This window comes from Shewanella sp. SR44-4 (assembly GCF_014163715.1).
Taxonomy (GTDB): domain Bacteria; phylum Pseudomonadota; class Gammaproteobacteria; order Enterobacterales; family Shewanellaceae; genus Shewanella.
Genome location: NZ_JACJDU010000017.1, coordinates 1 through 92,997, shown reverse-complemented (window position 1 = coordinate 92,997; position 92,997 = coordinate 1). Strand labels below are relative to the sequence as shown.

84 protein-coding genes, 1 tRNA gene and 1 pseudogene are annotated in these 92,997 nt (G+C 41.9%); 32 read left to right on the top strand and 54 right to left on the bottom strand.

The features are described from left to right. Positions 1 to 373 precede the first annotated feature (373 nt). From H5125_RS10445 to folB, 4 genes are all read right to left on the bottom strand, one after another. The gene (locus H5125_RS10445; RefSeq protein WP_101088827.1) at positions 374 to 1,222 is read right to left on the bottom strand and encodes a putative RNA methyltransferase; all 849 of its coding nucleotides are present in this window, start codon (positions 1,220 to 1,222) and stop codon (positions 374 to 376) included. 105 nt (positions 1,223 to 1,327) lie between these two features. Further along, on the bottom strand, positions 1,328 to 2,128 hold the full coding sequence (locus tag H5125_RS10440; RefSeq protein ID WP_101088826.1) for an undecaprenyl-diphosphate phosphatase: 801 nt from the start codon (positions 2,126 to 2,128) through the stop codon (positions 1,328 to 1,330). A gap of 34 nt (positions 2,129 to 2,162) precedes the next feature. Beyond that, positions 2,163 to 2,678 (bottom strand): 2-amino-4-hydroxy-6-hydroxymethyldihydropteridine diphosphokinase, encoded by a 516-nt coding sequence (gene folK, locus H5125_RS10435; protein WP_162023710.1) that lies wholly within the window; start codon positions 2,676 to 2,678, stop codon positions 2,163 to 2,165. A gap of 37 nt (positions 2,679 to 2,715) precedes the next feature. Then, complete coding sequence (gene folB / locus H5125_RS10430) at positions 2,716 to 3,069, bottom strand: dihydroneopterin aldolase (protein ID WP_011638438.1); 354 nt, start codon at positions 3,067 to 3,069, stop codon at positions 2,716 to 2,718. 278 nt (positions 3,070 to 3,347) lie between these two features. Between folB and plsY the strand changes: the two genes are divergently transcribed. Beyond that, a complete protein-coding gene (plsY, locus tag H5125_RS10425; RefSeq protein ID WP_392342525.1) occupies positions 3,348 to 3,941 on the top strand; it encodes a glycerol-3-phosphate 1-O-acyltransferase PlsY in 594 nt (197 codons plus the stop codon). 75 nt (positions 3,942 to 4,016) lie between these two features. Here plsY and tsaD read toward each other — a convergent pair whose 3' ends face one another. Then, entirely contained in the window at positions 4,017 to 5,033 is a 1,017-nt protein-coding gene (gene tsaD, locus H5125_RS10420) for a tRNA (adenosine(37)-N6)-threonylcarbamoyltransferase complex transferase subunit TsaD (RefSeq protein WP_162023712.1), read from the bottom strand. A gap of 693 nt (positions 5,034 to 5,726) precedes the next feature. On the opposite strand from tsaD, the gene rpsU reads away from it, so the two are divergent. From rpsU to H5125_RS10395, 5 genes are all read left to right on the top strand, one after another. After that, on the top strand, positions 5,727 to 5,942 hold the full coding sequence (rpsU, locus tag H5125_RS10415) for a 30S ribosomal protein S21 (RefSeq protein ID WP_006080725.1): 216 nt from the start codon (positions 5,727 to 5,729) through the stop codon (positions 5,940 to 5,942). A 7-nt stretch (positions 5,943 to 5,949) separates the two neighbouring features. Further along, entirely contained in the window at positions 5,950 to 6,393 is a 444-nt protein-coding gene (locus H5125_RS10410; RefSeq protein WP_011638441.1) for a GatB/YqeY domain-containing protein, read from the top strand. Positions 6,394 to 6,481: 88 nt separating this feature from the next. Then, positions 6,482 to 8,209: a DNA primase gene (gene dnaG, locus H5125_RS10405; RefSeq protein ID WP_162023713.1), complete on the top strand. Its 1,728-nt coding sequence runs from the start codon at positions 6,482 to 6,484 to the stop codon at positions 8,207 to 8,209. Positions 8,210 to 8,359: 150 nt separating this feature from the next. Then, positions 8,360 to 10,195, top strand: coding sequence for an RNA polymerase sigma factor RpoD (rpoD, locus tag H5125_RS10400; RefSeq protein ID WP_101088819.1), 1,836 nt, complete (start codon positions 8,360 to 8,362; stop codon positions 10,193 to 10,195). A gap of 184 nt (positions 10,196 to 10,379) precedes the next feature. Then, positions 10,380 to 10,456: transfer RNA gene (locus H5125_RS10395), tRNA-Ile, on the top strand. Between the two features lie 292 nt (positions 10,457 to 10,748). Here H5125_RS10395 and H5125_RS10390 read toward each other — a convergent pair. The 15 genes from H5125_RS10390 to H5125_RS10320 all read right to left on the bottom strand — a co-directional run bounded on the left by H5125_RS10390 (position 10,749) and on the right by H5125_RS10320 (position 29,747). Then, on the bottom strand, positions 10,749 to 12,407 hold the full coding sequence (locus H5125_RS10390; RefSeq protein ID WP_182744205.1) for a diguanylate cyclase: 1,659 nt from the start codon (positions 12,405 to 12,407) through the stop codon (positions 10,749 to 10,751). 236 nt (positions 12,408 to 12,643) lie between these two features. Next, complete coding sequence (locus tag H5125_RS10385; protein WP_101088816.1) at positions 12,644 to 13,366, bottom strand: DUF599 domain-containing protein; 723 nt, start codon at positions 13,364 to 13,366, stop codon at positions 12,644 to 12,646. A gap of 85 nt (positions 13,367 to 13,451) precedes the next feature. After that, positions 13,452 to 14,111: an RluA family pseudouridine synthase gene (locus H5125_RS10380; protein ID WP_182744204.1), complete on the bottom strand. Its 660-nt coding sequence runs from the start codon at positions 14,109 to 14,111 to the stop codon at positions 13,452 to 13,454. 94 nt (positions 14,112 to 14,205) lie between these two features. Beyond that, positions 14,206 to 16,323, bottom strand: coding sequence for a methyl-accepting chemotaxis protein (locus tag H5125_RS10375; protein WP_182744203.1), 2,118 nt, complete (start codon positions 16,321 to 16,323; stop codon positions 14,206 to 14,208). A 134-nt stretch (positions 16,324 to 16,457) separates the two neighbouring features. Next, entirely contained in the window at positions 16,458 to 17,732 is a 1,275-nt protein-coding gene (gene gabT, locus H5125_RS10370) for a 4-aminobutyrate--2-oxoglutarate transaminase (RefSeq protein ID WP_101088813.1), read from the bottom strand. A gap of 11 nt (positions 17,733 to 17,743) precedes the next feature. After that, a complete protein-coding gene (gabD, locus tag H5125_RS10365; RefSeq protein WP_182744202.1) occupies positions 17,744 to 19,192 on the bottom strand; it encodes an NADP-dependent succinate-semialdehyde dehydrogenase in 1,449 nt (482 codons plus the stop codon). A gap of 84 nt (positions 19,193 to 19,276) precedes the next feature. Then, positions 19,277 to 20,563 (bottom strand): FAD-binding oxidoreductase, encoded by a 1,287-nt coding sequence (locus tag H5125_RS10360; protein WP_182744201.1) that lies wholly within the window; start codon positions 20,561 to 20,563, stop codon positions 19,277 to 19,279. 206 nt (positions 20,564 to 20,769) lie between these two features. Continuing rightward, positions 20,770 to 21,585, bottom strand: a complete 816-nt coding sequence (locus tag H5125_RS10355) for an ABC transporter permease subunit (RefSeq protein WP_101088810.1) — start codon at positions 21,583 to 21,585, stop codon at positions 20,770 to 20,772. Continuing rightward, positions 21,582 to 22,481, bottom strand: a complete 900-nt coding sequence (locus H5125_RS10350; RefSeq protein ID WP_101088809.1) for an ABC transporter permease subunit — start codon at positions 22,479 to 22,481, stop codon at positions 21,582 to 21,584. The genes H5125_RS10355 and H5125_RS10350 overlap by 4 nt, the downstream gene beginning before the upstream one ends. Next, positions 22,478 to 23,614 (bottom strand): polyamine ABC transporter ATP-binding protein, encoded by a 1,137-nt coding sequence (gene potA, locus H5125_RS10345; protein WP_101088808.1) that lies wholly within the window; start codon positions 23,612 to 23,614, stop codon positions 22,478 to 22,480. Before potA ends, H5125_RS10350 begins: the two co-directional genes overlap by 4 nt. 160 nt (positions 23,615 to 23,774) lie before the next feature. Then, entirely contained in the window at positions 23,775 to 24,875 is a 1,101-nt protein-coding gene (locus tag H5125_RS10340; protein ID WP_182744200.1) for a polyamine ABC transporter substrate-binding protein, read from the bottom strand. Positions 24,876 to 25,132: 257 nt separating this feature from the next. Then, complete coding sequence (locus tag H5125_RS10335) at positions 25,133 to 26,533, bottom strand: aspartate aminotransferase family protein (RefSeq protein WP_182744199.1); 1,401 nt, start codon at positions 26,531 to 26,533, stop codon at positions 25,133 to 25,135. 97 nt (positions 26,534 to 26,630) lie between these two features. Then, positions 26,631 to 27,986 (bottom strand): glutamine synthetase family protein, encoded by a 1,356-nt coding sequence (locus tag H5125_RS10330; protein ID WP_182744198.1) that lies wholly within the window; start codon positions 27,984 to 27,986, stop codon positions 26,631 to 26,633. 2 nt (positions 27,987 to 27,988) lie between these two features. Continuing rightward, positions 27,989 to 28,753, bottom strand: coding sequence for a gamma-glutamyl-gamma-aminobutyrate hydrolase family protein (locus tag H5125_RS10325; RefSeq protein WP_101088805.1), 765 nt, complete (start codon positions 28,751 to 28,753; stop codon positions 27,989 to 27,991). Between the two features lie 445 nt (positions 28,754 to 29,198). Continuing rightward, positions 29,199 to 29,747, bottom strand: a complete 549-nt coding sequence (locus tag H5125_RS10320) for a cupin domain-containing protein (protein WP_101088804.1) — start codon at positions 29,745 to 29,747, stop codon at positions 29,199 to 29,201. Between the two features lie 233 nt (positions 29,748 to 29,980). Here H5125_RS10320 and H5125_RS10315 point away from each other — a divergent pair, with 233 nt between their 5' ends. Then, positions 29,981 to 31,288, top strand: a complete 1,308-nt coding sequence (locus H5125_RS10315) for an FAD-binding oxidoreductase (protein WP_182744197.1) — start codon at positions 29,981 to 29,983, stop codon at positions 31,286 to 31,288. Positions 31,289 to 32,446: 1,158 nt separating this feature from the next. Here the strand turns inward: H5125_RS10315 and H5125_RS10310 are convergent. From H5125_RS10310 to H5125_RS10285, 6 genes are all read right to left on the bottom strand, one after another. Next, positions 32,447 to 33,172 carry a hypothetical protein gene (locus H5125_RS10310; RefSeq protein ID WP_182744196.1) on the bottom strand — a complete coding sequence of 242 codons (726 nt, stop codon included), beginning with the start codon at positions 33,170 to 33,172 and terminating at the stop codon, positions 32,447 to 32,449. A gap of 258 nt (positions 33,173 to 33,430) precedes the next feature. Next, positions 33,431 to 33,760, bottom strand: a complete 330-nt coding sequence (locus H5125_RS10305; RefSeq protein ID WP_182744195.1) for a hypothetical protein — start codon at positions 33,758 to 33,760, stop codon at positions 33,431 to 33,433. A 415-nt stretch (positions 33,761 to 34,175) separates the two neighbouring features. Further along, complete coding sequence (locus H5125_RS10300) at positions 34,176 to 34,892, bottom strand: hypothetical protein (protein ID WP_182744194.1); 717 nt, start codon at positions 34,890 to 34,892, stop codon at positions 34,176 to 34,178. Positions 34,893 to 35,821: 929 nt separating this feature from the next. Next, positions 35,822 to 36,655, bottom strand: coding sequence for a sulfurtransferase (locus H5125_RS10295; RefSeq protein WP_182744193.1), 834 nt, complete (start codon positions 36,653 to 36,655; stop codon positions 35,822 to 35,824). 50 nt (positions 36,656 to 36,705) lie between these two features. Then, entirely contained in the window at positions 36,706 to 37,128 is a 423-nt protein-coding gene (locus H5125_RS10290) for a VanZ family protein (RefSeq protein WP_101088799.1), read from the bottom strand. 237 nt (positions 37,129 to 37,365) lie between these two features. After that, complete coding sequence (locus tag H5125_RS10285; RefSeq protein ID WP_101088798.1) at positions 37,366 to 38,862, bottom strand: aldehyde dehydrogenase; 1,497 nt, start codon at positions 38,860 to 38,862, stop codon at positions 37,366 to 37,368. A gap of 312 nt (positions 38,863 to 39,174) precedes the next feature. Here H5125_RS10285 and H5125_RS10280 point away from each other — a divergent pair, with 312 nt between their 5' ends. From H5125_RS10280 to H5125_RS10265, 4 genes are all read left to right on the top strand, one after another. After that, on the top strand, positions 39,175 to 40,527 hold the full coding sequence (locus tag H5125_RS10280; protein ID WP_182744192.1) for an aspartate aminotransferase family protein: 1,353 nt from the start codon (positions 39,175 to 39,177) through the stop codon (positions 40,525 to 40,527). Positions 40,528 to 40,567: 40 nt separating this feature from the next. Beyond that, complete coding sequence (locus tag H5125_RS10275; protein ID WP_182744191.1) at positions 40,568 to 42,067, top strand: CoA-acylating methylmalonate-semialdehyde dehydrogenase; 1,500 nt, start codon at positions 40,568 to 40,570, stop codon at positions 42,065 to 42,067. A gap of 12 nt (positions 42,068 to 42,079) precedes the next feature. Next, positions 42,080 to 42,454: a cupin domain-containing protein gene (locus H5125_RS10270; RefSeq protein WP_101088795.1), complete on the top strand. Its 375-nt coding sequence runs from the start codon at positions 42,080 to 42,082 to the stop codon at positions 42,452 to 42,454. A 120-nt stretch (positions 42,455 to 42,574) separates the two neighbouring features. Next, on the top strand, positions 42,575 to 43,297 hold the full coding sequence (locus H5125_RS10265; protein ID WP_101088794.1) for a TorF family putative porin: 723 nt from the start codon (positions 42,575 to 42,577) through the stop codon (positions 43,295 to 43,297). 128 nt (positions 43,298 to 43,425) lie between these two features. On the opposite strand, the gene H5125_RS10260 is transcribed toward H5125_RS10265, so the two are convergent. After that, positions 43,426 to 43,605, bottom strand: a complete 180-nt coding sequence (locus H5125_RS10260; RefSeq protein WP_101088793.1) for a hypothetical protein — start codon at positions 43,603 to 43,605, stop codon at positions 43,426 to 43,428. 406 nt (positions 43,606 to 44,011) lie between these two features. On the opposite strand from H5125_RS10260, the gene H5125_RS10255 reads away from it, so the two are divergent. Then, a complete protein-coding gene (locus tag H5125_RS10255) occupies positions 44,012 to 44,356 on the top strand; it encodes a DUF3634 family protein (RefSeq protein ID WP_182744190.1) in 345 nt (114 codons plus the stop codon). 186 nt (positions 44,357 to 44,542) lie between these two features. On the opposite strand, the gene H5125_RS10250 is transcribed toward H5125_RS10255, so the two are convergent. The 13 genes from H5125_RS10250 to H5125_RS10190 all read right to left on the bottom strand — a co-directional run bounded on the left by H5125_RS10250 (position 44,543) and on the right by H5125_RS10190 (position 58,074). After that, entirely contained in the window at positions 44,543 to 45,043 is a 501-nt protein-coding gene (locus H5125_RS10250; protein WP_254439938.1) for a DUF3833 domain-containing protein, read from the bottom strand. A 143-nt stretch (positions 45,044 to 45,186) separates the two neighbouring features. Continuing rightward, complete coding sequence (locus tag H5125_RS10245; protein ID WP_182744189.1) at positions 45,187 to 45,888, bottom strand: chalcone isomerase family protein; 702 nt, start codon at positions 45,886 to 45,888, stop codon at positions 45,187 to 45,189. Continuing rightward, complete coding sequence (locus H5125_RS10240) at positions 45,885 to 46,415, bottom strand: DUF2878 domain-containing protein (protein ID WP_101088789.1); 531 nt, start codon at positions 46,413 to 46,415, stop codon at positions 45,885 to 45,887. The genes H5125_RS10245 and H5125_RS10240 overlap by 4 nt, the downstream gene beginning before the upstream one ends. 80 nt (positions 46,416 to 46,495) lie before the next feature. After that, a complete protein-coding gene (locus H5125_RS10235) occupies positions 46,496 to 47,734 on the bottom strand; it encodes a cyclopropane-fatty-acyl-phospholipid synthase family protein (protein ID WP_182744208.1) in 1,239 nt (412 codons plus the stop codon). Positions 47,735 to 47,834: 100 nt separating this feature from the next. Next, positions 47,835 to 48,656 carry a DUF1365 domain-containing protein gene (locus tag H5125_RS10230; RefSeq protein WP_182744188.1) on the bottom strand — a complete coding sequence of 274 codons (822 nt, stop codon included), beginning with the start codon at positions 48,654 to 48,656 and terminating at the stop codon, positions 47,835 to 47,837. Further along, positions 48,653 to 49,921 carry an NAD(P)/FAD-dependent oxidoreductase gene (locus H5125_RS10225; protein WP_162023733.1) on the bottom strand — a complete coding sequence of 423 codons (1,269 nt, stop codon included), beginning with the start codon at positions 49,919 to 49,921 and terminating at the stop codon, positions 48,653 to 48,655. Before H5125_RS10225 ends, H5125_RS10230 begins: the two co-directional genes overlap by 4 nt. Positions 49,922 to 49,975: 54 nt before the next feature. Beyond that, a complete protein-coding gene (locus H5125_RS10220; RefSeq protein WP_182744187.1) occupies positions 49,976 to 50,725 on the bottom strand; it encodes an SDR family NAD(P)-dependent oxidoreductase in 750 nt (249 codons plus the stop codon). Next, positions 50,725 to 51,123: a nuclear transport factor 2 family protein gene (locus H5125_RS10215; RefSeq protein WP_182744207.1), complete on the bottom strand. Its 399-nt coding sequence runs from the start codon at positions 51,121 to 51,123 to the stop codon at positions 50,725 to 50,727. The genes H5125_RS10220 and H5125_RS10215 overlap by 1 nt, the downstream gene beginning before the upstream one ends. 331 nt (positions 51,124 to 51,454) lie before the next feature. Then, positions 51,455 to 52,861: an ammonia-forming cytochrome c nitrite reductase subunit c552 gene (locus H5125_RS10210; RefSeq protein WP_409085816.1), complete on the bottom strand. Its 1,407-nt coding sequence runs from the start codon at positions 52,859 to 52,861 to the stop codon at positions 51,455 to 51,457. A gap of 129 nt (positions 52,862 to 52,990) precedes the next feature. After that, the gene (locus tag H5125_RS10205) at positions 52,991 to 54,202 is read right to left on the bottom strand and encodes an NnrS family protein (RefSeq protein WP_182744186.1); all 1,212 of its coding nucleotides are present in this window, start codon (positions 54,200 to 54,202) and stop codon (positions 52,991 to 52,993) included. Between the two features lie 313 nt (positions 54,203 to 54,515). Further along, the gene (phrB, locus tag H5125_RS10200; RefSeq protein WP_182744185.1) at positions 54,516 to 55,949 is read right to left on the bottom strand and encodes a deoxyribodipyrimidine photo-lyase; all 1,434 of its coding nucleotides are present in this window, start codon (positions 55,947 to 55,949) and stop codon (positions 54,516 to 54,518) included. Positions 55,950 to 55,960: 11 nt separating this feature from the next. After that, complete coding sequence (locus H5125_RS10195; protein ID WP_220487321.1) at positions 55,961 to 56,923, bottom strand: DUF523 and DUF1722 domain-containing protein; 963 nt, start codon at positions 56,921 to 56,923, stop codon at positions 55,961 to 55,963. Between the two features lie 260 nt (positions 56,924 to 57,183). Beyond that, positions 57,184 to 58,074, bottom strand: coding sequence for a DUF368 domain-containing protein (locus H5125_RS10190; RefSeq protein ID WP_101088862.1), 891 nt, complete (start codon positions 58,072 to 58,074; stop codon positions 57,184 to 57,186). Positions 58,075 to 58,252: 178 nt separating this feature from the next. Between H5125_RS10190 and H5125_RS10185 the strand changes: the two genes are divergently transcribed. The 5 genes from H5125_RS10185 (at position 58,253) to H5125_RS10165 (ending at position 62,060) form a co-directional block, all read left to right on the top strand. Further along, positions 58,253 to 58,729, top strand: a complete 477-nt coding sequence (locus H5125_RS10185) for a hotdog fold domain-containing protein (protein WP_182744184.1) — start codon at positions 58,253 to 58,255, stop codon at positions 58,727 to 58,729. A 45-nt stretch (positions 58,730 to 58,774) separates the two neighbouring features. Beyond that, a complete protein-coding gene (locus H5125_RS10180) occupies positions 58,775 to 59,662 on the top strand; it encodes a prohibitin family protein (protein WP_101088779.1) in 888 nt (295 codons plus the stop codon). Positions 59,663 to 59,868: 206 nt separating this feature from the next. Continuing rightward, positions 59,869 to 61,017 carry a DUF418 domain-containing protein gene (locus H5125_RS10175; RefSeq protein WP_182744183.1) on the top strand — a complete coding sequence of 383 codons (1,149 nt, stop codon included), beginning with the start codon at positions 59,869 to 59,871 and terminating at the stop codon, positions 61,015 to 61,017. Between the two features lie 119 nt (positions 61,018 to 61,136). Continuing rightward, positions 61,137 to 61,487: a DUF1294 domain-containing protein gene (locus H5125_RS10170; protein WP_182744182.1), complete on the top strand. Its 351-nt coding sequence runs from the start codon at positions 61,137 to 61,139 to the stop codon at positions 61,485 to 61,487. Positions 61,488 to 61,589: 102 nt separating this feature from the next. Then, positions 61,590 to 62,060: an FKBP-type peptidyl-prolyl cis-trans isomerase gene (locus tag H5125_RS10165; RefSeq protein WP_182744181.1), complete on the top strand. Its 471-nt coding sequence runs from the start codon at positions 61,590 to 61,592 to the stop codon at positions 62,058 to 62,060. A gap of 120 nt (positions 62,061 to 62,180) precedes the next feature. Here H5125_RS10165 and H5125_RS10160 read toward each other — a convergent pair whose 3' ends face one another. Beyond that, positions 62,181 to 63,395 carry a Xaa-Pro peptidase family protein gene (locus H5125_RS10160; protein ID WP_101088774.1) on the bottom strand — a complete coding sequence of 405 codons (1,215 nt, stop codon included), beginning with the start codon at positions 63,393 to 63,395 and terminating at the stop codon, positions 62,181 to 62,183. Between the two features lie 271 nt (positions 63,396 to 63,666). Here H5125_RS10160 and H5125_RS10155 point away from each other — a divergent pair, with 271 nt between their 5' ends. Beyond that, complete coding sequence (locus H5125_RS10155) at positions 63,667 to 65,454, top strand: aminopeptidase P family protein (protein ID WP_182744180.1); 1,788 nt, start codon at positions 63,667 to 63,669, stop codon at positions 65,452 to 65,454. Positions 65,455 to 66,013: 559 nt separating this feature from the next. Continuing rightward, positions 66,014 to 67,372 carry an NCS2 family permease gene (locus tag H5125_RS10150; RefSeq protein WP_182744179.1) on the top strand — a complete coding sequence of 453 codons (1,359 nt, stop codon included), beginning with the start codon at positions 66,014 to 66,016 and terminating at the stop codon, positions 67,370 to 67,372. A 68-nt stretch (positions 67,373 to 67,440) separates the two neighbouring features. Here H5125_RS10150 and H5125_RS22065 read toward each other — a convergent pair. Further along, positions 67,441 to 67,584, bottom strand: a pseudogene (locus H5125_RS22065) (transposase family protein); the annotation flags it as partial. Between the two features lie 466 nt (positions 67,585 to 68,050). On the opposite strand from H5125_RS22065, the gene H5125_RS10145 reads away from it, so the two are divergent. The 5 genes from H5125_RS10145 (at position 68,051) to purT (ending at position 73,548) form a co-directional block, all read left to right on the top strand. After that, entirely contained in the window at positions 68,051 to 68,545 is a 495-nt protein-coding gene (locus tag H5125_RS10145) for a type VI secretion system amidase effector protein Tae4 (protein WP_182744178.1), read from the top strand. Then, positions 68,538 to 68,900, top strand: a complete 363-nt coding sequence (locus H5125_RS10140) for a hypothetical protein (protein ID WP_182744177.1) — start codon at positions 68,538 to 68,540, stop codon at positions 68,898 to 68,900. The genes H5125_RS10145 and H5125_RS10140 overlap by 8 nt, the downstream gene beginning before the upstream one ends. Before the next feature lie 1,069 nt (positions 68,901 to 69,969). Next, positions 69,970 to 71,271 carry a DEAD/DEAH box helicase gene (locus tag H5125_RS10135; RefSeq protein ID WP_059744719.1) on the top strand — a complete coding sequence of 434 codons (1,302 nt, stop codon included), beginning with the start codon at positions 69,970 to 69,972 and terminating at the stop codon, positions 71,269 to 71,271. Positions 71,272 to 71,396: 125 nt separating this feature from the next. Next, positions 71,397 to 72,032 (top strand): peroxiredoxin-like family protein, encoded by a 636-nt coding sequence (locus tag H5125_RS10130; protein WP_182744176.1) that lies wholly within the window; start codon positions 71,397 to 71,399, stop codon positions 72,030 to 72,032. Between the two features lie 325 nt (positions 72,033 to 72,357). Continuing rightward, positions 72,358 to 73,548, top strand: coding sequence for a formate-dependent phosphoribosylglycinamide formyltransferase (purT, locus tag H5125_RS10125; protein WP_182744175.1), 1,191 nt, complete (start codon positions 72,358 to 72,360; stop codon positions 73,546 to 73,548). A 66-nt stretch (positions 73,549 to 73,614) separates the two neighbouring features. On the opposite strand, the gene H5125_RS10120 is transcribed toward purT, so the two are convergent. From H5125_RS10120 to H5125_RS10100, 5 genes are all read right to left on the bottom strand, one after another. Then, a complete protein-coding gene (locus H5125_RS10120; RefSeq protein ID WP_182744174.1) occupies positions 73,615 to 74,073 on the bottom strand; it encodes a hypothetical protein in 459 nt (152 codons plus the stop codon). A 183-nt stretch (positions 74,074 to 74,256) separates the two neighbouring features. Beyond that, positions 74,257 to 75,210: a D-2-hydroxyacid dehydrogenase gene (locus H5125_RS10115; protein WP_182744173.1), complete on the bottom strand. Its 954-nt coding sequence runs from the start codon at positions 75,208 to 75,210 to the stop codon at positions 74,257 to 74,259. Between the two features lie 46 nt (positions 75,211 to 75,256). Further along, entirely contained in the window at positions 75,257 to 76,030 is a 774-nt protein-coding gene (djlA, locus tag H5125_RS10110) for a co-chaperone DjlA (protein ID WP_011638516.1), read from the bottom strand. Positions 76,031 to 76,088: 58 nt separating this feature from the next. Further along, on the bottom strand, positions 76,089 to 76,787 hold the full coding sequence (gene murU / locus H5125_RS10105; protein WP_182744172.1) for an N-acetylmuramate alpha-1-phosphate uridylyltransferase MurU: 699 nt from the start codon (positions 76,785 to 76,787) through the stop codon (positions 76,089 to 76,091). Further along, on the bottom strand, positions 76,784 to 77,812 hold the full coding sequence (locus H5125_RS10100; protein ID WP_182744171.1) for an aminoglycoside phosphotransferase family protein: 1,029 nt from the start codon (positions 77,810 to 77,812) through the stop codon (positions 76,784 to 76,786). The genes murU and H5125_RS10100 overlap by 4 nt, the downstream gene beginning before the upstream one ends. A gap of 143 nt (positions 77,813 to 77,955) precedes the next feature. On the opposite strand from H5125_RS10100, the gene lptD reads away from it, so the two are divergent. The 7 genes from lptD to H5125_RS10065 all read left to right on the top strand — a co-directional run bounded on the left by lptD (position 77,956) and on the right by H5125_RS10065 (position 86,940). Beyond that, on the top strand, positions 77,956 to 80,256 hold the full coding sequence (lptD, locus tag H5125_RS10095) for an LPS assembly protein LptD (protein WP_162023750.1): 2,301 nt from the start codon (positions 77,956 to 77,958) through the stop codon (positions 80,254 to 80,256). A gap of 144 nt (positions 80,257 to 80,400) precedes the next feature. Further along, complete coding sequence (gene surA, locus H5125_RS10090) at positions 80,401 to 81,705, top strand: peptidylprolyl isomerase SurA (protein WP_101088757.1); 1,305 nt, start codon at positions 80,401 to 80,403, stop codon at positions 81,703 to 81,705. 9 nt (positions 81,706 to 81,714) lie between these two features. Then, positions 81,715 to 82,698 (top strand): 4-hydroxythreonine-4-phosphate dehydrogenase PdxA, encoded by a 984-nt coding sequence (gene pdxA, locus H5125_RS10085; RefSeq protein ID WP_162023751.1) that lies wholly within the window; start codon positions 81,715 to 81,717, stop codon positions 82,696 to 82,698. Positions 82,699 to 82,707: 9 nt separating this feature from the next. After that, positions 82,708 to 83,514 carry a 16S rRNA (adenine(1518)-N(6)/adenine(1519)-N(6))-dimethyltransferase RsmA gene (gene rsmA, locus H5125_RS10080; protein WP_182744170.1) on the top strand — a complete coding sequence of 269 codons (807 nt, stop codon included), beginning with the start codon at positions 82,708 to 82,710 and terminating at the stop codon, positions 83,512 to 83,514. Between the two features lie 48 nt (positions 83,515 to 83,562). Then, positions 83,563 to 83,943 carry a Co2+/Mg2+ efflux protein ApaG gene (apaG, locus tag H5125_RS10075; RefSeq protein WP_101088754.1) on the top strand — a complete coding sequence of 127 codons (381 nt, stop codon included), beginning with the start codon at positions 83,563 to 83,565 and terminating at the stop codon, positions 83,941 to 83,943. Positions 83,944 to 83,946: 3 nt separating this feature from the next. After that, positions 83,947 to 84,765, top strand: coding sequence for a symmetrical bis(5'-nucleosyl)-tetraphosphatase (locus H5125_RS10070; protein WP_182744169.1), 819 nt, complete (start codon positions 83,947 to 83,949; stop codon positions 84,763 to 84,765). A 153-nt stretch (positions 84,766 to 84,918) separates the two neighbouring features. Continuing rightward, positions 84,919 to 86,940, top strand: a complete 2,022-nt coding sequence (locus H5125_RS10065; protein WP_182744168.1) for a methyl-accepting chemotaxis protein — start codon at positions 84,919 to 84,921, stop codon at positions 86,938 to 86,940. A 481-nt stretch (positions 86,941 to 87,421) separates the two neighbouring features. On the opposite strand, the gene H5125_RS10060 is transcribed toward H5125_RS10065, so the two are convergent. The 7 genes from H5125_RS10060 to rplU all read right to left on the bottom strand — a co-directional run bounded on the left by H5125_RS10060 (position 87,422) and on the right by rplU (position 91,606). Then, the gene (locus tag H5125_RS10060) at positions 87,422 to 87,808 is read right to left on the bottom strand and encodes a DUF3718 domain-containing protein (RefSeq protein ID WP_101088751.1); all 387 of its coding nucleotides are present in this window, start codon (positions 87,806 to 87,808) and stop codon (positions 87,422 to 87,424) included. Positions 87,809 to 87,905: 97 nt separating this feature from the next. Further along, positions 87,906 to 88,388: a type 3 dihydrofolate reductase gene (gene folA / locus H5125_RS10055; protein ID WP_182744167.1), complete on the bottom strand. Its 483-nt coding sequence runs from the start codon at positions 88,386 to 88,388 to the stop codon at positions 87,906 to 87,908. 19 nt (positions 88,389 to 88,407) lie between these two features. Then, on the bottom strand, positions 88,408 to 88,878 hold the full coding sequence (locus tag H5125_RS10050) for a threonine/serine exporter family protein (RefSeq protein ID WP_101088749.1): 471 nt from the start codon (positions 88,876 to 88,878) through the stop codon (positions 88,408 to 88,410). Beyond that, a complete protein-coding gene (locus tag H5125_RS10045) occupies positions 88,878 to 89,636 on the bottom strand; it encodes a threonine/serine exporter family protein (protein WP_101088748.1) in 759 nt (252 codons plus the stop codon). Before H5125_RS10045 ends, H5125_RS10050 begins: the two co-directional genes overlap by 1 nt. A 20-nt stretch (positions 89,637 to 89,656) precedes the next feature. Further along, positions 89,657 to 90,823, bottom strand: a complete 1,167-nt coding sequence (gene cgtA / locus H5125_RS10040; protein WP_011638530.1) for an Obg family GTPase CgtA — start codon at positions 90,821 to 90,823, stop codon at positions 89,657 to 89,659. A gap of 200 nt (positions 90,824 to 91,023) precedes the next feature. Continuing rightward, positions 91,024 to 91,278: a 50S ribosomal protein L27 gene (gene rpmA, locus H5125_RS10035; RefSeq protein WP_011638531.1), complete on the bottom strand. Its 255-nt coding sequence runs from the start codon at positions 91,276 to 91,278 to the stop codon at positions 91,024 to 91,026. A 16-nt stretch (positions 91,279 to 91,294) separates the two neighbouring features. After that, positions 91,295 to 91,606, bottom strand: a complete 312-nt coding sequence (rplU, locus tag H5125_RS10030; RefSeq protein ID WP_101088747.1) for a 50S ribosomal protein L21 — start codon at positions 91,604 to 91,606, stop codon at positions 91,295 to 91,297. Between the two features lie 403 nt (positions 91,607 to 92,009). Here rplU and ispB point away from each other — a divergent pair, with 403 nt between their 5' ends. Then, a complete protein-coding gene (gene ispB / locus H5125_RS10025; RefSeq protein ID WP_182744166.1) occupies positions 92,010 to 92,981 on the top strand; it encodes an octaprenyl diphosphate synthase in 972 nt (323 codons plus the stop codon). The last annotated feature ends 16 nt before the right edge of the window (positions 92,982 to 92,997 follow it).

Sequence of the window (92,997 nt, the reverse complement as noted above, 5' to 3'; positions counted from 1 at the left end):
GGTATCAAGCGAAAAACCTAAACACCTACAGCTTCTCCACACCAGCTTTTTCGCTATTAATCTATACATTGTTCAACCAGTTAATCTTTCTAAACAATCTCACAGATATCATCTGGATTGACCATTAACACAAAGTTCAATCCTAGCATTAGCTCTTATAGCATCTAGCAGCGAAGCGCTCTAGCCCCTAGGCTTGTAAACGCGCTCACCGTTCGTTATAGCTTGTCATCACAGAAATCTTAGCACCAGCTCTTATAGCATCTAGCCGCGAAGCGTCCTAGCCCTTAGGCTCTAACGCTCTCACCGCACTTTCATCTTATCGCTTGTTATCGCTTTCCATCAGCTTTCACGTTTGTTACCTATTTTGCCATTTTTATAAGCGTTTTTTGAGGGTTATAATCTGCCAGTCAAACTCTAGTTCACTAATTGCAGTAGATTTAACTTGATGCTTTAGCTGATCATTAGCACGCCAACCAAATACCGACATATCAAGCAATGTTAATGCCTGCTCACCGGTAACTGACTGAGTAAACACCACTTGTTGCTGGGCATCAATTTCCACATCATTGGGTAAATTTAACTGCAGCGGCTTTTCGACTAAGTCTGGATAAACTTGTTGTTTAATTTGCCATAAATGCCTAATACCAGGCTGCAACAATACAATTCGACCGTCATCTTTTAAAATCCGAATGCATTCTTTCCCTTTTAACGGTGAATCAAGCACCGTCACAATATCGACTGATTGCGAGGCAAAGGGCAATTTCTTTAACGCCAACAACAATAAATTCGCCGGTGTTTCAGATTTTGCCGCGGCAAAGATAGCATTTTCAGCATCGGTAATGCCCCAATGCTGACACGATACATTGGCTTCCACTAACGCAGGCACAAGCTGACGTAAATAATAACCATCAGCACATTGGTAATCGATATGCTGTAATTGTGTGTCACCATTAGAGGTAGAGGCACATAAGTCCAGCAATACTGTTTGAAGTTGTTTAATTAACGGTGCAAACAAGCCTGTTTCTAATAAAAAATGTCGCCCGCGCATTTGTTGGCGAGACTCCACTTGCGGCTTACTCTTGCCCTTTACGTTGCTCAGCAGTGGCCAGTAACCATTAGGGTGTTTATCAAAATGATGTTTGTTGTCGCAATAAAATCCCGCTGAAGCTTGATGTTGATTTAGTGGAGCTGAACACACTGGACATAATAAAGATAAAGTCATAATTACACTGATAGTTAATTGAAAGACGGTAAAACAAACGGGTAGAAATACCTAGTGTGGTAAGCCTACCCGCTATGCAAATAAAAAGTCGCTTAAATGCTTATATTAAAGATAGAGCAATCCAAGCAATAACGCACCAAGAGCAAGGCGATATAATACAAACGGCGTCATGCCTATTTTGCTAATAAATTTTAAAAAGAAATGAATACATAAATACGCAGCAACAAATGATACAACAATCCCTAAACCAAGCGCTTGGTAATCGATAGGTGCAGGACTACTGACTAAGTCTTTGGTCACCAGTAACGCGGCACCAAAGCTAACAGGAACAGACATAAGGAATGAAAAGCGAGCCGCGGCTTCACGGGTTAGCCCTAACATCAGTGCTGCTGTCATCGTGGCGCCAGAGCGCGACGTGCCAGGTATTAATGCCATAGCCTGTGCTAAACCGATAAGCAAAGCCTTTTTCCAACCCATTTGAAATTCAGTTAACTGTGCTTTTGACATTCTATCTGCCGCCCACAACAGCAAACCAAAAACAATCGTAGTTATTGCAATCACTAAAGTATTTCTGAAATGGGTTTCAATAAAGTCTTTGGCAGTAAATCCGACAATAACAGCAGGAATAGTCGCTAAAATAATCCACCAAGCGAGTTTACTTTCTTGAGTTTGTTGCTTACTAGCTAAACTGGTAAACCAAGCTTTTGCCAGTACAACAATCTCATGGCGAAAATAAATGACCACGGCAAATAAAGAGCCTGTATTAACTGCTACATCAAATGATAAACCTTGATCTGCCCAACCTAATATTTGTGATGGTAAAATTAAATGTGCCGAGCTAGAAATAGGCAAAAACTCCGTAAGCCCTTGGATTAATGCCAGCAGAATAACTTGAAACGTTTCCATATTTGTCCTTGTTAGAGATTAACTTATCGATTAGTTATAACGTGTTAATGGGTAATAGTTCTGGTGGGAACTCAAATACAATAGGCCACAATTGTTGACACTGTTTGTCATAATTCTGCCAAAGTGTTTGATAGCTTTGTAACGTCACCGGATGAGACAGATTAGGGACTAATTCTGCCAAAGGCCACAATACAAACGCATTAAACAAAATTTCGCCACGAGGCAATTCAACGGGGATGTCACAAATAACATCGTCATACAGCAATAAGTCAATATCAAGGCTCCTCGGGCTGAATTTTTTCTCACCTCGAATACGGCCATTGTCTTGTTCAATTTGCTTAAATGTCGCCACAACCTGTGCAATTGATAAATCGGTATCAGCCGCAGCCACCATATTTAAAAAATTAGTGCCTTTAAACCCTACCGATTCACTCTCAAAAACCCGTGATAATTGTAATGGGCCAAAATATTGTTGTAAATCAACCAAACCGGCTTTCAGGTGTTTCTCTGGCGAAATATTAGTGCCCAAACTTATGTAAATACGTGCCATTGACTGACCTAATGCTAAACAGTAAAAAAAATAACAGTTAAATGCTACCGCGTTCGATCTCGACACCGACAGAAACAGCATGAGGTATTGCACCTGGCTTCATCACAACCACTTTAACCCAAGGCACATTAAATTCGTCTTGCAAACAATGCGCAATCATTTCAGCAACAGTTTCAATCAGCTCTATCGGATTCTCAGTAATCAATGCCGTTAAACGATTTGATACCGTTTCATAACACAATGCATTTTCGTAACTATCACTAGCGGCCGCAAGACGATTATCCCATGCCATATCTAAATCGATAAGCAATGTTTGATGAAGTTTTTTTTCCCACTCATAGATACCAATAATGGTCTCTATCGCTAACTGGCGAATGAGTACTTTATCCATATAAATTCCTACCTTAACCGATGTAAAAAGACGTTAAGTTCATCCTAATCAAACTTTATTACCGATTATATGCCTAATATGCACATTTAAGCTTTTTCCTAATGAATTAAAGCAGTAGGATAGGCGCTGTTGTTCAATTAACATCAACTAAATGGTTAATGTTAACGCGAAGACAGCTTCAGTGGATACTAAAATGACTTGTCTCACAAATGAATGCGCGATGATACCCTAAGAAGAGTAAGGAAACCAATTTGAACGCCGTTACAGTCACCATTTTGATGATCATTACCGCCTACCTAGCGGGTTCGATCTCAAGTGCCGTACTGGTTTGTAAATTAAGAGGTTTACCTGATCCAAGAACCAGCGGCTCCGGCAATCCCGGTGCCACTAATGTGCTACGCATTGGTGGAGTGAGTTCTGCAGCGCTTGTGTTATTTTTTGACATGCTCAAAGGCGCCCTGCCTTCTTATCTGGGCTATAAAATGGGACTTGATGCCGCATCATTAGGTTTTATTGCTGTCAGCGCTTGCTTAGGGCATATATTCCCAATATTTTTTGCTTTTAAAGGCGGAAAAGGTGTTGCAACGGCCTTTGGTGCAATGGCCCCCATTGGCGGTGATTTAGCAATATGCCTCATCCTCACTTGGATTGTGTTTTTACTATTAACGCGTTATTCCTCTGTAGCCGCAATGGCAACCGCAACCTTAGCGCCTTTTTACACTTGGTGGTTAGACGAACGTTTTATTCTGCCTGTTGCGATGCTCTCAACCCTTATTTTAATCCGCCACAAAGACAATATTGGTCGTTTGCGCCATGGCGAAGAAAGTAAGGTCACACGAAAAAAATCCATAAAAAAACCCAACACCAAATAGTATTAGGTTTTCTTGGCAGCTTGAAAGTAAATCATTACTTTCAAGCTTACCGACTCAAACACGCTAACTCATCAATTAGTCTACTGCAGGCAGCGTATCCAAAGGCCATCTAGGTTGACCTTTAACCTCAAGCCCCTCTATATGCCCTGCACGTAAACGCTGTAATCCAGCGTAAGCAATCATGGCACCATTGTCAGTACAAAACTCCCCACGAGGATAATACACTTGACCGCCTAACTTGGTCATCATCTCTGCCAATGTCTCACGTAAGCGAGTATTAGCACTTACACCACCGGCAATCACCAAACGTGTATAACCTGTTTGCTTCAAGGCTCGTTTACATTTTATCGCAAGGGTATCAACAACTGCTTCTTCAAATGCACGGGCAATATTGGCACGAGTCTGTTCATCATTTGGTTCTGCAGCAATCGTATTTGCGGTAAATGTTTTCAATCCAGAAAAACTAAAATCTAAACCTGGCCTGTCCGTCATTGGACGTGGAAACTTATACCCCGCAGGCAAGCCTTTCTGGGCTAGTTTGGCTAAACGAGGGCCGCCAGGATAATCTAATCCCATGAGCTTGGCTGTCTTATCAAACGCTTCGCCTGCAGCATCATCGACAGATTCACCTAACACTTGATATCGTCCAATGCCTTCAACTTGCACTAACATTGAATGGCCGCCAGACACTAACAAGGCTAAAAAAGGAAATTCAGGTGCATTTTCTTCCAGCATGGGTGCCAATAAATGTCCTTCCATATGATGCACACCGATCGCAGGTTTATTCCATGCATACGCTAAAGAGCGTCCCACACAAGCGCCAACAAGTAATGCACCTATTAGTCCAGGACCTTTGGTATAAGCAACACCGTCGATATTATCTAGGCTTGAATTAGCCTCTGATAAAGCCTGCTTAATCAATGGCACAATTTTGCGAACATGATCACGAGAGGCAAGCTCAGGCACAACACCACCATAATCGGCGTGCAATTTAACTTGGCTGTATAGCACATGCGACAATAAGCCTAATTTATCGTCATACACTGCAACCCCAGTCTCGTCACAGGATGTCTCAATACCAATAACCCGCATAATCTCTCGTCTTCATTAAAAATAAGGCCGCCAATTCTACCCGTCTCAGCGTAAATACTCCAATGTTTAACGATTAAATACCTATCCTTATAAGTAAGCTTATAAGTAAGAGATCAACTCAAGACTCTGAACCAGCAAAACATAGATAACAAACCGATTTTAAACAGTCACAATTAGTGTTAAATACACTTACCAAGGGGCAACCATGATATTGTCCATGCGCGTTATCCAACAAAACAGGCACTGCTGTACAACTAGCGACTCAAACGAATAGACATATAACGGCTACTTTTTCCTAAATAACCTGAACTTAAGATAACAAATTCCTCCCAAACAGCCCTTTGCCTTGCTAACGTCGAGATTCTTTACACAAGAAGACTTGCAATAAGCCCGCTATTGACGCGTCATTTCGCCTTGTTAGTAAAAATGACAAGTTTGATAGAGGTTAATTACTAAAATTATGATATTTATAATTATATTCTCAACTCTATATCCCGAGTTCAGGTTAAATATTAAAAAAATGAAACAGTAGGCTATTTCCCCGAAGAGAAAATCAATCAGGGGTTTACAAATGGTCGCCGCTCGGTGTAAAATTCCGCACCATTTTAAATAGCCTTTGGTTTGAGTGAAGTCACTAAAAATGTTTAGTCGATTTAATCATCCAACATAACTACACCTAAGGGGTGATGGCGTATGCCAATTATTAAAGTACGTGAAAACGAACCATTCGACGTAGCTCTTCGTCGTTTCAAGCGCTCTTGTGAAAAAGCTGGTATTTTAGCTGACGTGCGTGCTCGTGAATTTTACGAGAAGCCAACTACTGCCCGTAAGCGTGCAAAAGCAGCTGCAGTTAAGCGTCTAGCTAAGAAGCTTTCTCGCGAAAACGCACGTCGCGTACGTTTATATTAATCTCATTATGAACTTAACCGATCAGCTAAAAGACCAAATGAAAGATGCCATGCGCGCTAAAGATAAAGTGCGCTTAGGAACAATTCGTATGGCACTTTCTGCCATCAAACAGATTGAAGTGGATACCCGCGAAACTCTGACTGATGAACAGACAATAGCTGTATTAACCAAAATGGTTAAACAACGCCGTGATTCGATTGCTCAATATGAAGCAGCGAATCGTCCGGAGTTGGCAGCCGTAGAAGCAGATGAAATTCGAGTTATCGAAAATTTTCTGCCTACACCGCTAACAGAAGATGAAGTAGCAGCGATTATCGATGCTACTATTATTGATGTTGGTGCTGCATCCATGGCGGATATGGGTAAAGTAATGGGAGCATTAAAAACTAAAGTTCAAGGCCGTGCAGATATGAGTGCTATTGGTACAATGATCCGCGCTAAATTGAAGTAATCAATTTTTAATGTTGAATAAGCCGTGCACTTGCACGGCTTGTTTGTTTACATCAGTTGATAAAGTAAATTCGAGAACAACAGCATCAATGGCGATACCTCGTGATTTTATCAATGAGCTAATAGCTCGAATAGACATAGTCGATCTCATTGACCGTAAAGTGCCGTTGAAAAAAGCCGGTAAGAACCATTCGGCTTGTTGTCCTTTTCATAGCGAAAAATCACCCTCTTTTACCGTCAGCAGAGACAAACAGTTTTACCACTGTTTTGGTTGCGGTGCCCATGGCAATGCTATTGATTTTGTCATGGAATATGATCGCCTAGAATTTGTTGATGCCATTGAAGAACTTGCAGGTCAACTTGGTCTTGCCGTACCACGAGAGCAAGGCACAGGGAAAAGGCCAGATCAAGGATTAAGTCGAGACTTATACGAACTGATGGAAGAAGCTAACCTCTTCTATCAAAGCCAACTTAGGCAGCATACAGACAAACAAAAAGTTGTCGATTATCTTGAATTTCGCGGATTATCGAGTGACGTTGTTGAGCAGTTCGGCATTGGGTTTGCACCCGATGGTTGGGATGGATTACTGGGTCGTTACAGGCAAAATTTGCCCGCCCAAGATAAATTACTGACCGCAGGCATGTTAATTGCCAATGATAGCGGTAAACGCTATGACCGTTTTCGCGACAGATTAATGTTCCCAATACGCGATCGTCGTGGTCGTGTTGTTGGATTTGGAGGAAGAGTTTTGGGTGACGGCACCCCAAAGTACTTGAATTCTCCAGAAACGCCCATATTTCATAAGGGTAATGAGCTTTATGGTTTATATGAGCTAAAGCAAAAACACCGTGACCCACAACATGTGTTAATTGTTGAAGGGTATATGGATGTCGTCGCACTCGCCCAATTTGGGATTGATTATGCGGTTGCATCGTTAGGTACATCGACTACAGCTGAACAATTTCAGCTTTTAGTGCGTAGTGCAAAACAAGTGGTCTGTTGTTATGACGGTGACCGCGCAGGCCGCGAAGCAGCTTGGCGTGCACTAGAAACAGCGCTACCACTGTTAAAACCGGGTGACCAAGTCAAGTTTATGTTTCTACCGCAAGGTGAAGACCCTGACACTATGGTCCGCAAAATTGGCAAAGAAGCATTCGAAGCATTAATGCAAAAAGCCATGTTACTGCCCGAGTTTTTGTTTGACACATTAAGTGCTAACCACGGTACCGATAAAGGGGCATTAGCCAAGCAAGCCATTGCGCTAATCGAAAAGGTACAAGATACCGTCCTACAGAATTTACTGTTAGAAAATTTAGCACACAAATTAGGCATGAACAGTAGCGAAGATTTAAAGAAAAAATTAGGTTTTACTGTAAAACAGCCAAAACCGTTAAATGCGAAAGGCTTACAAGGTCGTGGTACGCCATTAAGATTGGCCATTGCCCTACTGGTCCAAAACCCAAGTTTAGGCTTTGGTTTGGCAAAACAGCCTGCACTAGATCGATTACAGATGACCGGCATAGAATTGCTCAATCATTTGTTAGATATAACTCGAGAGCAAACGTTAAACAGCGCACAACTACTTGAAATGCATAGAGAGCATAATCAAAAGAGCACTCTAATAAAGCTAGCCCAATGGGAACATCAAGTGGCGGATGAAAACGTATTGCCAGAGTTTAAGCAAACCCTGATTTGGTTAAACAACCAATATATTGAACAACGATATCAGGAATTAAGCCTAAAACAGGCTTTAACGAAAGTTGAAAAAATGCAGCTAACAAAGCTGATTTCTATAATGAAAGGCATAGCGAAGTAATACGCAATTTATTCGTGAAGAATATGCGTACAAACATTGCCATGGACTAGCTAAGGTTAGTCCACACAGCTATAATTGACGATTTGCGCGCCACTTAGCACAGCTAACTGGCCTATCGTTTTATCAGTTACCCAAAATTGGATGATATCTATGGATCACACTCCGCAGTCGCAACTCAAACTGTTGCTCGCTAAAGGTAAAGAGCAAGGTTACTTAACCTATGCAGAAGTGAACGACCACTTACCTGCAGACATGGTCGATTCCGATCAGATTGAAGATATTATCCAGATGATAAATGACATGGGTATCCGCGTTTTTGAAGAAGCGCCAGATGCCGATGACATGATGATGTCGGAAGACAACACAGACGAAGATGCTGCAGAAGAAGCAGCGGCAGCTCTCGCAACCGTAGAAAGTGAGTTAGGCCGAACCACAGACCCTGTCCGCATGTATATGCGCGAAATGGGCACGGTAGAGCTACTTACTCGCGAAGGCGAAATTGTTATTGCTAAACGTATCGAAGAAGGTATCAACACAGTACAGAGTTCTGTCAGTGAGTACCCTCAAGCGATCGCAATGATCTTAGAGCAATTCGATAAGTATGAAGCTGAAGAATTGCGCTTGTCTGATATTATCTCTGGATTTATCAATCCTGACGACGATGACGTCGCACCAACTGCCACCAATGTTGGTTCAGAATTAGCTGACTCTAAAAATGATGATGATGACGATGACGACGATGATGACGATGAGGAAGAGGAAGAAGGCAACAAAGGGCCAGACCCTGAAGAAGCCAAAGAAAAATTCACTCAACTCAGAGAAGCCTACGAAAAAAGCTTAGGAATTATTGCCGAAAAAGGCCGTGACCACCCTGAAGCGATTGGCTCATTATTTGTTATTGGCGAATTATTCAAAGAATTCCGTTTAGTACCTAAACAGTTTGACCGTTTAGTGAAAAGCATGCGCAACATGATGGACCGCGTACGAATTCAAGAACGTCTAGTCATTAAGCTTTGTGTTGAACACGCTAAGATGCCAAAGAAAAACTTTATTAAGGCTTTCACTGGTAACGAAACAAACTTAGATTGGTTTAACAAAGAAAAAGAAAGCACTAAGCCTTACGCTGAAGGTTTGCGTATGATCACCGATGACGTAACGCGTTGTGTGACCAAGCTAGGTGCTATAGAAGTTGAAACAGATTTAACCATCGCAGGCATTAAAGACATTAACCGTCGTATGTCTATCGGTGAAGCGAAAGCTCGTCGTGCGAAAAAAGAAATGGTTGAAGCTAACTTACGTTTGGTTATTTCTATTGCCAAAAAGTACACCAACCGTGGTTTACAGTTCTTGGATTTAATCCAAGAAGGTAACATTGGTTTGATGAAAGCAGTAGATAAGTTTGAATACCGCCGTGGTTACAAGTTCTCGACTTATGCAACGTGGTGGATCCGTCAGGCAATCACTCGTTCAATCGCCGACCAAGCACGTACGATCCGTATTCCAGTACACATGATCGAAACGATTAACAAGCTGAACCGTATTTCTCGTCAAATGCTTCAAGAAATGGGCCGTGAGCCGTCTCCTGAAGAATTGGCAGAACGTATGATGATGCCTGAAGATAAGATTCGTAAGGTGCTGAAAATCGCTAAAGAGCCAATCTCAATGGAAACCCCAATCGGTGACGATGAAGATTCGCATTTAGGTGATTTTATCGAGGATACTACCCTCGAGCTACCACTTGACTCAGCAACTAGCGAAAGTCTAAAGAACGCCACACACGAAGTGTTAGCTGGCCTAACAGCCCGTGAAGCAAAAGTACTGCGTATGCGTTTTGGTATCGATATGAATACTGACCACACGTTAGAAGAAGTGGGTAAGCAATTTGATGTTACACGTGAACGTATTCGTCAAATTGAAGCTAAAGCGTTACGTAAATTACGTCACCCTTCTCGCTCAGAAATCTTAAAGTCGTTCTTAGACGAATAAGCTCACTGAAAAAATAATATAAAAACCTGCTTCGGCAGGTTTTTTTATGTCCAAAAGCGCAATAATTGCTTAACAGATAACCAATTGAAACAAGATAAGTAAATACAACTAAAAACACGGGTGACAAGTGCCAACAAACTTCGTATACTTTCCCCGCTTTCGATAGTGACGACTATCTTAAGTCGGCCCCTTAGCTCAGTTGGTTAGAGCATACGACTCATAATCGTCAGGTCCCCAGTTCGAGTCTGGGAGGGGCCACCAATTCTGATAAGCCGTAGTAGGTTAATACCTACTACGGCTTTTTCATATCTGACGTTCTGTGTTGTAGCAAATGTGTAGCAGATACTTAAATAAAAGTCAGTAATTGAAGGAATTTGAATCCGCTTGCCATTTTGATAGTTATGCAAATCACCAACCATCAAATAACTCCACGATAAGCGCTTATAACGCTCTTGAACAATCTGCGTGATGCATTAGAGGATAGCCAATCGGCTTAAGTAAAAACCAAGGTAACTAATTTAAGCTTCGCTATCGTATATGCCTCAGCTTCTTTCTAGCCAATAATGTCATCAACTACTATCTTGTTTCGACCCGATCCTTTAGCGTTGTACAAAGCGCTATCAGCTCGTTGGAACCACTCTTTAAAAGGCTCTTCAATACGCAGAGTTGCCATGCCGGCACTAAAGGTTAACTTGTCGATTGGGGCAAAGTCCATCTGTGAGATTTTTTGACGTAGCGCTTCAATATGTTTAAAGACCATAGCCGAGGTCGCTTCTGGTATTAAAATGACAAACTCTTCTCCTCCCCAACGACAGATGAGATTTTCTTTGCGCATATTTAAAGACAATTCATCCGCAAAACGACACAAAATATCATCACCAACATTGTGCCCAAACTCATCATTAATCTTTTTGAAGTGGTCAATGTCTAATATGACCAAAGTTATTGGAAAATGATGTCGCTTAGCGCGGGAGATCTCTTTATCAACCAGAGCACTAAAGGCTCGACGATTATAAAGCAAGGTTAACGGGTCTTTGGATGCAAGCTGTTCAAGCTTTTCATTTTGCTGATTCAGAAGTAAATTTTTGTCGGTAATTTCTTGGGTTCGATGATTGACCATTTGTTCTAAATGGATAGTGTGTAAATGTATTTTTTGAAGACTATCGTGGAAAGCTTTAGACAGTTGACCTATTTCATCATCTGAATCGATTATTTTTAGATAACTTTTTTTATCTTTAACAGAGGCTTTTACATCTTTGGTCAGTTGCACGATTGGATTTGTTATTCTATTGGATAGTTCACTGATGAGTAATAAAAATATCACCATCAAAATGATCGAAGTGACTAAAACGTCGTACATAATTGTATATATAGCGTGAAAAATTTCAGACTCTTTAGTTGTGACAAACAAGGTCCAGCCAGGCAGATAATCAACTTTTGAAAATGTGACTATTTTCGATTCATTTAATTTGGCATCCCTATAACGACCGTAGCCATCATTTTGTAATTTAGTTTGTCGGACTATTTTATAAAATCCTGGATAATCAGCACTTTCTGTCATTGAAAGTTTATTCTTCATTATAAAACTTTTATTCGGATGTGAAACCATTAAGCCATTCGAGTCAGTTAACCAAGCGTAACTCTCTTTTGCGAGCTTAATTTCTGCTAATTTAGCGGAGATGATGGTGAGAGGCACCGCCACTGCAAGTGTTCCTATCCAGTTATTTTGCGTGTCTAAAATAGGTACTCCCACCATGATAACGGGGGCCTTTTCAAACCGAGTGATTACTGGCGTGCTAATATTATATTCTTTGCCCACCCATTGTTCAGCTCGTATAAATGAAGAATGAGTGACTTTATTTGTATTACCTAACACATCAGTTAAATTTAAATTTTTGTCTACATAAATAGCATTAATGAAATTACCACGCCCCATTGTCATCAGCCTTTGCAGCTGTCGAGCGATAGTCGCTTTATCACCTAGCTTTGTCTTTGGGTTGTTGCTGAGCATTTTTAACATAACCACATATCGAGCAAACTCTTGGCTGAGGAGGTTTGCGTGCATTTTCGAAATTTTGGTAGAGTTTTCTAATGCTAAATCCAGTACACGATCACGCTCATTGATAAATATAGTGATTAAAAGCACAGACGTGAAAGCTATCATGACTAAAGAGAAAATAGTGATAACCTTGGCTTTTATACTATGAAACATATCACCCCTGAAAACGCTTGCTTGGCACACTAAAAATATATATAAATCACAAAAATTAGATGACACTTAGTGATATAGACTGGTGGTTAGCATTATGTCGTACTGATGCAATACCATTAAATCATGATTGCATAGACTTTGAATTGAACACATAAACTCACTCAAATCATCTTGCATTAAGTCATGTTATTACGCCATATCCGTTAATGTTAACAAACAATGCATGTTTTTTGGGGTTAATCTCGACGAATATAACTCGGATTTTGTTCTAAATAAGCCTGTGCTGCAGTGATAGCAACCACGGCTTTAGAATTAAATTCACGTTGGTACAAGGTATATACCACAAATAAACTGGCTAAAATGAACATTCCTGGATGCATAAACCAGCACAGCGCCGCCATAGAGTAGTAATAAGAACGTAAGCCATAGTTATATGAATGCGCCGCTTGATCTTGTACCACGGCCATTTGCCTTGCATAGCCCAATGCATTTTTATCGCTACCGGTTTTATCTAATGGTGCCGCGCCAATCATAATATTCACAAAACCATATTGACGCATTGACCAGGTAAATTGGAAAAATGCTAGCACGAAAATCCCAGCTAAAAGAGCCAGTTTGATCTGTACCAGCGCGTGATTAGGCGACGAGGTGAAGGGAATAGAACCAATCACGGTTTCAAGCTTTTCAACCTGCGAAAATAACGTCAACACACCCGCCAGGATCAGTAAAGTTGTTGAAGCAAAGAAGGCAATATTGCGTTCTAAATTAGCCAATAATGCCGCTTCCGCTACGCGTATCTCTTTGGCTATCACCTGCGACATCCAATGAATACGTTGCTGATGCATTACTCGTGCAATGCAATTAGAGGTTTTGGCTTTACGACGGGCAAAACCGGTATACCCTATCCAACTAACTAAAAATACAATTAAAGCCAGCGAATCTAACCATGAAATCACCATGCTGATTAACCTATGTAAGAATAAATAATAGATTGATTATGCATCAGTTTTCACCATGCTGACATTAGTTTGTTGCTAGAAGTGGTTAAAATGGGCTTGGGCAAACAAAATCAATCCGTTGTTCTGTTACTGGATGAGTGAACGATAATGAAGTGGCATGCAACATTAATCGGTCCGACATCGCTTGCGAATAGTCATTACCATATAAGTCACAACCTAAAATAGGATGGCCTATTTGCTGGCTGTGTATGCGTAGCTGATGAGTTCGACCGGTAATAGGGGTAAAGGTGACCCGTGTTGACAGCCCTTGTTGATGGCGTTCAATTACTTGATATTGACTGTGAGCGGGTTTGCCAGTTTGCTGACAAATTTTCATAAACGGGAAATTATCGCTATCTTTGGCGATCGGTAATTCAATATCACCATGTTGCTCAACCAAATCACCATATAACACTGCAGTGTAGGTTTTTGTGACAGTACGTAGCTGAAATTGTTTAGTTAATAATCCATTAATCTCTTTGTTTAGCGCCACTAACATAATACCTGACGTACCAAAATCGAGACGGTGTACTAACGTAGCCGTTGGATAATCTTGCACTAAACGTTGATGTACTGAATCCTTGTTTAATGGATTCTTCCCCGAGAGACTTAACAATCCCGTCGGTTTATTGATCAACAAAAAATGCTCATCTTGGTATAAAACCTCAATGTTGCCATCGCAGGGTGGAGCAATAAATTCAGCCATAATATCTTAGTGGTAACTATCTAAGCGGGAATAATAATAGAAAAGGTGGCTTGTAAGCCACCTTTCATACTGTTCGCGCTAGGTTAAAGCAGGGTTAAGTTCGTAATCGTCCCAATTGCTGATGCTGCTGCTGAACTAAATCAGCTAGGCTGTCACTGCTCTGCTGAGCACTGTCAGCCAGCTGTGATAACTCAGCAGCCGAGTCTGAAATGCCAGTAATGTTACGATTGACCTCTTCGGTTACCGCACTCTGCTCTTCAGCTGCGGTAGCGATGTGGGTCACTTGACCTGACACTTGGTTAATTTGTTCAACGATGGCATTCAGCGATTGTAATGCTAGCTGAGTTTGCTCAACCGCTTTTTGTGCGCCTTGGGCACCTTTATCAATAATGCTCGAGGCATTTTTAACTTCTTTTTGTAACGACTCAATTAAGGTACTAATTTCATTAGTCGACGTTTGAGTTCGAGACGCAAGGGTTCTGACTTCATCGGCAACAACAGCAAAGCCTCGACCTTGTTCCCCCGCTCTGGCAGCCTCAATAGCCGCATTTAACGCTAATAGGTTAGTCTGCTCTGCAATGGAACTGATCACCTCTAAAATACGGCTAATATTGGCGCTGCTTTGCGACACCATACCTACCGCTTGCTGAGCTTGTGCTGAATCACCCGAGACTCCCTCAACAAATACCATTGCTTGAGTTAACCGCGACTGACCGTCTTTCACATTAACCGTCATAGATTCGGTTTCCATTGCGGTTTGCTCAGAAGCTTTAGCCACTTCAAGCGCGGTGGCGCTCATTTGATTAACCGCTGTTACCACACTTTCAATTTCACCATATTGGCGATTAACACTTTCGCGTGTGTGCTTAGCAATGTCTGCCGATTTTATGCTTTCTTGTTGCGAACGGTCGGCAAGAATTTTGAGTTCGGAAATGAGATGGCGCAATTTAGCAATGAAGGCATTAATACCACTGCCTAATGCAATTAACTCCGCATGGGCATCGACTTCTATCGCTTGAGTTAAGTCGCCTTCGGCGCTGGCAAGGTTTTCGACGCGAGCTTGGATCATATTAAGCGGCGCAATAATGCTGCGAATAACCAAACTGATAATAAGCACCGCAATAACCGTGACAATAATACCGATGGTTAATAGCAAGCTGCCCAGAGACATCGCCATGTCATTCATGGCAGTATTCATATGATCTACCGCCATAAACGCTTGGGTTTTCGGCACTTCAATAATCAATGACCAAGTTGCATTAGCAATAGGGATGTTAATAGGATATGCCACGGCAATGGTGGTTGGTTCATTTACAAACCCCGATGAACTATTTAATGCCAACAGCTTTTTAGCCAATTCTGGCCCGACAGATTCACTAAAAGGTCGTGCAAATTTTTTATAATGGCTAGCAGCCACCACAAACCCTTTCTGGCTCACCAAGGTCACCTTAGCTTGTCCACCATACAAACTTTTAGATAATTGCATAATCATAGTTTGAAATATCGGCAAGTTGATGTCCACGCCAACGAGACCTTTAAATTGGTTATCCACTATAACGGGCACGGTTAACGAGGTCATGAGTGCAGTATTGCCTGGAGTGATTTCGTACAAATATGGTTCCATTAAGCACGGCTTTTTACTGTCTTTGGCACACAAGTACCACTCAGCCTCGCGAACGCCAAACTCATTTAACGTGGTAACGTATTTTTCAGCCGCCTCATCAACTTGATTCTGCTCTACTGTGCCGTCATCATTGCGGGTGTAGTAAATTTCTAATGTGCCCGCATTCGGTACACTGTGGCTTTCACCTTGAAGATAACTGTCATCGAGACCATCATAGCCATTAGGTTCAAATTGCGCATACATCGATGATATGATGTTATTTTTCTGCAATATTGCCGCAAGCGATAACTCCACCCGCTCACGACTTAAAGGATCTTTTTTTGAGGTTTGTTCCAGTAAGCCTGCAAACGAAAAGGGAACCCGATAAGCTTCATTGATAAATCCAGCAATACGCTCACCATACTCACCCGCTCTTGCTGAGAGTTTGTCATTAATCTCTTGTTGTAACGCAACCTCAACCTCTGCGGCCAGACTGGTATTCTTATCTTTTAACCCTAGCCACAAACTTAAAGAGAGTGTAATGACTGTGGCAACAAATAACGCCGAGGTGATCCATAACAACTTTGACTTAATGGATAATGCCTTCATTCAATTGAGCTCCCGCTTTAGTATTAATTTTCAGATACAATAAAGTGTAGTCAGCTTTAAAAATTAAGTAAGTATGAGATATAAAAAATCCCGTAAAAACGGGATTCTATTGATTATTTTGACAAAAAGAGCCGCTATTTAAACACGGTCTGAAATGTAGAGTCCATAATCGCAAGACCAGTATCAATTTGTGCATCTGGCGCAGTTAATGGTACCAGTACTCGGATAACGTTGCCGTAAGTACCACAAGACAATAAAATCAGTCCGCGGTTACGTGCTTCAGTTAAAATCTTACCACTGTACTGCGGAGCAGGTTCACCATCTTCCATTAACTCAATGGCGATCATTGCACCCAATCCACGCACATCAGCAATTTGCGGATACTTAGCTTGCATATCAGTGAGTGCCGACTTAAGCCGATGACCAACTTCATTAGCTCGGGCCAATAATTGTTCTTCTTCAAACACTTCAATAACCGCTAACGCAGCAGCGCAGGCAATCGGGCTACCACCATAAGTACCACCTAAGCCACCAGCGGTAACAGCATCCATGACTTCTGCTTTACCGGTAATACCTGATAGTGGGAAACCACCGGCAATTGACTTGGCAAAGGTAGTAATGTCTGCGGCTACACCCATTTGCTCCATCGCAAAGAAAGTACCAGTACGACCAGCGCCGGTTTGTACTTCATCGGCAATTAACACAATGCCATGGTTGTCGCACAATTCACGTAAGCGCTTCATAAATGATGGCGTAACCGCGTAAAAGCCACCCTCGCCTTGCACAGGTTCTAATATAATTGCGGCAATATCGGCAGGCTCGGCATCATTCTTAAAAATACGTTCAATTGATGCCATAGCATCATCTTCAGACACGCCATGCATTTCACACGGAAATTCAGCCCGGAACACGTTGGCAGACATTAAGCCCATGCCTTTACTGTACGGTGCGACTTTGCCAGTTAATGCTAGCGCAGCAATGGTTCGACCATGATAGCCAGAGGTAAATGCGATAACGCCAGCACGCTTGGTATAAGCACGGGCTACTTTAACTGCGTTTTCGACCGCTTCAGAACCACTGGTAAATAAGGCGGTTTTTTTAGCAAAATCGCCTGGCACTAAATGGTTAAGTTTTTCACATACCGCAATGTAACTTTCGTAACCCAACACCATAAAACATGTGTGAGAAAATGCATCTAGCTGCGCTGCCACAGCCGCTTTAACTTTAGGGTGTAAATGACCAGTATTGAGTACCGCAATACCACCGGCAAAGTCGATATATTCACGACCTTCAACATCCCATACTGTGGCGTTTTCAGCACGTTCAGTAAAAATTGGGTGAATTTGCCCTACACCTTGAGCCACTGCCGCTTGGCGACGAGCCATTAATCCATCATTTGTTTTAGTCATAGCCCGCTCTCTTAAACTGACATGCAGATATATTTCATTTCAAGGTATTCTTCGATACCAAATTTTGAGCCTTCGCGGCCTAATCCAGACGATTTAATGCCACCAAATGGCGCGACTTCGGTCGAGATTAATCCGGTGTTAACGCCCACCATACCGTATTCAAGTGCTTCTGCTACTTTGTAAACCAGCGAAATATCACGGCCATAAAAGTAAGCGGCTAAGCCAAATTCAGTGTCATTAGCTTGTTTAATCACATCATCTACTGAGTCGAATTTGAATAGCGGTGCTAATGGGCCAAAAGTCTCTTCTTTGGCAACTAACATCGATTTATCAACGTCACGTAAAATAGTAGGTTCAAAGAAAAAGCCACCTAAGCTATGTGTTTTACCGCCAGTGACGATACTTGCGCCTTTAGCAACCGCATCGGCTAAATGACGCTGTACTTTAGTCACTGCATCAGCATTGATTAACGGGCCGATATTCACCCCAGTATCCACACCATTACCGACGCTTAATTTAGCCACTGCTGCAGCAAACTTTTGGGTGAATTGCTCATACACCTCTGCTTGGACATAAATACGGTTGGCACACACACAGGTTTGACCGGCATTACGGTATTTAGCAATCATTGCGCCATCAACTGCGGCATCAATATCGGCATCATTAAAAACGATAAACGGTGCATTACCACCTAGCTCCAATGACAGTTTTTTAAGTGTTGGAGCACATTGCTCCATTAACTTAATTCCTACTGCAGTTGAGCCGGTAAATGATAACTTACGCACAATAGGGCTTTCACATAAGGCATTACCAATCGCAATCGCATCACCAGTGATAACACTAAACACACCAGCAGGAATGCCCGCACGATGTGCAAGCTCAGCTAATGCTAATGCGGTAAATGGAGTTTGCGGCGCAGGTTTAACGACCATAGTACAACCGGCTGCTAGTGCAGGCCCGGCTTTACGGGTGATCATCGCGGCCGGAAAATTCCACGGGGTAATCGCCGCAGTCACGCCAACAGGTTGTTTAATCACCGTCAGTCTTTTATCTGCTTGATGACCAGGAATCGTATCGCCATAGATACGTTTAGCTTCTTCGGCAAACCATTCGATAAACGAGGCAGCATAGGTGACTTCACCTCTTGATTCTGCCAGCGGTTTACCTTGCTCAGTCGTCATCATCAACGCTAGGTCTTCAGCATTTTCATGCATTAACTCAAACCAACGGCGTAACTTCTGGCTACGCTCTTTTGCAGTCAGCGCGCGCCATGCAGGTAAGGCATTATTGGCTGCTGTAATGGCTGCTTCGGTTTCTGCTTTGCCCATAACAGGCACATTACCGATGATTTCTTGGGTAGCAGGGTTAGCTATAGCAACCGTTTCGCCGCTGTTAGCACCCAACCATAGGCCATCGATATAACATTGTTCATGCAATAAGCTTGGATCATTTAAAATCACAATGCGCTCCTACTAAATTCTAATAAAACTCAGTTAATCATTGATTAATCAATCGTTAACAGACAGCTGATAATCAACTAATGGTTATATGCCAAACTTGTCACGTAACGTGTAATACCACGCACCTAAAGCACTAAACGGCACTCGAAGTGCATGCCCGCCAGGGAATGGATAATGCGGCAATGCGGCAAAAGCATCAAAACGTGTGGCTTGGCCATTAAGCATTTCGGCAATTAACTTACCGGCTAAATGAGTATAGGTAACCCCATGACCACTACAGCCTTGTGAGTAATAAATATTATCGCCAATACGGCCCACTTGTGGCAGGCGCGATAACGTCATTAAAAAGTTACCCGTCCAAGCATAGTCAACTTTAACCCCTTTTAACTGCGGAAAGGTCTTTAATAGTTTAGGCATAATCAAGGCTTCAACGTTGGCCGGATCGCGAGCACCATAAACCACGCCACCACCAAAAATAAGGCGTTTATCGCCAGTAAGACGGTAATAATCTAATAAGTAGTTACAGTCTTCAACGCAATAGTCTTGCGGTAGTAAACTCGCAGCCATTTCATCTGACAATGGTTCAGTGGTAATCACTTGAGTACCACAAGGCATGGATTTAGCTTGTAGCTCTGGCAGTAATTTACCTAAATAAGCATTACCAGCTACCACCACAAATTTACAGTTAACTTGGCCTTGTGCTGTGTGCACAACCGGTGATGCGCCATCGTCCACTTTAATGACAGCTGAATCTTCAAAAATCAATCCACCAAGGGATTCCACCGCACGGGCTTCACCTAATGCAAGGTTTAGAGGATGAATATGGCCACCGCTTTTATCGAGTAAACCACCGACATATAAATCGGTATTAACCACTTTGCGAATGCCATCCTGGTCGAGTAACTCTAATTGATTGTTATGACCATGAGCTTCCCATAATGATTTTTGACTCTGTAAATGGCCCATTTGCTTGGCGTTCATGGCGGCAAAAACACCACCATCTTTTAAGTCGCAATCAATGTTGTATTTGGCAATACGGTCACGAATAATCTGACCACCTTCGAACGCCATTTGACCAAAAAGTTTAGCTTGTTCTTTGCCGACAACGCCTTCGATAGAATCAATGTCACGACTAAAAGAATTGACAATTTGACCGCCGTTTCGACCTGATGCTCCCCAGCCAATTCTTGCCGCTTCAAGCACCACAACTTTCATGCCGCTTTCTAATAAATGTAACGCAGAAGACAAACCAGTATAGCCCGCGCCAATAACACAAACATCTGTTTCAATTGTAGATTCTAAGCGAGGACGTTCGACTTTATCATTAGCCGATGCAGCATAATATGAACTAGCATGAGGTGTGGCGGACATAGCACTTCCTTTATAGGTTCAAAACGTAATTCAACTCACTCATCCTACACTTATGCAAATTTAAAAACTAGCATTAATCGCGTAATTTTTGACACTTTGTTGAATATATTAAACACCTGTGTCAGTAGAATATAGCAAATAGATTATCGAAAATAAAAAGCCACACTGACATCAGCGTGGCTTTTACATTGTGTTATTGAGTATTGTTATTCCATCGCAATTTTAGCTTTTTTCTCTGCTCGGCGTGCAAAATACCAAGATAAGAAAGCCACTAAAGATACCGCTAAAATAATAATCGTCGCCAGCGCGTTAATCTTAGGTGAAACCCCTAAGCGTACTGACGAAAAAACCACCATAGGCAAGGTTGTAGAACCAGGACCAGAGGTAAAGCTGGCAATCACTAAGTCATCTAATGACAAGCTAAATGATAACAACCAACCGGCAATAAGTGATGGCGCTATCATTGGTATGGTGATTAAAAAGAAGGTTTTTAATCGCGTTGCACCTAAGTCCATCGCCGCTTCTTCTATCGACAAATCCAGTTCACGCAGTCTTGACGATACCACTACCGCAACATAAGCAGCACAGAAAGTAGAATGGGCAATCCATACCGTAAACATGCCGCGCTCAGTGGGCCAGCCAAAGGTTTCTGACATTTGTACAAATAACAGTAGCAACGACAAACCAGTGATAACTTCAGGCATAACCAAAGGTGCGGTGATCATGTTAGACAAGGTTAACTTAGCCCATGAGCGTCTAAAACGGGTCATCACAAACGCTGCCATCGTTCCAATAATCACTGCCATGGTGGAGCTATAAAAGGCAATGCGTAAACTGGTCCAGACTGCATTTAATATTTGCTGGTCCTCAAATAGCTCGCCATACCATTTAGGCGAAAATCCTCCCCACACGGTAACCAGTTTTGAGTCGTTAAATGAATAGATGACCAAAATCAGCATTGGCGCATATAAAAAGATTAACCCCACCCACAACATCACTTTAGAGAAACTTAACTTCTTCATACGTCGCTCTCCATGTTGCGTGACTGATAACGGTGGAACAAAGTAATTGGGACAATCAATAACGCTAGCATAACAATCGCTAATGATGAAGCTACCGGCCAGTCGCGGTTATTAAAGAACTCTTGCCACAACACCTTACCAATCATTAATGAGTCAGGACCACCCAGCAGCTCAGGAATAACAAACTCACCCACGGCAGGGATAAATACCAACATCGAGCCAGCGATTACACCGCCCATTGATAATGGCAGAGTAATTTTCCAGAAAGTATTGATACTGCTAGAGCCTAAATCTGAAGCAGCTTCTAGTAAGCTTAAATCTAATTTAACTAGGGTGGCGTATAGCGGCAGAATCATAAACGGTAAGTAGGCATAAATAATACCAATGTATACTGCAAAATTAGTATTCAACATTTGTATTGGTTCAGAAATAATGCCTAACCAAGTCAGGGCGTTATTGATTAAACCGTTGTTACTTAAAATACCCATCCATGCGTATACCCGAATCAAAAAGGAGGTCCACGACGGCAACATCACCAGTAGCAGCAATACCGCCTGCATTCTTACTGGGGCGCGGGCAATAGCATAAGCCATCGGAAAACCAAGCACCAAACAGCCAAGTGTGGCAACAAAGGCCATTTTTAATGAGGTTAAGTACGCCATGTAATACATTGAATCTTGCAGCAACAATAAATAGTTACCCAGATTAACGAATATATTTAGCGCCTCATCAACATAATTAAACGTTGGCTCGTACGGTGGAATGGCAATCGCAGCAGTCGAAAAGCTCAGCTTTAATACTATGGCGAACGGTAAGGCGAAAAACAGTAACAACCATAGGTATGGAATCCCCATGGTGAGATGTCGGCCTTTGAATATTTTCAATGGATTCTTCATGAGTTTAATACAACCCCGCTGGTGTCTTCCCAACTGATGTAAACCTCATCTTCCCACGTTGGGTGATCGGCGCGGCGTTCACGGTTAATCATTGAGCATTGAACGATTTGGTTGTTTTTCAACTTAATGTAATACACCGACAAACCACCTAGATAGGCGATGTCATGTACTACGCCGTGAGCCCAGTTATATTCACTTTCGGGCTTCTGACGGCTAATAATGGTTTTTTCTGGTCGTAGGGCTAAAAATACATTTTTGTTTTCTAGACTGGTTGAAATACCGTGACCAATGTAAAACTGTTGCGATAAAGTTGGCGATTTAATAATTGCGTGGTCAACTTCATCTTTAATGATTTCACCTTCGAATAAGTTAACCGTACCAATAAACTCAGCAACCATACGGCTAGCTGGCGACTCGTAAATGTCCATTGGGCTGCCGGTTTGGGCAATCCAACCTTCATGCATAATCGAAATACGTCCGGCCATAGTCATGGCTTCTTCTTGGTCATGGGTTACCATCACGCAGGTAACACCTACCGCTTCTAAAATATCGACCACTTCTAACTGCATTTGAGTACGCAGCTTTTTATCTAATGCGCCCATTGGCTCATCAAGTAATAATAATTTAGGTCGCTTTGCTAATGAACGAGCTAAGGCGACACGCTGACGTTGACCACCCGATAACTGATGCGGTTTACGTTTACCGTATTTGTCCATGTGCACCAGTTTAAGCATTTCTTTAACCCGCACAGCAATATCAGCCTTAGGCATCTTGTCTTGCTTCAATCCAAAAGCAATATTTTGTTCAACCGTCATGTGCGGAAATAAAGCATACGATTGGAACATCATATTAATAGGGCGTTCGTACGGTGGCATATCAGTAATGTCGACACCATCAAGAAAAATACGCCCCTCAGTTGGCTTTTCAAAACCCGCGAGCATGCGTAACAAGGTTGATTTACCCGAACCTGAACCACCCAAAAGCGCAAATATTTCGCCACGGTTAATGGTTAACGAGACGTCGTCTACTGCACGCACATCATCGAAAAGTTTGCTGACACGCTCAATTTTGAGCAGCACTTTATCTTGCGTCTTTGTGGTTGGTTTATTAGTGACGCTCGAGGTGTTTACCATAATACTGCTCCGCCTTTTGGAGTATGCGTACCGCAACAGAACAGCCTGTTTCTGGGCACACGTAACAATCTGTTAAAGTGGCAAAATTAGCCAATAAATACATCAATACTGCTATAAAAACAGGGCGAGAGGGCTCGCCCTGAGTGCTAGTGAGGTTAGGTTATTGACCTGACTTCACTTTGGTCCATGCACGTGTAACTACACGTTGAATTTTTAATGGACGAATATCGCCAATGTACAACTTATCAATTACCGACTGTGGTGGGTAAATGGCTGGGTCATTACGAATCGCTTCGTCAACTAAGGCTTGTGCTGGAGCGTTAGGGTTAGCGTAAGCAACATAGTTACTGATAGGTGCAATCACTTCAGGGCGAAGTAAATAGTTAATCAGTTTATGGGCGTTATCTACGTTAGTGGCATCTTGTGGGATGGCTAACATATCAAACCATAAGTTGGCGCCTTCTTTTGGAATAGAATAGCCAATCTTATTACCGTTACCGGCTTCATCAGCACGTGCAGCAGCCTGGAATACATCACCAGAGAAACCAAACGCGACACAGATATCGCCGTTAGCTAAGTCTGAAATGTAGCGCGATGAATGGAAGTAAGTGACGTAAGGACGTACTTTTTCCAACAGTGCGGCGGCTTTTTCATAATCAGCAGCATTTTTACTGTTTGGATCTAAGCCTAAGTAAATCAGGGCTTGAGGTAACATGTCGTCGGCAGAATCAAGCATCGAGAAACCACATGAGCCAATTTTTTCAGCATACTTAGGGTTAAAGATAAGCTCTAAAGAATCAAATGGCGCATCTTCACCTAATACCGCTTTCACTTTTTCGATATTATATCCAATACCGTTAGTGCCCCATAAATACGGAATTGCGTGCTCATTGGCCGGATCAGCTTTTTGTAGCTGTTTCATTAAATCAGGCTTTAAGTTGGCATAATTAGTCAACTTAGCGCGATCAAGCTTTTGAAATGCACCCGCTTTAATTTGCTTAGCTAAAAAGTGATTAGACGGAACAACAATGTCATAACCGCTGTGGCCAGAAAGTAATTTCGCTTCAAGTACTTCATTACTGTCAAACACGTCATAAATAACATGAATACCGGTTTCTTTCTCAAAATTGGCTAAGGTATCTTCGGCAATATAATCCGACCAGTTGTACATTTTAACCACTTCCTGAGCCTGAATAGCAGTGCTTGAAAACACACCCGCAGTAATTAAGGCCAATGTGGATAGTTTGTTTAATAGCTTCATACTTTCTCCCTGTTGGATAATGGTCAGAATGGTACTGACATTTGTTTTTTTCGCTAGGTCTTACCAGCGTGTAAAATCTTCTTTCTAATGAAAGAAATTATCCAATGCTACAACTTAACTATGCATCGGTATGGTTAACGCGACATTACTTGTTTCCTTCAGCGCGATTCTATCAAAAACACTTTCGATTACTAGATCGTGTAAATGCAATTGGTTAAAAAATCACTATATTGCAATAATCATTCAGTAACGGGACATCACTCCATGGTTTTTACGTGTTGATAAGTATCATTTAACGCTTGCGTCGCTTTCGCGACTAACTCGTCAATCTCACTATGACTAATGGTTAATGGCGGTGAAATAATCATGGTGTCGCCAACGGAGCGCATCACCAAACCATGGGTGATACACGCATCGCGGCAATATGTTCCAACGCCGACGTTGGCATCAAATCGTTGTCGTAACGATTTATCTTTGACTAACTCTATAGCTGCAACTAACCCAACACCACGCACCTCACCCACTAATGGATGTTCGGCCAATTGTTGTAAGCACGACTGTAAATACGGCGAGGTATCGTTAGCCACACGTTCAACTAATTTTTCTTGTTCAATAATACGAATATTTTCTAATGCAGCTGCTGCGGCAACCGGATGACCAGAATAAGTAAAACCGTGGGTAAATTCGCCGCAGTCTTGCTTAATAACCTCGGCCACTTTGTCTGACAAAATCACCCCGCCCATTGGCACATAACCGGACGTCATGCCTTTGGCGATCGTGATAAGGTCTGGCTGCAAATCAAAATACTCAGCGGCAAACCACTTTCCGGTACGGCCAAAACCGCTGATCACTTCATCAAGAATAAATAAAATATCGTATTTGGCTAAAATGCGGTTTATTTCAGGCCAATACGTTGATGGAGGAATAATCACCCCACCTGCGCCTTGAAAAGGTTCGGCAATAAAAGCGGCAACATTGTCTTCGCCTAGCTCAATAATTTTGGCTTCAAGTGCTTGCGCAGTTTTCAAACCAAATTCTTCTGGGGATAAATCTTTACCTTCGGCATACCAATAAGGTTGCGCAATATGCACCACGCCAGGAATAGGTAAATCGCCTTGTTCATGCATGCCCGACATACCACCTAAACTGGCACCCGCGACAGTAGAACCATGGTAAGCATTAACCCGACTGATAATAGTTTTCTTGCTTGGTTTGCCTTTTAAATCCCAGTAACGTCGCACCATACGTAAGTTGGTGTCGTTTGACTCAGAACCCGACCCGGTAAAAAACACATTGTTCATGTGCGCAGGGGCAAGAGAAGCAATTTTTTGTGCTAATTCAATCGCTGGAGGATGAGAGCATTGGAAAAAACTATTATAAAAGGGCAGCTTTTGCATTTGTTTGCTGACAGCATCCACAATTGACTGCCGACCATAGCCCACATTGACACACCATAAACCTGCCATGCCATCCAACAGTTTATGACCCATTACATCCCACAGATATACTCCATCAGCCCGTTCGATCACCCGAGTGCCCTTTTCAGCTAACCCCTTTGAATCGGTAAATGGGTGAATAAAATGCTGTTTGTCTGCTGCTTGCAGACGTTCAAGCTTTTGCTGTTGGATCATCGCATCTGTCGATAATGGTTTTGTCATACTTGTATCCTTTCAAACAGATAGCAAATCCGTTGGTATTTGCTATCTGCTGCTATCCACACACATTAATAATGTAAGCCAATACGCTCAGCCATCATTACACTGTTAGTAATAAGAACTCACGTTCCCACGAACTCACAACGCGTCTAAAGTTTTCAAGTTCAGCTTGTTTTACCGCCACAAAACCAGTGGTAAAAGATTGACCTAAATACTCAATACAAGCCTCACTAGTTTGCATCGCCACTAACGCTTCTTCTAAGGTTAAAGGTAAACGATTTTCATTATTAGTGCGGCTTTCGTTCGACTTGCCCGTGACTGGTGTAGAAGGTTTTAAGTCGTCAACCATACCGATATAACCACATAATAAGCTGGCAGCAATCGCAAGATAACAGTTAGCATCAGCACCCGGAATACGGTTTTCAATACGACGATTTTGTGGCGATGATTCAGGAATACGAAGACCACAAGTACGATTTTCCACGCCCCATTCCAAGTTTACTGGAGCAGAAGTGCCCGGTAAGAAGCGGCGGAACGAGTTAGCACTTGGCGCCATTAACGGTAACAATTCAGGAATGTACTGTTGTAAACCCGCAATATAGCTGAGGAATAATTTACTTTGAGTGCCATCTTCTTTAGTGAAAATGTTTTTACCGGTTTTAATGTCCAGTACGCTCTGGTGAATGTGCATCGCGCTGCCAGGTTCATCGGTAACAGGCTTAGCCATAAAGGTGGCACACACATCATGCTTTAATGCGGCTTCTTTTAAGGTGCGCTTAAAAATGAACACCTGATCGGCTAATGACAATGCATTACCGTGGCTGAAGTTAATCTCCATTTGTGCTGGACCGTCTTCATGAATCAAAGTATCAATATCTAACCCTTGGATTTCACACCAATCATACATATCTTCAAACAATGGATCGTATTCGTTAGCAGCATCGATAGAGAAAGACTGACGGCCTGCTTCTGGGCGGCCAGAGCGCCCAATAGGTGGCTTAAGCGGTAAATCATGATCATCAGAACGTTTGGTGAGGTAAAATTCCATTTCAGGAGCAATCACCGGTTCCCAACCTTTATCTTCATAAAGCTTAAGTACTTTCTTCAACACGTTACGCGGTGACAATTCAATTGGATTACCCATACGATCATAACAATCATGGATAACCTGAGCCGTGGCTTCAACGGTCCATGGCAACATAAATACTGCATTTTCGTCTGGAACACAGACAAAATCGATATCGGCATCATCGAGAAGTTGATAATAAATTTCTTCGTTAATGAAATCACCGGTGACCGTTTGCAACAGCACGCTCTCAGGTAAACGCATGCCTTTTTCTGATACAAACTTATCTACTGGGGCAATTTTTCCTCGTGCAATGCCAGTCATATCACTGATAACACATTCTACTTCGGTAATTTTTTTGTCTTTTAAAAAAGCGATTAACTTATCCATTTTTATCTCACTTGTGTTGCCGCATGTTGTCTACAGGCTTGTCCGAATGCTTCGAAAATTGCAGTATAGAATGCATTTTCGGTTACTTTCCATTCTGGATGCCATTGGACTCCCAATGCAAAATTTTTAGCATTTTTAACAGAAAATGCTTCTACTAAACCGTCTGGAGCGAATGCTTCTGGCTGTAACCCCTCACCAAGACGTTCAACGCCTTGAGTATGAACAGAGTTAACCTCTGCGGTGTCACAGCCCCATGCATCGTGAAGAAGCCCGCCAGCAACCAGATTAACTGGATGCGAAATACCATATTGCACATCTAATGGGGCTTTCTTATCTTCACGATGTTCAATATACGTGCCAACTTCATGTAGCTTCTGATACAAACTGCCACCAAAAACAACGTTCATTTCTTGAAAACCACGACAAATACCTAATACAGGGATCCCTGCATCAATAGCGGCTTTTATCAGTGGTAAGGTTAATGCGTCACGCTTGGGATCATGATGGGTTCCATCATCACTAGCAGGACCTTGGTAATGATGAGGTTCAACATTCGATGGAGAACCTGTAAAAAGGATTCCGTCGAGACGAGCAAGAATAGCGTCAATAGGCGTATCTACGCCCAGTGATGGGATGACTAAGGGGAACCCTTTAGCGCCATTAACTACACTTAACAAGTATTTCTCACCCACAATGTTAAATGGATGAAGACCAATTTGCTGGTTGCACGCTACTACCCCTATGAGGGGAAGACCTGACAGAGACATATCTCACCTTTAGCAAAGAATGTGACGAACTTAATGTTTTGCGTGTTCGTTTTTTCACACACTACACGGATTTTTTTAGCTAGGCAAGAGGATAACTGATGATAAAAACAACTTTTAACAAAAATAAATTAAAACACTTTAAAAACATAACAGTAACTTTAAATTAACCGTAATGCATAAAAAAATATTCCAAGTAACTTTGATGAAATATCATAAAGAAATGCGCCAAAATGGGGAGGACAATGCACGAAAAAAGGGAATTTGTTGCTTAATATTCTTTACACAAGCCAATAATATCATGCTAGGAAGTAACACGACAAAGGCTAAAAGTGAGTTAGGAATTAGCTTTTTGAGAAGTAGGAATAGCAAGATTAATTGATAATCTTGGGCTATTCCCTTGAACAAATGTAGTAGATATAAGCAGAAAAAGTTGAATAATAAATCATTAAAAATCAGCTGGTGTTGTGGCGCTAGTTAGCTTGCAAGGTTCATCAAATGGGTTACGAAATCGATGAGGTTGTTCACTATTAAAATAGTAACTGTCGCCTTTTTCGAGGATAAAAACCTCTTCGCCAACAGTAAGCTCAAGCTTACCTTCTATAATGATGCCACCTTCCTCACCCTTATGTTGCAGCATTTCAGCGCCTGTATCAGCATTGACAGGATATGTTTCACTCATTAGCGACATCGCACGGTTTGGGTAATCACGGCCAATAAGCTTATAGACTAATTCACCCGTACCTATATCCAGCAACTCATTACCCCGATAAACCACTTTTTGGTCACCGATAGAGCCATCATCAATAGAGAAAAAATCCACTAATGACATCGGGATCCCGGCTAAAACCTTTTTAAGTGAACTCACCGAAGGGCTAACACTGTTTTTCTCAATCATTGAAATTGTACTGTTGGTAACCCCTGCACGCTTGGCTAACTCACGCTGAGATAACCCTTTCAATTTACGAACAGCTTTTAGGCTTGTACCAATATCCAAATTCGTTCTCCTAGTAAATGTTGACCAATATCCTGCTGCTAAAGTGTTGCAGATTATTAACACTTTACCAAAAATCTGTATTCATTAAGCATGATATCTTACTTAAATCAAAGCAATTGTATTTTACACCAAATAAGTGTTAAATAAAATGCACACCGCAGATGGCTTAGATTGCATCTAACTATTCATTTAAAAGTTATTATTACAACTATAATCAATAGCTTGGAGAATTTATGTCGCATAAATCCCCGATTCATAGCCAACACTACCCAGACTCCTTTTATGTCGCGACCGCCAAAGAGCTTTATCAGCACCCCAAGCTAACCGAAAACATTACTGTCGATGTGTGTATTGTCGGCGGTGGATTTAGCGGGATCAATACTGCAATTGAACTCAGACAACGCGGCTACAGTGTCGCATTGCTCGAAGCCAAACGTATTGGTTGGGGCGCATCTGGCCGAAATGGTGGTGAACTTATCCGTGGGATCGGTCATGATGCTAGCCAATTTCGAAATGAAATTGGTGACGAAGGTGTAAAATCTATTCAACAAATGGGTTTTGAAGCCGTTGATATTGTCACCGATCGCATTGCCGAGCACAAAATCGATTGCGACTTACACATGGGTTATTGTGATTTAGCCGTAAAGCCACGGCACATGGATGATTTAGCGGCAGAATACCAAGATCTGCAAGACCAAGGTTATCAAAAAACAATCAAGCTGCTTGATCGTTCACAAATTGGTGAAGTTATCGGTTCAGACTTTTATCAAGGCGCCTTGGTCGATATGGGCAGCGGACACTTGCACCCACTTAATTTAGCCCTAGGCGAAGCGCGTGTCGCCCGCGAACTTGGCGCACAATTATTTGAATACAGCGCCGCAGAAAAAATCATTAAAGGCACTAAACCCAAAGTCATTACCGCTGAAGGCGAAGTAACTTGTGACTATCTAGTCATGGCCGGTAATGGTTATATCGGTAACAAATTAAGCCCTTTCCTTGGTGGAAAAGTGTTGCCAACAGGCACCTATTTATTAGCCACTGAGCCATTAACCGAGCAACAATGTGCCAGTATCATCCCGCAAAACATGGCATTTGCCGATATGCGCGTGGCGTTAGACTACTTCCATTTATCAGCAGACCGTCGTTTATTGTTTGGTGGTTTATGCACTTATTCTGGTAAAGACCCAAAAGACATTGAAGCCGAGTTAAGACCTAATCTTGAAAAAGTGTTTCCACAATTAAAAGGCATCAAAATTGATTATGAATGGGGCGGAATGATGGGCATCGGCGCCAATCGCATGCCGCAAATAGGCCGTTTACCTGACGCAGCCAACATCTACTTTGCTCAAGCCTATGCCGGACACGGGGTAAACGCTACGCATATGGCAGCAAGATTAATTGCTGAAGCCATTAGCCAGCAATCACAACGTATTGATGTGTTTAATGACATTAAACACATGACCTTCCCAGGCGGGCCCATGTTGCGATCGCCATTGCTTGCAGCTGGAATGTTTTATCACAGAATGAAGGATTTGCTATAGGTTGCTGGATTTGCTGTGGGTTAGCAAAAGGGTCAACCTTTGTTCTTTTTATGGCCTGCGGCCACTAACGCTTAAGATCGCAAGGTTCCACCCTGCACAGGCCAAATACGGCGTCATTCCGGCAATGCTTTTGAGCCGGAATTCAGGTGTTATTTTTGCTTTGTACTTTTGTACTTTTGTACTTTTGTACTTTTGTACTTTATGGCCTGCGGCCACTAACGTCGTGGCGCTTCACCCACACCAGACCAAGAGGAAACCAACGGCTGTTCCCTCTTGGAACTCCCAGCCGCCACATCAAAATAATCTGAAAAGCGATAATTTCGCGACGTGGTCAGATCCAGCTTTTGACTGCATTTCGGTGTTCATCGGCCTTATTCGAAAATGCTAACGCTTCAGATGGGGCGTCCCTTCCCCTCCAAAGCTAGCCAGACATCCATGTCTGGGCTTACATCATTTTCTTCAACGACCTCAAGTTCAGAGTTGAATTTGGGCATTTGAAAGCTAAGAACAACTTGTTTTTGGACATAAACGTTTTAGAAAAGCCAGTGTTTCAATTTACTTTTATAAAAGTTTACCCTGACCCCACTAAATTACACTAAATTCTAAGATCGCAAGGTTCCACCCTGCACAGGCCAAATATGGCGTCATTCCGGCAATGCTTTTGAGCCGGAATCCAGGTGTTATTTTTGCTTTGTACTTTTGTACTTTATGGCCTGCGGCCACTAACGTCGTGGCGCTTCACCCACACCAGACCAAGAGGAAATTAACGGCTATTCCCTCTTGGAACTCCCAGCCGCCCCGCAACATTTTCAAACAGCGAAAAGGTCGCCATGGGGATTGATCCAGCTTTGGACTTCATTTGTAGCATGCCTCGGCCTTATTCGAAAATGCTAACGCTTCCAATGGGGCGTCCCTTCCCCTCGAAAGCTAGCCAGACATCCATGTCTGGACTCACGCCATTTTCTTGAGCGGCTTCAAGTTCAAAGTTGAATTTGGGCATTTGAAAGCTAAGAACAACTCGTTTTTGGACATAAACGTTTTAGAAAAGCCAGTGTTTCAATTTACTTTTTATAAAAGTTTACCCTGACCCCACTAAATTTAATGTGTAGTAAAAAAACCTAACCAACTGTTTTAGTTTCGTTTAAAGCACTTCCTATGCTACTTTTTACCCACAACATAATAGCCCACATTTGATAATGAGTAACTAGCAACACCTTCTTCCATTGATGGAGTAAAATATATGAACTTAGGTGATATTAGCTTTAATTTTCCTTTAGTTATTATGCCAGATTGGGCATTTGTGATCGTGATTGGTAAGTCTCCACCAGACCCAAAAGCCTGCAAACCAATTGAGATTACTTTAGATGATTGTGTTGGCCAATTGAGTGACATAAAGACTATACAAAAAGTAATAGCACCCAAACTAATAAATTGAGCTTTAGCTTTAAAAAACATCAACACTGAAATGTGCGCAATAATAACTGCGCACATACCCAAAATAAATAAAACCTTAGGAATATCACCACCAGAAAAAGCCTTAACGATAAGTAAAAGCCATGTGATTATTGTAAAAAAGAAACTGATAACATAGAACTGTTTGTCTATTTTTTTTTGTTTAATTTTACCAACTATCAATAAAACAGGACTAAAAACAGCTAAAGATGTAATAACTAGAAAGAAAGCTGTTGTTACGAAAAACAATTTCATTCCAAATACTCCTTCGGTAAAGAAGTCGTAAGAGAAAAAGTCATATTCTCCCATATAAATAAGAAACATTATCATTGTTATATTTGGGACAAGAAAAAAGGCAGACAAAATATATGAAAGAGTTCTCCACCAAACTTCTGTTGGAACACTTTTTATTTTGGTTATGAGAATGTCCATGCTCGATAATTCCTTTAGTAGCATAACGTTTTAGTGCTTGTGCGTTTCGCCGTTTACATGGCATAAACCGCTTGTTGGACTTGGCCGGTGCCTAGTCCAAATTAATTGGCATGCTTCATGTTATAGGAGTTTTCTTTTTTGATGCTGGCTATGGGCTACAGAACAGTTTTGAGTCAATTGGTATCGAGTTGAGGGTAAGTCTTTCATTGAAATTCCTTTTCATCGTATTTTTATATCATACATTGATCTTCCTCTAAATCAGTAGACTTTGGTTACTTGCCGCCAGCAACGCTTGATTTCTTTGATAATTGAGGTGTCGCCGTCTATAGCAATTAGGCGAACCGGTGCCGGTAGGTTTTGAACCAACCAAGAATCCGACCAGCCCTCCCATACACCCGCAACACTTCTAAGATTACCCTCCAACACAGGATAAACCTCGTACCACAGGATTTCTTCTGCTTCAGATAAGGACAACCCGCATTCTGAAACTGTACGAGCAATATTCTTAAAAACATAATCTTCGATTTCAGTGTCAAGAAATAGATCAGACAGCGCTCGCCATATTTTGAGTCGATCTTCGTTGCTCATACTGATGATACCTAACGTTTTAGTATTTTTGCGTAGCGTTGTTTGCACTGCATAAATCGCTTGTTGAACTTGGCCTATGCCGAATCCAGATTAATTAGTACACTTTATGCTATAGGAATTTGATTTTTTTGATGCTGGATCTGGGCTGTAGAGCAGTTTTGAACTGATTAATTGGATTGATTTGTACATATTTCATTGAAATTCCCTTGTCATTGTAGTGTTCCATCACATTTTTTAAGTCTAGCTGATTCAATGAGAATAATACACTCGATTGAGTCCTGATTTATTTACTTGTTATAGCTGACGTTAATCTGAACGTAAACATGAGAACACGTTGAGGCCTTTGCTCTAGTGTGGGCGAGGCGCCACGACATTAGTGCCTGTAGGCCATCGCTTAAAAGACAAGCTAACTTAATTACAATTGCTGTAACCTTTGTGCATGCTGCATCAGTAAAGTGTCTAATACTTCAGGGCTTAAGCTAAATATTTGTACAATTTCTTCGCCAGTTTTAGAAACCGTTGCTTGCTTGTCTTCAAAAGTGATATGTAAACCTAACGCCTTTAACGTTTGCTGGTCATAACTATATAATGGCGTGTTTCGTTTACCTTTTAAGCCTGGCATCATCCCCAATACCGTGACAGCTTGATTAACCTTAACCATGTCAAAAAAGACGCGCTCGGCCTCTGCCCACGCCATAATATATTCAACCATACTTTTGTTGTACTTATGGAAGTCTTCCGAGCCGTATAATAGTGGTTGTAACACCCCACCATGCCAACCTAACAGGGCATCTTGTTTTATAGTCACCTCATCACTGGCCGTTACAACATAATTAGCACACGATGATGCACAGACTTTATCAACTGTAACCTTTAATTTGTGCTGATATACCAACTCACCTAATCGTATGCCAGCAAGTACATCTCCCCCACCACTGTTAATAACCAATGAGGTTATTTGAGTTGGACTATTTGCTATGCCTTGTTCAAAAGCGGCAACATTATCTGGATCAATTTCACCACTATAATTAATGACAGAGGGCAATAAGGGGTCGATAACAAGACTAAAAGAGGGTTGTTTACTTGCGCAACCTGTTAAGGTTAGCAGCATGGCTATTAGTAGATAACGCATTCATATTCCATCATGATGTTGAGTTCGCAAAAAATTAGCATAACAAGCTCATTATTCACAAGTAAATAATTTCAATTCCTCGATGATATTGATTAATCAGACTCTAACTGAACATTATCGCCAGAGACTTCTCATTGCAGGTCGTTGGACTATATAGCTTTACGATTATTTTGCTACTTTAACCATCCGGTTTCAGCTTGATTGAGGACGTTGAAGATTCTTTATAAAAGAATGCGTGTTATAAAAGAATGCGTGAGCCTGACATGGCCTTTCTCGCACATCTGACCTATATGGATATTGGAAATGTCATAATGATGTAGGGAACATCATTGACCATGCCATCACGACATTTGTGAATCCATTCACATCAGACTCCCTATATGAAGCGTTAGCATTTTCATTCTTTATCATAAAGAGTTGGCCTAAGAACACTCAGACGAAGTTAAAAGCTGGGAATTTAATTGGGTCCGCATAAACTTTTATAAAAAGATAAGTTCTAAGTCATTATTGTCCAAACGCGTAGTTTGTTTGCTTTAAATATCCAAATTCAACTCTTAACTTGAGGCCGTTGAAGACTCTTTATAAAAGAATGCGTGAGCCTGACAGGACGTCAGGCTAGCTTTCGGTGGCTATGGATGTCCTATCGGAAGCGATAGCATTTTCGAATAAGACCGAGGCTGTCTATAAGAGAGGTCAAAAGCTGGATCTGACCCCATGGCGACCTTTTCGCTGTTTGAAAATGTTGCGGGGCGGCTGGGCCAATTCTTTTATAAAGAGTAAAGAGGGAACAGCCGTTGGTTTCCTCTTGGTCTGGTGTGGGTGAAGCGCCACGACGTTAGTGGCCGTAGGCCATAATCTAATAGCCCGTGCAGGGTGGAACCTTGCGATCTTAAGCGTTAGTGGCCACAGGCCATAAAAAATTAAGCCTATTATTCAATAGGAAGCGCAGCATCTCCGCCCCATACCGCCCAAGAACCATCATATAAAACTGCTTGATGATGCCCTGCTACATACGAAGCCAGAATCAAAATACAGGCGGTAATTCCTGAACCGCAGCTAAACACCCGTTGAGCATTATTACTGGTATCTAAGGTGGCGAAAATTGTATGCAATTCACGGATAGATTTCATTTTAAAACCGTTTAATACCTGTGCAAAAGGCAAGTTGAGTGAACCGGGTATATGACCACTGCGCATGCCAACACGAGGTTCTGGTGACGTACCGTTAAACCGCCCTGCTGCTCGCGCATCAATAATATCAACTTTTGCATGACCAAGATGGGTTAACACAAACTCAGTGTCACACACCTTATATTGCTGCAAGCGGCCTTTAATATCACCAGAGTCAGTTGCTGTCGCAAACTGACGCACTGTGTCTCGCCCTTCACTGCGCCACTGTGGTAAACCACCATCGAGTACAAATACTTTATCAAATCCCATTGCTTTAAAGGTCCACCACGCACGCGGTGCAGAATAAATGCCTTGGTCATCGTAAATAACTACGGTGCTATTATGGCTTATTCCTAATGATTTAGTTGCAACAGTAAATTGATCTTCCGTGGGCATAGCGTGAGTTTGTGGAGATTGATGATTGAAAAAAAGTTTATCTATTTGGCACGATAATGCACCAGGAATAACGTAAAGCTCATCATAAACAAGTGGTTCTTTTCCCAGCACAATGTCTATGCTGGCATCTAGTAATACAAGGTCTGGGTCTTCTAAGTGTTGCGCTAACCAATCGGTGGTCACTAAAGGAAAATTCACATTAAACCTCTCTTACAATTGATGGCAAATATTGATTGAAAATATTGATGCTAACTCACACGAGTACTCTCATGATGATTGTCTATATAACGCTGAGTTAACCCACTTAAATAACTGAATAAAATTATACCTACAGCATCGGCAACTAAATCGATGATGTCTAATGTTCTTGATGGGATAAAACCCTGGCTGATTTCTTCACTCAGGACGAATATCGACACTAACACAGTGCCGTAATAAAGCGGAAGACGCCCGATACAAAAATGACGACTCTGCAGCGCTAAATTGGCCACAAAAGTTAATAACCCGAATAACAACATGTGACAAATCTTGTCACCATAGGGAACATGTTTTATTACGTCGAAAAACACACTTTGACTGCCAGTATTGGCGAGGTAAATAATCCACAAAATAAAACCAAAAAAGCCACCAGCAGCAATAATAGCTAAACGAGAGAAGGTCTTATGGGTCATCTGTATTCATCCGTGTATGACATGTTGAGGTAAATAATGCCTTTGAGTCTACAGCGAATAGTTAGCATTTTAGCGTTAATTTTGCTTAACCTCCGCTCGCATTAAGGCTTCAGCAATATAGATGCACTTGTTAAACAAAATTTGAGTGGTTGCTATGAATTATCCAGCGCTAATATGACCAATAAAAAAGCCCTTTATTGCTAAAGGGCTTGCTATTAATCTACATTGAAATACCTATTATAGGGCTATCCAAGTTGCTTTGATTTCGGTGTACTTATCAAACGCATGTAATGATTTATCACGGCCATTACCTGACTGTTTATAACCACCAAACGGTGCAGTCATGTCGCCACCATCATAATGGTTAATCCATACCATACCGCTGCGCAGCGCTTTGGCTGTTTTGTGAGCTTTGCTTAAGTTTGATGTCCACACACCTGCCGCTAAACCATACATAGTGTCGTTGGCAATCTTGACGGCTTGTTCCATGCCATCAAACTCGATTACCGATAACACTGGGCCAAAAATCTCTTCGCTGGCAATGGTCATGTCATTTCTAACATTACTAAAAATGGTTGGTTGTACATACATGCCGCCAGTTTCTGCCATCACTTGTTTACCACCATCAACCAAGGTAGCACCTTGCTCACTACCGGCTTTAATGTAATTAAGCACGTTAGTCAGTTGCTGTTGATCAACCATTGCACCGCAGGTTGTTTTAGGATCAAGTGGATGCCCTGGTTGCCACCCTTGCATTTCTTCAACAATAAGCTTGATTAACTCATCTTTTACGCCTGACTCAACCAATAAACGAGAACCGGCAGTGCACACTTCGCCTTGGTTAAAAGCAATGGCTACTGCGGCGGCTTCTGCAGCGGCTTTTAAATCTGGTGCGTCATTAAACACAATATTAGGGCTCTTACCGCCCGCTTCTAACCACACGCGCTTCATGTTCGACTCGCCTGCGTAAATCATTAACTGCTTAGCAATTTTAGTTGAACCAGTGAATACTAAAGTATCGACATCCATGTGCAGTGCCAACGCTTTACCAACTGTATGACCAAAACCAGGTAATACGTTGAGTACCCCTGCAGGAATACCCGCTTCAATCGCTAATTGCGCCATGCGAATAGCCGTAAGTGGTGATTTTTCAGATGGCTTTAAAATCACACTATTACCCGTGGCGAGTGAAGGCCCAAGCTTCCAGCATGCCATAATCATTGGGAAATTCCATGGCACAATGGCTGCAACCACACCAACGGGTTCGCGAGTGATCATGCCTATTTCATTATGAGCAGTAGGAGCAATTTCATCATAAATTTTATCTATCGCTTCACCATACCAACGTATAGCACGGGCAGCGCCGACCACATCAACGCCTTTGGAGTGTTGAATTGGTTTACCCATATCAAGCGTTTCAAGTAACGCCAATTCATCGGCATTTTCTTCGAGTAAATCAGCAAACTTAATCATGACTTGCTTGCGCTTTACTGGCGGTAACATTGACCAAGTACCCGCTTCAAACACTTCACGCGCGTTCGCGACAGCAAGGTTAGCATCGGCTAAATCACAACTAGCCACTTTAGCTAATACTTGGCCATCAATAGGGCTGATACAGTCAAATGTGTCACCAGAAGCGGCACCTTGATATTGACCATTAATGAAAGCTTGCCCAGTGATTTTTAGACTTGCTGCTAGTGCTTCCCAATCGCTACGACTTGTTGGAGTACTCATTGTGACCTCGAAATAATAAATGGATTGATAAGCACCAAACTGCGCTAAAAAGCAGGTGCTAAACCTAAAATTTGTGCCACATAAAATGGATTACCGACACAATAACCTTGATGAATATTGTCACCTGATTATGCTCAACAGCAAGATATTTTCAATATATTTTACAAAATAGGCACATTTAGTTTAAATAAATGCACAAAACACTTTAACGTTCATTATTTTTGACATAGCATAGCGAATATTCGTCACTCATTATTTAATCAATTTGAGATGAATCCCTAGTAATTGTAGCTATCAATGTAGAGTCAATTTATGAGCGAATATCAGCAAAATGGAACTGGCGATTCATCGCAAACATTGCCGAACATGGCACATTTTTGGATGCCGTTTACTGCCAATAAGCAATTTAAGACTAATCCTAGGCTTTTGGTTTCGGCACAAGGAATGTATTACACCGATATTGAAGGCAATAAAGTACTCGATGCTACTGCCGGTTTATGGTGTTGCAATGCTGGCCACGGCCGCCAAGAAATTTCCCAAGCGGTAAGCCAACAAATTAGCCAAATGGATTATGCACCGTCTTTTCAAATGGGCCATCCGCTCGCCTTTGAATTAGCGCATAAACTCAGTCAGCTGAGCCCTGACGGATTGGATAAGGTGTTTTTTACCAATTCCGGTTCAGAATCGGTAGATACCGCCCTAAAAATGGCGCTTTGTTATCATCGCGCTAATGGTCAAGCCACGCGTACTCGGTTTATCGGCCGCGAGCTTGGTTATCATGGTGTCGGTTTTGGCGGGATTTCAGTCGGTGGGATCAGTAATAATCGCAAAACCTTTAGTCAGCAATTACTCCAGGGGATCGATCACCTGCCTCATACACTCGATATTGCCAATAATGCCTTTAGCCACGGTTTACCGCCACACGGTTTGGATAAAGCCGAAGTGCTTGAGCAACTGATTACCTTACATGGCGCCGAGAACATTGCCGCGGTCATTGTTGAGCCCATGTCTGGTTCTGCTGGGGTTATCTTACCGCCGGATGGGTACTTAACGCGGTTACGCGAAATCACCCAAAAGCACGGCATTTTATTAATATTCGATGAAGTGATCACCGGCTTTGGCCGAGTCGGTGCCGCCTTTGCCAGCGAGCGCTGGCAAGTTACCCCAGACATGATCACCACAGCCAAAGCCATTAATAATGGTGCGATTCCAATGGGGGCGGTATTTGTTAGCAATACCATTCACGACACCTGCATGCATGGCCCTGATGAATTAATAGAATTTTTCCATGGTTATACCTATTCCGGTCATCCGGTCGCGGCTGCCTCAGCACTTGCGACCTTATCCATATATGAAGATGAGCAATTATTTGAACGCGCAAAAGGGCTTGAGTCTTATTTCGAGCAAGCGGTTCACAGCCTTAAAGGTTTACCAAACGTGATTGATATTCGTAATACCGGTTTAGTTGCAGGTATTCAATTAGCACCAAGTGATAAAGGCGTGGGTAAACGAGGTTATGACATTTTTGATCATTGCTTTAGGCATGGCGCGTTAGTACGGGCAACGGCTGACATTATTGCAATATCTCCGCCACTTATAGTGGAAAAGTCACAAATCGACGACATGGTTAATCACATTACCGATGCAATTAACGCTGTTGGTTAATATTTTCTGAATACATATTTTGCTTAAAAGGATCCCGTTCATGCTTAACATCACTCATTTTGTCGATGGGCAACACACCCCAGCCAGTCAACGTAATCAAACCATCTATGATCCTGCTACGGGGGAAACTCGTGGCCAAGTATCATTGGCGAGTCACGATGAAGTAAGCTTGGCGGTAACGGTTGCCAGAAATGCCTATCAGACTTGGTCACAAGTGACGCCACTTAATCGTGCTCGGGTATTATTTAAGTTTAAAGCGTTAGTAGAGCAAAATATTGATAAATTGGCCCAACTCATCACTCTTGAACATGGCAAAGTGTTGGATGATGCTAAAGGTGAAATTACCCGAGGGCTTGAAGTTGTTGAGTTTGCTTGCGGCATTCCGCATTTACTCAAAGGTGAACATACTCAACAAGTGGGTGGTGGCGTTGACTCATGGTCTGTTAACCAATCGTTGGGTGTCGTCGCAGGTATTTCACCGTTTAACTTTCCTGTCATGGTGCCAATGTGGATGTTCCCTATCGCAATAGCCTGCGGTAATACCTTTATCATGAAGCCGTCTGAAAAAGACCCCAGTGCAGTAATGTTTATTGCCGAATTACTGACACAAGCAGGCCTGCCAAATGGCGTGTTTAACGTGATTAATGGCGATAAAGAAGCCGTTGATGCTTTATTAACTCATCCCGATGTTCACGCAATTAGTTTTGTTGGCTCAACCCCGATTGCCGAATACATTTACAGCACCGCCTCTGCTCACGGTAAACGAGTGCAAGCATTGGGCGGGGCTAAAAATCACATGTTATTAATGCCAGATGCTGACTTAGATCAAGCGGTCAATGCATTAATGGGTGCAGCATATGGTAGTGCAGGTGAACGCTGTATGGCTATTTCGGTGGTACTCGCGGTCGGCGATGTGGGCGACAAATTAGTCGAGGCATTATTACCGCAAATTAGTGCCTTAAAAATTGGCAGCGGTATTACCCCTGAAATGGACATGGGACCGTTAATTTCGGCCCAGCATTTAGCTAAAGTACGCGATTATGTCGAAGCGGGTGTTAAGGAAGGTGCAACATTAGTCGTTGATGGCCGAGACATCAGTATTCAAGACCACCAGCAAGGTTACTTTTTAGGTGCGTGCTTATTTGACCATGTCACGCCAACGATGAGCATTTACCAACAGGAAATTTTTGGTCCTGTGTTAGCCATCGTCCGCGTCGATAACTATGCCGATGCATTGACGCTGATTAACCAACACGAATTTGGTAATGGCACCGCTATTTTTACTCAAAGTGGCCAAGTAGCTCGTCACTTTTGTCACCATGTTGAAGTGGGCATGGTCGGCGTTAATGTGCCGATTCCGGTGCCGATGGCATTTCATAGCTTTGGCGGTTGGAAACGATCGCTATTTGGGCCGCTGCACATGCACGGACCCGATGGCGTTCGTTTTTATACCAAGCGCAAAGCCATTACCGCTCGCTGGCCACAAGCTAAAACCGACACTAATGAACCTTCGGCATTTATTATGCCGACCATGAAATAAGTGAAGCCAACGATGAAGCATATTAACGATATTACGCTTTTTAGTAGTCAATCAACTGCGGTTGAGTCGTATCACTTAACGGATGAAAAACTGCTTACTGGTGATCCACTGCAGTCAGTGCAAAACCATTTCGAAAGCCCGTGCAAGCAGTTTAATGTTGGCATTTGGCAAAGTGAACCAGGCAGTTGGAATATCAATTATAGCGAATATGAGTATTGCGATATTCTCGAAGGCTGTAGCATTATCACCGACAGCCAAGGCAAAAGCTTAACCGTCAATGCTGGTGATAAATTTGTTATTCCTGCTGGCTTTACCGGCACATGGGAAGTCGTCAATCATTGTAAAAAAATCTACGTTATGTTTGAACAACAGCTTGAACAAACATAGTGTTTAACCGCCATGCGGTACAGACTAAATCGTTACGGTTTTAGGTCTGATAAGTGGCATTCGCAGCCGTTGTGTACCTAAATACCAACAACTGTATTTTATGTAAATGGAGATAATATCGTGTCGAACACATTAAAAAGAACGCGAATTGCACTGTTAACTGGATTAACATTATCAGCTACCCTACTGGCTCCACTCGCTACGGCAGAAGTCTCTGGTGCAATCACTGTAACCAACGACTACCGCTTCCGAGGTGTGTCACAAAGTGCAGCAGATCCCGCCCTACAAGGTAATATTGACTGGAGCCATGATAGCGGATTTTTCGTCGGTGCTTGGGCAAGTACCATTGATTTTGATGAGCCTGAATACAATGGCCCAGATGTAGAGATTGATTTGTATGCTGGTTATTACGGTGAAATTAACGATGACACTAGCTATGACTTAACCTTGTACCGTTATAACTACCCTGGAGAAAGTGATTTAGACTATCTAGAAGTCAGCGCAGGTATCGACTTTAGTGGTTTTAGAGCCGCTTACTGGTTTACTAATGATTATGGTGGCAGCGATCTTGACCTACATTACACCGAAATCAATTATGGCTGGGAGTTTGCTGATAACTGGAGCCTAGATTTGCATTATGGTTACAATTTTGGCGACGCCATTGATGACGGAGAAGGCTTTGACAGCTATTCAGACTACTCTATTGGTGTATCAACAGAAGTGTCAGGTTTTGGCATCTCGGTTGCGTATTTAGACACCGACATTGATGGTGATAATGAAGTAAGTTCTGATCTATATAAAAACACCGGTACTTTATTAGCGAGCGTTAGTTACGCGTTCTAAGCCGAGTGAGTTAATCAGTACCCATGATTACAAGTCAGTCTTAAAAACAAAAAACCGCCAATGGCGGTTTTTTTATGACAAATATTTAACGAAAAACAGTAGCGATACAACAAAAGAAAAAACAGAAATTACTTAGTATTCAAACCTGTTAGCGGCTGCCCTAGGGCTTGTTTTTTAACGCATTGCCAACCATCTGCAAGATTTTGTAATTGCTCGTTTCGTTGCGGAAACTGGCTGGCTAAATTACGCATCAGTGATGATTGAATCTCACAAATTTCGGCCCAACGATCAGCATTAGATAATGGCATTTTTCAATCCTTAAATAAGTTGTACATCCGTTTACATGCGTTCATGTATGTACATTAATGTAGCACAGCCCACTTTTTTAGAAAGCTATATTTACACCGTAAATCAGCTTAAAAAAACGCCACACACATACCAATTAAGCTTTTAGCTGATTTAAAAGAAATTTTGTTTCATAAAAAAGAAACACGCATTCAATTAATATGAGTCAAACAATGAACTGCTAATCTAAAGCACTTATATGAAAAAATGATATGACAACATTTGATGGATTCATAAATGAGGTTTTATTGATGCGATATAATTTAGATCTTGCGCATAGATTTCAATAAAATAGCATTGCATCCATGGCATACCAGAGTATCTTATTGTTATAGCAACCGTTGAATATACGGCACAAAGGAGCGAACTATGGCTGATACCATCATAAAAATACTGATAATCGCAGGGTTATTTTTTCTGGCCTATAAACTGATTTTTAGTGGTAACCGTGGATTAACACTTTTTGAGATGCATTTTAAAGATGGCAAGCTCAATAAGCATAAAGGCAAAATACCGGAGAAGTTTGAACGTGATTGTCGTGCCATAGCCAAATCTAATAAACTGACTTGCACGGTCAGAGCTGAAAAATCTGGTGACGTACGTTTACACGTGTCGGCCAATATTGGCGATAACTTAGTCCAGCAAATTCGTAACCAGTTTCCATTTGAGTATTACGATAAGAAACAGTCTGACGCGTCTAAACTTAAAGGCTAACATAGCCTGTTGAGCAAACGAAAAATGGACTCTAATGAGTCCATTTTTGTGTCTGTTTTCATGTCTATTTAGATTTAGTAAAAGTGACTGTACGCTCTAACTTAGTGCCCGACTATTGCTTAACACTTTCAGGGCTCAGCTTTTATGCTTAGTCGATTTAACTATTCAATGACTTAGCGATACCACTTAGTCAGGCTGTTTAGAAATCACCAAGGTGACTTGGGCGACTGTGATACCAAATTTAATAATATCGCTTTTATTGATAATGGTTTGCTCATCGACCAGAAACATCCAGTCATCAAAATGGACTTCATATTCACTACCATCAACTGGCAATATCATGTCATAACGCCATCGCAATGCACTACCGCGAGACTCACCTTGAGCAATGCCTAATATATCATTGGCGGTTCCCTCATAGAGCCCATTTCCTTTATCAGTAATGTTCCACACTCGGGTTTGCTTTTCGCCATCATCGTAAATAAACCATTCGTTTATCACACCCTGCTTACCTTCAGGCGAATCAACCCAGTGCGCTTCCATGGTGACGGTAAATTTGCGGGTCACCTTGCCTGAAAAATCTTGTACTACTCCAGCGGCCGTTAATTTACCATCAAAAAACGTGGCTAAATCTAACGTTGGAGTCGTTTGTTGATAATCTTCAATCGATGCTGATGAACATGACATAACGCCTAATGCTAGTGCAACATATAAGCTGATTTGAGCCAGCTTTCGCGCTAATTGCTTAGTTAAGGGTTGAGTTACACCTTGAATAAGCGTTCGGGCGGAAAAATGTCGCTGCTTACGGATGAATAATAAAATCGCGTGCATTAGTTAACTCCAATCAGTTGGTTACGTAACTCAGGACGGCTGGTTTTCTCAGACAACCAAATGTCGAGAAACGCCTCTGGGAATTGGGCGTTACTGACTTGATAATAAGGGGTGTCGTTGAGTAAAAATGCCGCATCTTCAGGAGTGTTAACCTTAAAGGTCAGCCTGTCGCCCTGTTTAACATCTGGCCAGGCATTAACTAACTGCTGCCTGTACAATTCAATATTGGCTTCGGTAAAACCTAAGTGCTGCCATTGTTCAATAGTGGCATCAACCAAATCAATAGCATCGATATCGCGGTGGTATTGAATGTCGAGAATCATTGGAAAGCGATTAGCTTGGTATTTACCGTCAATAGAGAATAACTTCGCACTATAAATATCAAGCCATAACAGACTCATATCGGCAGTGCCAACTTGAATCAATGTCGCATCGCTTATATCGTTCTTACCGCCCTTATCGTTCTTATCACTTATATCGTTCTTACCGCTTATACCGTTCTTATCGTTCTTACCGCTTATATCACTTTTTTCGCCCTTATCGTTGATATCATTTGCAGACGCATCGTTAATGCTCACCGCAACAATCAACGTTAACACTAATGCGCCCACCACACCGAACAGTAGTTCGACCAACCAATGTGATGATTGATGTAACTTAATGTGTGGTTGCGACTTGACGCCATTATGTAAAGTTTTCATCTACGATTCTCCAAAGCAAGATCCACCGTTGTGATTCGAGAGCTAACAGCTAGCAATACGGGAAATAAGCAACTCCAGATCAATGCCAGTATAAACGCGCTCCACATCTCGCCTAAAGGCAACATTACTGCGTTAAATTTAGCTCCTGCGAGATAACTTAAACAGCCAAATACACCACCAAATAAGGCTTGTAACCAAATAGGAAACTTTCTAAAAAAAGCTAAGCTGTAATCCAAACAAAGCGCAAAGTAGAACCACAATAATCCCAACCAGTAAGGAATATTGGCGAACTTAAATACGCCAAACCACACCAATAGACTGTCAACCGCGATGCCAATCACACCACAGACGCACATTACCAGTGCATCATGACGAACTGATGTTGATAACAAAAAATGGCCAATAAGCAATAAAATAGACAGTAAGATAAGTTGGTTATGAGCTAATACGCCTGCCCACCACACCAACTGAAAGCATAAAGCATTGATTAAAATATATAATTTTGGAGGAATACCGTAAGAAGACATAACACCTCACACTAACAGGATGAGACGTCCCGGCAACGTGTTACCGGGGAATATAATGGCTATTGGGCTGTAGAACTATATTATAGTGGGCGGTATTGCGGTCGAACGGCAACAAGGTGAACCGTGCTAGTAGTGCGCTCTAAAAACCCACCTTCGCAGTAGCTCAAATAAAACTTCCACATACGGATAAAGTCATCGCCGTAATTTAAGGCTTTTATTTTATCGTAGGCAGCATCAAAATTTTCATGCCAGTGTTTTAGGGTACGCGCATAGTCCTTGCCCATATCGTCGATAGACCAGGTTACCATGTCGGTTTTCTTGGCAATATGTTTGGTCATTTCACTCACCGAAGGCAAACAACCACCGGGAAAAATATAACGCTGAATAAAGTCAACACTCTTACGATAACTGTCGTAACGTTGATCGGCAATTGTAATAGCTTGAATGAGCATGCGACCGCTTGGCTTAAGCAGATGTTGTAGCTTTTCAAAAAATCCTGCTAAATACTCGTGTCCCACAGCTTCGATCATTTCAATTGAAACCACGCGATCATATTCACCAGTCAGTAAACGATAATCTTGTTTTAGCAAGGTAATCCTGTCTTCAAGCCCTTCTTGCTTTACTCGCGCCTGTGCATAATCGAACTGGGCATCAGAAATGGTAGTAGTGGTCACATGTACGCCATAATGTTTTGCAGCATAAATGGCCAACGCGCCCCAACCAGTTCCCACTTCAAGCAAGGTTTGACCTGGGGTTAACTCTAAGCGCTCGCAAATGGTCTGCAATTTATGTAATTGCGCTTCATTCAAGCTGCTGTCATCTGCCGGATAAAGTGCACTTGAATACATCATTTCTGGGTCAAGAAACTCCTTATACATGTCATTACCTAAGTCGTAATGAGCCAGAATATTGCGTTTTGAACCCGTTTCAGAATTACGATTAAATATATGCTTAATGCGATTAACGCCGTTGCTCAACCATGAAAAATAACGTTCTATGTTGTCTAGTAATGTTAAATTTTGCGCAAAAACCTGCACCACTTTAGTTAAGTCAGGGCTACACCAATGGCCTTGAATATAAGCTTCGCCAGCCCCAATTGAACCACCAAACACCACTTGACGATAAAAGTTGGCATGCTGAACTTGCATAGTTGCGTGAACTTCGCTTTTAGGATCGCCAAACTCTGATGTTTGATTACCATCGACAATGGTTAAATGACCTTCTGCAAGATGTGCTAATGCACGAAGAAGAATTTTCCTTGCTAGGCTGTCAGACAAACTCGCTTGAGTCATGCTGCTTTCTGTCGCCGTATTTTCCATGTCATCTCTCCAGTTCATACACTGTCTAATTCGTTCGCTTTATTGGCGTAATTAAAGATTAATACGTGATAAGCATCTATTTGGTTTACATTTTGTAAAATTAGTTAGCTTTAATCGTTTGCTTGCCTACAAAAGGGATTCGTTTAATAAATAGCTTCATTGCCTGCCAATAAATACCCAGCATAATTTTGCTAGTCATCAAGGGATAATTCAGCATAAATCGACGCATAGATCGCGAATTTATCGATTGGCGTTTTAACACTAAACCGGCATCAAATAATTTATCGTTATTGGCATTTCGATTTTCGATGGTCACTTTCAAGTTTTTGGCCGGAGGCGTAATACGCCACAAGTAATGCATGTCTAAATTCATAAACGGAGACACATGAAAGACTTTGTCTGTTTGAACGGTATTCGCAATATCAACCAGATAACAATGGCGCTCATTCCAAGGGGTATTACTGACCTCGGCAAGCATATAAACCATGTCATTTTGATGATAACAAAAGTAAAAATTGACCGGACTAAAATAAAAACCAAAATGGCGTATCTGCCCAGAAAATATCACTTTATCGCATGTTTGTGTGGCACCTAAATGCTTAATGGTTGCCAACACGCGTTGCTTTAATGCAGCAGCATCATCCCCCTTGCTCGCCCCGCTCAGCACGAGTTGCTCACCAAATTGTTGCTTTAGGGAATTGAGGTAATCGCCAGGGATAAATTTAAGCGGGGTAAACTTGTCTGTGGAAAACAATTTACTGACCGCCGTTAATGCCGGCAGTTCATCTAAATCAATTGCCATCATCGCAATGTTATAACCAAAACTGTGCAACTTAGGCGTATGACGGCGATGGTTTATCTTGCCGCAATAAATGCCACTGTTTAATTGATCATGTTCCATTATCGATGTGGTTTGACTCATAGACTAATCCCAAACAGATCGCATACTTCAACTGCGCTACGAACGCCGTCTTCATGAAATCCATTATGCCAGTAAGCACCAGCAAAATAGGTATTATGTTTACCATTAATGAGTGATTTTTTCGCTTGCGACTTCATGCTGGCATCATTAAATACTGGGTGAGCATAATTAAACTTTCGCAAAATTTTACTTTCATCAATCGATGCAGTTTGATTTAGGGTGACACAAAATGTAGGTGCACTACTCGGTAAACACTGCAAAATATTCATATTATACGTCACGCTAGCCGGACGCTGAGCAATATCTTGCTGATTAACACCATCTAAACGATAGTTCCAACTTGCCCATGCCGCTTTACGCTTGGGTAATAAATTAATATCTGTGTGCAGCACCACTTCATTATTTTGATATTCCATTGCGCCTAACACGTCGATCTCATCTTGAGTGGCATCGGTTAACATCGCTAACGCTTGATCGCTATGGCAACTCAACACTACATCGTCGAAGTGCTGCCATTCACCGTTAGCAACTTGAACATACACACCATCATCGCTACGTTTGATACCACTCACTGGAGAATTAAGCTGGATACGTTCTTTAAACGGTGCGGTTAAGGCTGGGATATAACTGCGCGATCCACCTTCAAGTACATACCATTGCGGGCGATCATTAATATTTAATAAACCATGATGCTGGAAAAAACGAATAAAGAATCGCAATGAAAAGCCGCGCATATCATCAATACTGGCAGACCAAATCGCCGCGCCCATAGGCAAAATGTAATGCTCACAGAAAAAGGCTGAGAAACCTTGTTGATCAAGATACTCACCGAGTGAAGACGTTGGGTAATTGTCGGCCTCATAAATAACTTTACAACCATTGTTGAAACGAACAATTTCACCTAAAAACCGGTAAAAACTTGGGCGTAACAAATTACGACGTTGGGCAAATAAGCTCCACAAATTATGACCATTATATTCAAGCCCAGTGAGTGCATTATTCACACTAAAACTCATTTCAGTCGGTAAAGACTTAATATTAAGTTGTGCCATTAATGTTTCAAATAGCGGATAAGTCCGGTCATTAAACACAATAAAACCAGAGTCTATTGCGTATTGCTGCCCTGCTACTTCCACATCAATGGTCGCTGTATGGCCACCAATATAATCATTAGCCTCAAACACGGTTACCGTGTGTTCACGGCTTAATAGGTGGGCACACGTTAACCCCGAAATCCCAGTACCAATTACAGCAATATTTTTCATTTAGTTAATCCTTGACGCTAATACTTGTTCTTGTGGTGAATTGACTTGGGTTTACTATTTAGGTGCCAGCAAAAATACTAGTAATTTTTCTGGCAATAAAGAGGCTAATTTAAGTAACCAAGTAAATTTAGTTGGGAAATGGATTTCACGGCGTTGACGCTGCATACCATTATAAATAGCCTCAGCCGCTTGCTTAGCGGTGATTTGCATTGGCATAGCAAAGTCGTTTTTGGCGGTTAACGGGGTTTTAACAAAGCCCGGACAAATAACGCTCACCCCAATACCATGCTGAGCAAGGTCAACTCGTAAACTACGGCCTAAATAACCAATAGCCGCTTTTGATGAACCATAAGCTTCGGCACGCGGAAACGGTAAATAAGTGGCACTTGAACTCATTAACCCGAGTTGCGCACCACGGCTCAATAAAGGTAAAAAATGCTCAAGGCAGTAACCCATGGCAACCACATTAGTATTGATGACTCTGGCAAATAGCGCTGAGTCGAAATGCAATGCATCGTCAATGTATTCACAGCTGCCAGCATTAAGAATCACCTGCTGCAACTGCCAGTGATTATCGTGTAACAGCTGCTTAAGTTTGGCGGCGGCGGCTTGTACCTGAGAACTATCGGTAATATCAAATTCAAGCGGAGTGGCACCAGTTATGGCTTGTAAGGCTTGGGCATTTCGACCACAGGCTATAACGGCCACACCTTTAGCCAGATAATGCTCTGCTAAAGCTAAACCAATACCTGAACTTGCACCGGTTATCAAAACCGCTTTTGTATCCGCAGGAACCATTGCCATTACTTAGTCACCCTATTTTTGAGTAAGCCAATTAATCCACCTAAAAACGGCACTTGCTCGTACAGCATTTGGCCCAGATCAAAATAATCACGGTGAGAAAAAATCTTATCAGAGAATTTAAGTTGCGACATGCCTTCAACATTAATCAGCTGTCCCTTACTTAATTTAGGGTGTGAATAGCTCATAGTCCAATACAATGCTGCTTGTTGCTTATCAGCACTGATCACCACTTCTTTAATATCAAATTCAATGTGGGTGACATTTTGATACATGTTGGCAAAGTATTCGGTTAATGCTTCGATTCCCTCAACATGATGCATGGGATCTCGAAAGCAAATATCATCCCGATAAACTTGACGTAGTAAAAATAGATTATCTTTATTAAGCTGTTGATACATATTAATAAAGTCATCAACAATAACCGGATGACCATTAACGGACGCAGAGCGGTCAGCATTTAATGATTCGGATTGAGTATCAACTGTCGACTGTGCACCTTGCATTAACGGACTCCTATTACACGACCAAGAAAGAATACACGTAACCAGATATAACAATGCCTTATATGACAATAAGATAAAAGTATTTCATGGCCGTGCAGTAAATAAAAACTAACTTGGTATCCATACGAGATAGCGCAGGAAGTAGATCACCCTTTAAACGAATCACAAAGTAACACGCCTAAGCATGGCTTAGGCGTTAATAACGTTTATAAATTGAAACTGTTCTTTAGTAACCCTTTTTGGCTACCGGCTGCCAGTACTTATCAACTTCTTGTTTAATAAAAGCTTGTTTGGCTTTAATGGCATCAGCTTCAATAAATCCAATAGCGGCATGGGCTTTTTGTTTGGTACTGTAATCTGGATACTCAACTTCGGTAACAGACATTTGACTCAATATGCGGGCTAATGCTTCACGGGCATACGTAACCTGTTCAGTTGATTTATCCAGTAACTCAATCCCTTCTTTAGGATTATGAGCGTACATACCATGCGATGCGGTGGCAAAATCCCAGCGCCATTGTGAATGACGAATAGCCATAATCGCATCATTCATTTGCGGCCATGTGGCTCCGGCATCCCAAGCCGCTTTGGCTTCGTAATGTGCTTTAATCAGCAATGACTCTACATTTCGTGATTTAGCATCAATATTGGCTTTGGTTTTATCAAGCTTTTTGGTGATGGCCGCTTTACTGCTATGACAATTTGCACAACTACGATCAAAATTGTCTAATGCGCCACCCACCTTATGGTCAGTAAATGTAGCGCCTTTTTCATCGGTCGCAGGCGGCATATGACAAGTTATACACGTCACACCTTGCTTAGCATGAGCCGAACGGCTCCAATGCTCAAACTCTGGATGACGCGCTTTTAATATTGGGGTTTTAGAAATGGGGTGGATCCATTCGTAAAAGCGACGAGTGTCATAATATTTTTCAATTTCATCAGCAGTGCTGCCAAAAATCCATGGAATATTAACTTTGTTATTATTTTCAGGCTGGAAATAATAACTCACATGACATTGACCACAAACCTGAGCGCCTTGCATGCTGCGGTCTTGCTTATCAAAAGGCAGTTTAATTTTTTCCATCGCATTTTGCGCATGAGGGCGTGGTAATGCGAGTTTAGCACTGCCATCAACATGACAATCACTGCAATAAACAACGGATTTGATTTCACGGCCTAAATCGACAAAATTGGCACCTGAAAAACCTTGCATACCCATTTCTTTGATCAATCTAGGGGCATCAGGTGTTTTACAGGTCCAGCAACTGGCAGATAAACCTTTGTCGCCTTCAGCTATTGCAACACCAGTACGCAAGGTATGCGTCACGTCAGCAACAGCAAACTGATGCCCTCGAGGGCTATGGTATTCTTTGGCAAATGACGAACCCGCCCATAAAATGATATTGGCAGGATATTGCGCCAGTATATCGTCTCGTTCGACTTGTTCTTCTGTTGCTTGCCAAGAGTCATATTGTTGTGGAAACTTAAGTTGATTAGGATCCACTTCAGCACTTTGAAGCGACCAAGACGTTAGACTCAGCAATGCCATTGCGCTAATAATAATGCTTAACCCTACCTTGCTTCGCATTGGCCGAGTCGCTTTCATTATTACATCGATAAGTAGATCCATCATACTGCTAACCTTTCTCCAATCTCTTAATTTACAGCGCTACATTGTTCGATAAGTCTGTAGCACTACTTTTGAACTGTTTAGTATAGTTAACTGTTTAGTTAACTTGCGTCATCAATTTAGCTCACGTTATCCAGGACGACCATCAAGACGTGGACGCAGTAAAATCGGCGCGTAAAACCACACAAATAAACCAAAACCGATAAACCAACATGCTCCTGCGGCCCATAACCAAATTTGGGTGTATTCAGGCATCAACAAAGGCATTCCTGCACGTAAAACAGCTGCGAGAGGCAAACATAAAAATGCCCACGTCATATTAGGGCCTTGATAGATATTGCGACTAGTATGCCCAAGTGAAACGCGTGAAATCATTGATAAACATAATGATGCGATGCCGCCAATAGCAAATAAATGCAATAAGGTACGATAGGCATATTCGTTATCAATGTTGATTGCCATCAATAACAATGTGATTGGCAACGATAGATACGAAATATGCAATGACCACAGCATCGGCTCTTTTAGGGTTTTATGTGCTTGCCAACGAGCAAAACGGACTAAATGCAATATGCCTGCTACTGCAAGCAGTGCTTGTTCAATCCCCTTTGGAAACCAATGACTTATTGCTTGAATAAACAGTAAACCCATTGCTAATAATAATGTATTTTCTAACACATTAATGGGATCAGGCTTGGGTTGTTGAATTTTCATTGCGGTAAAAAATGGGATAACTCGACCGCCAACAATGGTAATAACCATGGCAAGCCACCAAATCATTCCTTGCCATAATTGGGTCGATAACGAAAAGTTACGTTCGGACAAGGCGTAATAACTGGCTAAATTAACCAACAATGCGACCACCAGCATGATAGGAAAACCTATATTGCGCCATTGTTTAACCGGATAAATACAGCGCCACAATGCCAACGCACTTAACCCTAAAAATAAGCTGTCAAATATTGCAGGTAGTATCAAAGGAATGTTCATTGGTAATAGCAACATTAAGCGGGCAATGAGCCAACAACCAAAGGTGACCATTAACGCGCGCCCCGTAATAGTGGGTTGATTGGTCCACGCTTGTACTGCTGTGAGTAAAAAACCGCACACAATAGCCATAGCGAAACCAAATAACATTTCGTGAGGGTGCCACCATAGAGGCACAACATTGGCCCAAAACTCACTGTTAAATAAGCTATATTGCGGAGTAAACCAGCCCATTAACCACAACGGGATGTATAACGCTGCGACACTTGCTCCACCTAAAAAAAACGGTCTAAAACCCAAACGCCATATTGCAGGAGTGTTATCAATTTCAGCAGGATCATCAATATTCAGCATAAGCAGTGCACTCACTTAGTGGATTAACATCAACAAGATTTAAACATGCATAATATATAAATCTTTAATATGGCCATTCTATGCTGTTAATTGAAGTGCTTCAATCAATACTCATCAATCCACTCACTAGCCAAGCTCATAGTGTGATCTAACGCAAAAAAAGCCGCTATTATCATAAGAGATAATAGCGGCTTAATTGTGTTGTTGCTGATTTCTCGAACTAAAATGGACTCAGTAACCTGAGTTCAAGATAACAAACGGCTCTCAAACAGCCCTTTGTCTTGCTAACTGCGTTAAATGTTGATCTAAACAATTAACCACGCTTTAGCGCACTTAGTACTTCTATCGCCCGCAAGCGTGCCATCTTGTGTTCGACAATAGGTTGTGGGTATCGGTCATCCTGGCGTTGTGCAAATAAGTCATTAACATTGATGGTTTTGGGTTGATGAATATCGGCCAAAGACCAAGTAGACAATTCGGGAACATAACGCTTTATGAAACTGGCATCAGGGTCGAACTTGCTACTTTGGGTCATTGGGTTAAATACGCGAAAATAAGGTTGCGCATCGCAGCCGGTTCCTGCTGACCATTGCCAACCACCATTATTGGCGGCTAAGTCACCATCAATTAGTTTTTGCCTAAAATATCGCTCGCCCCAACGCCAATCCACCAATAGGTGTTTAGTTAAAAAGCTGGCTACCACCATGCGTAATCGATTATGCATCCAACCGGTTTGATTTAATTGACGCATAGCAGCATCAATAATTGGATAGCCTGTTTGGCCATCACACCAGGCGGTAAACTCAGCAAGATTATTGCGCCACACAATGCCGTCGCCTAACTCATTAAAGTTATGGTTCATGGATAGGCGTGGAAATGCCACCAGTAAATGGCGATAAAACTCACGCCAAATCAATTCATTTAACCACGTTTTTGCGGGGCAAGTATCATCAACTAAGGCTTGAGGATAACGCGCTAATATGGCTGCGACACATTGACGTGAACTAATGACCCCAATAGCTAAAAAGGGTGATAAGCGGCTAGTACCTTCTAGGGCAGGAAAATCCCTTTCGGCTTGATAATCTTCTACTTGGCTTGCTAAAAATTGATCAAGTATTCGCTTTGCAGCGCCCTCTCCTGCAGGCCATTGCTCACTAGACATTTTATCGCAGTTAAATACCACTTCACTGGGAGTTGCCAGTACTGCAGCGATTGGCGCAGGCACCGCGACCGGAACAATCGCGCGCTGGCCGGCAATGCTTTTCCACTTTTTAGCAAAAGGGCTAAAGACTTTGTACATATCACCAGCCAAGTTTTTCACTTGCCCAGCTGCTAATACGCAATCTTGGTCGATTAACGTTAATGGTACACCGCTATCAATTAATGCGCGGTCTCGACGACGTTCATTTATTTCAGGCTCATTGGCAGCATACACAGCGGCAATATCATGTTGTGCGATATAAGCGGCTAACAGGGTTTGTACTTCATCAAAGTCTTGTGCGTGCAACACATCTAGATGAATACCTAACACCGCCAATGCCTGCGCTAACAAATTGACATGTCGCTGGATAAAATCAATTTGTATCGGCGCGACATCATGCTGCGCCCATTGTGCTGGTGTGACAAAATACACAGCTCGAACATGACTATGATTACTGGCAGCAAACTCACACGCAGCCACTAAAGCCGGATTATCTGCCACCCGTAAATCTTGCCTAAACCACATCAAACTATTCATAGAAGTCATTCACAATAGACCTAATAAGCATAACGAAGCTTAAGCGCTTCTGGATGTGGATTTAAATACACCTGCTCTTGAATATACGGGGTATGAAACTCACGTACATAATGGTTAATCAAGGTGATTGGCACCAGCAAAGGCAACAACCCTTGGCGATATTTTAAAATTGACTCACTCAACTCTTCTTTCTGTTCAGCGGTCAATTGCTTCTTAAAATAGCCTTGAATATGCTGCAAAGTACTGGTGTGATTTTTACGGGTGGCAATAATTTTAAGTGCCGTCATAAAGCCTTCAAAATATTGTTGCGCAGTTTGCTCAACATCTTGAATATCAGCCAATATAGGCCCTAAATCGCGATACCACTGCGGGCTGTGGGCCATTAATAGATACTTATAACGCGAATGGAACTGCATTAGCTTATGTTTAGTGATACCCGATTTAGTCATTTGCTTCCAATCGTTATAAGCAAATACACGGGTGAAAAAGTTTTCTCTTAGTGGCAAGTCATGTAAACGGCCTTCTTCTTCTACTGGCAGAAGTGGGTAGCGTTCCATTAATTTTTTTGCAAAAACACCGATGCCGGTTTTAGTGCCATGATTGGTACCAATTTTGTACTCGGTAACCCTTTCCATGCCACAGGTTGGTGATTTGGCACATAAAATATAACCGCCAAGGTAGTCAAGCTCTTCCACTTTTGCTTGGGAGTATTCATTAAGCTTGTCTGTCACATCGAGCGTTCCATCAGCACTGCGAATATGCACTACATCGCCATCTCGTATTTGACGGATACTTTTGCGTGGTGCGCCCATGCCAATCGCCATTTCAGGGCAAACAGTGGTGTATTCAAAAAATGGTTCTATTTCTTGTCTACAGTAATAAGAGTTTTTGTGTCCGCCATCAAAGCGGACTTGGTTACCCAACAAGCAACTGCTGATCCCAATTTGGATTTTTTCTGGCACAAATGTATCGATATTTGGCATATTATGCACTCCTGTGGCAACTGTAATATTCCCAAAGTGGGATAAAAAAAGATGTCATGCTAACTACATATACTATTAAGCAAAAATACGAATAAAACACCCATTAAGTTCATTATTTATAGGGTTATTTATCGTTTTTGCAATATGAGCCTACATATTAGTCAAATAACGCACACAAAAAAACAGAACCTAAGTTCTGCTTCATTATTCATCTTTTACTTGTCTTCCACCTGAACGGCCCAGATTAAGCTTCAACAGGATTAACTATTCGCTTTGTTGCCGACGCGTTCTAATCCCCACACCAAACCAATCCCCACCAGCAGACACACTATGGCAATGATAATTTGTGATGATTCGCCAGTGATTTGCTCAAACTGAAACGGAGATAAATTTTGCTCAACCAAAGGCACTAATTCACCCTTAGAATTCTCGCGCCAACTGATCACTTGTTTCCATGGCCAAATTTTACCTAGCGTCCCGAGCATTAATCCCGTTAAAAATAATAACGTCGTGTCATGGAATTTACGTAACAAGGCCGATAACACATGACTAAAACTTAATAATCCAACCACAGCACCAATCGCAAAACAGGCTAAATAAACAATATCAAAGCCTTTAGCTGCCGCTAATACCGCTGGATACATCCCTAAAAGCAACAAAATAAAGCTGCCTGAAATCCCAGGTAATATCATGGCGCAAATAGCAATAGCACCACAAAAGAAGAAATTAAGGTAACTCACCTGCATTTCAATAGGATGTAACACTGTAATAGCCCACGCAAAGGCGACACCGACAATGAACATGGCAATCCGCATAGCAGTGAATTTGTTCACTTGCTTAAGCATATGAACCACTGAAAATAAAATTAATCCAAAAAAGAACGACCACACAGGAATGGGGTGAGTGACCAATAGCCAAGAAATCAATTTAGCTAAGGTAAAAATACTGGTGAGGATCCCACCAAATACACACACGAGAAAAGGACCGTTAATGTGTAAAAAGGCGGCTTTAATGCCTTTTTGTTTGATAATGCCCACTAACGACCAGTTTATTTTGCGAATGCCATCCAATAATGGGTCTAAAATACCGGTAATAAACGCAATAGTGCCACCCGACACGCCCGGCACAACATCTGCAGCGCCCATGGCCATACCTTTGAAATAATTCAATAACAGTGAGTCAGTTTTCAAAATTCATCCTTAATGTGTCTAATCACGTAAATTATACCTGTGCCCTTTGCAATGAGCGATGGAAAATATTCAACGGGGCTTTTCCGCAGGTTACAACAATGTTAATCTCATCCGACCAGATAACGATTAGAGTTCATTTATGATCCCAACTAAACCCAATAAAGTCATGTCGCTGTATAAGAAAGTCACTGCTTATCCATTTGGTAAACAGATTTTTTCTAAAATGGTGTCTCGAATGGCGCCCTATTTTGGCACAGTACACCCTTTCATAAGTGATTTACGCGTTAACCGCTGCGAATGTTTAATCAAAAAGCGCAAGAAAGTCCAAAATCATATTGGAACCGTGCATGTGATTGCCATTTGTAATGGTCTTGAAATGGCCATGGGTACGATGGCAGAAGCATCTATCCCGGCTCATTTACGCTGGATCCCTAAAGGCATGAGCGTTGATTACACCGCAAAAGCGGGCAGCGACATTTTATGTGTTGCAGAGGTAAAACCAGAGCAATGGCAAGTGGGTGATATGTTAGTCGACGTAAAAGCCTATGACACTAATGGTGTTGTGGTGGTCCAAGGGCATATTAAGCTATGGATTTCAGAGAAACCTCAAAAATAACCAAGTAATTTAATCACCTTTATTCACTTTTGCTAGGGAAGCATAATGTTAAAAAATGGTCTGGCGCAAGCTAACACAAATCATCTCGGTAAAATCATTCCTGTCGCAGTTTTACTGCTAATGCTGATCAGTTTATATGGTAGCTGGTATACCATTGATCAGGGTGAACGTGGGGTATTGCTGCGTAACGGTAAAATTATCGATACTGCAGAACCCGGTCTTGGATTTAAAATTCCACTGATGGATACCGTGGTTAAAATATCAACCCAAACTCATACCGCAAACTACCAAGGTTTACAGGCATATAGCCGCGATCAACAACCTGCCACTTTACGCGCATCAGTCACATTTAGCATACCGCCAGATCGTGTTGAAGAAGTATATGCTAATTTCAAAAGTATCGACTTAATGGTGTCGCGCTTACTCGACCGCCAAGTGCCAACCCAAATTGAGAATATTTTTGGTAAATACACTGCTATTTCTGCCGTCCAAGAACGTATCAAGTTTGGTATTGATGTCACTGACGCCATTACTAAATCAATTAAAGGCCCGGTGACCATTAATTCGGTACAGATTGAAAATATCGACTTTAGCAACGCATACGAGAAATCAGTAGAAGACAGAATGCGTGCAGAAGTAGAAGTACAAACCCAATTACAGAATCTTGAAAAAGAGCGTGTTAGTGCCCAAATTGCCGTCACTCAAGCACAAGCGGAAGCAGATTCACAATTGGCCCGCGCAATTGCCGAAGCAGAAAGTATCCGTATTAAAGGTAACGCAGAAGCATCAGCCATTAAAATTCGTGCTGAAGCGCTAGCGCAAAATCAAAATTTAGTTGAATTGACTAAAGCAGAACGTTGGGATGGGCGCTTACCAACAACCATGCTACCTACTGGTACTATCCCGTTTCTTGAAGTGCAAACAACCAAATAAACCAAACTGCATACTTCACAAACCAAGCGTTCGGTATTAATACTGAACGCTTGTTTTTTTATCATCATCTTGCCTCACCTAAACGTATTATCTAGTTGCATTACCGCTTTTGGCTGGTAGTCTCTAACAGCGCCTCCTTAATGAATAAAGAGGGTTTATAAACAGCTAAAAGTAAAAGGAATTAAGCGATTAACACTGCAACCTACATGGATGAGCATAGCGCTCCGGTCCAACAAGCTCGTTTGGCTAATCTTGACGCTATCAGAGGGCTTGGCGTATTAGGTATTTTCTTCCTTAATATCTATTTTATGGGCAATAGTTTTTTCGGTTACGCTCCTCATGAGGTTCAACCCACCAGCGACATTATCCTACTCATTTTTAGCAATTTCTTTTTAGAAGGTCGTTTCTTTAGCCTATTTGCGATGATTTTTGGGGTGGGAATGCTAATCCAATACCAACACCAGCAAATGAGAATGGAGACAGCCACCACTACTCAGCAGAATAAACGCATAAAAAGCCGTCTGTATTGGTTAATTGCCTTTGGCGTAATACACGCTATTTTCATCTTTCCTGGCGATATATTATTGTCTTATGGTGTCAGTGGATTATTAGCTTTTCGCTACATTAGCCTCAATGCCGATGAACTAATCCGTAAAGCTAAATGGTTTATCTTTTTATCATTTATACCCATCGCACTTATTTCGCTCATGCCAGACGATCAAGTTTATTCACGAGATTCAGCTTTCTTCATCGAGCAACTTGCTGCTTGGACCGGTAGCTACCAACAACAACTGACCCTGCACCTAACCATGTTTGCGTACATGCTGGCGGTTATTCCATTAACGTTAATGTGGTATATCACCGGCTTAATGCTTTTAGGGATGGCGTTATATAAACGCAATATCTTTGTTGATGGATTGGATAATAAAACCCTGTGGCAATGTGTATTTTGGGCCATCACATTAGCATCATTAGACTCGATATTAAGTCTAAGTGGCAATCAGATGTTGGAGTCGATGTCTGATCTTTTATTGTGGTTCAGCGCTATTGCGACAGCTTTGATTTATATCCACATTATTGTTAAATTCTGCCAAAATACGCCACATAGACTGAAACTACTGCAAAACGTCGGGCGGATGGCGTTTAGTTTGTACATTCTCCAGTCAATAGTCGGTATTTTACTGTTACGTTATATCGCACCAGACTGGCTGTACTCACTAGACAGGATAGGTTACGTCTCAATTGCGATTATCTACAGTGTATTTCAACTGTTGTTAGCGGATGTCTATTTACGAAAATTCAATCAAGGCCCATTAGAAAAGCTTTGGCGTGTGTTAGTCTCCCGCACAAGCTAATGAAACATATACACTTAAAAGAAGAATCTATGCAACTACCATTGTGTGCAATGCTGATTGGTCTCATCAGTATGACGAAATCAATATGATAAAATTAATCTCACAGAGCAGACACTAAAATGAATAAGTTTGCTTGGTTGATGTTGCTGCTCATTGGCGCTATTTTTGCCACTATTCAGCCCTGGTTAGCTGGGGTATATGGCCTAATTAATCTGGTCACTTTTAGTTTGTATTATCGTGATAAATCGGCCGCTAAACAGGGGCAATGGCGCATAAAAGAAAGCACCTTACAATTTTTTTCTTTAATTGGCGGCTGGCCAGCAGCGCTACTCGGTCAGTATCACTTACGTCATAAAACCCAAAAATCGTCTTTTAAACGGATATTGTGGTGTTGCATCGTACTCAACTCAGTTGGGGTCAGCTTATTGTGTTATCAGCTGTGGTATCCGTTATTAGATGCATACCGTTAAGCTGTTGGTTCAATTGTCGCTTCAATCGTGTTGATGAGTATTAGCTCAGCAATTTTTACGCTAAACTAGTCGCACTATCTACCCAACAATTCGAGATCAATTATGCGTATGATTTTGGCCGTACTGGTCATTGCGGGCGTTATTTTTTATTTTTTCACTCAATCTAACAATTCTAAAGCCGCCAAAGAAAATATTGAGAAAGGTAAGATTTTTTTAGCTGATAATGCCAAACGCGAAGGCGTAATCCAAACCTTATCTGGCTTACAATATGAAGTACTCGTTAAAAGCGATAATACTGAACACCCTAGCGCAAAAAGCAAGGTTACCGTGCATTACCACGGCACACTCATTGACGGTAGCGTATTCGACAGCTCTGTTGATCGCGGCGAAACAATCAGCTTTGGTTTAAATCAAGTGATAGCCGGTTGGACCGAGGGTGTACAACTCATGAATATTGGCGATAAATTCCGTTTTTATATTCCAAGCCAATTGGCTTATGGCAATCGCTCAACCGGTAAAATCGCCGGCGGCTCAGTACTGATTTTTGATGTTGAGTTATTTGAAATTAACTAATCAGCAATGAAGATCAGTTTAAGCAGAAAATGAAAAAGCCTCCATGTCGGAGGCTTTTTGCTATTGATTATCGGCTCTTGGTTATTTAAATTGAGCCTTTACTCCATAAGCATTTGATTATCATGCTAAATAAAACGGATCATCAATCGACTTCGCTGGCGCTGTAAACCATTTAGGCCCTTGCGCTGTCATGTAAAAATGGTCTTCGTGACGGATCCCAAACTCCCCAGGTACACATAACATTGGCTCGTTGCTAAAACACATACCAACCGCCAGTGGCGTAACATCATTACGCACCAAATATGGCCATTCATGAATATCTAAACCGATACCATGACCAGTACGATGAGGTAAACCTGGCACGTTGTAATCTGGACCAAAGCCTGCGGCTTCTAACACGACACGAGCAGCTGCATCCACTTCACTACACAAGGTTCCTAAGGTAGCAGCATCAAACGCAGCAATTTGTGCATCCTGTTCAAGTTGCCATAATTGACGCTGACGAGCATTAGGCTCACCAAATACGTAAGTGCGAGTAATATCAGAGTTATAGCCTTGTAACTGGCAACCGGTATCAATCAATACCGTGTCATTTTTCTCAAGCGCTTTAGGTGATTTAACTCCATGCGGATACGCAGTATCTTCACCAAATAGCACGATACAAAAATACGAACCTTTGGCTGCGCCCACGGCATAGTGAGCTTGGTTAATAAAGTCTTCCACTTCTGCAGTGGTGATGCCCTCACGTAAAATACTGGCAGTGGCTTTATGCACTTCAAGGGTCATGTCTTTAGCGCGTTGCATTAAGGCAATTTCGGCAACCGACTTAATCATCCGACATCCTGCCGTTACTGTTGTCGCACTTACAAATCGATGCTGAGGAGCTGCTTGGGCAATGCCATCGCTAATAAAAAAGGCGGTTGACTCATCAATACCGATTTTTGCTTGGCTCAAGCCGATGTTATCCAGCACATCGGCAAATAACTGATATGGGCTTTCATCTTCATGCCACGTATTTACTTGACCTTTAATGGTCATATAACCCTGTAACGTGTCGAGCTCAAATGCAGGTGCAATATACTGAACCTCACCCACAGCGGGGATAATAGCACCCACCATACGTTCGCTAGAAAACCAACGAGTACCGGTGAAATAGTATAAATTAGTACCAGCATTCACATAGATTGCTTCTAAACCATGTTGCGCCATCAATCGTTGTGCATGTTGAATTCGTTGATTAAATTCATCATCACTTATCGCTGCTACACCGTGAGTCATATTAGTGAGTGTGGCTAATGCTTGTTGCGGGCTAACGCCGCCGACACCGATTGTCATAGGTTTTCCTTTGGTTATTTTTATTGTTATTTATCTAGAGTCTGTGGAAATCAAATCGTCTTACCTTGTTCAAATATACAAGATAATCAATACCGACAAGGATACCGTCTGTATCGCTTTGTTACCATTGTATACAATATAAGTTTACAATTTTAATCAGTCTGTTCCACATTATGTCAGCGACTTCACTTGCCAGTTTGCCGTCACGCTTGCGATAATCGCAGTTCATTCTACAGAGCTGAGTTCATCAGTCGCCTCCAACGGAGAAACCATGTTCAATATTATTGCTACGCGTCTTAACGCCATTCGCCAACAGCTTGAAGTAAACCAAATAGATGCATTCATCATTCCTCGCGCTGACGAATATTTAGGTGAGTATGTCCCTGCTCGTAATGAGCGTTTACATTGGGCCACTGGCTTTACGGGGTCTGCTGGCATGGCTATCGTGTTAAAAGACCGCGCAGCAATATTTACCGACGGCCGTTACACAGTGCAAGTACGCCAACAAGTAGACGGTAACTTATTTGAATATTTAAGCCTGTATGACGACCCGCAGATTGACTGGTTAATTGATACATTACCTGCAGGCTCGAGCGTCGGCATCGACAGTCGCTTACATACCCTTGCTTGGTTTCAACAAACCAAAGCGCAATTTGATAAAGCCCAAATCAATTTAGTTGAAGTTGATAACAACCCGATTGATGTAAGTTGGTTGGACCGCCCAGCACCGTCAGCATCCACCATGACTTTATTTAGCCACCAAGGTGCAGGACGTAATAGCGTCGAGAAACGTCAACAAATTGGTCAGCTGGTTAACAAGCAAGGCGCCGATGTTGCCCTTATTGCCGCATTAGATTCATGTTGTTGGTTGCTGAATATCCGTGGTAATGACGTTCCACGCTTCCCCGTCATACTTGGCTGCGGATTATTATCGACCAATGGCGATATGACCTTTTTTACCGATTTAACTAAAGTGCCGCAAAATATTGAACAGCATGTAGGTGCTGGCGTGAGCTTTAAAGATGAAGCAGAACTGGCAACCGTATTAGCGCAAATGAAAGGCGTTAAGCTATTGGCCGACCCTCATTCTGCCAACGCCTATTCGCAGTTACTGGCACAAAAAGGTGGCGCTAAACTCATTGTGGGTACCGACCCGGTTGCATTACCTAAAGCACAAAAAAATAACGCCGAATTAGCTGGTATGCGAGCGTGTCATATTCGTGATGGCGCTGCCGTTAGCCGTTTTTTAGCCTGGTTAGACAGCCAAGTTGAACAAAACATTATGCACGATGAAGCACAACTGGCTGACAAATTAGAAAGCTTTAGAATACAAGATTCGCTATATCGCGAGCCAAGCTTTGACACTATTTCAGCCACTGGTGCCAATGCCGCTATGTGCCATTACAACCATAATAATGGCACCCCAAGCACAATGACCATGGACAGCATTTACTTGGTCGATTCTGGTGCGCAATACTTAGACGGCACCACCGACGTTACCCGCACCATTGCCATTGGCAAAGTGACCGATGAACAGAAGAAAATGGTCACCCTGGTATTAAAAGGCCACATAGCCCTTGATACAGCCCGCTTCCCTAAAGGCACCTCTGGTGTGCAACTCGATGCATTTGCTCGTCAGTATTTATGGCAGCATGGTTTTGATTATGACCACGGAACGGGCCATGGTGTCGGTCACTTTCTAAGTGTTCACGAAGGCCCGCAGCGCATTGGTAAAAACGTCAATGGCGTGGCATTACTACCAGGAATGGTATTGTCGAATGAGCCTGGTTATTACCGCGCCGATGGTTTTGGTATTCGCATCGAAAACCTAGTCACAGTGCAACATTGCCAAGCATTGGCAGGTGCAGAGCGTGAAATGTATGAGTTTGATGTATTAACCCATATTCCAATGGATGCACGCTTAATCGATAAGTCATTGTTAACTGATTTTGAAGTGAACTGGTTTAATCAATATCAGCAAAAAGTTCGTCAAACCTTAGCGCCATTAATGCAAGGTGACGAGTTAGCATGGCTCAATAAAGTGACTGTCGCGATTTAAGCGCCATCCAGTTCAACATAACGCGTAAGCACTGAATATAGGGCTTTGGAGCAATAACATGTCCAAAGCCCTTTGAATTAAAGCACCATCAAGTGCAAACTAAAGCGCCAGTGAATCTACCGACTCACAGCAAACATTATAATTCCTAAAAAATGGTATTAATTGCCATGCCAAGACGGTAATCAGTTATTAGTGTTGAATACTCAAAGGCAGTGATTACAACAGCGAGTGACTTTTATGGTGAGATATACGAGCAATCTGTTTTTTGGGTACGTTTTTTACCCACATAGCAAAAAAATGTTAGCCGCTTCCTATTTCCCCATTGTCGATTGTTGTAAACTCCGCGCCAACAAAGGCTGTGTTGGTAAGAGTAAATTTTACCAGACATGTGTATAACAAATTTGTTTACCACAATACTCGCAGGTCACTAACGCTATATGCGCCAAGTGGATCTCTCACCTAAGTCGTTCTCGTTTGGGGCTCTACCTGCCATAGCCGTGTCGCCAATGAATAACCATTGGTTAACTGATAATTTAAGAGATCAAAAGGTATCATCACTATGAAGTCTGAACAGACTCTCTCTAATTCTGCTGCTGTTTCTGATTCGTTTTTGGATCGCTATTTCAATATTTCTGCCCGTGGAAGTACCTTAAAACGTGAAGTCATTGCTGGCTTAACGACGTTTTTGGCTATGGTTTATTCGGTGATTGTGGTGCCAAACATGTTGGGCACTGCGGGGTTTGATCCTGCGGCGGTATTTATCGCTACCTGTTTAATTGCCGCGTTTGGTTCGTTGCTCATGGGATTATGGGCTAATTTGCCGATGGCCATCGGTTGCGCAATTTCACTCACTGCATTTACTGCATTTAGCATGGTGCTAGGCCAGGGAATATCGATTCCTGTCACCCTTGGCGCTATTTTCCTAATGGGTATCGTATTTACACTTGTAAGTGTCACCGGTATTCGTCAATGGGTACTCACTAACTTGCCAACCGGTATCGCTCACGGTACAGGTATTGGTATTGGTTTGTTTTTACTGCTTATCGCGACCAATAGCGTGAAATTGATTGTATCAAACGATGCCGGTTTACCCGTAAAGCTTGGTGATATTAATAGTTTACCGGTTATAGCAACAATAATTGGTCTTGCTATGACAATTGGGCTTGAGCGCCGAGGCACGCCGGGTGGCATATTGCTGGTCATCGTCGGGCTATCGATCTTTGGGTTAATATTTGATCCTAGCGTAACTTATCAAGGCCTATTTGCTTTGCCTGATTTGATGTCTGAAACGTCGCTTATTGGCCAGCTCGATATTATGGGCGCACTGAATCCAGTGGTACTGCCTATTGTGTTGGCATTAGTGATGACCGCTATCTTCGATGCAACAGGCACAATTAGAGCGGTTGCAGGACAAGCGGAACTTCTCGATGATAAAGACAATATTGTTGGTGGTGGAAAAGCACTGACATCAGACTCTGTCAGCAGTATTTTTGCTGGCGTAGTCGGCGGCGCTCCAGCCGCTGTTTATATTGAGTCCGCAGCGGGAACTGCAGCAGGTGGCAAAACCGGCCTGACCGCGACCATCGTCGGCTTACTATTTTTGATAATGATGTTTTTAGCGCCGTTAAGCTTTTTAGTACCTGCTTATGCGACAGCTCCAGCGCTAATGTATGTTGGATTACTGATGCTAAGTAACGTCACCAAGCTTAATTTTGACGATAAAGTGGATGCAATGGCAGGCTTAACCTGCGCGGTATTTATTATTTTAAGCTGTAATATCGTTACTGGGATTATGCTTGGGTTTGTTACCTTGGTTATTGGCCGCATATGCAGTGGCGAGTGGCGTAAACTGCGACTTGGGGTTATCTTAATCACTCTCGGTTTAGTCGCCTTTTACATGGATGGCTGGGCGATTTAACCCAATTGTAAATTCAATATTAAGGCCAGCCGTCGAGGCTGGCCTTTTTGTTATTGACGGAAATATTATCGAATATCAAACCAGCCTTTAGCTCCTGCAATAACGGCATATATAGAACCAAACAAAACCTCAAAAAGGCAATAGGTCACTTTAGCCCGTTGGCGTTAGTCAGTTATGGTTTGAAAAGTCTCTTTGAAGTGGTCAATATGCATGGTGAGCTCCCGGAAAAAGGGAGTATAAGATCATAGCTAAATGTTAACGTCAGATCGTCCATTAAATTGATTGAAAAACATTCACGATCTCGCCCTGGTTTCTTCATAGTTGAATTTCAGCATACATTCCCGTATTTGAGACAGAGAATATTAGAAAATAATGGTGTTACTTAAGCGTATGACATTGAACCTATTAGAACAACATATTCCCAAATTGAGTAAGCAGAAAAAATGATATTAAATGGTAAATTTAGAGCTTAAGTATTCACTAGTCCTGAATATAATGAATTGTAGTTCATCCCCCTCTAAATACACCCTAATGGATAATTTATTTAAATACATTCATCTGATATTCTGCTGGAATTATATAATAAAAATAATATATTAAAAATTTTGCTATATGCTAAATAATTTCACGCCAGAATAAATACTTATTTTTAGACGACTCATTGTTAAAGGAATGTTTATGAAAAAAATGCCCAATTGGGATATCTTGAAAAAAAACTACCCAGCATTTCCAGCCCCTGCTGTTTTTAAGCAGATTGGAGGTAAAGTTGAACTGAATTTTGATATTGGTGTGTTTGGAAATGCATGTGCAACGAGAGTATCTAAAGCTCTTAACGGTTCAGGAGGCTTACATAAAATCCCTTTTTACAAAGCCGTTGGTCCCAACGGAAAACTTGAGGGACAAGTGTCCTCTGGCAGAAATAAAGACTGGTACATTTTTAGAGTAAAAATATTAAAAAAATATTTAACTGAAAACTATGGTGCACCAGAATCCTTCACACCAGAGGAATATGAAAATAATATTAAAAACCGCAAGGGTATAATTATTTATGAAGTAAATGGATGGTCTGATGCGACCGGACATGCAGATCTTTGGGATGGATCAAACTGCGTTTACCAAGGTTATGGCGATGTATCACACAAAATTCATTTTTGGGAAGCATCTAATGATTAAATATAAATTAGCATCACTCTTTATTTGTAGTGCATTAATTTTGTTTGGGTGTTCTGAAGTAAAAAAAAATAAATATCATTCTGATGACTTACTCGATTTCGCTGAGTCTAATTGTATGTTTTGGTATTTTAAATCAAAAGACTATGATTTATCTGACATCAAAAAAATAACTTCTGGCATTGTAGAATTAAGTCATTATTCGGCTGAAAAATTCGAACAAACAGCAATATTAGTCAAAGAATACGCCCCTGACGTATCAAGTAAAGAAAATACAGATATTGAGCTTTTGAAGTGTTTTATCCTTAAAAAAGATCAACAATTCCTAAATAAGCTTAATGGTATAAGAAAATTATAGTGTTAAAATAAACACCTGCGATGGCACTCTTAATCTGAGTGACATCGTGGTTTAAATTCACTAGAATAACGTTCAATAACCTTCAATAACGTTTTCTGCACCACCACAGCTCTCCCAGCGATGCTTTTAGGTATGTAGGGGCAGAGTAAAATTTATTTGATTACCATAGATGTCCTAATCCAGAGAAGCACCTTTAGACTCTCAGCTCTATCACGTTTGTGTCCAAAAACGAGTTAGTAACGCTTGCAAAAGTCTAAATTTAACTCTGAACTTGAAGCCGTTGAAGACTCTTTATAAAAAAAATGCGTGAGCCTGACAGGACGTCAGGCTAGCTTTCGCGATACAGGTCGTTCTTTGGCGTCCTGCCACCACGACATTCGTGGATCCATTCACTTCAGACACCCCATCGGAGGCGATAGCATTTTTACTCTTTATTGCAAAATGGGCCGAAGCAGACTACAAACTAAGTAAAAAACTGGATAAATCCCCATGGCGACCTTTTCGCTGTTTGAAAATGTTGCGGGGCGGCTGGGCCAATTTTTTTATAAATAGTAAAGAGGGAACAGCCGTTGGTTTCCTCTTGGTCTGGTGTGGGCGAAGCGCCACGACGTTAGTGGCCGCAGGCCATAAGTTATAAACCATAAGCTAAAATATAGCCGCATTTAGTGGAATCAGGGTAAACTTATATAAAAAGATAAGTTCTAATCCACTTCTGTCCAAAAACGAGTTAGCAGCCCCGCACTTAAGATGCTGTAATTGCCATGACTATCAATCCATATCATCTAAACAATTCTCCGCTAAAAAATCTTATCGTTAGGCACAGATAAAGTTCAGGATTTAAACAAAAGTTTGTTATACTCCGCGGCCGCTTATCGATGGCGCTCAATGGGGTGTATCATTCAAGCTTAACGTTTTTCAACTATCCTAAGACGTTAATCAACCCAGTTAAGCATGATATCTGCCATTAACAATGGCTATAGGCCCAAATACTCTAGATTGACCTTGTGCAGCTAACTTAGCTTGTTGCAACTAAATCGCTTTGTTTTGATGTACATACAGGAACCGCACCATGAAATTCGAATCTTTTAGCTTCGCCCCAGAAATATTACGCGCGATCGCTGAGTGCGGTTATCAATCTATGACGCCAATTCAACAACAAGCGATACCGGCGATCCGTCGTGGTGAAGATGTCCTAGCAAGCGCTCAAACTGGCACGGGTAAAACAGCAGCATTTGCGCTGCCTATATTACAAAGAATGTGTGATAACCCAAAAGAGACGATGCCGTCTAACACTCGTACTTTAATTCTGACTCCAACTCGTGAGCTTGCCGCACAGGTTGCAGACAACATTAGCGCTTACAGTAAGCATCTTAATTTAACGGTATTAACCATTTATGGTGGCGTTAAAATAGAGACCCAATCACAAAAACTTAAACGCGGTGCCGACGTTATTGTTGCTACACCAGGTCGTTTACTTGAACACATTGTGGCGTGTAACTTAAGTTTGTCGAATGTTGAGTTTTTAGTACTCGATGAAGCCGACCGTATGCTTGATATGGGCTTTAGTGCTGACATTAAAAAGATTCTCCAAGCAGTAAACAAAAAACGTCAAAACATGTTGTTCTCTGCGACCTTCTCTTCTGAGGTTAAAAAGCTAGCGAATGACATGCTTGAAAAGCCTAAAGTGATTACTGTTGATAAACAAAATACTACTGCTGACACCGTAAGCCAGGTGGTATATCCAGTAGAGCAGCGCCGTAAGCGTGAATTAATATCTGAGTTAATCGGTACCAAAAACTGGCAACAGGTGTTGGTGTTTACCGCGACTCGTGACGCAGCAGACAAATTGGTCAAAGAGCTTAACTTAGATGGTATTCCATCGGGTGTGGTTCATGGCGAGAAAGCACAAGGCAGCCGTCGTCGTGCGTTACGTGAATTTGTTGAAGGTAAAATTCGCGTATTAGTGGCCACCGAAGTCGCCGCTCGTGGCCTTGATATTAAAAATCTTGAATACGTTGTTAACTACGATTTACCATTTTTAGCCGAAGATTACGTGCACCGTATTGGCCGTACAGGTCGTGCAGGTAAAACCGGTGTGGCAATTTCGTTTGTGAGCCGCGAAGAAGAACGCACCCTAGCTGATATTGAAAAGCTAATCGGTCAGCCAATTCGTCGAGTCACAGTACCGGGTTATGAAGTCGGTAGCCGTGAAGTACTGCTTAAGCAGATTGAAAAGCGCCGTAGTTTTGCTAAAAAACAACAACGTGGTGATAACGCTGGCGCCCAGATGATTGCTGAGAAAAACATGGACGGACGTCGTGTTAAAGTGGGTAAAGTCAGCAGCACGGTTAAATACAAAAAGATTAAATAACTCAACTAGAAAGAGTTAATGGTAATCGAAAAAAGCGCTTAGGCGCTTTTTTTGTGTTTGAATGAAATGAATTGTGTGATTATGAGGTCTACTTTAGTCGGGACATTACTCTATAAGGACTTATCATGTTAAAAACTCTGCTTATTGCCACCGCACTTACGTTAACCAGTTTAGCCAGTGTGGCTAAGCCTATTGCCAGTGACGAGAACAATGTCATGCCACTGCTCAATGGCCACCAGATACCAGCAATAACCCTGCAAGATGTTGATGGTAAAGCGGTTGAACTCAGTAAACTTGTGGCGCAAAAGCCGACTATATTTTTCTTTTACCGTGGCGGTTGGTGTCCATTTTGTAATTCGCAAATGGGTCAGCTAAAAGCAATTGAACCTAAATTGCTTGAAATGGGTTTCCAGTTAGTGGGTATTTCACCAGACACGCCAGAAAAGATGCGCGCGTCGATGAATAAACAAGAACTCGATTATTTATTGCTGTCTGACACCTCAATGGCGGCATCGCAAGCATTTGGTTTAGCCTATTACACCAGTGCAGATATCACTAAAAAATATACTGCCAGTTTAGCGGTAACCAATGAACTGTTTACTACCCCAGCAGGTGAAAAACGCTTAGTGTTACCCGTGCCAGCTGTCTATTTGGCAGATAAAAGTGGTTTAATTCATTTTCAATATGTGAATCCAAACTACAAGGTTCGCCCTGCGCCAGAGCTAATTTTAACCGCTGCTGAGTTACTCGTTAAACCTTAGTTAACGCCAAATTCAAATAGAATCTAGCCAACATTAATCCAATAATGTTGGCTTTTTTAACTTACTCTTTTGAGTCAGCACCCTCTAATTCAACACTATAGTATTATGACACTTACCCACTCACACTTGGTGCTTTCAACAACGACACTTCTACACACCGATACATCTAGATTTGTCGTAATTAAATACAATCTTTCATCACAAAAAACCTCGAAATACAGGCGTTTTTAGCCAATTAGTGCATTTTATATTGGATTTTTAATACCTCATCTCGTTACACTGTTCGGCATATAAGAATATCCCTACACAGAGGCTGTAAATTACCATGTCTATTGCTACTACATTTGGCACAGCAAATACTTCTGGCACGATTAAGGCGATGCTATTAGGTTGCGGTGAACTCGGCAAAGAAGTTGCCATTGAGCTGCAACGTTACGGAATTGAAGTTATCGGAGTTGATCGCTACCCCAATGCCCCAGCAATGCAAATTGCCCATCGTTTTCATGTGATTAACATGCTGGATGCAAAAGCATTAAAAGCAGTTATCGAGCTTGAAAAGCCGGATTTAGTGATCCCTGAGATTGAAGCTATTGCCACCCAAACGTTAGTGGAACTAGAACAGCAAGGTTTACATGTGGTGCCAACCGCTAACGCAGCCAAACTCACTATGGACCGTGAGGGCATACGCCGACTTGCGGCAGAAACCTTAGCGATACCAACATCAAAGTACTTTTTCTGTGACACCCTAGCTGAATTTGAACAGGCCGTTACCGACATTGGTATTCCATGCGTGGTTAAGCCAGTAATGAGTTCGTCTGGTAAAGGCCAGAGTGTGATTAAGTCAGCACAAACCATCCAGCAAGCATGGTCTTACGCCCAAGAAGGTGGACGAGCAGGTAAAGGACGAGTAATTGTTGAAGCCTTTATTCCGTTTGATTACGAAATTACCTTACTGACGATTAGCGCCGTAAATGGCATCCATTTTTGCGACCCTATTGGCCATAGACAAGAAGATGGCGATTATCGTGAATCGTGGCAACCGCAGGCGATGTCGGCTGAGGTATTACACAAGGCACAAGCCATGAGCCAACGAGTTGTTGAGGCATTAGGTGGATATGGACTCTTTGGTGTTGAGCTATTTATTCGTGGTGATGAAGTGTATTTTTCTGAAGTGTCGCCAAGGCCACATGATACAGGTTTAGTAACCTTAATCAGCCAGGATTTATCTGAGTTTGCCTTGCATGTACGTGCGATTTTAGGATTACCAATAAGCAATATTGTGCAGCATGGTCCTAGTGCTTCTGCGGTTATTCTTGCCGAGGGCACATCCACCAATATCCGTTACCAGGGTATGGCTGCCGCCTTAGCGCCCGCGGATACCCAATTACGCTTATTTGGTAAGCCAGACATTGATGGTCGTCGCCGCTTAGGTGTGGCGTTAGCCCGCGATAACTCGGTAGAACAAGCGGTCGAAAAAGCAAAAACTGTTGCCAGCCATATCAAGATACTGTTTTAACGTCACAGGATATTGTTCTGTCACCTAGCTGAATATCGATGAACTAAGCCGTGGAGTATCTGCGGCTTAGTTTTTTACTATTGGCATTGGTTTAGGCAGTGGTTTATCTGCTAAGTGAAAGTGGACTAACATTAACAAACGAAACAGCGCTTTAAGTTTAAGATCTTGATCAAGCTTACACGCGTGAATCAGTTTTTTCAGTACCGTTATTTTTATGTACAGTTTTTTAATCAACACGCCGCTTGGCTCACCTAGGTATTTATCGAACTCTTTATAACCCTCAATAGTTCGCGGTACTAACTTAGCCTGACTAATATGTAATCCCGACAGTATCGCTTTATCGAACGCTTGGGTTTCTAGCCCCTTGATAATGTCGGCTGCACTGAGTTGTTGCGCCAAACCATCCACAATAAAATGAATATTTGATTCAATTTCAAATTGCAGCGCATGGGTATCGTGGCGCACATTATCAAATCTGCTACGTTCTTTATCAACAAAATCAAACAGGACTTTCCATAGTGACATGTGTCGTTATCCGCTCTAGTTGTGAGTGTTAATCGAACGCTATAAATGACAGATCTAAACACCCAGCACTATATCTAAGTTATAAACTCTAAACTCTAAGCTCTAAACTCTAAACTCTAAATTTTAATCTAAGCTTTAAACTCGAGACTAAACAGGTTAAAAGTGGTTGGTTTAGTGATAGCTTTAGCCGTTAATTCTATTCAACATTTTACCTTGTTGAAAATAGAGAACATTTTCAAGCGCAATATTAAGTAGATTTTGTCTAGCTTGTAATGTCGCCCATGCAATATGCGGCGTGATAGTAATGTTGGCTGCACTAAGTAACGGATTATTGCTACTTGGCGGCTCAGTGGATAACACGTCAACTGCCGCAAAGCCATTACCATTGTTAAGCCATTGAGCGAGATCATTTTCATTAATCAAATCGCCACGGGCGGTATTCACTAATAAACAACCCGGTTTAAGTAAGCGTAAACTGTCGCTATTGATCATGTATTTGGTTGCTGTACTCAGCGGACAATGCAGCGAAATAATATCGGCTTGTTGAAGCAGGATGTCGCGTTCACACCATTGAATAGCATCAGGTAAATTGGTTTTAGGTTTAGCACTGGTAATCAACACTTTCATGCCAAACGCGACACCTAAATTGGCAACCTGTTGGCCAATATCACCATAACCTACCACACCCAGCGTGAGGCCTTTTAATGAGGTTAAGGGTGATAAGGTAAAACAAAAATCTCGTTGCGTTACCCATTGTCCTTGTTTTACGGCTTGGTCATGTAAGGCAACTTGTTGCTTATGATGTAAAATATGGGCAAACACCATTTGTGCTACGGCATCAGGACCATAAGCAGGAATATTAGTGACAACAATACCCTGCGCTGTTGCTGCATCAACATCGACCACATTGGTTCCTGTGGCAAGAACACCGATATAGCTTAATGCGGGCAGTTGCTTTAAGGTCGCGGCACTCAATAGCGTTTTATTGGTCAGCACGATGTGTGCACCTTGGCAGCGACTGACGATTTGTTCGAGTGTGGTATGGTCGTAAATATCACATTCGCCTAAAGCCTCAAGCGCTTGCCAACTCAAATCACCCGGATTAAGTGTATAACCATCTAATACCACTATTTTCATTTATTGCCCCATTCCATTGTTTACAAAAATACGTTACTGGCTTGCGCTAACGCATTCCTCTAGAGGTTTTAATGCGCTCGTAAGCGGCTTGAATATCTTGTGCTTTGGTGTTGGCTAATTCCATCATCTCTTCAGGTAAGCCTTTAGCCACAAGCTTGTCTGGATGATGTTCATTCATCAACTTACGGTAAGTTCGTTTTACGTCTTGATCACTCGCAGATTCTTGCACGCCAAGTAGCACATAGGCATCAGTAAGCGGCATTTTATTACCTTGTGGCGACTGATGATGACTAAACTCAGCTTGCCAACGTGCCAGTAAAGCATCCAGTTGTGCAGCAAGGCCAAGCTTAGTGGCAATAACCGACAATATTTGCTTTTCATTGGCATGTAATTCACCATCGGCCAAGGCTGTTTGAATTTGGATTTCCAAGAACATTTGCGCTAACTCGACTCGTCCTTGAGTGGCTTGTCGAAACAGTTCTAGCTGCTTTAGCAAATCAAAATCAGCTTGGCGGCCTTGACGAAAAGCCGTTTGCGCATCGATACGTGACTGACCAGACAACTTCATTTGATCCATTAACATGGTCGCTATACGAATATCGGTTTCAGTCACTCGCCCTGACGCTTTAGCAACATGGCCCATTACGGCAAATGTTGAATTAAAAAACATCGCCTGACGTTCACTGCCTTTACGCATTATCGAGGTTAACCCTTGGCGCCTATCGAAAGCATGGCCTAACCATAATCCTAAAATTGCACCAAAGAAACGCCCGAACATATACCCAATGATAAATCCAAAAACTTTACCCCAAATTCGCATGTTGTTTTCCACTACGGTTAATAATTAATAAACAGCTAGCCATTATCAAAGGCGTAGCTTAAAGCGGTAACTGAGTCTCTATATCAACTAACCGGCGCTGTAATTTATCCAGACGCTCAAGTGTGCCGACATCGCACCAATAAGCATCAAAATGCTCACCTTGTATTTGTTGCTGGCCAATGGCTTGTTTAAGCAAAGGGCCCAAAGCCTGTTTACCTTCAGGCAAAAGGCTAAATAATTGAGGATGATAAATCCCCAGTCCAGCAAACGTTAACCTTTGTTCATCGCTCAAGGTTAATTGACCTTGGGCATCAATAGCAAAATCGCCCTGTGGATGATGTTCTGGATTATCCACTAACCACAAAAAAGCTTGTGCTTCACCTTGGCAAACGCGTTGATAAGCCAAGCTGATGTCGGGCAAGTGATCGATAAAAATATCACCATTGATCACCAAAAAAGGTTCGTCCCCCAACCAAGGTAATGCTTGCTTGATACCCCCAGCGGTTTCTAACGCCGTGGTTTCTTCGCTATAGTTAATCTGCAAACCCCATCGACGCCCATCACCTAGCATTTCAGGTAACTTATGTCCTAACCAAGCTTGATTGATCACGACCTCAGCCACGCCAATTAACGCGAGCTTTTCTAAGTGATATTCAATTAAAGGTTTACCTGCAACGCTCACTAATGGTTTAGGTAAGGAGTCGGTTAACGGGCGCAAACGCTCCCCGCGTCCTGCAGCCAGTATCATCGCTTTCATGCTTCGGTTACCGCCTCATTAGTATTTTTGTGGTTTACTAACGGTAAAATCACCCTGTGAACCCACAGACTAAAATCGGTAGTTTGTGGGTATTTCATCCCAATATCAGCAACATATTGTAAGGTTAATGGAATATCAGCCAGATAACCGCGCTTACCGTCACGATGATATAACCGCGTAAAAATACCCGCAGCTTTGATATGACGTTGTAATCCCATTAAATCAAACCACTGGGTATAAGTAGCGTAATCAACATTTTCATCCATTAATTGGTGATCTATAGCGAGCTGATAATGATATCTCATCAAGTGATTAACGATATCATCTGGCCAACGCACGTAACAATCGCGCAGCAATGATACCGCATCATAAGTCACTGGCCCATGGACTGCATCTTGAAAGTCAATCACCGCTAACGCTTGATCATTTATCAGTAAATTACGGCTATGGTAATCACGATGCATGCCCACTTTTGGCTGCGCCAGTGCATTGTCGGTTAAGGCTGCAAACGTAGCCGCAATCATTTGTTGCTCATTATCCGTCAATGCGTAATCTAAATGCTCTTTTAGTAACCAATCGACAAAAATAGCTAATTCTCTTGCCACAAAAACGTCATCGTAATCAGCTAACGGTCCATCTTCGGTTTCCGTTACCGTGGCAATGACCGGCAATAAGTTTAATGCCTGCTTATAATAGTCGCTCACATTGTCTTTATTCAGCACCGACAAAAGTTGTAATTCGCCTACATCAGTTTGTAAGACAAAACCATAGTCTTCGCAGGTTGCAAGCACTTCGGGTACCAGTAAGCCTGCATGTTGATAAGCCTTGGCCATTGCCACAAATGGCGCGATGGGCACTAAGTCGATCGGTGAATCTGAAACAATGTAATCAATACCTTGATGATGAAGACGAAAATAGCGTCGAAAACTGGCGTCGCCGCAGATCAAGTTAATGGCAACTTTATCGCCGAAATATTGGTATAACCAGTTACTTAACGCGACAAATCTTGGGTCAGATAAAATCATCTCAATGGCTCTTAACGAAAAATTGCTTTATTATAGCCAGCATAACATTTGGAAACAGCTAAAGAATGGAATGTTTCATCTAGCTGAGTATCTTTTTCTCTCCAAAACTTTCCGGAATCAGAATTCATAAATTATTGACAACAATGCAGATCCGTTATTTTCTGGCACTAAGCCTACTCCCAAATATCGTGTTGGCCGATGAGCCTACAACGACAGAAGCGCCTTCATTGCAATGCGTTGTTGCTCCGCCTGTGTCTCGTTCATTCGAAGACCGTGCAGCATTAACCGGCATATCAGACGATCAAATTGTTATCATTAGCGATCACTCTGCCGTTGCTTACAATAACCAAGCTGAGTTTTCGGGTGATGTGAGTTTCAGCCAGGGACTTCGCCATATCGCTGCTGACAATGCGGTATTAGATCAAAAACAACAACGCTTAAATGCAGAAGGTAACCTTATCTTTAAAGATGAGTTATTTACCGTCACAGCAGATACCTTAGAAGCCCAAATGAGCACGAATAACGCCACCTTAAAAGGGGCTCAGTATTGGCTACATGGGCAACAAGTACATGGCGATGCAGAAAAACTGCAGATAACTTCAGACAATAATCTATTGCTAACAAAAACCAACTTCACTACCTGCCCTCCTGGTGATGAATCATGGTTACTTGAAGCCGATATGATCAAAATTGACAGCAAAGAAGAATGGGGTGAAATTTGGAATGCCAAGCTGCGTATTGCCAACATCCCAGTATTATATATTCCGTATATGACAGTGCCTGTATCAGATAAGCGTAAAACCGGCTTCTTATTCCCAAGTTTTAGTACCAGCACCACTAACGGTGTAGAAGTTAGCACCCCGTATTATTGGAATATCGCCCCAGAGTTTGACTTAACTTTCACCCCGGACTTCATGTCTTCGCGTGGGTTGTATACCAAAACGGAATTTCGCTATCTCGCTGGCGAACAGCAAAATGGCCAGTTCAATGTCGAATATTTAGGTAGCGACAGTAAGCTAACCTCTAATGCTGACCGTTATTTGTATCACTGGAGCCATCAAGGCGCAGTCAACAAAAACTGGCGAGTAAGATCAGACTATACCGATGTGTCTGATAACAATTATTTCAACGATTTAAATTCCGACGTTAATCAGTCAACCGACAACCAGTTATCACGGATCGGTGAAGCCAGTTATTTTGAACGCGACTGGGACTTCAACATGCGCGTGCAAGACATTAAAGTGCTCGGTGAAGATGAAAAACCGTATCAAGTAATGCCACAGCTAAACTTTAATTATCGTTCTGCAGACATTTTTAACTCTATCGACTTTAAATTTAATTCAGAACTGACCAATTTCCGTCATCAAGATAATGAATATAATACCGCTACCCGCTTACATTTAGTGCCTAGCTTAATTTGGCCAATACAAGGACCAGCAGGTTCATTTACCAGTGAAGTTAAATTACTGCAAACTCAGTATTGGCAGCAAAACATCGACGAAGACTCAACATTAGACGACAGTATAAGCCGTACGATTCCTCAAGCGCGTTTACACGGTCAGGTGAATTTTGAGCGAGCAACCCAATTGTTTGATGAACAATACCGTCAAACCCTTGAACCTCAGATTCAATATCTTTATGTCGGCTATGAAGACCAATCCAATATTGGTATTTATGACACCGCACAATTACAAGAAGACTATTATGGTCTGTTCCGCGATCGCCAATACTCAGGCTTAGACCGTGTTGCTGATGCCAACCAATTTACCTTAGGTTTTACCACTCGTTTGTTTGATCAAACTAACCGCGAAAAACTCAAGTTTAGCGTGGGGCAAATCATGTATTTGGAAAACTCTAAAGTCAGTATTGACGATGCTTTCGAAGAAACAACCCAGTCAACATCGGTATTAGCGGCTGAATTAGATGCCCAGTTATACAACGATTGGTTTGTGAGTGGTTCAGTACAACACGACACTGAAACGGGTGAAAACAAAAAGAATGAAATCACTTTGGATTATCGCCCAAGTAGCGACCGATTATTGCAGTTAAGCTACCGTTATGTACCCGACTTATTAAATACCAACACCAATGATCAAGTTGATATTTCCCAAGCAGGCGTGCGCACATCGTGGCCTATTAGTGACAACTTATATTTTGTCGGTAACTACTATTACGACCTCAATGAATCTCGTAATATTGAAACTTACACTGGCGTACAATACGAGTCATGTTGCTGGGCATTGCGCTTAAGTTATCATTATCGTATCAAAACCAACTACGATGATGATTTATCAGAAAGCGTTGACGGACGCGAAGAGTTTGAAAGCGGTGTTTACCTAAACTTTGTCATTAAAGGCTTAGGCGGATCAGGTCCGTTAGGGGTAGACGACATGTTAAATGAAGGCTTATTTAACTACCGTAAACCACTTTACTTGAGGAATTAGCATTCTTTTGTGATAGATTGCTGAACCTAGCGACAAACTCATAGTCCAATAACAACAAACATGCTGTTGAGTATGAAGTAGTAACCTTATTTTGGCGATGTATTGCCAGTTTATATTGAATCGAATGTGCCAAGGATTTTGTGGATGAAACACAGTAAAAAAATAATTTTTGCATTACTAGCATTAGCTATGAGTAACACCAGTGTTGCTGCGCCAATGCCATTAGATCGCGTATCAGTACAAATTAATGATGGCATCATTCTTGAGAGTGAAATCACCAACATGGTTTCAACTGTTAAAGCCAATGCTAAAGCAGCTAAACAAACATTACCGTCTGATGATGCCTTACGTACCCAGGTTATCGAACGTCTCATTTTAACTCACTTACAAATGCAAATGGCTGAACGTATCGGCTTGCAGATTGGTGATTTACAATTAGACCAAACGATTGAAAACATAGCTAAAGAACAAAAAGTCACCGTTGCGCAAATGCAACAAACTATTGAAAGCGAAGGTACGAGCTTTAGCCAATATCGCGAACAGTTACGTCAAGAAGTCACTCTAGGTGAAATTCAGCGTATTCAAGTGCAACGCCGTATTCAGGTTTCACCACAAGAAATTAGTGGCTTAGTGAAATTAATTCAAGAGCAAGGCTTAAAAGATGTTGAGTTTCAAATTGGTCACATTCTGATTGAAATACCAAGCAACCCAACGAGCGAACAACTTGAAAGTGCTAGCCGCCGTGCAGAAATCGTGCTTAAACGTTTAAACAATGGCGACGATTTCCGTAGTACCGCTATTGCGTCTTCATCAGGTCCTAAAGCGTTAGAAGGCGGGATTTGGGACTTTATGAACATTAACGAAATGCCAACCTTGTTTGCTGAAGTTATCAGTAACGCCAAAAAAGGTGACATAATCGGTCCGATTAAATCGGGTTCAGGCTTCCATATTATTAAAGTAGTCGACACTCGTGGTTTACAAACCCAAGAAGTTGAAGAAGTAAAATCACGCCATATCCTGTTAAAGCCATCGCCGATATTATCGGAAGATCGCGCAAAAGCGATGTTAGCTAACTTTTTGACTCAAGTTCGTGCAGGTGACGCAGATTTTGCTAAATTAGCCACTCAGTACTCTGAAGATCCAGGTTCTGCAGCTAAAGGTGGTGAGTTAGGTTGGGCAGACCCAAGCATGTATGTGCCAGAGTTTACGCAAACATTAGCCAGTCTTCAGGAAGGCCAATACAGTGAGCCTTTCCGAACAACTCATGGCTGGCATGTAGTGCAACTTGAATCGCGCCGTAAAACTGATGCAACCGAACAATTTAACAGTAACCGTGCTCATCAATTAATCTTCCGTCGTAAGTTTAATGAAGAGCTACAAAACTGGTTAGACGAAATGCGTTCAGAAGCGTATATCGAAATCGTTGAGCCAGAAAGCAAACGAGGCTAAGCAAAATTAATGACTAAACGTATTGCCATCACTCCCGGCGAACCAGCAAGTATTGGTCCCGACTTAGTCATCAAACTCGCTCAACAGGCCTGGCCTGTTGAGTTAGTTGTTTGTGCCGACCAAAATTTGCTCATGACACGAGCAAAAATGCTTGGACTGCCTTTACAACTCAGGCCTTATCAACCATCGCAACCACCGAAGCCGCAAACAGCAGGCACATTAACCATTGCTCCTTTTGCAGTAGCAGAAGAAGTTGAGTGTGGTGTACTGAATGAAGCTAACAGCGCTTATGTAGTAGAAACTTTGCGCTACGCCGGTGAAAAAAATATGTCGAATGAATTCGACGCGGTCGTTACCGGTCCTGTGCACAAAGGCATTATTAACCAAGCAGGTATTCCATTTAGCGGTCATACCGAATTTTTTGCACTACAAGCTAATTGTGCAGATGTCGTCATGATGCTTGCAGCCCCAGGGTTACAAGTGGCACTAATGACCACACATATTCCATTAGCTTACGTTGCAAAAGCCATTACCCGCGACAGACTACATCACATTATTAGCATTTTGCATCGTGAATTGGTCAGTAAATTTGGTTTAGGCTCACCCAAAATTTATGTGTGTGGACTCAATCCACACGCAGGAGAAGACGGCCATTTAGGCCGTGAAGAAATCGATACCATCATACCTGCGCTCAACGAGTTACGAGAACAAGGCATGGATATTGTTGGCCCGTTGCCAGCCGATACCTTATTCCAGCCTAAGTATCTCGAACAAGCTGACGTGGTATTAGCTATGTATCATGACCAAGGATTACCTGTGCTTAAATCATTAGGTTTTGGCAAGTCGGTCAATATCACCTTAGGTTTACCTTATATTCGCACCTCAGTCGATCACGGCACCGCGCTAGAATTGGCCGGCAGTGGTAAAGCGGATTGCGGCAGTTTTACCTGTGCATTAAACAAAGCCATCGAATTGGCCTCAAAAAGTAAGTAACCCATTTTAATGAGTAATAAAGTACATTTAGGCCACACGGCCAGAAAGCGTTTTGGACAAAACTTCTTAACCGACCAAGGCGTGATTAGCAGCATCGTAGGCGCTATTGCACCTGATAATGATCATGTAATGGTTGAAATTGGACCTGGTTTAGGTGCATTAACTGAACCTGTTGCAGATATGATTGATAACTTAACCGTTGTTGAATTAGATCGTGACTTGGTGAAACGCTTACAATATCACCCAATACTTAAAGACAAACTGACCATTCACCAAGGTGATGCATTACAGTTTGATTTTGGTCAGTTGCAACAGCCTGGCAAGAAAATGAAAGTGTTTGGTAACCTTCCTTACAATATTTCAACGCCACTGATGTTCCATTTGTTTGAGTTTGCTGAACAAATAGAAACGATGCATTTTATGTTGCAAAAAGAAGTGGTTTTGCGCTTATCAGCAAGTCCTGGCACCAAAGCTTATGGCCGTTTAACGGTGATGGCACAATATTATTGCCAAGTGGTACCCGTTTTAGAAGTGCCACCAACAAGCTTTACTCCTGCTCCGAAAGTCGATTCTGCAGTGATAAGATTATTGCCTTTTGAAGTCAAACCTTGGCCGTGTAAAAATGTCGATGTATTAAGACACTTAGTCACGACAGCATTTAATATGCGCCGTAAGACTTTGCGTAATAATTTAAAAACCTTAATCTCAGACGAAGATTTTGCAACACTGCAAATTGACGCAAGTCTGCGGCCAGAACAAATTAGTGTCCCACAATATGTGGCAATGGCTAATATGCTGTGTGATAAAAAAGATTAATTATAAGGGCATGCATATTGAGCATGCCCTTTTGCTTTAGGACATAACATGACCCAAGTTGAATCGCCTATTAAGATTAAAGTCGACACCCAATATTTAGAACAACAATCCGATGCTGCCGATAATAAATACCTTTTTAGCTATACCATTACCATCATCAACTTAGGTGATAATAAGGTGACTCTTAAAGACCGTCATTGGATCATCACCGATGCTGACGGCGAACAGAATGAAGTAAAAGGCCCTGGCGTTGTTGGTGAAACCCCCACTATTGCACCCAATACTGCTTACCAGTATACCAGTGGCACTGTGATGGAAACGCCGGTGGGCTTTATGCAAGGATCTTATGGTATGGAAAATCATAAAGGCGAGCGCTTTTTAGCGACCATTCCACCTTTTCGCCTTGCTGTTCCTGGGATATTTCAATAACCCATGGCACACTATTTTGTCGGCGATGTTCAGGGATGTAACTCCGAGTTACAACTATTGCTACAAAAGGTGGCCTTTAACCCATCCAAAGATCAACTTTGGGCGGTTGGCGATCTTGTGGCCAGAGGTACTGAATCGTTAGCAACACTTCGCTTCTTCCAATCATTACAAGATTCAGCAAAAGTGGTACTGGGCAATCACGACTTACATCTTTTGGCTCTGCACGGGAAGCTAAAACGAGCCAATCCACAAGATCATCTTGATGAATTACTCAACGCTCCTGATATTGATAATTTAGTCAATTGGCTCCGCCAACAGCCTTTAGTTAGAACCTTACCTGAACATAATATCATCATGACCCATGCGGGAGTGCCTCCACAGTGGGATATAGAAACCCTTGAACATGAAGCAGAGCAAGTCAGCTTTGCATTACAGCAAAATGATTATCTAAGTGCATTAATTGCCAAAATGTACACAGAAGATTCTGAGCACTGGTCTCCATCTTTGCACGGTATTGACAGACTACGTTATTGTATCAATGCATTAACACGTATGCGTTTTTTACACCTTGATGGCCGTCTTGATTTTAAATGTAAATCACCACCCAGCGAACAGCATTCTGCCGAGTTACGTCCATGGTTTGAATTTGAATCAAAAACAGTACCGCAAAACACCATCATATTTGGGCACTGGGCGGCCTTAATGGGCCAAACAAGTAATCCGCACGTTCTCGCATTAGATACTGGCTGCTGCTGGGGAGAGCATTTAACACTATGGCATCTTGAAAAGAATGAAAAAATTACCCAAAAAAAGTTAATTTAACGTTAAACTAAAGTACCATTTAGCCGATAGCTAAATGTAGAATTTATTACGCTTGCCTGAGAAACAATCGCCCTTTAATAAATTCATATCGTGGTATGCGATAGCACATACAAGATAAAAATCAGGATCAAATAATAATAGCCGGAGTACTGTATGAAAATTAATGTAGCGACCAGGGTCATTGGCGGTTTTACCGTGGTGACACTGTTATTGATGGTCCTCGGTGGCGTGACCATGCTGAGCAACAACAGTATTAAAGACGGGACGACTATTCTTAAGACGGTCAGCCTACCGGCACTTGAATCGACGAGTATTTTAAGTGAAAACTTAAGCACCCAGCAAATTGAAGCGTTACTCGCTTATTACAGTGTGCATTCATCAAAGATTCCAGCGATAGAAAAGAAGCTCACTGATTTAGATAACGCATTCGAAAAAGATCTTACACGCTTAAATAATTTAGTAAGCAAACAGAATCAGCTTACTGCGCCATTAGCTGCGTTAACGAAAAGCTACACAGTGTATGAAACGAGTGCAAAAAAAATGATCGTAGAGCGTGAGAGTGCTCTTAGCTTGCAAGAGAAGTTACTCAAAATGCGCAGTAACCTGGAAAATGCAGCAGATGACTCTTCATCTATTTTATTAGACATCATCGATCTAGAAACCAGCGAAGATGAAACTGAACGCAGTTTGGCTGCGTCAGCCAGCTTAGTTGATGGTACATTCATCAATATCATTACCACAATTTATGATTTGGTGGCCTCAACCGAACAAAGTAAATATGACCTGATCATTAAAGAACTCGATTACATGGTCAGCGAAGCTTCATCAAAATTAGATCATATTGGTCGTCAGGGCAGTGGTATTGTCAGCAGTTCAGTTTTAGAAGATTTAACCGCTGAAAGTGCAAAAGTATTTAAGTTGCTAAAAGGCAGCGGTTCAATTATCGAGCTAAAACAACAACAATTAAATCACGAGTTTGCGGCCGCTAAACAGTTAATCGATACACAAAGCGAAGCAAAAGACGTCAACAAGAAAATGACTGTTTTGGCAAAAGCCATCGACACTTTCGCGAGTGATATCAGCACCACAGCCTTAGAAATCATTGATTCAGCAGCCATTAAAACGTTACTGGTAGTATTAACTGCCATTATCGTTGCCATTATTGTCAGTATTGCTGTTGTTAAACCATTGACCCGCTCGTTAGAGAAAGTCAATAAAGCGTTAAATGTGCTAGCTTCAGGTGATTTAACCCATAAATTAGATGACACTGGCCATGATGAATTCGCAGAATTAGCCAAAAACTGCAACCGGTTAGTCGACAGCCTACGAAGTCTTATTATTGGAATAGTTGATCGCTCAAATCAGTTAGCTGCTGCAGCAGAAGAAACCTCTGCAATTACCTCGCAAACCACTATCGGTATTCAAGAGCAAAAGAGCCAAGTGGACCAAGTTGCTGCTGCAACCACGGAACTGAGCTCGAGTGCACAACAGGTATCAATGAGCGCAGATCAAGCACTGAATGAGATTAAACAAGCTGACCAAGAAACACAGCATATGCGTACGCTTGCAGAAGAAAGCAAAAATACCATTATTGCCCTTGCTGAAGAAGTCGCTAAAGCCGGTATTGTTATTAATAAAGTCCATTCCGATAGTGCGTCAATCGGCTCTATTTTAGATGTGATCCGTGGGATTGCAGATCAAACTAACTTACTTGCGCTAAACGCGGCTATTGAAGCTGCAAGAGCTGGAGAACAAGGACGAGGCTTTGCTGTTGTGGCTGATGAGGTGCGTAACTTAGCATCACGTACCCAACACTCAACCAGTGAAATTCAGCAAATGATTGAAGTATTGCAACTTGGTACGCAAGAAGCCGTTGCAGTGATGGAATTGGGTCGTACTCAAGCACAGAGCTGTGTTGAAAAGAATGAACAATCAAATCTTGCCTTAGAGACCATTAGTAAGTCAGTTCACAGAGCCTTTGATTCTGGTAACCATATTGCCCAAGCAGCCCAAGAGCAAAATATCGTTAGCCAACAAGTTTCAGAAAAGCTCGAACATATTGCCTCTATTTCAGAAGAAACCTCAATAGGTGCGGATCAAACGGCACAATCAAGTCAGCAAGTTGCGATGCTTGCTGAAGAACTACAAGCGTCGGTACGCGAGTTCAAGGTTTAATCTATACAATATAAGTTAGTATTCACAAAAGGCCCTTAGTGGGCCTTTTTTATTGCCTGTAATATTTGATTACGAGTAACCGACACTCTGATGGTAAATGAAATAAATCGATTTATAACAAGCAAAATATTATGTCTAAACTGGTCGCTGAACAGCCACAAAGCACGCTTTCAACTATCAACTCACGCGTGTGGTAACCTTGATTGTAATTGGTGACGCCAGGCAGAAACCAATGGCTTGTCTGGCATTAATAGAACATGGATTTTAGACTCTAATTGATGTGCAGATAGGTCGCAGTAAGTAGCAAGTTATCAGTAAACAGGCTGAAAATTGAAAGCAAACAACAAATAAATATAAGGCGAATGTAATCCGTCATTGCTAATCAACCTAATGGGTAAATTATCGACATAAAAAATGCCGATAATTACTTATCGGCATTTCTAATTACATTGACTGACTTAACGATGACACATCGCCAGGATTAGCCACCAACTCGGTCTTTAATCGCGGCAGTAATCGGGCTACCGTCATGACCATTAGCAGCTGCCCAATCTAGAATGGTTTTGCCATCAGCCTCAGGAATAGCTAAATCACTTGAAGGTAGACGCTTTGCGATAAACTCACCGACATCATTAGCATTTGAATTGTAGGCAGTACGCAATAAACTGCTGCCATCACAAGAAATGCCTGAATAAACATTACGTAATTTAACACGACTTTCTTTCATCTTCTTACGTAAACGGCTTTTGTCGTCTGATTTCACATAATCACAAATATTTGCAACTAATTGATCTGTATCGGCGATAGCAGGGGCTGACACAAAAGATGCTGCAATCAGGGCTGCAATAGCTACAGGCAATAGACGCATCTGACACTCCTTTATATTTTATAGTTATATAACTATGTATAGAGATCATGATTTAGATCACTTTTACATATTAATTTCAGGGGTAAACCCGACTAATTTAACACTTTTTAACTAAAGTGTTAAAGCTATATTGCAATCCTTTGTCGTTTGTTGCAGTTACTGAGTTCTGTAAATCCCAAGAACCATCATCCCAGACAGGAAATACCGTGTCACCCTCTACATCGACATCAATTAACGTTAGATATAATACGTCAGCTTGAGGCAATAGTTGTTGATAAAGTTGGCCACCACCAATCACCACCATTTCTTCACAATCACCCGCGGCAGTGATAGCTTCATCGAAACTTTTTACACAGGTAACACCTTCAATACTCAGCTGATTATTACGGCTAATCACTATATTGTGGCGCCCCGGCAATGGTCGACCAATTGACTCATAGGTTTTGCGCCCCATAACAACAGGTTTTGACAAGGTCATCGCTTTAAAGTGGCGTAAATCTTCAGGTAAATGCCAAGGCATTTTATTGTCTTTACCTATAACTCTATTGTTGGCCATTGCGGCAATCATTGCGATACGCATTGAAGCAAAATCCTTATGGTTAAATAATGGGTCTGTTACGGTAGTAAAGCAAACTTGGTAACGCTAACCCTACCGCCAGCGCACCTAAGATAAATACTGTTTTTAAACCGTTGACGATGACCTGAGCTGTGAGTTCGGGACTAACCTGACTCTGTGCTGTGAGTTGAATTAATGCAATGACAGTATTGAATGCATACGTTCCTGGTACCATTGGAATAATGGCAGCAACAGCGTACATCAATGGTGGAGCAAGGTGACGTTTAGCAAACTGAATAGTAATCAAGCCAACAATAGCTGCGGCGATAAATGTCGCCCATTCAATTGGCATTGAAAAATGTAATAAGAAAGTTCTTGAGCTGTGGCCAATAGCACCGGCGATAGCACAATAAATTAAATAGCGTTTAGGGACATTAAACACCATCGCAAAACCAACCGCAGGTATCGCCGAAAAAAAGGCATCATGCAGCAATAAACTTAGAAAGGATAACATTAAAATATCCCTCCCATTTGCATCGCAATGGTAATACCAATAACCGATGCTAAAGTTAATAGGGTTGCATGACCCCAGCGGGAAATACCCACATTCATGTGACCTTTGACCATATCCGAAATTGCATTAATCAACGGAAACCCTGGTACTAGCATCAACACGCTGGCCGCCATTGCTGCTTGAGGTGTTTCGGAGATAGATCCAAGATAGCCGATTTGAGCTATAGCCGTGATAACAAATGCAGTCAGTGAGAAGTTAACCAATAAATTGAAATGTCGAGATGCCAGAAAAAGGCGTACTATCATTCCAACCGCTGAGGCAAAAAATGTGATCAAGCATGCCATCATGTCGCCATCAAATAAATGACAGAAACTTGCGCACGACAAACCTATCATAGGAACTACGGCAATTGCGGGGTATGTTTTAGGAGAAATATGAGCGAGGCGTCTACGAACTTCATTGGCACCATAAATACCTTTTTCGGCTAGTATGCAAATTCGTTGAAGCTCACAAATCACCATCATATTAATGCCATGAGCACGAATACGACGGGTTGTGGTAATGCATCTACCGTGTACCAAGCTAGTTAATACTAATGCATTGGATGATATTGATAATTCAATGCTAGCAATACCGAGTGCTTTACCAAGGCGCTGACTAATCTCTTCAACGAGATCAGACTCAGCACCATATGCCAGTAGTAGCTGCGCACAGCGTACTACAAGGCGGGTAATTTCATTTTGGCTATCTTCGTACACGACGTCCTCAAATGAGCTCTTTAACGTTGATAGATGACTTCTACATCATAGTCATCATCATCAAAATCTTCGTCAAAGTCATCATCATAATTTTCATTAGCGTTTTCATCTTCAGCGCTATGGTAATTATCCCATTTAAACTCAACGTCAGCATCAGCGGTAATTTCTTCCACAATAGCCGGTAAACTTCTAATGTAGTCAAGCATCTTAATGCTTAGCTCTTCAGTACCAGTTCGATTGTAAGCTGACATAGTATAAACATCACCCTGCCAATCTAACTCTTTGACAATACGATCGATTTTAGCTTGTATCTCTTCATCTAGCAGTAAATCAGTTTTATTAAACACTAACCAACGCGGTTTTGCCGCTAGTTTTGGAGAGTATTTTTCAAGTTCACCGACAATTGCACGAGCAGAATACACTGGGTCTACGCCATCAATAGGTTCGATGTCGATAATGTGTAACAACATACGGCAACGTTCAAGATGCTTTAAGAAACGAATACCTAAGCCGGCACCTTCAGCAGCACCTTCAATTAGACCTGGGATATCGGCAATAACAAAGCTTTGGCCTGGACGCGGATTAACCACACCAAGGTTTGGCACTAAAGTCGTAAACGGATAATCCGCAACTTTAGGCGTCGCACGTGATACCGAACGGATAAAGGTTGATTTACCTGCGTTTGGCATCCCTAGTAAACCCACATCAGCAAGTAACAATAACTCAAGTTTAATTGAGCGTACTTCACCAGGGGTACCTAATGTCTTTTGGCGCGGAGCACGGTTAGTACTACTTTTAAAACGGGTGTTACCTAAACCGTGGAAACCACCTTTAGCAACAAGCAGCTTTTGTCCATTTACAGTAAGATCTCCAAGTGACTCTTCTGTTTCTTGATCGATAGCACGAGTACCTACTGGTACTTGCAGAACCAAATCACTACCACCATGTCCGGTACAATCACGGCCACGACCATTGGTGCCACGTTCAGCCATATGAAAACGAGTAAAACGATAATCAATCAGCGTGTTCAAGTTTTCGTTAGCTTGCAGATATACACTGCCGCCATCGCCACCGTCACCACCATCTGGACCACCATCTGGAACATATTTTTCGCGTCTAAAACTCACGCAACCGCTTCCGCCGTCACCTGCTTCTACGCGAATATTCGCTTCATCAACAAACTTCATACTGACTCCTGACGCCACTTAATCTGTAATTATAATCCCAAATCACTGGAATTTGCAGGAAAGCGCTGAAGATAGCATTCATCACGATATCGCCTACTGCATATAAACAAAATCATTAAACTATCAATAACAGTTTAATGATATAAAAAACACAAAAGCCCCACCATAGGCAGGGCTTTCGAGATCTAGCTTAGAAAGAATTAAGCTTCGATGCTAATAAACTTACGGTTATTAGGACCTTTAACTTGAAACTTTACTTTACCGTCTGTTAATGCAAACAAAGTATGGTCACGACCAATACCTACGTTTACACCAGCGTGGAACTTAGTACCACGTTGACGAACGATAATGTTACCAGCTAGAACTGATTCACCACCAAAACGCTTAACACCAAGACGTTTACTTTCCGAATCGCGGCCGTTACGAGTACTACCGCCAGCTTTTTTATGTGCCATGAGTTAGACTCCTAAATTATGCGCTAATCGCAGTGATTTTAACTTCGGTGAACCACTGACGGTGGCCCATCTTCTTATCGTGATGCTTACGACGACGGAACTTGATAATAGTTACCTTTTCGCCGCGACCGTGGCCAACTACTTCAGCTACGACTTTACCGCCAGCAACTAAAGGAGCTCCAACGTGTACTGTTTCACCATCAGCGATCAACAAAACTTGATCGAATTCTATGGTTTCACCAGTAGCAACTTCTAATTTTTCTAAACGAACTGTATGACCTTCAGCAACACGGTGTTGCTTTCCGCCACTTTGAAAAACAGCATACATGGCTATTTTACTCCAAATGACTAACACACTAACTCATATTATTGACGAGACTAGGTGCTAAAAAACTTTTAATGACAATGGGCGCGGATTCTACGCGAAGAATTATCATCAGGCAAGTCTTAATTCACTATCAAATAAAAAAGACCTCATCACTGCACACTATTCATTAATAGCTAATGTGCCTTCTTTAAAATTTAGTTAACATGACCATGTTAATTTATACCTAAGTTTTATAATTAAATTGGTCAGAATCCTACTAACTATCGTAAAATCAGGATTCTGTATGTTCAATTGTGGAAATACATACTTTGAAAAATAGCACTGATATCCTGTAAGATATGCGCTCTAATTCGATATGACTAATTAAGGGTGCAAGCCTGTCGCCCAACAACCAGAGACTATTATGGATTTAAACGCCATTCGTCAACTGGCTGACACTGATATGCAAGCAGTCAATCAGCTGATATACAAACAACTTGAATCTGATGTAGCCCTAATTAATCAATTAGGCTTTTACATTATCAATGGCGGTGGTAAGCGTTTACGTCCGTTATTATCAGTATTAGCCGCACGAACCGTTGACTACCAAGGTGAACATCACCTTAAACTCGCGGCGATCATCGAGTTTATCCATACTGCGTCTTTGTTACATGATGATGTTGTTGATGAGTCGACATTGCGTCGCGGCCGTGAAACCGCCAATGCCTTATTTGGTAATAGTGCTAGCGTACTAGTAGGTGACTTTTTATATACTCGTTCATTTCAAATGATGACCGAGCTCGATAACATGAAAGTACTGCAAGTCCTTGCTCATACCACTAACGTACTTGCCGAAGGTGAAGTTTTACAGTTGATGAACTGTAATGACCCTGATACCACCGAAGCAAACTACATGCGGGTGATCTACTGTAAAACCGCAAAATTGTTTGAAGCGGCAACTCAGTTAGCCGGTGTTTTAGCCAATGTGAGCGCTGAGCAAGAACAAGCATTAGCTGATTACGGTAAATACCTCGGCACAGCTTTTCAATTAACGGATGATTTACTGGATTACACTGCTAACGCTGACGAACTAGGTAAAAACATCGGTGATGACCTTGCTGAAGGCAAACCAACATTACCGCTAATCTATGCCATGGAAAACGGATCTGACACGGCTAAAAAACTCATTAGAGATGCAATTGAGCAAAGTGATGGCACCAAAGCAATTGATGAAATTTTGGTGGCGTTAGAGGAGTCTGGCGCATTAGTTTATACTCAGGATAAAGCTCAAGCAGAAGCACAGAAGGCCATAGATGCACTCAGTGTTTTTCCTGACAGTAACTACAAGCAAGCACTCATTTCGTTAGCTCATTTGTCAGTTAATCGCAGCAGTTAATCGCAGCAGTTAATAG

Coding starts and splice junctions, on each gene's coding strand:
- H5125_RS10445 (WP_101088827.1), bottom strand. CDS start 1,222: ATGACTTTATCTTTATTATGTCCAGTGTGTTCAGCTCCACTAAATCAA.
- H5125_RS10440 (WP_101088826.1), bottom strand. CDS start 2,128: ATGGAAACGTTTCAAGTTATTCTGCTGGCATTAATCCAAGGGCTTACG.
- folK (WP_162023710.1), bottom strand. CDS start 2,678: ATGGCACGTATTTACATAAGTTTGGGCACTAATATTTCGCCAGAGAAA.
- folB (WP_011638438.1), bottom strand. CDS start 3,069: ATGGATAAAGTACTCATTCGCCAGTTAGCGATAGAGACCATTATTGGT.
- plsY (WP_392342525.1), top strand. CDS start 3,348: ATGATCATTACCGCCTACCTAGCGGGTTCGATCTCAAGTGCCGTACTG.
- tsaD (WP_162023712.1), bottom strand. CDS start 5,033: ATGCGGGTTATTGGTATTGAGACATCCTGTGACGAGACTGGGGTTGCA.
- rpsU (WP_006080725.1), top strand. CDS start 5,727: ATGCCAATTATTAAAGTACGTGAAAACGAACCATTCGACGTAGCTCTT.
- H5125_RS10410 (WP_011638441.1), top strand. CDS start 5,950: ATGAACTTAACCGATCAGCTAAAAGACCAAATGAAAGATGCCATGCGC.
- dnaG (WP_162023713.1), top strand. CDS start 6,482: ATGGCGATACCTCGTGATTTTATCAATGAGCTAATAGCTCGAATAGAC.
- rpoD (WP_101088819.1), top strand. CDS start 8,360: ATGGATCACACTCCGCAGTCGCAACTCAAACTGTTGCTCGCTAAAGGT.
- H5125_RS10390 (WP_182744205.1), bottom strand. CDS start 12,407: ATGTTTCATAGTATAAAAGCCAAGGTTATCACTATTTTCTCTTTAGTC.
- H5125_RS10385 (WP_101088816.1), bottom strand. CDS start 13,366: ATGGTGATTTCATGGTTAGATTCGCTGGCTTTAATTGTATTTTTAGTT.
- H5125_RS10380 (WP_182744204.1), bottom strand. CDS start 14,111: ATGGCTGAATTTATTGCTCCACCCTGCGATGGCAACATTGAGGTTTTA.
- H5125_RS10375 (WP_182744203.1), bottom strand. CDS start 16,323: ATGAAGGCATTATCCATTAAGTCAAAGTTGTTATGGATCACCTCGGCG.
- gabT (WP_101088813.1), bottom strand. CDS start 17,732: ATGACTAAAACAAATGATGGATTAATGGCTCGTCGCCAAGCGGCAGTG.
- H5125_RS10360 (WP_182744201.1), bottom strand. CDS start 20,563: ATGTCCGCCACACCTCATGCTAGTTCATATTATGCTGCATCGGCTAAT.
- H5125_RS10355 (WP_101088810.1), bottom strand. CDS start 21,585: ATGAAGAAGTTAAGTTTCTCTAAAGTGATGTTGTGGGTGGGGTTAATC.
- H5125_RS10350 (WP_101088809.1), bottom strand. CDS start 22,481: ATGAAGAATCCATTGAAAATATTCAAAGGCCGACATCTCACCATGGGG.
- potA (WP_101088808.1), bottom strand. CDS start 23,614: ATGGTAAACACCTCGAGCGTCACTAATAAACCAACCACAAAGACGCAA.
- H5125_RS10340 (WP_182744200.1), bottom strand. CDS start 24,875: ATGAAGCTATTAAACAAACTATCCACATTGGCCTTAATTACTGCGGGT.
- H5125_RS10335 (WP_182744199.1), bottom strand. CDS start 26,533: ATGACAAAACCATTATCGACAGATGCGATGATCCAACAGCAAAAGCTT.
- H5125_RS10330 (WP_182744198.1), bottom strand. CDS start 27,986: ATGGATAAGTTAATCGCTTTTTTAAAAGACAAAAAAATTACCGAAGTA.
- H5125_RS10325 (WP_101088805.1), bottom strand. CDS start 28,753: ATGTCTCTGTCAGGTCTTCCCCTCATAGGGGTAGTAGCGTGCAACCAG.
- H5125_RS10315 (WP_182744197.1), top strand. CDS start 29,981: ATGTCGCATAAATCCCCGATTCATAGCCAACACTACCCAGACTCCTTT.
- H5125_RS10310 (WP_182744196.1), bottom strand. CDS start 33,172: ATGGACATTCTCATAACCAAAATAAAAAGTGTTCCAACAGAAGTTTGG.
- H5125_RS10305 (WP_182744195.1), bottom strand. CDS start 33,760: ATGAGCAACGAAGATCGACTCAAAATATGGCGAGCGCTGTCTGATCTA.
- H5125_RS10300 (WP_182744194.1), bottom strand. CDS start 34,892: ATGCGTTATCTACTAATAGCCATGCTGCTAACCTTAACAGGTTGCGCA.
- H5125_RS10290 (WP_101088799.1), bottom strand. CDS start 37,128: ATGACCCATAAGACCTTCTCTCGTTTAGCTATTATTGCTGCTGGTGGC.
- H5125_RS10285 (WP_101088798.1), bottom strand. CDS start 38,862: ATGAGTACTCCAACAAGTCGTAGCGATTGGGAAGCACTAGCAGCAAGT.
- H5125_RS10280 (WP_182744192.1), top strand. CDS start 39,175: ATGAGCGAATATCAGCAAAATGGAACTGGCGATTCATCGCAAACATTG.
- H5125_RS10275 (WP_182744191.1), top strand. CDS start 40,568: ATGCTTAACATCACTCATTTTGTCGATGGGCAACACACCCCAGCCAGT.
- H5125_RS10270 (WP_101088795.1), top strand. CDS start 42,080: ATGAAGCATATTAACGATATTACGCTTTTTAGTAGTCAATCAACTGCG.
- H5125_RS10260 (WP_101088793.1), bottom strand. CDS start 43,605: ATGCCATTATCTAATGCTGATCGTTGGGCCGAAATTTGTGAGATTCAA.
- H5125_RS10255 (WP_182744190.1), top strand. CDS start 44,012: ATGGCTGATACCATCATAAAAATACTGATAATCGCAGGGTTATTTTTT.
- H5125_RS10250 (WP_254439938.1), bottom strand. CDS start 45,043: ATGTCATGTTCATCAGCATCGATTGAAGATTATCAACAAACGACTCCA.
- H5125_RS10245 (WP_182744189.1), bottom strand. CDS start 45,888: ATGAAAACTTTACATAATGGCGTCAAGTCGCAACCACACATTAAGTTA.
- H5125_RS10240 (WP_101088789.1), bottom strand. CDS start 46,415: ATGTCTTCTTACGGTATTCCTCCAAAATTATATATTTTAATCAATGCT.
- H5125_RS10235 (WP_182744208.1), bottom strand. CDS start 47,734: ATGGAAAATACGGCGACAGAAAGCAGCATGACTCAAGCGAGTTTGTCT.
- H5125_RS10230 (WP_182744188.1), bottom strand. CDS start 48,656: ATGAGTCAAACCACATCGATAATGGAACATGATCAATTAAACAGTGGC.
- H5125_RS10225 (WP_162023733.1), bottom strand. CDS start 49,921: ATGAAAAATATTGCTGTAATTGGTACTGGGATTTCGGGGTTAACGTGT.
- H5125_RS10220 (WP_182744187.1), bottom strand. CDS start 50,725: ATGGCAATGGTTCCTGCGGATACAAAAGCGGTTTTGATAACCGGTGCA.
- H5125_RS10215 (WP_182744207.1), bottom strand. CDS start 51,123: ATGTATCAACAGCTTAATAAAGATAATCTATTTTTACTACGTCAAGTT.
- H5125_RS10210 (WP_409085816.1), bottom strand. CDS start 52,861: ATGGATCTACTTATCGATGTAATAATGAAAGCGACTCGGCCAATGCGA.
- H5125_RS10205 (WP_182744186.1), bottom strand. CDS start 54,202: ATGCTGAATATTGATGATCCTGCTGAAATTGATAACACTCCTGCAATA.
- phrB (WP_182744185.1), bottom strand. CDS start 55,949: ATGACTTCTATGAATAGTTTGATGTGGTTTAGGCAAGATTTACGGGTG.
- H5125_RS10195 (WP_220487321.1), bottom strand. CDS start 56,923: ATGCCAAATATCGATACATTTGTGCCAGAAAAAATCCAAATTGGGATC.
- H5125_RS10190 (WP_101088862.1), bottom strand. CDS start 58,074: ATGGCCATGGGCGCTGCAGATGTTGTGCCGGGCGTGTCGGGTGGCACT.
- H5125_RS10185 (WP_182744184.1), top strand. CDS start 58,253: ATGATCCCAACTAAACCCAATAAAGTCATGTCGCTGTATAAGAAAGTC.
- H5125_RS10180 (WP_101088779.1), top strand. CDS start 58,775: ATGTTAAAAAATGGTCTGGCGCAAGCTAACACAAATCATCTCGGTAAA.
- H5125_RS10175 (WP_182744183.1), top strand. CDS start 59,869: ATGGATGAGCATAGCGCTCCGGTCCAACAAGCTCGTTTGGCTAATCTT.
- H5125_RS10170 (WP_182744182.1), top strand. CDS start 61,137: ATGAATAAGTTTGCTTGGTTGATGTTGCTGCTCATTGGCGCTATTTTT.
- H5125_RS10165 (WP_182744181.1), top strand. CDS start 61,590: ATGCGTATGATTTTGGCCGTACTGGTCATTGCGGGCGTTATTTTTTAT.
- H5125_RS10160 (WP_101088774.1), bottom strand. CDS start 63,395: ATGACAATCGGTGTCGGCGGCGTTAGCCCGCAACAAGCATTAGCCACA.
- H5125_RS10155 (WP_182744180.1), top strand. CDS start 63,667: ATGTTCAATATTATTGCTACGCGTCTTAACGCCATTCGCCAACAGCTT.
- H5125_RS10150 (WP_182744179.1), top strand. CDS start 66,014: ATGAAGTCTGAACAGACTCTCTCTAATTCTGCTGCTGTTTCTGATTCG.
- H5125_RS10145 (WP_182744178.1), top strand. CDS start 68,051: ATGAAAAAAATGCCCAATTGGGATATCTTGAAAAAAAACTACCCAGCA.
- H5125_RS10140 (WP_182744177.1), top strand. CDS start 68,538: ATGATTAAATATAAATTAGCATCACTCTTTATTTGTAGTGCATTAATT.
- H5125_RS10135 (WP_059744719.1), top strand. CDS start 69,970: ATGAAATTCGAATCTTTTAGCTTCGCCCCAGAAATATTACGCGCGATC.
- H5125_RS10130 (WP_182744176.1), top strand. CDS start 71,397: ATGTTAAAAACTCTGCTTATTGCCACCGCACTTACGTTAACCAGTTTA.
- purT (WP_182744175.1), top strand. CDS start 72,358: ATGTCTATTGCTACTACATTTGGCACAGCAAATACTTCTGGCACGATT.
- H5125_RS10120 (WP_182744174.1), bottom strand. CDS start 74,073: ATGTCACTATGGAAAGTCCTGTTTGATTTTGTTGATAAAGAACGTAGC.
- H5125_RS10115 (WP_182744173.1), bottom strand. CDS start 75,210: ATGAAAATAGTGGTATTAGATGGTTATACACTTAATCCGGGTGATTTG.
- djlA (WP_011638516.1), bottom strand. CDS start 76,030: ATGCGAATTTGGGGTAAAGTTTTTGGATTTATCATTGGGTATATGTTC.
- murU (WP_182744172.1), bottom strand. CDS start 76,787: ATGAAAGCGATGATACTGGCTGCAGGACGCGGGGAGCGTTTGCGCCCG.
- H5125_RS10100 (WP_182744171.1), bottom strand. CDS start 77,812: ATGATTTTATCTGACCCAAGATTTGTCGCGTTAAGTAACTGGTTATAC.
- lptD (WP_162023750.1), top strand. CDS start 77,956: ATGCAGATCCGTTATTTTCTGGCACTAAGCCTACTCCCAAATATCGTG.
- surA (WP_101088757.1), top strand. CDS start 80,401: ATGAAACACAGTAAAAAAATAATTTTTGCATTACTAGCATTAGCTATG.
- pdxA (WP_162023751.1), top strand. CDS start 81,715: ATGACTAAACGTATTGCCATCACTCCCGGCGAACCAGCAAGTATTGGT.
- rsmA (WP_182744170.1), top strand. CDS start 82,708: ATGAGTAATAAAGTACATTTAGGCCACACGGCCAGAAAGCGTTTTGGA.
- apaG (WP_101088754.1), top strand. CDS start 83,563: ATGACCCAAGTTGAATCGCCTATTAAGATTAAAGTCGACACCCAATAT.
- H5125_RS10070 (WP_182744169.1), top strand. CDS start 83,947: ATGGCACACTATTTTGTCGGCGATGTTCAGGGATGTAACTCCGAGTTA.
- H5125_RS10065 (WP_182744168.1), top strand. CDS start 84,919: ATGAAAATTAATGTAGCGACCAGGGTCATTGGCGGTTTTACCGTGGTG.
- H5125_RS10060 (WP_101088751.1), bottom strand. CDS start 87,808: ATGCGTCTATTGCCTGTAGCTATTGCAGCCCTGATTGCAGCATCTTTT.
- folA (WP_182744167.1), bottom strand. CDS start 88,388: ATGCGTATCGCAATGATTGCCGCAATGGCCAACAATAGAGTTATAGGT.
- H5125_RS10050 (WP_101088749.1), bottom strand. CDS start 88,878: ATGTTATCCTTTCTAAGTTTATTGCTGCATGATGCCTTTTTTTCGGCG.
- cgtA (WP_011638530.1), bottom strand. CDS start 90,823: ATGAAGTTTGTTGATGAAGCGAATATTCGCGTAGAAGCAGGTGACGGC.
- rpmA (WP_011638531.1), bottom strand. CDS start 91,278: ATGGCACATAAAAAAGCTGGCGGTAGTACTCGTAACGGCCGCGATTCG.
- rplU (WP_101088747.1), bottom strand. CDS start 91,606: ATGTATGCTGTTTTTCAAAGTGGCGGAAAGCAACACCGTGTTGCTGAA.
- ispB (WP_182744166.1), top strand. CDS start 92,010: ATGGATTTAAACGCCATTCGTCAACTGGCTGACACTGATATGCAAGCA.